At 61.1% G+C, this 113,626-nt stretch carries 110 protein-coding genes and 3 tRNA genes (1 of these 113 cut by a window edge); 36 read left to right on the top strand and 77 right to left on the bottom strand.

Annotated features, from left to right (window positions below; all coding sequences use genetic code 11):
- From crcB to VIL88_RS03950, 4 genes are all read right to left on the bottom strand, one after another.
- Positions 1-347: the 5' portion of a fluoride efflux transporter CrcB gene (gene crcB / locus VIL88_RS03965; protein WP_331986219.1), read on the bottom strand. Its footprint begins 34 nt before the window's first position; only the first 347 of its 381 coding nucleotides appear in the window; the start codon lies at positions 345-347; its stop codon lies beyond the left edge, outside the window.
- Entirely contained in the window at positions 347-1,666 is a 1,320-nt protein-coding gene (locus VIL88_RS03960; protein ID WP_331986217.1) for a replication-associated recombination protein A, read from the bottom strand. The genes crcB and VIL88_RS03960 overlap by 1 nt, the downstream gene beginning before the upstream one ends.
- 97 nt (positions 1,667-1,763) lie before the next feature.
- Positions 1,764-2,246, bottom strand: coding sequence for a hypothetical protein (locus VIL88_RS03955; protein ID WP_331986215.1), 483 nt, complete (start codon positions 2,244-2,246; stop codon positions 1,764-1,766).
- 65 nt (positions 2,247-2,311) lie between these two features.
- A complete protein-coding gene (locus VIL88_RS03950) occupies positions 2,312-3,772 on the bottom strand; it encodes a Do family serine endopeptidase (protein WP_331986213.1) in 1,461 nt (486 codons plus the stop codon).
- 175 nt (positions 3,773-3,947) lie between these two features.
- On the opposite strand from VIL88_RS03950, the gene VIL88_RS03945 reads away from it, so the two are divergent.
- Both VIL88_RS03945 and VIL88_RS03940 read left to right on the top strand, forming a co-directional pair.
- On the top strand, positions 3,948-5,129 hold the full coding sequence (locus VIL88_RS03945) for a hypothetical protein (RefSeq protein ID WP_331986211.1): 1,182 nt from the start codon (positions 3,948-3,950) through the stop codon (positions 5,127-5,129).
- Positions 5,130-5,437: 308 nt separating this feature from the next.
- Complete coding sequence (locus VIL88_RS03940) at positions 5,438-5,752, top strand: hypothetical protein (RefSeq protein WP_331986209.1); 315 nt, start codon at positions 5,438-5,440, stop codon at positions 5,750-5,752.
- 4 nt (positions 5,753-5,756) lie between these two features.
- Here VIL88_RS03940 and VIL88_RS03935 read toward each other — a convergent pair whose 3' ends face one another.
- The 40 genes from VIL88_RS03935 to secE form a co-directional block, all read right to left on the bottom strand.
- Entirely contained in the window at positions 5,757-6,194 is a 438-nt protein-coding gene (locus tag VIL88_RS03935; RefSeq protein ID WP_331986207.1) for a VOC family protein, read from the bottom strand.
- A 165-nt stretch (positions 6,195-6,359) separates the two neighbouring features.
- Positions 6,360-6,785 (bottom strand): 50S ribosomal protein L17, encoded by a 426-nt coding sequence (gene rplQ, locus VIL88_RS03930; RefSeq protein WP_331986205.1) that lies wholly within the window; start codon positions 6,783-6,785, stop codon positions 6,360-6,362.
- 35 nt (positions 6,786-6,820) lie between these two features.
- Positions 6,821-7,846, bottom strand: coding sequence for a DNA-directed RNA polymerase subunit alpha (locus tag VIL88_RS03925; RefSeq protein WP_331986261.1), 1,026 nt, complete (start codon positions 7,844-7,846; stop codon positions 6,821-6,823).
- A gap of 97 nt (positions 7,847-7,943) precedes the next feature.
- Entirely contained in the window at positions 7,944-8,336 is a 393-nt protein-coding gene (rpsK, locus tag VIL88_RS03920; RefSeq protein ID WP_086469598.1) for a 30S ribosomal protein S11, read from the bottom strand.
- Between the two features lie 79 nt (positions 8,337-8,415).
- On the bottom strand, positions 8,416-8,784 hold the full coding sequence (rpsM, locus tag VIL88_RS03915; RefSeq protein ID WP_056232669.1) for a 30S ribosomal protein S13: 369 nt from the start codon (positions 8,782-8,784) through the stop codon (positions 8,416-8,418).
- Between the two features lie 174 nt (positions 8,785-8,958).
- Positions 8,959-9,522, bottom strand: coding sequence for an adenylate kinase (locus tag VIL88_RS03910; protein ID WP_331986196.1), 564 nt, complete (start codon positions 9,520-9,522; stop codon positions 8,959-8,961).
- Positions 9,519-10,859, bottom strand: coding sequence for a preprotein translocase subunit SecY (gene secY, locus VIL88_RS03905; RefSeq protein ID WP_331986194.1), 1,341 nt, complete (start codon positions 10,857-10,859; stop codon positions 9,519-9,521). Before secY ends, VIL88_RS03910 begins: the two co-directional genes overlap by 4 nt.
- Before the next feature lie 132 nt (positions 10,860-10,991).
- Positions 10,992-11,492, bottom strand: a complete 501-nt coding sequence (rplO, locus tag VIL88_RS03900; protein WP_331986192.1) for a 50S ribosomal protein L15 — start codon at positions 11,490-11,492, stop codon at positions 10,992-10,994.
- Between the two features lie 17 nt (positions 11,493-11,509).
- Entirely contained in the window at positions 11,510-11,698 is a 189-nt protein-coding gene (gene rpmD / locus VIL88_RS03895; protein WP_108459106.1) for a 50S ribosomal protein L30, read from the bottom strand.
- Between the two features lie 23 nt (positions 11,699-11,721).
- The gene (rpsE, locus tag VIL88_RS03890) at positions 11,722-12,255 is read right to left on the bottom strand and encodes a 30S ribosomal protein S5 (RefSeq protein ID WP_240229327.1); all 534 of its coding nucleotides are present in this window, start codon (positions 12,253-12,255) and stop codon (positions 11,722-11,724) included.
- A 19-nt stretch (positions 12,256-12,274) separates the two neighbouring features.
- Entirely contained in the window at positions 12,275-12,637 is a 363-nt protein-coding gene (gene rplR, locus VIL88_RS03885) for a 50S ribosomal protein L18 (protein ID WP_331986188.1), read from the bottom strand.
- A gap of 12 nt (positions 12,638-12,649) precedes the next feature.
- Positions 12,650-13,183 (bottom strand): 50S ribosomal protein L6, encoded by a 534-nt coding sequence (gene rplF, locus VIL88_RS03880; protein ID WP_331986186.1) that lies wholly within the window; start codon positions 13,181-13,183, stop codon positions 12,650-12,652.
- A 48-nt stretch (positions 13,184-13,231) separates the two neighbouring features.
- On the bottom strand, positions 13,232-13,630 hold the full coding sequence (rpsH, locus tag VIL88_RS03875; RefSeq protein ID WP_331986184.1) for a 30S ribosomal protein S8: 399 nt from the start codon (positions 13,628-13,630) through the stop codon (positions 13,232-13,234).
- 12 nt (positions 13,631-13,642) lie between these two features.
- Positions 13,643-13,948 (bottom strand): 30S ribosomal protein S14, encoded by a 306-nt coding sequence (rpsN, locus tag VIL88_RS03870; RefSeq protein ID WP_331986182.1) that lies wholly within the window; start codon positions 13,946-13,948, stop codon positions 13,643-13,645.
- A gap of 30 nt (positions 13,949-13,978) precedes the next feature.
- Positions 13,979-14,536, bottom strand: coding sequence for a 50S ribosomal protein L5 (rplE, locus tag VIL88_RS03865; protein ID WP_331986180.1), 558 nt, complete (start codon positions 14,534-14,536; stop codon positions 13,979-13,981).
- Entirely contained in the window at positions 14,529-14,840 is a 312-nt protein-coding gene (gene rplX, locus VIL88_RS03860; RefSeq protein ID WP_331986178.1) for a 50S ribosomal protein L24, read from the bottom strand. Before rplX ends, rplE begins: the two co-directional genes overlap by 8 nt.
- Positions 14,840-15,208 carry a 50S ribosomal protein L14 gene (rplN, locus tag VIL88_RS03855; RefSeq protein WP_046138380.1) on the bottom strand — a complete coding sequence of 123 codons (369 nt, stop codon included), beginning with the start codon at positions 15,206-15,208 and terminating at the stop codon, positions 14,840-14,842. The genes rplX and rplN overlap by 1 nt, the downstream gene beginning before the upstream one ends.
- Positions 15,205-15,459 carry a 30S ribosomal protein S17 gene (gene rpsQ, locus VIL88_RS03850; RefSeq protein WP_331986172.1) on the bottom strand — a complete coding sequence of 85 codons (255 nt, stop codon included), beginning with the start codon at positions 15,457-15,459 and terminating at the stop codon, positions 15,205-15,207. The genes rplN and rpsQ overlap by 4 nt, the downstream gene beginning before the upstream one ends.
- Positions 15,460-15,471: 12 nt before the next feature.
- Complete coding sequence (gene rpmC / locus VIL88_RS03845) at positions 15,472-15,666, bottom strand: 50S ribosomal protein L29 (RefSeq protein ID WP_201653369.1); 195 nt, start codon at positions 15,664-15,666, stop codon at positions 15,472-15,474.
- Positions 15,667-15,677: 11 nt separating this feature from the next.
- Positions 15,678-16,091 (bottom strand): 50S ribosomal protein L16, encoded by a 414-nt coding sequence (gene rplP / locus VIL88_RS03840; RefSeq protein WP_146289254.1) that lies wholly within the window; start codon positions 16,089-16,091, stop codon positions 15,678-15,680.
- Between the two features lie 15 nt (positions 16,092-16,106).
- Positions 16,107-16,850 carry a 30S ribosomal protein S3 gene (rpsC, locus tag VIL88_RS03835; RefSeq protein WP_331986165.1) on the bottom strand — a complete coding sequence of 248 codons (744 nt, stop codon included), beginning with the start codon at positions 16,848-16,850 and terminating at the stop codon, positions 16,107-16,109.
- Positions 16,850-17,230 carry a 50S ribosomal protein L22 gene (gene rplV / locus VIL88_RS03830; RefSeq protein WP_056232639.1) on the bottom strand — a complete coding sequence of 127 codons (381 nt, stop codon included), beginning with the start codon at positions 17,228-17,230 and terminating at the stop codon, positions 16,850-16,852. Before rplV ends, rpsC begins: the two co-directional genes overlap by 1 nt.
- 1 nt (position 17,231) lies before the next feature.
- The gene (gene rpsS / locus VIL88_RS03825; protein ID WP_240229335.1) at positions 17,232-17,510 is read right to left on the bottom strand and encodes a 30S ribosomal protein S19; all 279 of its coding nucleotides are present in this window, start codon (positions 17,508-17,510) and stop codon (positions 17,232-17,234) included.
- A gap of 3 nt (positions 17,511-17,513) precedes the next feature.
- Positions 17,514-18,353, bottom strand: a complete 840-nt coding sequence (rplB, locus tag VIL88_RS03820) for a 50S ribosomal protein L2 (RefSeq protein ID WP_331986158.1) — start codon at positions 18,351-18,353, stop codon at positions 17,514-17,516.
- An 18-nt stretch (positions 18,354-18,371) separates the two neighbouring features.
- Positions 18,372-18,665, bottom strand: coding sequence for a 50S ribosomal protein L23 (locus VIL88_RS03815; protein WP_331986156.1), 294 nt, complete (start codon positions 18,663-18,665; stop codon positions 18,372-18,374).
- Positions 18,662-19,282, bottom strand: coding sequence for a 50S ribosomal protein L4 (rplD, locus tag VIL88_RS03810; RefSeq protein ID WP_331986154.1), 621 nt, complete (start codon positions 19,280-19,282; stop codon positions 18,662-18,664). The genes VIL88_RS03815 and rplD overlap by 4 nt, the downstream gene beginning before the upstream one ends.
- Positions 19,283-19,984: a 50S ribosomal protein L3 gene (rplC, locus tag VIL88_RS03805; RefSeq protein ID WP_331986152.1), complete on the bottom strand. Its 702-nt coding sequence runs from the start codon at positions 19,982-19,984 to the stop codon at positions 19,283-19,285.
- A gap of 82 nt (positions 19,985-20,066) precedes the next feature.
- The gene (gene rpsJ, locus VIL88_RS03800; RefSeq protein ID WP_056232628.1) at positions 20,067-20,375 is read right to left on the bottom strand and encodes a 30S ribosomal protein S10; all 309 of its coding nucleotides are present in this window, start codon (positions 20,373-20,375) and stop codon (positions 20,067-20,069) included.
- Positions 20,376-20,445: 70 nt separating this feature from the next.
- Positions 20,446-21,636: an elongation factor Tu gene (gene tuf / locus VIL88_RS03795; protein WP_331986143.1), complete on the bottom strand. Its 1,191-nt coding sequence runs from the start codon at positions 21,634-21,636 to the stop codon at positions 20,446-20,448.
- 71 nt (positions 21,637-21,707) lie between these two features.
- Positions 21,708-23,798, bottom strand: a complete 2,091-nt coding sequence (fusA, locus tag VIL88_RS03790) for an elongation factor G (RefSeq protein WP_331986141.1) — start codon at positions 23,796-23,798, stop codon at positions 21,708-21,710.
- Between the two features lie 12 nt (positions 23,799-23,810).
- The gene (gene rpsG, locus VIL88_RS03785) at positions 23,811-24,281 is read right to left on the bottom strand and encodes a 30S ribosomal protein S7 (RefSeq protein ID WP_331986139.1); all 471 of its coding nucleotides are present in this window, start codon (positions 24,279-24,281) and stop codon (positions 23,811-23,813) included.
- A 12-nt stretch (positions 24,282-24,293) separates the two neighbouring features.
- Positions 24,294-24,665: a 30S ribosomal protein S12 gene (gene rpsL, locus VIL88_RS03780; RefSeq protein WP_035080811.1), complete on the bottom strand. Its 372-nt coding sequence runs from the start codon at positions 24,663-24,665 to the stop codon at positions 24,294-24,296.
- A 508-nt stretch (positions 24,666-25,173) separates the two neighbouring features.
- Positions 25,174-29,358 carry a DNA-directed RNA polymerase subunit beta' gene (gene rpoC, locus VIL88_RS03775; protein ID WP_331986115.1) on the bottom strand — a complete coding sequence of 1,395 codons (4,185 nt, stop codon included), beginning with the start codon at positions 29,356-29,358 and terminating at the stop codon, positions 25,174-25,176.
- Positions 29,359-29,434: 76 nt separating this feature from the next.
- On the bottom strand, positions 29,435-33,577 hold the full coding sequence (gene rpoB / locus VIL88_RS03770) for a DNA-directed RNA polymerase subunit beta (protein WP_331986113.1): 4,143 nt from the start codon (positions 33,575-33,577) through the stop codon (positions 29,435-29,437).
- 345 nt (positions 33,578-33,922) lie between these two features.
- Positions 33,923-34,303: a 50S ribosomal protein L7/L12 gene (gene rplL, locus VIL88_RS03765; RefSeq protein WP_331986111.1), complete on the bottom strand. Its 381-nt coding sequence runs from the start codon at positions 34,301-34,303 to the stop codon at positions 33,923-33,925.
- A 48-nt stretch (positions 34,304-34,351) separates the two neighbouring features.
- Positions 34,352-34,870: a 50S ribosomal protein L10 gene (gene rplJ / locus VIL88_RS03760; protein WP_331986109.1), complete on the bottom strand. Its 519-nt coding sequence runs from the start codon at positions 34,868-34,870 to the stop codon at positions 34,352-34,354.
- A gap of 278 nt (positions 34,871-35,148) precedes the next feature.
- Positions 35,149-35,841, bottom strand: coding sequence for a 50S ribosomal protein L1 (rplA, locus tag VIL88_RS03755; RefSeq protein WP_331986107.1), 693 nt, complete (start codon positions 35,839-35,841; stop codon positions 35,149-35,151).
- A gap of 4 nt (positions 35,842-35,845) precedes the next feature.
- Positions 35,846-36,274 carry a 50S ribosomal protein L11 gene (rplK, locus tag VIL88_RS03750; protein ID WP_331986105.1) on the bottom strand — a complete coding sequence of 143 codons (429 nt, stop codon included), beginning with the start codon at positions 36,272-36,274 and terminating at the stop codon, positions 35,846-35,848.
- A gap of 112 nt (positions 36,275-36,386) precedes the next feature.
- Positions 36,387-36,917: a transcription termination/antitermination protein NusG gene (gene nusG / locus VIL88_RS03745; RefSeq protein ID WP_046138360.1), complete on the bottom strand. Its 531-nt coding sequence runs from the start codon at positions 36,915-36,917 to the stop codon at positions 36,387-36,389.
- Between the two features lie 32 nt (positions 36,918-36,949).
- Positions 36,950-37,144: a preprotein translocase subunit SecE gene (secE, locus tag VIL88_RS03740; protein WP_331986098.1), complete on the bottom strand. Its 195-nt coding sequence runs from the start codon at positions 37,142-37,144 to the stop codon at positions 36,950-36,952.
- A gap of 255 nt (positions 37,145-37,399) precedes the next feature.
- On the opposite strand from secE, the gene VIL88_RS03735 reads away from it, so the two are divergent.
- The 10 genes from VIL88_RS03735 (at position 37,400) to VIL88_RS03690 (ending at position 45,473) form a co-directional block, all read left to right on the top strand.
- Positions 37,400-37,681: a hypothetical protein gene (locus VIL88_RS03735; protein WP_331986096.1), complete on the top strand. Its 282-nt coding sequence runs from the start codon at positions 37,400-37,402 to the stop codon at positions 37,679-37,681.
- Positions 37,682-37,917: 236 nt separating this feature from the next.
- Entirely contained in the window at positions 37,918-38,181 is a 264-nt protein-coding gene (locus tag VIL88_RS03730) for a PilZ domain-containing protein (RefSeq protein ID WP_331986094.1), read from the top strand.
- A gap of 73 nt (positions 38,182-38,254) precedes the next feature.
- Positions 38,255-38,707, top strand: coding sequence for a hypothetical protein (locus VIL88_RS03725; RefSeq protein WP_331986092.1), 453 nt, complete (start codon positions 38,255-38,257; stop codon positions 38,705-38,707).
- A gap of 92 nt (positions 38,708-38,799) precedes the next feature.
- A tRNA-Gly gene (locus VIL88_RS03720) sits at positions 38,800-38,873 on the top strand.
- Positions 38,874-39,014: 141 nt separating this feature from the next.
- A complete protein-coding gene (locus VIL88_RS03715; protein ID WP_331986090.1) occupies positions 39,015-40,034 on the top strand; it encodes a sugar ABC transporter substrate-binding protein in 1,020 nt (339 codons plus the stop codon).
- A 66-nt stretch (positions 40,035-40,100) separates the two neighbouring features.
- Positions 40,101-41,177 (top strand): ABC transporter permease, encoded by a 1,077-nt coding sequence (locus VIL88_RS03710; protein WP_331986088.1) that lies wholly within the window; start codon positions 40,101-40,103, stop codon positions 41,175-41,177.
- Positions 41,174-41,941: an ATP-binding cassette domain-containing protein gene (locus tag VIL88_RS03705; protein WP_331986086.1), complete on the top strand. Its 768-nt coding sequence runs from the start codon at positions 41,174-41,176 to the stop codon at positions 41,939-41,941. The genes VIL88_RS03710 and VIL88_RS03705 overlap by 4 nt, the downstream gene beginning before the upstream one ends.
- Before the next feature lie 8 nt (positions 41,942-41,949).
- A complete protein-coding gene (locus tag VIL88_RS03700) occupies positions 41,950-42,735 on the top strand; it encodes an SDR family NAD(P)-dependent oxidoreductase (protein WP_331986084.1) in 786 nt (261 codons plus the stop codon).
- Positions 42,736-42,850: 115 nt separating this feature from the next.
- Positions 42,851-43,819 (top strand): TIGR03885 family FMN-dependent LLM class oxidoreductase, encoded by a 969-nt coding sequence (locus VIL88_RS03695; protein WP_331986082.1) that lies wholly within the window; start codon positions 42,851-42,853, stop codon positions 43,817-43,819.
- Position 43,820: 1 nt separating this feature from the next.
- Positions 43,821-45,473 carry an alpha-amylase family protein gene (locus VIL88_RS03690; RefSeq protein WP_331986080.1) on the top strand — a complete coding sequence of 551 codons (1,653 nt, stop codon included), beginning with the start codon at positions 43,821-43,823 and terminating at the stop codon, positions 45,471-45,473.
- A gap of 42 nt (positions 45,474-45,515) precedes the next feature.
- Here VIL88_RS03690 and VIL88_RS03685 read toward each other — a convergent pair whose 3' ends face one another.
- Positions 45,516-46,262 carry an SDR family oxidoreductase gene (locus VIL88_RS03685; protein WP_331986078.1) on the bottom strand — a complete coding sequence of 249 codons (747 nt, stop codon included), beginning with the start codon at positions 46,260-46,262 and terminating at the stop codon, positions 45,516-45,518.
- 94 nt (positions 46,263-46,356) lie between these two features.
- Here VIL88_RS03685 and VIL88_RS03680 point away from each other — a divergent pair, with 94 nt between their 5' ends.
- Positions 46,357-47,274, top strand: a complete 918-nt coding sequence (locus tag VIL88_RS03680) for an AraC family transcriptional regulator (protein ID WP_331986076.1) — start codon at positions 46,357-46,359, stop codon at positions 47,272-47,274.
- 62 nt (positions 47,275-47,336) lie between these two features.
- Here VIL88_RS03680 and VIL88_RS03675 read toward each other — a convergent pair whose 3' ends face one another.
- The 3 genes from VIL88_RS03675 to VIL88_RS03665 all read right to left on the bottom strand — a co-directional run bounded on the left by VIL88_RS03675 (position 47,337) and on the right by VIL88_RS03665 (position 51,924).
- The gene (locus VIL88_RS03675) at positions 47,337-49,745 is read right to left on the bottom strand and encodes an autotransporter outer membrane beta-barrel domain-containing protein (RefSeq protein WP_331986074.1); all 2,409 of its coding nucleotides are present in this window, start codon (positions 49,743-49,745) and stop codon (positions 47,337-47,339) included.
- 60 nt (positions 49,746-49,805) lie between these two features.
- Positions 49,806-51,224: a class I adenylate-forming enzyme family protein gene (locus VIL88_RS03670; protein ID WP_331986072.1), complete on the bottom strand. Its 1,419-nt coding sequence runs from the start codon at positions 51,222-51,224 to the stop codon at positions 49,806-49,808.
- 112 nt (positions 51,225-51,336) lie between these two features.
- Entirely contained in the window at positions 51,337-51,924 is a 588-nt protein-coding gene (locus VIL88_RS03665) for a hypothetical protein (RefSeq protein ID WP_331986070.1), read from the bottom strand.
- 213 nt (positions 51,925-52,137) lie between these two features.
- Between VIL88_RS03665 and VIL88_RS03660 the strand changes: the two genes are divergently transcribed.
- From VIL88_RS03660 to VIL88_RS03620, 9 genes are all read left to right on the top strand, one after another.
- On the top strand, positions 52,138-52,533 hold the full coding sequence (locus VIL88_RS03660; protein WP_331986068.1) for an MAPEG family protein: 396 nt from the start codon (positions 52,138-52,140) through the stop codon (positions 52,531-52,533).
- A gap of 55 nt (positions 52,534-52,588) precedes the next feature.
- A tRNA-Trp gene (locus VIL88_RS03655) sits at positions 52,589-52,664 on the top strand.
- Positions 52,665-52,763: 99 nt separating this feature from the next.
- On the top strand, positions 52,764-53,399 hold the full coding sequence (locus VIL88_RS03650) for a hypothetical protein (RefSeq protein WP_331986066.1): 636 nt from the start codon (positions 52,764-52,766) through the stop codon (positions 53,397-53,399).
- Between the two features lie 233 nt (positions 53,400-53,632).
- The gene (bcsN, locus tag VIL88_RS03645) at positions 53,633-54,481 is read left to right on the top strand and encodes a cellulose biosynthesis protein BcsN (RefSeq protein ID WP_331986064.1); all 849 of its coding nucleotides are present in this window, start codon (positions 53,633-53,635) and stop codon (positions 54,479-54,481) included.
- A 9-nt stretch (positions 54,482-54,490) separates the two neighbouring features.
- A complete protein-coding gene (bcsA, locus tag VIL88_RS03640; protein WP_331986062.1) occupies positions 54,491-56,662 on the top strand; it encodes a UDP-forming cellulose synthase catalytic subunit in 2,172 nt (723 codons plus the stop codon).
- Positions 56,655-58,907, top strand: coding sequence for a cellulose biosynthesis cyclic di-GMP-binding regulatory protein BcsB (locus VIL88_RS03635; protein ID WP_331986060.1), 2,253 nt, complete (start codon positions 56,655-56,657; stop codon positions 58,905-58,907). The genes bcsA and VIL88_RS03635 overlap by 8 nt, the downstream gene beginning before the upstream one ends.
- A gap of 11 nt (positions 58,908-58,918) precedes the next feature.
- A complete protein-coding gene (locus VIL88_RS03630; RefSeq protein ID WP_331986058.1) occupies positions 58,919-59,953 on the top strand; it encodes a glycosyl hydrolase family 8 in 1,035 nt (344 codons plus the stop codon).
- Positions 59,950-62,139, top strand: coding sequence for a cellulose synthase (locus VIL88_RS03625; RefSeq protein ID WP_331986056.1), 2,190 nt, complete (start codon positions 59,950-59,952; stop codon positions 62,137-62,139). Before VIL88_RS03630 ends, VIL88_RS03625 begins: the two co-directional genes overlap by 4 nt.
- 103 nt (positions 62,140-62,242) lie before the next feature.
- Positions 62,243-62,449 (top strand): hypothetical protein, encoded by a 207-nt coding sequence (locus VIL88_RS03620; protein ID WP_331986054.1) that lies wholly within the window; start codon positions 62,243-62,245, stop codon positions 62,447-62,449.
- 131 nt (positions 62,450-62,580) lie between these two features.
- Here the strand turns inward: VIL88_RS03620 and VIL88_RS03615 are convergent, their stop codons facing one another.
- The 6 genes from VIL88_RS03615 to VIL88_RS03590 form a co-directional block, all read right to left on the bottom strand.
- On the bottom strand, positions 62,581-62,868 hold the full coding sequence (locus VIL88_RS03615) for a DUF6894 family protein (RefSeq protein ID WP_331986052.1): 288 nt from the start codon (positions 62,866-62,868) through the stop codon (positions 62,581-62,583).
- A gap of 115 nt (positions 62,869-62,983) precedes the next feature.
- Entirely contained in the window at positions 62,984-63,811 is an 828-nt protein-coding gene (locus tag VIL88_RS03610) for a carbohydrate ABC transporter permease (protein ID WP_331986259.1), read from the bottom strand.
- Between the two features lie 62 nt (positions 63,812-63,873).
- Positions 63,874-64,752, bottom strand: coding sequence for a sugar ABC transporter permease (locus VIL88_RS03605; protein ID WP_331986050.1), 879 nt, complete (start codon positions 64,750-64,752; stop codon positions 63,874-63,876).
- Between the two features lie 64 nt (positions 64,753-64,816).
- Entirely contained in the window at positions 64,817-66,094 is a 1,278-nt protein-coding gene (locus VIL88_RS03600; RefSeq protein ID WP_331986048.1) for an extracellular solute-binding protein, read from the bottom strand.
- A gap of 175 nt (positions 66,095-66,269) precedes the next feature.
- Complete coding sequence (locus tag VIL88_RS03595; RefSeq protein WP_331986046.1) at positions 66,270-67,355, bottom strand: sn-glycerol-3-phosphate ABC transporter ATP-binding protein UgpC; 1,086 nt, start codon at positions 67,353-67,355, stop codon at positions 66,270-66,272.
- 168 nt (positions 67,356-67,523) lie between these two features.
- Positions 67,524-70,274, bottom strand: a complete 2,751-nt coding sequence (locus tag VIL88_RS03590; protein WP_331986044.1) for a glycoside hydrolase family 2 protein — start codon at positions 70,272-70,274, stop codon at positions 67,524-67,526.
- A gap of 144 nt (positions 70,275-70,418) precedes the next feature.
- On the opposite strand from VIL88_RS03590, the gene VIL88_RS03585 reads away from it, so the two are divergent.
- On the top strand, positions 70,419-71,450 hold the full coding sequence (locus VIL88_RS03585) for a LacI family DNA-binding transcriptional regulator (RefSeq protein WP_331986042.1): 1,032 nt from the start codon (positions 70,419-70,421) through the stop codon (positions 71,448-71,450).
- On the opposite strand, the gene VIL88_RS03580 is transcribed toward VIL88_RS03585, so the two are convergent.
- Positions 71,437-72,447, bottom strand: a complete 1,011-nt coding sequence (locus VIL88_RS03580; protein ID WP_331986040.1) for a LacI family DNA-binding transcriptional regulator — start codon at positions 72,445-72,447, stop codon at positions 71,437-71,439. The two genes, VIL88_RS03585 and VIL88_RS03580, sit on opposite strands and share 14 nt — an antisense overlap.
- Before the next feature lie 286 nt (positions 72,448-72,733).
- Between VIL88_RS03580 and VIL88_RS03575 the strand changes: the two genes are divergently transcribed.
- From VIL88_RS03575 to VIL88_RS03545, 7 genes are all read left to right on the top strand, one after another.
- Complete coding sequence (locus tag VIL88_RS03575; RefSeq protein WP_331986038.1) at positions 72,734-73,501, top strand: amino acid ABC transporter substrate-binding protein; 768 nt, start codon at positions 72,734-72,736, stop codon at positions 73,499-73,501.
- A gap of 74 nt (positions 73,502-73,575) precedes the next feature.
- Positions 73,576-74,256 (top strand): amino acid ABC transporter permease, encoded by a 681-nt coding sequence (locus tag VIL88_RS03570; protein ID WP_331986036.1) that lies wholly within the window; start codon positions 73,576-73,578, stop codon positions 74,254-74,256.
- A complete protein-coding gene (locus VIL88_RS03565; RefSeq protein WP_331986034.1) occupies positions 74,253-75,017 on the top strand; it encodes an amino acid ABC transporter ATP-binding protein in 765 nt (254 codons plus the stop codon). The genes VIL88_RS03570 and VIL88_RS03565 overlap by 4 nt, the downstream gene beginning before the upstream one ends.
- Positions 75,018-75,189: 172 nt before the next feature.
- Positions 75,190-75,274, top strand: a tRNA-Tyr gene (locus VIL88_RS03560).
- Positions 75,275-75,828: 554 nt separating this feature from the next.
- Positions 75,829-79,437, top strand: coding sequence for an ATP-binding protein (locus VIL88_RS03555; RefSeq protein WP_331986032.1), 3,609 nt, complete (start codon positions 75,829-75,831; stop codon positions 79,435-79,437).
- A 29-nt stretch (positions 79,438-79,466) separates the two neighbouring features.
- Entirely contained in the window at positions 79,467-80,711 is a 1,245-nt protein-coding gene (locus tag VIL88_RS03550; protein WP_331986030.1) for a hypothetical protein, read from the top strand.
- Complete coding sequence (locus VIL88_RS03545) at positions 80,704-81,870, top strand: hypothetical protein (RefSeq protein ID WP_331986028.1); 1,167 nt, start codon at positions 80,704-80,706, stop codon at positions 81,868-81,870. The genes VIL88_RS03550 and VIL88_RS03545 overlap by 8 nt, the downstream gene beginning before the upstream one ends.
- A gap of 1,100 nt (positions 81,871-82,970) precedes the next feature.
- Here the strand turns inward: VIL88_RS03545 and VIL88_RS18085 are convergent.
- The 4 genes from VIL88_RS18085 to VIL88_RS03525 all read right to left on the bottom strand — a co-directional run bounded on the left by VIL88_RS18085 (position 82,971) and on the right by VIL88_RS03525 (position 86,720).
- The gene (locus VIL88_RS18085) at positions 82,971-83,768 is read right to left on the bottom strand and encodes a DUF692 domain-containing protein (protein WP_414650107.1); all 798 of its coding nucleotides are present in this window, start codon (positions 83,766-83,768) and stop codon (positions 82,971-82,973) included.
- A gap of 126 nt (positions 83,769-83,894) precedes the next feature.
- The gene (locus tag VIL88_RS03535; RefSeq protein ID WP_331986024.1) at positions 83,895-85,118 is read right to left on the bottom strand and encodes an MFS transporter; all 1,224 of its coding nucleotides are present in this window, start codon (positions 85,116-85,118) and stop codon (positions 83,895-83,897) included.
- On the bottom strand, positions 85,115-85,855 hold the full coding sequence (locus VIL88_RS03530; protein ID WP_331986022.1) for a hypothetical protein: 741 nt from the start codon (positions 85,853-85,855) through the stop codon (positions 85,115-85,117). The genes VIL88_RS03535 and VIL88_RS03530 overlap by 4 nt, the downstream gene beginning before the upstream one ends.
- On the bottom strand, positions 85,842-86,720 hold the full coding sequence (locus VIL88_RS03525; protein WP_331986020.1) for a DUF692 family multinuclear iron-containing protein: 879 nt from the start codon (positions 86,718-86,720) through the stop codon (positions 85,842-85,844). The genes VIL88_RS03530 and VIL88_RS03525 overlap by 14 nt, the downstream gene beginning before the upstream one ends.
- A 452-nt stretch (positions 86,721-87,172) precedes the next feature.
- Here VIL88_RS03525 and VIL88_RS03520 point away from each other — a divergent pair, with 452 nt between their 5' ends.
- The gene (locus tag VIL88_RS03520) at positions 87,173-87,889 is read left to right on the top strand and encodes a helix-turn-helix transcriptional regulator (protein WP_331986018.1); all 717 of its coding nucleotides are present in this window, start codon (positions 87,173-87,175) and stop codon (positions 87,887-87,889) included.
- Between the two features lie 27 nt (positions 87,890-87,916).
- On the opposite strand, the gene VIL88_RS03515 is transcribed toward VIL88_RS03520, so the two are convergent.
- The 7 genes from VIL88_RS03515 to VIL88_RS03485 form a co-directional block, all read right to left on the bottom strand.
- Positions 87,917-88,600, bottom strand: a complete 684-nt coding sequence (locus VIL88_RS03515; RefSeq protein WP_331986016.1) for an acyl-homoserine-lactone synthase — start codon at positions 88,598-88,600, stop codon at positions 87,917-87,919.
- Positions 88,601-89,539: 939 nt separating this feature from the next.
- On the bottom strand, positions 89,540-91,180 hold the full coding sequence (locus VIL88_RS03510) for a carboxylesterase/lipase family protein (RefSeq protein ID WP_331986014.1): 1,641 nt from the start codon (positions 91,178-91,180) through the stop codon (positions 89,540-89,542).
- A gap of 47 nt (positions 91,181-91,227) precedes the next feature.
- Complete coding sequence (locus tag VIL88_RS03505; protein WP_331986012.1) at positions 91,228-92,319, bottom strand: sn-glycerol-3-phosphate ABC transporter ATP-binding protein UgpC; 1,092 nt, start codon at positions 92,317-92,319, stop codon at positions 91,228-91,230.
- A gap of 5 nt (positions 92,320-92,324) precedes the next feature.
- Positions 92,325-93,152, bottom strand: coding sequence for a carbohydrate ABC transporter permease (locus VIL88_RS03500; RefSeq protein ID WP_331986010.1), 828 nt, complete (start codon positions 93,150-93,152; stop codon positions 92,325-92,327).
- Positions 93,149-94,063, bottom strand: a complete 915-nt coding sequence (locus VIL88_RS03495; protein WP_331986008.1) for a sugar ABC transporter permease — start codon at positions 94,061-94,063, stop codon at positions 93,149-93,151. Before VIL88_RS03495 ends, VIL88_RS03500 begins: the two co-directional genes overlap by 4 nt.
- A gap of 67 nt (positions 94,064-94,130) precedes the next feature.
- Positions 94,131-95,369 carry an ABC transporter substrate-binding protein gene (locus VIL88_RS03490; RefSeq protein ID WP_331986006.1) on the bottom strand — a complete coding sequence of 413 codons (1,239 nt, stop codon included), beginning with the start codon at positions 95,367-95,369 and terminating at the stop codon, positions 94,131-94,133.
- A gap of 92 nt (positions 95,370-95,461) precedes the next feature.
- The gene (locus tag VIL88_RS03485; RefSeq protein WP_331986257.1) at positions 95,462-97,795 is read right to left on the bottom strand and encodes a family 78 glycoside hydrolase catalytic domain; all 2,334 of its coding nucleotides are present in this window, start codon (positions 97,793-97,795) and stop codon (positions 95,462-95,464) included.
- A 139-nt stretch (positions 97,796-97,934) separates the two neighbouring features.
- Between VIL88_RS03485 and VIL88_RS03480 the strand changes: the two genes are divergently transcribed.
- Together VIL88_RS03480 and VIL88_RS18080 are read left to right on the top strand one after the other, a co-directional pair.
- Positions 97,935-98,960: a LacI family DNA-binding transcriptional regulator gene (locus tag VIL88_RS03480; RefSeq protein WP_331986004.1), complete on the top strand. Its 1,026-nt coding sequence runs from the start codon at positions 97,935-97,937 to the stop codon at positions 98,958-98,960.
- A 338-nt stretch (positions 98,961-99,298) separates the two neighbouring features.
- Complete coding sequence (locus VIL88_RS18080) at positions 99,299-99,409, top strand: isochorismatase family protein (RefSeq protein WP_414650106.1); 111 nt, start codon at positions 99,299-99,301, stop codon at positions 99,407-99,409.
- A gap of 158 nt (positions 99,410-99,567) precedes the next feature.
- On the opposite strand, the gene VIL88_RS03470 is transcribed toward VIL88_RS18080, so the two are convergent.
- From VIL88_RS03470 to VIL88_RS03450, 5 genes are all read right to left on the bottom strand, one after another.
- Positions 99,568-99,978: a cyclophilin-like fold protein gene (locus VIL88_RS03470; RefSeq protein WP_331986002.1), complete on the bottom strand. Its 411-nt coding sequence runs from the start codon at positions 99,976-99,978 to the stop codon at positions 99,568-99,570.
- A gap of 128 nt (positions 99,979-100,106) precedes the next feature.
- Positions 100,107-100,850 (bottom strand): SDR family oxidoreductase, encoded by a 744-nt coding sequence (locus tag VIL88_RS03465; RefSeq protein ID WP_331986000.1) that lies wholly within the window; start codon positions 100,848-100,850, stop codon positions 100,107-100,109.
- Positions 100,851-100,860: 10 nt separating this feature from the next.
- Positions 100,861-101,256 carry a (R)-mandelonitrile lyase gene (locus VIL88_RS03460; RefSeq protein WP_331985998.1) on the bottom strand — a complete coding sequence of 132 codons (396 nt, stop codon included), beginning with the start codon at positions 101,254-101,256 and terminating at the stop codon, positions 100,861-100,863.
- Positions 101,257-101,274: 18 nt separating this feature from the next.
- On the bottom strand, positions 101,275-102,375 hold the full coding sequence (locus VIL88_RS03455; RefSeq protein WP_331985996.1) for an alpha/beta hydrolase: 1,101 nt from the start codon (positions 102,373-102,375) through the stop codon (positions 101,275-101,277).
- A gap of 10 nt (positions 102,376-102,385) precedes the next feature.
- The gene (locus VIL88_RS03450; RefSeq protein ID WP_331986255.1) at positions 102,386-103,594 is read right to left on the bottom strand and encodes an MFS transporter; all 1,209 of its coding nucleotides are present in this window, start codon (positions 103,592-103,594) and stop codon (positions 102,386-102,388) included.
- Between the two features lie 94 nt (positions 103,595-103,688).
- Here VIL88_RS03450 and VIL88_RS03445 point away from each other — a divergent pair, with 94 nt between their 5' ends.
- A complete protein-coding gene (locus tag VIL88_RS03445; protein ID WP_331985994.1) occupies positions 103,689-104,576 on the top strand; it encodes a LysR family transcriptional regulator in 888 nt (295 codons plus the stop codon).
- Between the two features lie 171 nt (positions 104,577-104,747).
- Positions 104,748-105,296 carry a putative immunity protein gene (locus VIL88_RS18075; protein ID WP_414650105.1) on the top strand — a complete coding sequence of 183 codons (549 nt, stop codon included), beginning with the start codon at positions 104,748-104,750 and terminating at the stop codon, positions 105,294-105,296.
- A gap of 181 nt (positions 105,297-105,477) precedes the next feature.
- On the opposite strand, the gene VIL88_RS03435 is transcribed toward VIL88_RS18075, so the two are convergent.
- Genes VIL88_RS03435 through VIL88_RS03410 form a run of 6 tightly spaced genes read right to left on the bottom strand, consistent with a single transcriptional unit; the run spans position 105,478 to position 112,100 of the window.
- Positions 105,478-107,403 (bottom strand): ABC transporter substrate-binding protein, encoded by a 1,926-nt coding sequence (locus VIL88_RS03435; protein ID WP_331985990.1) that lies wholly within the window; start codon positions 107,401-107,403, stop codon positions 105,478-105,480.
- Positions 107,404-107,442: 39 nt separating this feature from the next.
- Positions 107,443-108,321 carry an ABC transporter ATP-binding protein gene (locus tag VIL88_RS03430; RefSeq protein ID WP_331985988.1) on the bottom strand — a complete coding sequence of 293 codons (879 nt, stop codon included), beginning with the start codon at positions 108,319-108,321 and terminating at the stop codon, positions 107,443-107,445.
- Positions 108,318-109,142 carry an ABC transporter ATP-binding protein gene (locus VIL88_RS03425; RefSeq protein ID WP_331985986.1) on the bottom strand — a complete coding sequence of 275 codons (825 nt, stop codon included), beginning with the start codon at positions 109,140-109,142 and terminating at the stop codon, positions 108,318-108,320. Before VIL88_RS03425 ends, VIL88_RS03430 begins: the two co-directional genes overlap by 4 nt.
- The gene (locus tag VIL88_RS03420; RefSeq protein ID WP_331985984.1) at positions 109,139-109,978 is read right to left on the bottom strand and encodes an ABC transporter permease; all 840 of its coding nucleotides are present in this window, start codon (positions 109,976-109,978) and stop codon (positions 109,139-109,141) included. Before VIL88_RS03420 ends, VIL88_RS03425 begins: the two co-directional genes overlap by 4 nt.
- 4 nt (positions 109,979-109,982) lie before the next feature.
- Positions 109,983-110,981 (bottom strand): ABC transporter permease, encoded by a 999-nt coding sequence (locus VIL88_RS03415; RefSeq protein ID WP_331985982.1) that lies wholly within the window; start codon positions 110,979-110,981, stop codon positions 109,983-109,985.
- Positions 110,982-110,984: 3 nt separating this feature from the next.
- Positions 110,985-112,100, bottom strand: coding sequence for a glycoside hydrolase family 172 protein (locus VIL88_RS03410; protein ID WP_331985980.1), 1,116 nt, complete (start codon positions 112,098-112,100; stop codon positions 110,985-110,987).
- Positions 112,101-112,441: 341 nt separating this feature from the next.
- On the opposite strand from VIL88_RS03410, the gene VIL88_RS03405 reads away from it, so the two are divergent.
- A complete protein-coding gene (locus VIL88_RS03405; protein ID WP_331985978.1) occupies positions 112,442-113,446 on the top strand; it encodes a LacI family DNA-binding transcriptional regulator in 1,005 nt (334 codons plus the stop codon).
- Positions 113,447-113,626 lie beyond the last annotated feature (180 nt).

Below are 113,626 nucleotides of genomic sequence, written 5' to 3'. Positions count from 1 at the left end.
TAAAGGCCAACGAGGCAGAGCACAACCGACAACAGCACATAGAGGCCCGCTTGCACCACTTCGCCGCGCTCGATCAGCGCGATGGTCTCGAGCGAAAAGGCGGAAAAGGTGGTGAAACCGCCCAGGACGCCAACGGCGACAAAGAGGCGGGCCTGTTCCTGCCAGGATGGCAGCCACCGCGCCATGAGTCCGACGAAAAGCCCCATGGCGGCCGAGCCGATGATGTTGATAAGGAGCGTGGCGACGGGAAAGTTCAGCGGCCATAGACGGCCGATGAGCCCGGCAAGGCCGTAGCGGCTCATCGCCCCGAGCGCCCCTCCGATGCCGACGAGCAGGAAGGCATACATCAGCCCTCACCTTCGCTGCGCTTGCTGGCGCGGAGGCGCTCGAAATAGTCTACGCGCTTGCGCAGCTCGCGCTCGAAGCCCCGCTCGACCGGTTCGTAGAACTTTTGTCGCCCGATCTTTTCGGGGAAGTACTCCTGACCCGAAAAGGCTTCGGGTGTGTCGTGATCGTAGATATAGCCCTCGCCATAGCCGGACCCCTTCATGAGCTTGGTTGGCGCGTTAAGGATGACCATGGGCGGCATGGGCGAGCCGGTGCTCTTGGCAAGGCTCATCGCGGCCTTGAAGGCGGTGTAGACCGCGTTCGACTTGGGCGCGAGCGCCAGATGTACCACGACCTGCGCCAGCGCCAGTTCCCCTTCGGGCGAGCCCAGCATCTGGTAGGCGTCGCGTGCGGCTATGGCCATGGGCAGCGCCTGTGGATCGGCCTCGCCGATGTCCTCCGAAGCCATTCGGATCAGGCGCCGGGCCAGAAACAGCGGATCCTCCCCCGCCACCAGCATGCGGGCGAAGTAGTAGAGCGCCGCATCAGGATCGGAGCCGCGTATCGTCTTATGCAGCGCCGAGATCAAGTTGTAGTGGCCGTCCTGCGCCTTGTCGTAGATCGGCGCCCGGCGCTGGATCACGGTGAGCATCGTGGCAGCATCGAGCACTTCGCCGGGCTTGGCCGAAGCGAGCACCTCTTCCACGAGACCGAGCAGTGCCCTCCCATCACCGTCAGCCAGCGTCAGCAGCGTGTGGCGCGCTTCCACGTCGAGCGGCAGGGCCGCGCCGGTGAGCGCCTCAGCCCGCTGCACGAGCTTTTCGAGGTCCTCGAGGCCGAGCGACTCGAACCGCAGCACCTGGCTGCGCGACAGGAGAGCCGCGTTGAGCTCGAACGACGGGTTCTCCGTCGTCGCGCCGACGAGGACCACGGTCCCGTCTTCCATCACCGGCAGGAAACCGTCCTGCTGAGCTCGATTGAAGCGGTGGATTTCATCGACGAACAGCAGGGTCTTGTGCCCGCTCAAGCGCTCGAAGCGAGCCTTCTCGAAGACCTTCTTGAGGTCGGCCACGCCAGAAAAGACGGCCGAGATCTGCACGAACGTATAGTTGATCTGGTCGGCCAGGAGGCGTGCCACCGTGGTCTTGCCGGTGCCGGGAGGTCCCCAGAGGATCAGCGAGCCAAGACGGCCGCTGGCGATCATGCGCCGCAATGTACCGTCCGGTCCCAGGAGGTGCGTCTGCCCGATCACCTCGTCGAGCGAGCGTGGCCGCAACTGGTCGGCAAGCGGGCGGCCGCGGTCGGCGTCATCGGGATCGGCGGCAAACAGGTCGGACATGAACGCGTTCTAACGGATAAGGAGCCCAGAGGTAAGCGCGTCCTCGAAAGGGAAGCGGCCAGTGTCTCGCCTCTACTAGGGAGGCGAGACACTGGTGTCAGTTGAGGGCGACGCCGTCGATGATCAGCTTGCCGCCGGTCAGCGAGACCGAAATGCTTGGCTCGGCGTAGGTCGAGACGGAACTCGACAGGGACGTCACGGTCGCATCCTCGATCTCGTAGCGGATCTCGCGCTCCTCACCAGAGGCATCGGAGACACTGGAGGTGATGACGACGGTGTAATCTTGCTTGCTCTTGCTGCCGGTCTGCGCCGACCAGTTCAGGAGCGCAGCATCGACTGGCGTGATCGTAGACAGCGACAACGAGAGTTCAGTCGCGCTCGCCGTCTCCTCTTCGTTGCTCACTGAACTCGCGATGTAAAAGGACGCATCGCCTGTGGTGTATTCAAGCTCAGTGCCGTCCTCCGCAACCAGCAGCATCCTGGCCGGAGGACGGTCCTGCGCAATGGCTGCGGTGCTGACGGCGGTCAAAATAGCAGCGATGGTGGCGGTGCAAAGCCTGGTGGTGGCGGTTATAGACATCGGAACTCCCTTTCCGAGAAAACTCCGCGAGTTGGGTCCCTGCGCCGGCGGAAGTCAAGCACCGGTCAGCCGCTGACAATGCTTCTGGTGATCCGCCCCTCACGCTGCAGGATGATCTGCCAGGTCCGGGCGCGGCGGCTTGCCGTTTCGGCAAAGACGCGGGCGCTATCCATCTCGATGTCGTTGAGCGACAGGATGACGTCATCGACCCGTAGGCCCATCTGCTCGGCTGGGGAGCCGGGTTCTATGGCAGTCACGATAACGCCGCGCGCCTCATAGGGCAGTCCCTTGCTTTCGGCGAGCGCCGCGTCGAGCTGCCGCACGCTGGTGCCGGCAAAGCGGGAATTGCCAGTGATGGTGGCCAGCATGTCCTCGCCCGCTACCGGTGCGGCTTCGACGGTGAACTCGACCCTCTCGGTGTTTCCCGCACGCAAGCGTTCGAGCACCGTGGTCTGGCCCAGCGGCTTGGTGGCGAGGCGGAAGTTGAAGGCGCTGGGGTCATCCACCGCGACGCCGTCCACCGACAGGATGACGTCGCCAGGCGCAAAGCCTGCTTTGGCTGCCGGACCATCGGGCGCTACTTCGGCAATCAGTGCACCATGCGGCGCGGTCATGCCGAGGCTTGCTGCAATGTCCGAATTGACCGCCTGCAGCTTTGCGCCGAACCAAGGGCGGACGATTTCGCTGCCAGTCACCCCTGCCTCTGCCACGAGCCGTGCCATATTGGCGGGAATGGCAAAGCCGATGCCCACCGAGCCACCGCTCTGGGAGAAGATGGCGGTGTTGATGCCGACCAGGTGCCCATCGAGGTCGACCAGGGCGCCGCCGGAATTGCCCGGGTTGATGGCGGCATCGGTCTGGATGAAGAATTCATAGTCGCTGCTTTCCACGCCGGTGCGGGCCAGCGCCGAGACAATGCCGCTGGTAACCGTTTGCCCGACACCGAACGGATTGCCGATGGCAAGCACGAGGTCACCGACAAGCAAGGAGTCCGAGTCGGCGAAGGTGATGGCGGCGAACTCCACCTGGCCGGGGTCCCGCACGCGCAGAACCGCAAGGTCGGTCTGCGCGTCTTCGACAACGATGTCGACGGCGAATTCCCGCCCGTCGGCGAGGGCGATCCGTACATCGGTCGCGCCCTCGATGACGTGACGGTTGGTGAGGATCACGCCGCTGGCATCCACGATCACGCCGGATCCCAGGGAACGGGACTCGCGCGGCCGGCTCTGGAACTGCCCTTCGCCAAAGAAGCGCGAGAAGAAGGGGTCACGGGCGAAGGGGGACACGGCCTGCTGCTCGATCCGGGTCGCATAGACATTGACGACCGAGGGGGCCACGCTGCTGACCACGGGAGCAAAGCTCAGCTTGAGCTCGCCCTCACTTTGCGGAACCACGCGGTCCTGCACCTGGGGCGCAACCGCCGCCTGGGCTAGCGAAGGCGCATTCCAGGGCGAGAAGGCCAGTGTTCCACCCACGGCCAGGACCATGGTCGCACAGCCCGCGAGCAGCAGCGTACGGATCGTCATTGCACTATCCCAAATAAGTGACGTTGAGCGCAGGCAAACGCCCGGATTCTGTCATGAAAATGGCGTCACGCGCCGGTCTTAATCTGCAGGCAAATAATCGTTTGCGCCCGGGGGTTCCCAGCCCTATATGCAGCGCTTCTTTTCACGCTTTCCAGCCCCGAAAGGCCAGTCGTCGATGACCACCGAGCCGAAGCACGTTTACCCGAACACCTCCGCCTTGATTGCGGCAGAAGCGCCGGACTTTCCGGCTTTCCTGTTCTCCGAACGTGAGCTTCACAAGGCCACGAAGGTCTTCCGCAAGGGCTTCGACGGCCTGCTGACCTACGCCGTCAAGTGCAACCCCTCCCCGCACATCATTGCGCAGCTGCACCGCGAGGGCCTCAAGGCCTTCGACGTTGCCTCCAATCGCGAGATGGAACTGGTGCGCGACTATGCGCCCGGCGCGGTGATGCACTACAACAACCCGATCAAGAACAAGCGCGAGATCGAACGGGCTTACGAGGAGTTCGGCGTCCGCTCCTTCACCATCGACCATCCCCAGCAGCTCGACCAGCTCGCCGCCGTGGTCTCCCCGTCGCGCGACGTGGAAGTGACCACCCGCTTCAAGGCGGGCAAGGCGCTCAAGTCCTATGACTTCGGCATCAAGTTCGGCGTCATGGAACAGGGCGCGGCCGAAATTGTCTCCGCCGTCGAGAAGATGGGCTATACGCCCAGCCTTTGCTTCCATGTCGGCTCGCAGTGCGAAGACGCCTATGCCTATGAGCGTCATATCGCGGCGGCTGCGCGCATCGTCGAGGAAAGCGGCATCGAGCTCAAGCGCCTCAATATCGGCGGCGGCTACCCGGCCCCCTACCCGACCAGCGAAGCGCCGCCGATGGACTACTATTTCGAGACCATCTCGACCGCCGTGTCCGACCACTTTGGGGACAAGAACAAGCCCGAACTGATCATCGAGCCTGGTCGCGCTCTCGTCACGTCCTCCACCTCGCTGCTCCTGCGCGTCAAGCATCAGCGCGGCGGGCAGTCGGTCTATGTCAACGACGGTGCATATGGCTCCCTAATGGAAGTCAAGTTCATGCACTTCACCCCGCCCACCCGCGTCTGGCGCGGCCCGCGCGTGCATGACAATGACCAGGAATTCAGCGAATTCACCATCTGGGGCCCGACCTGCGACAGCTATGACGTGCTGCCCCAGGTCTTTACGCTGCCGGCCGATATCGACGAGGACGATTGGATCGAATTCGGCCTGATGGGCGCCTACACCCAGGCCTCGCTGACCCCCTTCAACGGCTTTGACCGCCGCGACCAGTTCTGGGTCGAAGAGGCCTATACCGGCAAGGACCAGCAGCCGGAGTAAGATCCAAGTCTCTCAATCCCCGCTTCGGCGGGGATTTTCGTCTCCAGCCTTTTCCACCCCGATCCCCCTATGTGGGAACTGAAAATGCAGCCGATCCCGCCCCTGTCGGCCCTGGGCCGCCGCATCATGATCAATGGCCCCAGCAATGCCGGCAAGTCCACGCTGCCGATGCGATCAGCCGCAAGCTCGGAATAAGGGCCGTCCACCTCGACCTCTTCAGCCACCTTCCCAATACGGATTGGGAACCGCGCGACACGGCCGAGTTCCACGCGCTGCATGATGCGGCCATTCTTGAGGAGGAGTGGGTAATGGATGGCAACTATACCGCCATCATGCAGCAGCGCTATGCCCGCGCCACAGGCGTCATCGTCGTCGATGATCACTTCCTCAAGCGCTATGTGCGGTACTTCCGCCGTACCCTGTTCGAGGCCGACCGCATTGGCAGCGTGGCCGGCGGCAAGGACAGCATCAAGTGGGAGATGATACACTGGATCTGGAAGACCCGGGACGCCACCAAGTATCGGCGCATGGCATCCGCCCACGACCTGCCTGTCGTCACCTGCAAGTCGTTGCCTGAACTGCAGCAGCTCTACTCCGCCTGGGACCTGGATCGGCGGCGGTGAGCCGTCACCCCAACTCCTCCGCCAGTCCGATCAGCAGTCCTTCGGGTCCGCGGATGTAGCAGAGCCGGTACACGTCCTGGTAGTTGACCACCTCGTCCACCAGGGTCGCCCCCAGCCTATATAGCCGCTCCAGCGTCTCATCGAGGTCGTCCACGGCGAACATGACGCGCAGGTAGCCCAGGGCGTTGACCGGCGCATTGCGGTGGTCGGCCACCGTGGCAGGCTTCAAAAAGCGGGAGAGCTCAAGCCGGCTATGGCCATCAGGCGTCTGCATCATGGCAATCTCGACGCGCTGGCCATGAAGCCCGGTGACCTTGCCGGACCAATCTCCTTCGATCGTGGCGCGGCCTTCAAGCGTCAGGCCGAGTTCCAGGAAGAAGGCCACCGCAGCATCGAGGTCCTCCACCACGATACCGACATTGTCCATGCGTTTGAGCGCCATGACAGAACCTCCCCTTCCGTTACCCACGGAAGCTTACGGGAGAGATCGCGTACGGCAAAGACACCGATCACTGTCATACGCCTTCACGTGCCAACCCACAGCGGGCACAGGACAAACAAAAACGACCGCATCGCTGCGGCCGTCTTGCTATTCAGAAATCGAAGCTTATGCGGCTTCGTATTCGTCCTCGTCACGCACCTGGACCGGACCGCTGTCCTGGCCCTTGGCGTTGACGTCGCGATCGACGAACTCGATCACAGCCATCGGGGCGTTGTCGCCATACCGGAAGCCGGCCTTCATGATGCGAAGGTAGCCGCCCTGGCGCTCGGCGTAGCGCGGGCCGAGCACGGCAAAGAGCTTCTGCACCTGGCCTTCGTCGCGGATCTGCGAGATGGCCTGGCGGCGGGCGTGGAGGTCACCACGCTTGCCGAGGGTGATCAGCTTCTCGACGATCGGACGCAGGTCCTTGGCCTTGGGAAGCGTGGTAACGATCTGCTCGTGCTTGATCAGCGCGGCGGACATGTTGGCGAACATGGCCTTGCGGTGCGAGGCGGTTCGGCTGAGCTTGCGGCCGCGGTTGGCGTGGCGCATGGGTTATCTCCTAAAAGTCTTTGGCGGCGGCGAGATCAGTAGTGATCTTCGTAGCGCTTGGCGAGGTCATCGATATTCTCGGGTGGCCAGTTGTTGACGTCCATTCCGAGATGAAGCCCCATCTGTGCCAGGACTTCCTTGATTTCATTGAGCGACTTGCGGCCGAAGTTCGGCGTCCGCAGCATCTCGGCTTCCGTCTTCTGGATCAGGTCGCCGATATAAACGATGTTGTCGTTCTTGAGGCAGTTGGCCGAGCGGACGGAAAGTTCGAGTTCGTCGACCTTCTTGAGCAGAGCCGGGTTGAAGGCCAGTTCCGGAACGGCATCCTGTGCTTTTTCCTTGCTGGGCTCTTCGAAGTTCACGAAGACCGACAGCTGGTCCTGGAGAATGCGCGCGGCATAGGCCACGGCATCTTCCGGCGACACGGCGCCATTGGTCTCGATCTGCAGGGTCAGCTTGTCCTTGTCGAGCGATTCACCCGCGCGGGTGGCATCGACCTTGTAGCTGACGCGGCGAACCGGCGAGAACAGCGAGTCGACCGGGATATAGCCGATCGGTGCATCTTCGGGACGGTTCTTGTCGGCAGCGACATAGCCCTTGCCGGTGTCGACCGTGAACTCGATGTTGATCTCGGCACCGTCGTCGAGGTGGCAGATCACCAGCTCGGGATTCAGCACTTCGATGTCGCCGCTGACCTTGATGTCACCGGCCGTTACGGCACCGGGGCCCTGCTTGGAGAGGTTCAGGCGCTTCGGGCCTTCGCCACCCATCTTCAACGCGATTTCCTTCACGTTGAGCACGAGGTCCGTGATGTCTTCCCGCACGCCCGGAAGCGAGGAGAATTCATGCAGGATGCCGTCAATCTGGATTGCGGTCACTGCCGCGCCCTGAAGCGACGACAGCAGCACGCGACGCAGGGCGTTACCAAGGGTAAGCCCGTAACCGCGCTCAAGCGGCTCGGCAACTACCGAGGCCACGCGCGCGTTGTCGCTGCCCGAAACAATCTCCAGCTTGGTCGGCTTGATCAGTTCTTGCCAGTTCCTCTGGATCGTCACGGTTATGTCCTTTCAAAATCGCGGCCCCAGCCCGAGCCGCTCCGCCGCAAACGCAATAAGACTCCCGGCCTGACGCGGCCGGGAGCTCTTCGATCGGTCTAAATTAGACGCGGCGCCGCTTGCGCGGGCGGCAGCCATTGTGCGGGATCGAGGTCACGTCACGGATCGAGGTGACATTGAAGCCGGCAGCCTGGAGAGCACGGAGCGCCGACTCACGGCCCGAACCGGGACCGCGCACTTCAACCTCAAGGGTCTTCATGCCGTGTTCCTGCGCCTTCTTGGCGGCATCTTCGGCAGCGACCTGGGCGGCATAGGGGGTCGACTTGCGCGAGCCCTTGAAGCCCATCACGCCCGACGAGGACCACGAAATCGTGTTGCCCTGCATGTCGGCGATGGTGATCATGGTGTTGTTGAACGATGCGTTCACGTGGGCGACGCCCGAGGTGATATTCTTGCGCTCTTTGCGACGGACGCGCGCGACTTCAGCTTTAGCCATTCTATTCCTCTAAACGATATCAGCGCTGCCGTTAGCCTCGCGGCCCCGGCAGCTACATCGAAGAACCCGAAAAGGGTTCTTACTTCTTCTTGCCGGCGATCGGCTTGGCCGGACCCTTGCGGGTGCGGGCATTGGTGTGGGTGCGCTGACCGCGGACCGGAAGGCCACGACGGTGACGCAGACCGCGATAGTTGCCCAGGTCCATCAGGCGCTTGATGTTCATCGCCACGTTGCGGCGAAGATCGCCTTCCACGACGTAGTCGCGGTCAATGGCTTCACGGATCTGGATAACTTCAGCGTCGGTCAGTTCATTGACGCGGCGCTCGGCCGGAATGCCAACCTTGGTGCAGATATCCTCGGCGAACTTGTCGCCAATCCCGTGGATATACTGCAGCGCAATAACTACGCGCTTATTCGTCGGGATATTGACGCCAGCAATACGTGCCACGTCTGCTCTCCTTCATTCAGCGCGAACCATCACGGCTGGCGCCCTTAAACAACAAGGGACCGGACTTCGACCCCCACTTCGTGGAAAACCGAATCCAGCCCAATAATCCATGAGACTGACGCGGTTCTTTAAGGATTAGAGTCCGCGGAGTCAACCGTGAACCTGCTCCTGTATTCAGCGTGCGATTGCGCCCTTGATGGCCGCCGTCACCTGATCGACCGGTTGCATGCCGTCAACCGTCTTCACCAGGCCCTGCTTGCGGTAGTATTCCACAAGGGGCGCGGTATCCTGCTTGTAGATATCGAGGCGCTTGCGGATCACCTCGGGCGAGTCGTCGGGACGATTGCTTTCCTTGGCGCGGTTGATCACGCGACCAACTAGCACATCGGCATCCGCCGTCATCTCGATCACGGCATCAAGCTTGATACCCTTGTCGCGCAGCATGCCGTCTAGGGCTTCCGCCTGACCGATCGTGCGCGGGAAGCCGTCGAGGATGAACCCCGGCGCGCAATCCTCGGCATCGAGCCGCTCCGAGACAATTCCGTTGACGATATCGTTGGAGACCAGATCGCCACGATCCATGATTTCCTTGGCAGCGATGCCAAGCGGAGTTTGCTCGGCAATGGCCGAACGCAGGATGTCGCCGGTCGAGAGCTGGGGAATGCCGAAGGCCTCGACCAGAATCTTGGCCTGGGTCCCCTTCCCCGCCCCCGGCGGTCCAAGCAGTATCAACCTCATCGACGCTTGCCTCCCCCGAGACGTGACTTCTTGACCAGCCCCTCATATTGCTGGGCAATCAGGTGGCTCTGGATCTGCGACACCGTATCGAGCGTCACCGTCACCATGATCAGCAGCGACGTGCCGCCGATGAACTGGCTGATCGCCATCTGGCTGAACAGGACTTCGGGAATCAGCGCAACAACCGTGAGGTAGATAGCACCGATCACGGTGATGCGCGTCAGCACATAGTCGATGTGCTGTGCCGTGCGCTCACCAGGGCGGATGCCCGGGATGAAGCCGCCGGAGCGCTTGAGGTTGTCGGCCGTCTCCTGCGGATTGAACACGATTGCCGTGTAGAAGAACGCAAAGAAGATGATGAAGAAGGCAAACAGCGCGAGATACAGCGGCTGCCCGCGGCCCAGCAGCGCCGTCACCGTCGTCAGCCAGACCGGCGCGTTGCCTTGTGCGGCAAAGGACGCGATCGTGGCCGGCAGCAGCAGCAGCGACGAGCCGAAGATCACCGGGATCACGCCCGACGTGTTCAGCTTGAGCGGCAGATGCGAGCTGTCGCCCTGGAACATCTTGTTGCCGACCTGGCGCTTTGGATACTGGATCAGCAGGCGGCGCTGGGCGCGTTCAAAGAACACGATGCCCGCGATCACCACCAGCGACAGCACGACCATGCCAAGACCGGCAATGCCGGGAATGGCGCCGGTACGGCTGAGTTCCAGCGTCTGCGCGATAGTGGTGGGCAGGTTGGCCACGATGCCGGCAAAGATGATCAGCGAGATGCCGTTGCCGACGCCGCGCGCAGTGATCTGCTCGCCCAGCCACATCAGGAACATGGTGCCACCTACGAGGGTGATCACCGTGGACACGCGGAAGAACCAGCCTGGATTGAGCACCACGCCCTGCGAGGCCTCGAGGCCCACGGCGATACCATAGGCCTGCACCGCACAGAACACCACGGCAAGGTAGCGGGTGTACTGGTTCATCTTGCGACGGCCAGCCTCGCCACCTTCCTTCTTCATCGCCTCGAGGCGCGGAGAAGCGGTAGAGATCACCTGCACCACAATGGAGGCGGTGATGTAGGGAATAAGGTTGAGGGCAAAGATCGCCATGCGCTCGACGGCACCGCCGGCGAACATGTTGAACATGCCGATAATACCCTGCTGGCTCTGTTCGAACGTCGCACGGAAAGCATCGGGATCGATGCCCGGGACCGGAATGAACGTGCCCAGACGATAAACAAGCAGCGCGCCCAGTGTGAACCAGATGCGCTGCTGCAGGGCCTTCGCCTTGGAAAAGGTCGAGAAATTGAGATTACGTGCCAGCTGTTCGGCTGCGGACGCCATGTATCGCTCCCTATGGCTTCAAGGCCAGGTGCGCTCGGAGCGCTTCGGGAGCGTATGCATCTGCGCCCCTAACGCAACAAACCAGAAAGGCGCACCCGGCCAAGGAGGCCGGATGCGCGATCGTCAGGTAGATTAGCCGGCGTACGGCGTCTTCTTCCAGGTGGCCTTGGCCGGGATCACTTCGACCGAACCGCCGGCAGCCTCGATGGCGGCAGCAGCACCCTTGGTCGCGTAGTCAACCTTGAAGGACACACCCTTGGCCGAGAAGCCCTCGGCACCGATCAGGCGGACGCCGTCACGCGGGCGGCGGATGACGCCGGCAGCAACCAGGGCTGCAGCATCGATCACGCCCTTGGCGTCGAGCTTGCCGGAGTCGATGTAGTTCTGGATGCGGTCGATGCGGACTTCATTCCAATCCTTGGGATTGAGCGCGTTGAAGCCACGCTTCGGCATACGCATGTGAAGGGGCATCTGGCCGCCTTCGAAGCCGTTGATCGCAACGCCGGAGCGTGCGGTCTGGCCCTTGCCGCCACGACCACCGGTCTTGCCCTTGCCAGAGCCGATACCGCGACCGATGCGGATACGGGTCTTGGAAGAACCGGGATTGTCGCGAAGTTCATTCAAACGGGTCATTTGATCGACCTTCCCTCTTACTCGCCGACGACGCGGACGAGGTGCGGGAGCTTGTTGATCATGCCGCGAACTTCGGGCGTATCGATCAGCTCGCGCTGCTTGTTCATCTTGTTGAGCCCGAGACCGATCAGGGTCGCGCGCTGCACCTTGTCGCGGCGGATCGGCGAACCGATCTGCTGCACGGTGATCATCTTTTTCTCAGCCATGATTTATCTCCTGACCTGAGCGATCAAGCTTCGACCGCAGTCTCGCCGCGGCGAGCCTGAAGTTCCGAAACCTTGAGGCCACGGCGGGAAGCAACCGAGCGAGGGCTGTCGACGCGCTTGAGCGCATCGAAGGTCGCACGGACCATGTTGTAGGGGTTTGCAGTGCCCTGCGACTTGGCAACGATGTCGTTGATGCCAAGCGTTTCGAACACGGCGCGCATCGGACCGCCGGCGATGATGCCGGTACCCGGAACGGCGGCACGCAGGATGACCTTGCCGGCGCCGTGGCGGCCAGCAACGTCGTGGTGCAGCGTGCGGGCGTCGCGCAGCGGCACGCGGATCATCTGGCGCTTGGCCTGCTCGGTGGCCTTGCGGATCGCTTCTGGAACTTCACGGGCCTTGCCGTGACCGAAGCCAACGCGGCCCTTCTGGTCACCGACAACGACGAGTGCGGCGAAACCGAAGCGACGGCCGCCCTTGACCACCTTGGCCACACGGTTGATGTGGACCAGGCGATCGACGAATTCGCTTTCGCGCTCTTGAACGTCTCTGCTCATAATTCTCTTCCTCGCCGCGTTAGAACTGCAGACCGCCCTCGCGGGCAGCTTCTGCAAGGGCCTTCACACGGCCGTGGTAAATGTAGGCGCCGCGATCGAAGATCACTTCGGCAACACCCGCCTTGGTGGCGCGCTCGGCGATCAGCTTGCCGATCGTCGCCGCAGCTTCGGCGGTGGAACCGCTCTTGCCGGCAGCCTTGATGTCCTTGTCGAGCGTCGAAGCGGCAGCCAGCGTGCGGCCGGTCGCGTCGTCGATGATCTGGGCGTAGATATTCTTGTCCGAACGGAAAACCGACAGACGGGGACGACCGAAGGCACGAGCCTTGAGCGCCTTGCGGACACGAGCCTTGCGGCGTTCCGCACCTTTTGCACTGATAGCCATTGCAGGCGCTCCTTACTTCTTCTTGCCTTCTTTGCGGAAGACTTGTTCGTTGGCATAACGAACACCCTTGCCCTTGTAGGGCTCGGGCTTGCGCCATGCACGAATGTTCGCCGCAACCTGACCAACCTGCTGCTTGTCGGCACCCGAGACGACGATTTCCGTCGGCGCGGGAACGGCAAGCGTGATGCCGGCTGGGGCCTGATAGATCACTTCGTGGCTGAAACCAAGCGACAGCTTGACATCCTTGCCCTGCATCGCGGCGCGATAACCAACGCCCTGGATGGCCAGACGCTTCTCGAAGCCGGCCGAAACGCCAGTGACGATGTTCTGCAGCAGCGCACGGGTGGTGCCCCATGCAGCGCGAGCAAACTTGGTGTCGTTGGTGGGGGAAACCACCAGGCCATCCGCGCCCTGCTCGACCGTGACGGAATCCATCAGGTCGATGCTGAGCTCACCCTTGGGGCCCTTAGCGGTGACGGTACGACCATTGATCGTGACCGTTACGCCGCTGACCGGTGCAACCGGTTTCTTGCCAGTACGTGACATTCTATATCCTTGAGTAATCGTCTTACCGAGAATCCTAAGGCCGAAGCCTTAGAATACGCGGCAGAGTACCTCGCCGCCGACATTGGCAGCCTTTGCTTCGTGATCGGCCATTACACCCTTGGGGGTGGAGAGGATCGACACGCCGAGACCGTTTGCGACCTGCGGGATGTTCTTGACGGAGGCGTAGACGCGGCGGCCGGGACGCGAAACGCGCTCGATCGTGCGGATGACACCTTCATTGTCCGAGTACTTGAGTTCGATCTCGTACTCGGAAGCACCGTTTTCGAACTTGGTCTCCGAATAGCCGCGGATGAAACCCTCGGACTGGAGAACGTCCAGCACACGACCGCGCAGGGTCGAAGCCGGGGTCGAAACGGAATCCTTGCGACGCAGCTGGGCGTTGCGGATGCGGGTCAGCATATCGCCGATGGGATCGGAAAAGCTCATCTTGGTTTCTCCTTACCAGCTCGACTTCACGAGACCCGGGATCTGGCCCAGGTTGCCAAGCTGGCGCAGAGCGATACGGCTCATCTTCAGCTTGCGGTAGAAGCCACGGGGACGACCCGAGACTTCGCAACGGTTGCGGACGCGGACCTTGGCCGAATTGCGCGGCAGCTCGGCCAGCTTGAGCTGGGCAGCGAAACGCTCGTCCATGGGGATCGACTGATCCTTGGTCTTTGCCTTGAGAGCGGCGCGCTTGCCAGCATACTGCTTGGCGAGCGCAGCGCGCTTGTTGTTCTTAACGATGGAGCTGGTCTTTGCCATATCCTGATCCTTTATCCCTTCCCTGCCCGCTTACTGGCGGAAGGGGAAGTTGAATGCCTTGAGCAGCGCACGAGCTTCATCATCGGACTTCGCAGTCGTGGCGATCACGATGTCCATGCCCCAAACCTGATCGATCTGATCGTAGTTGATTTCGGGGAAAATGATGTGTTCCTTGATGCCCATAGCATAATTGCCACGGCCGTCGAAGGAATTCGGGTTCAGCCCGCGGAAGTCGCGAACGCGCGGCAGCGCGATCGTCACCAGACGGTCAAGAAACTCGTACATACGGGTGGAGCGAAGGGTCACCTTCACGCCCAGCGGCATGTTCTCACGCACCTTGAAGCCGGCGATCGACTTGCGAGCATAGGTGATAACCGGCTTCTGGCCAGCGATCTTCTCGAGCTCGGCTGCAGCCGACTTCACCTTCTTGGTGTCGTTGACGGCTTCGCCAACGCCCATGTTGAGCACGATCTTCTCGAGCTTGGGCATCTGCATGACATTCTTGTAGGAGAACTGCTCCTGCAAGGCCTTGCGGATGTTGCCTTCGTATTCGCTACGAAGACGCGGAACGTAAGCTGTCTCAGCCATCGATCGAATCTCCGGTCGACTTGGCGACGCGCGTCTTGACGCCGTCCTTGATCTGGAAACCGACGCGGCTGGGCTTGCCATTGGCGTCGGCGATCGCAAGGTTCGACAGGTGGATCGGCGCTTCCTTGGTGAAGATGCCGGCGTCGGTCGATGCGGTCTGCTTGGTGTGGCGCTTCACAAGGTTGATACCCTGCACGAGTGCCTTGGTTTCGGTCGGGATGACCTGGAGGACCTGGCCAGTCTTGCCTTTGTCCTTGCCAGCCAGGACGACGACCTTATCGCCCTTCTTGATCTTGGCAGCCATTACAGCACCTCGGGTGCGAGCGAAATGATCTTCATGTGGTTCTTGGCGCGGAGTTCGCGCGGAACCGGTCCGAAGATACGGGTGCCGATGGGCTCTTTCTGATTGTTGATCAGAACCGCGGCATTCTTGTCGAAGCGGATCACGGTGCCATCGGGACGGCGGATGTCGAAAGCGGTGCGAACGACCACGGCCTTCATGACCTGGCCCTTCTTCACGCGGCCGCGCGGAATGGCATCCTTGACCGAGACGACGATGATGTCGCCGACCGAAGCGTACTTGCGGTGCGAACCGCCCAGTACCTTGATGCACATGACGCGCTTGGCGCCGGAATTATCGGCCACGTCGAGATTGGATTGCATCTGGATCATGGCTTGGTACCTTCCTGAGCCGCATCCTGAACCAGCGTCCAGCGCTTGTTCTTGGAGATCGGCGCACATTCTTCGATCCAGACGACCTGCCCGACCTTGGCCACATTGGCTTCGTCGTGGGCGTGGTACTTCTTGGAACGGCGAACAGTCTTCTTCATCACCGGATGCGTGAAGCGGCGCTCAACGCGCACCACGACCGTCTTTTCATTGGCGTCGGAGACCACAGTCCCCTGCAAAACGCGCTTTGGCATGGTCGCGGCTCCTTACTTCGCTGCGTTCTTTTCGCCGAGGATCGTCTTGATCCGCGCGATGTCGCGGCGGACCTTCTTGACCTGGGCGGGCTTTTCCAGCTGCTGGGTAGCGCGCTGGAAACGCAGGTTGAACTGTTCTTTCTTGAGGTCGACGAGCTGATCCTTCAGTTCGTCTGCGGTCTTGCTCCGCACATCACTGGCTTTCATGCTCGTGGTCCTTAGTCGGCAATGCGGGTAACAACCCGCGTCATGATCGGGAGCTTCATCGCGCCGAGGCGCAGAGCTTCCTTGGCAACGTCCTCGGGGACGCCGTCGATCTCGAATACGATGCGGCCTGGCTTCACGCGGGCTGCCCAGTATTCCACCGAGCCCTTGCCCTTACCCATACGCACTTCGGTCGGCTTCTTGGAAACCGGCACGTCCGGGAAGATACGGATCCAGACACGGCCCTGGCGCTTCATCTCGCGGGTGATCGCGCGGCGGGCCGCTTCGATCTGGCGAGCGGTGACGCGCTCGGGTTCGGTCGCCTTCAAGGCATACTGGCCGAAAGCCAGCTCGGTACCGCCCTTGGCAACGCCATGGATACGGCCCTTGTGAGCCTTGCGGAACTTGGTCTTCTTAGGTTGCAGCATAATGAACTAACCTTCTTATGCGCGTTCGCGGTCGCGGTCGCCACGCTCGCGGCGTGGTTCGCGGTCACGGTCGCTGCGCTGACCGCCGTCGTTGCCTTCGGTGGCGCGGCGCTCATGTGCCGTGGGATCGTGCTCGAGGACTTCGCCCTTGAAGACCCAGACCTTGATACCGATGATGCCGTAGGTGGTCGCGGCTTCGGCAGTACCGTAGTCGATGTCGGCACGCAGGGTGTGCAGCGGCACGCGGCCTTCACGGTACCATTCGGTACGGGCGATGTCGGCACCGCCGAGACGGCCACCGACGTTGACGCGGATGCCGCCGGCGCCCATGCGGATCGCCGTCTGCACGGCGCGCTTCATGGCACGGCGGAAGGCCACGCGGCGTTCCAGCTGCTGGGCAATGCCCTGGGCAACCAGCGTCGCGTCGGTCTCGGGCTTGCGCACTTCAACGATGTTGATGTGCACTTCGCTGTCGGTGAACTTCTTCACCTTGGCGCGGATCTTGTCGATGTCAGCGCCCTTCTTGCCGATCACGATGCCTGGACGGGCAGTGTGGATCGACACGCGGCACTTGCGGTGCGGACGCTCGATGACGATCTTGGAGACTGCGGCGGCCTTGAGGTCCTCCAGCAGCATCGTGCGGATCTTGAGGTCTTCCTGCAGCAGCGAACCGTATTCGCCACGGTTGGCGAACCAGCGGCTGTCCCACGTGCGGTTGATGCCGAGGCGGAAGCCGATTGGATTGATCTTCTGGCCCATTATGCGGCCTCCTCAACTTGCCGGACGATGATCGTCAGATGCGCGAACGGCTTTTCGATGCGCGACGAACGACCGCGGCCACGTGCGGTGAAACGCTTCATGACAAGCGAATTACCAACGAAGGCTTCAGCAACGACGAGAGCGTCGGTGTCGAGGCCATGGTTGTTCTCGGCATTGGCAATGGCGCTCTCGAGCACCTTCTTGACCTGGCCGGAGATGCGCTTGTGGCTGAACTCGAGTTCAGCCAGAGCCTTCTCGACCTTCTTGCCGCGGATCAACTGAGCCAGAAGATTGAGCTTCTGCGGGCTGATGCGCAGCATGCGCAGCACAGCCTTGGCTTCGTTGTCCTTGAGCGCGCGCTGGGTTTTTGGCTTGCCCATCTTACTTCCTCTTGGCCTTCTTGTCGGCCGCATGACCGTAATAGGTACGGGTCGGTGCGAATTCGCCGAACTTGTGGCCGATCATGTCCTCGGTGACGCTGACCGGAACGTGCTTCTGACCGTTGTGGACACCGAAGGTGATACCAACGAACTGCGGCAGGATGGTCGAACGGCGGCTCCAGATCTTGACCACATCGTTGCGGCCGGACGCGAGGGCCTTCTCGGCCTTCTTGAGCATGTAGCCGTCGACAAACGGCCCCTTCCAGATTGAACGGGTCATGGCTTACCTGCCCTTCTTCACGTGACGGCTGCGAACGATGAACTTGTCCGTTGCCTTGTTGCTGCGGGTCTTCTTGCCCTTGGTCGGCTTGCCCCATGGGGTCACCGGGTGACGGCCACCAGAGGTACGGCCTTCACCACCACCATGCGGGTGGTCGATCGGGTTCATGGTCACGCCGCGGTTGACCGGCTTGCGGCCCAGCCAACGCGAACGACCGGCCTTGCCGAGCGAGGTGTTGGAGTGGTCCTGGTTCGACACGGCACCGACGGTGGCGAGGCACGAACCATGCACACGGCGCTGCTCGCCCGAGTTCAGGCGAAGGATCGCCCAACCCTGGTCGCGGCCGACATACTGGGCGTAGGCACCGGCCGAACGGGCAACCTGGCCGCCCTTGCGGGGCTTGAGCTCGATGTTGTGCACGATCGTACCGACCGGCATGCGCTCGAGCGGCATGGCATTGCCCGGCTTCACGTCGACGGTGTTCATCGACGAGATGACCTTGTCACCGGCAGCCAGACGCTGGGGAGCCACGATATAGGCGAGTTCGCCGTCTTCGTACTTCACCAGGGCGATCCAGGCCGTACGGTTCGGATCATATTCCAGGCGCTCGACCGTACCAACGACGTCGAACTTGACGCGTTTGAAGTCGATCATGCGATAGGTGCGCTTGTGACCGCCACCGCGATGGAACGAGGTGATGCGACCACGGTTGTTGCGACCACCGGACTTGGAGAGGCCTTCGGTCAGGGTCTTGACCGGCTTGCCCTTCCAGAGTTCCGAACGGTCGGTCGTCACGAGCTGACGACGGCCTTCGGACGTGGGGTTGTAAGTTTTTAGAGCCATTTTGCTGTCTCTTATCCCTTAGAGGCCGGTCGAAATGTCGATCGACTGGCCGTCGACGAGGGTCACGATCGCCTTCTTGACGTCGTTGCGCGTACCGATGCGGCCGCGGAAGCGCTTCACCTTGCCCTTGCGGACCAGGGTATTCACTGCCTTGACCTTGACCGAGAACAGCTGCTCGACGGCGGCCTTGATCTCGGTCTTGTTGGCATCGATCGCCACGTCGAAAACGACCTGGTTTGCTTCCGAAGCCATCGTCGACTTTTCAGTCACGACGGGGTTGCGGACGATGTCGTAAGCGCTGAGCTTGTTCATGCGAACCTCGCTTCCAGCGCTTCGAGCGCTGCCTTGGTCAGGACGAGCTTGTCGCGCTTGAGGATCGAAACAACGTTGATCCCCTGGATCGGCAGCACGTCGATATGCGGGATGTTGCGGGCGGCCAGAGCAAAGTTCTGGTCGACGTTCGCACCATCGATGATCAGGGCGTTCGCCCATTCCAGCTTGCCGAAGGTGGCGCGCAGTGCAGCGGTCTTGGCTTCAGCCTGGGCAACGCTGTCAATGACGATCAGCGAGCCGGACTTGGCCTTGGACGACAGGGCATGCTTGAGCGCGAGGGCACGGACCTTCTTGGGAAGGTCAATGGCATGCGAGCGCGGGGTCGGACCGAAAGCACGGCCGCCGCCACGGAACTGCGGAGCCTTGCGATCGCCATGGCGAGCGCCGCCCGAGCCCTTCTGCTTCACGAACTTCTTGCCCGTGCGCGAGCCTTCCGAGCGATGCTTCACGTCATGCGTGCCGGCCATCGCCTTGAGCTGCTGGTAACGAACCATGCGGTGCAGGATGTCCTGGCGGACTTCCAGACCGAAGACGTCATCGGCGAGCTGGATCGAACCAGCGGCCTTGCCGTCGAGGGTTGTGACGTTGAGTTCCATTTAGTTACCTTCCCCCGCGACTTCAGCGGCGGCCTTGAACGAGCCCGGGAAAGCAGCGCCCTGGGGAGCCGGCTTCTTCACCGCGTCCTTGATCATGATCCAGGCGCCCTTGGCGCCGGGAACCGAACCCTGGATCATGATCAGCCCGCGTTCCACGTCGGTCTTGACGACCTTGACGTTCTGCGTGGTGATGCGACGATCGCCCATGTGGCCCGGCATCTTCTTGTTCTTGAAGGTCTTACCCGGGTCCTGACGACCACCGGTAGAACCGATAGAGCGGTGCGAAACCGACACGCCGTGCGATGCACGCAGACCGCCGAAGTTCCAGCGCTTCATACCGCCGGCGAAACCCTTACCGATCGAGGTGCCGGTGACGTCCACCAGCTGGCCTTCGACGAAATGGTCGGCCTGCAGCTGTGCGCCGACCTCGATGAGGTTGGCTTCGTCGACGCGGAATTCCGCGACATGACGCTTGGGCTCGACCTTGGCGACGGCAAACTGGCCGCGCTCAGCCTTGGTCGTGTTCTTGGCCTTAGCCTGGCCTGCACCGAGCTGGAGGGCAACGTAGCCATCCTTTTCAGCGGTCCGCTGGCCCACCACCTGGCAGTTCTGCAGCTCCAGCACAGTCACCGGAACGTGCGAGCCGTCCGCCGTGAATATGCGGGTCATGCCCAGCTTCTGTGCGATCAATCCAGAACGCATCGGTTGTTACCTTCTTTTTGGCGCTGCACCGGGTCATGGTTTCAGAGGACCCTTTTTGCGGTGAGCGCGGAAACTCGTTTTGTTAGAGCTTGATTTCGACGTCGACGCCGGCGGCGAGATCAAGCTTCATGAGTGCGTCGACCGTCTGTGGGGTCGGGTCCACAATGTCAAGCAGACGCTTGTGGGTCCGGATCTCGAACTGCTCGCGCGACTTCTTGTCGATGTGCGGAGAGCGGTTGACGGTAAACTTGTCGATTCGCGTCGGCAGCGGGATGGGCCCGCGCACCTGCGCGCCCGTACGCTTGGCCGTCGACACGATCTCGCGCGTCGAGGCGTCGAGAACGCGGTGGTCAAACGCCTTGAGGCGGATGCGAATATTCTGACCGTTCATCTTTGTAAATCCTGGCGAAAATGGATCGCGGCGCGCAAACAATCGCGCGCCGCGAGTGTCTCAGTGAGGCTTACTTCAGGATCGTAGCGACGACGCCCGAACCAACGGTACGGCCACCTTCACGGATAGCGAAGCGGAGCTTCTCTTCCATGGCGATCGGCACGATCAGCTGAACGTTGATGTTCAGGTTGTCGCCCGGCATCACCATTTCGGTGCCTTCGGGCAGGGTCACGATGCCGGTCACGTCCGTGGTACGGAAGTAGAACTGCGGACGGTAGTTGCCGAAGAACGGGGTGTGGCGGCCGCCTTCTTCCTTGGTCAGGATATAGACTTCAGCGGTGAAGTCGGTGTGCGGGGTCACGGAACCGGGCTTGCAGAGAACCTGGCCGCGCTCAACCTGAGTGCGGTCGATACCACGGATCAGAGCGCCGATGTTGTCGCCGGCCTGGCCCGAGTCGAGCAGCTTGCGGAACATTTCGACACCGGTAACGGTGGTCTTCTGGGTTGCCTTGATGCCGACGATTTCGACTTCTTCGCCAACCTTGACGATACCGCGTTCGACACGGCCGGTGACCACGGTGCCGCGGCCCGAGATCGAGAACACGTCTTCGATCGGGAGCAGGAACGGCTGGTCAACCGGACGCTCCGGCTGCGGGATGTATTCGTCAACGGCACGCATCAGCTCGAGAACGGCGTCGTGGCCGAGCTTCTTGTCGCTGTCTTCGAGGGCGGCCAGAGCCGAGCCCTTGATGATCGGAACGTCGTCGCCCGGGAATTCGTAGGACGAGAGCAGTTCGCGAACTTCGAGTTCGACGAGCTCGAGCAGTTCCGGATCGTCGACCATGTCGCACTTGTTCAGGAACACGACCAGAGCAGGAACGCCAACCTGACGGGCGAGCAGGATGTGCTCACGGGTCTGAGGCATCGGGCCGTCGGCAGCCGACACGACCAGGATCGCGCCGTCCATCTGGGCAGCGCCGGTGATCATGTTCTTCACATAGTCGGCGTGGCCGGGGCAGTCCACGTGAGCGTAGTGACGGTTGGTCGTCTCGTACTCGACGTGAGCGGTGTTGATGGTGATGCCGCGTGCCTTTTCTTCGGGGGCCGCGTCGATCTGGTCATACGCCTTGAAGGTCGCGCCACCGGTTTCAGCCAAGACCTTGGTGATCGCTGCGGTCAGCGAAGTCTTGCCATGGTCAACGTGACCGATGGTGCCGATGTTGCAGTGCGGCTTAGAGCGGGAAAACTTTTCCTTAGCCATCGCTTTTCTCCGTATTCGTCAGCCCGGAGGCCAACCTTGCGTTTCAGTTTCTTGTTTAGGCGTACTCGGCCTTAGGCGTATTTGGCCTGGACTTCGTCGGCAACCGCCTGCGGAACCTGCTCGTAGTGGTCGAACGTCATCGAGTACTGTGCACGACCCTGGCTCATGGAGCGCAGCGAGTTCACGTAGCCGAACATGTTCGCGAGCGGCACGAAGGCATTCACGACCTGGAGGATGCCACGGCTTTCAGTGCCCTGGATCTGACCACGCCGAGAATTCAGGTCGCCGATGACATCGCCCATGTAATCTTCTGGCGTGACAACTTCAACCTTCATGATCGGCTCGAGGATCTTCGGAGCCGCCTTGCGCAGGGCTTCGTTGAAGCCGGCACGACCAGCGATTTCGAAGGCCAGAACCGAGGAGTCCACGTCGTGGTAGGCCCCTTCGGTCAGCGTCACCTTGACGTCCACGATCGGGAAGCCGATCAGCGGACCGGCCGACATGACCGACTTCACGCCCTTTTCGACGCCGGGGATGTATTCCTTCGGCACCGAACCGCCGACAACGGCGTTCACGAATTCGAGACCCTTGCCGACTTCCGACGGCTCGACGGTCAGCTTGACGCGGGCGAACTGGCCCGAACCGCCCGACTGCTTCTTGTGGGTATAGTCCACATCGGCCTTGCGGGTGATGGTTTCGCGGTAAGCCACCTGCGGCTGGCCGATATTGGCTTCAACCTTGAACTCGCGACGCATGCGGTCGACGAGAATGTCGAGGTGAAGTTCGCCCATGCCTGAGATGATGGTCTGGCCGGATTCTTCGTCGGTCTTCACGCGGAAGGTCGGATCTTCGGCAGCAAGGCGATTAAGCGCGAGGCCCATCTTTTCCTGGTCAGCCTTGGACTTCGGTTCGACGGAGATGTCGATTACCGGCTCCGGGAACACCATGCGCTCGAGGATAACCTGAGCATTGGCCGGGCACAGCGTGTCACCGGTCGTGGTGTCCTTGAGACCAACGATAGCGACGATGTCGCCAGCATAGGCCTCCGTGATCTGCTCGCGCGAATTGGCGTGCATCTGGAACAGGCGACCAACGCGCTCGCGCTTTTCCTTCACGGTGTTCTCAAGCATCATGCCCTGCTCGAGCTTGCCCGAGTAGATGCGGCAGAAGGTCAGCGTACCCATGTGCGGGTCGTTGGCGATCTTGAACGCCAGCATCGAGAGCGGCTCGTTGTCGTCGGCGTGACGCTCGATCGGCTCTTCCGTACGGGCATCGATGCCCTGGATGGCCGGAACGTCGGCAGGCGACGGCAGGAAGTCGATAACGCCGTCAAGCAGGGGCTGAACGCCCTTGTTCTTGAAGGCCGAGCCAGCGAACACCAGGAAGAACTTGGTGTCGATGCAGCCCCGGCGCAGCAGACGACGGATCGTGTCGTTATTCGGCACTTCACCGTTGAGATAGGCTTCCATTGCGTCGTCGTCGAGCTCGACGGCAGCTTCGATCATCTGTTCGCGGTACTTCGCGGCCGAAGCCTTGAGGTCTTCCGGAATCTCGACGACGTCCCACTGGGCGCCCAGCTCTTCGTTGCGCCAGACCAGAGCATTCATCTCGATCAGGTCGACGACACCCTTGAACTCGTTCTCGGCACCGATCGGCAGCTGAACGGGAACGGCACGGGCACCAAGGCGCGAACCGATCATCTCGACGCAGCGGTAGAAGTCGGCGCCGATCTTGTCCATCTTGTTGACGAAGACCAGACGCGGCACTTCGTACTTGTCGGCCTGGCGCCAGACGGTTTCGGTCTGGGGTTCGACGCCGGCATTGGCGTCGAGCAGCGCGACGGCACCGTCGAGCACGCGGAGCGAACGCTCGACTTCGATGGTGAAGTCCACGTGGCCGGGCGTGTCGATGATGTTGAAGCGGTGCTGGGTACCGTCACGGCCCTTCCAGAAGGTCGTGGTGGCAGCGGACGTGATGGTGATGCCGCGTTCCTGCTCCTGCTCCATCCAGTCCATGGTCGCAGCGCCGTCGTGGACTTCGCCGATCTTGTGGGACTTGCCGGTGTAGTAGAGGATGCGTTCGGTCGTGGTCGTCTTGCCAGCATCGATGTGAGCCATGATGCCGAAGTTACGATACAGCGGAATTGGATAATCGCGTGCCATGAAGGGCTCCTGCTACCAGCGGTAGTGCGAGAAGGCACGGTTGGCGTCAGCCATACGGTGCGTGTCTTCGCGCTTCTTGACGGCCTGACCACGGCCATTGAGAGCATCCATCAGCTCGCCCGAAAGGCGTTCGCGCATGGTGTTCTCGCCACGCTTGCGGGCAGATTCGATGAGCCAGCGAATGGCCAGGGCCTGCTGACGGTCGGCACGAACTTCAACCGGAACCTGGTAGGTTGCACCGCCAACGCGGCGCGAACGAACTTCAACAGCCGGACGGATGTTTTCGAGCGCGGTGTGGAACACTTCCACGGGGTTCTGCTTGACCTTGGCTTCGACGATGTCGAAGGCACCATAGACGATGCTTTCGGCAGCGGACTTCTTGCCGTCCTTCATGAGCGAGTTCATGAACTTGGTCAGGACGAGATCGCCATACTTGGCGTCTGGAATAACGTCGCGTTTTTCGGCGCGGTGACGACGGGACATATCTCGATCTCCTTACTTCGGACGCTTCGCGCCGTACTTGGACCGGCGCTGCTTGCGGTCCTTGACGCTCTGCGTGTCGAGGACACCGCGGAGCACGTGGTAGCGAACACCCGGAAGGTCGCGAACGCGGCCGCCGCGGATCAGGACCACGGAGTGTTCCTGCAGGTTGTGGCCTTCGCCCGGAATATACGAAATCACTTCGCGCTGGTTGGTCAGGCGAACCTTGGCCACCTTGCGCAGAGCCGAGTTCGGCTTCTTCGGGGTCGTCGTGTACACACGAGAGCAAACGCCGCGCTTCTGCGGATTTGCTTCCATGGCCGGAACCTTGTTCCGCTTTGGCTTGCTGGCGCGTGGTTTGCGGATCAGCTGATTAATGGTGGGCATTGCGCTCTTTCCATCGTCCAAAATTCATTGCGGTCTATCGAAGCAAACCAAAACGGCGCTCATCCGACCCGAAAAGAGCCGGAAGCGCCTTAATTGCAGCGGACCACCCGCGAAAGCAGGCAGTCATGCGCACAAGGATTTGCTTCGTCTAGTTACCCGACAGTGTGTTTGAGTGTCCTGGATTCCCGCGCTAGGTGGCAGGGACCCGGTGTGACAATCACGACCGACCGCTTAGGTAGGCGCTGTTTAGAGCCGACTCGTCCGCCCGTCAAGGATTCTTTCGTGAATTATCCGAGAGGGAGCTATGCGACGGCTTGCCATCCTCTCCAACTGGTGAATGGGCCGGCAGCTCAGGCGACTTCGCGCGACCCACGCACCCTCCCCCGGCATCTCTCGCCAGCCGACGGGTAACAGGGAAGCTACCGATAGCTTCATGTCGGCTGCGGAGTGGCGGGCAAAGAAAAAGGGGCCCGAAGGCCCCTTCCCTATTCATTGTCCGAGCGGCTGCTTACTCGGCAGCTGGCGCGGCGATCTTGACGGTGTTCGCCTGGCGGCGACGCTCGTCGAGGATCAGGTCGTCGCGCTTGGCGGCGATCATCTTGGCCGAGGAGATGCCGGCGCCGGTACCCGCCGGGATCAGGCGGCCGACGATGACGTTCTCCTTGAGACCTTCAAGCAAATCGGCCTTGCCGGAAACCGCAGCTTCCGTAAGGACGCGGGTGGTTTCCTGGAACGAGGCGGCCGAGATGAACGACCGGGTCTGCAGCGATGCCTTGGTGATGCCGAGCAGCACCGGATTGGCCGTTGCCGGCTTCTTGCCGTCAGCAACCAGCGCATCGTTGAGCTCGTCGAAGTCCAGCTTGTCGAGCTGCTCGTCCTTGAGCAGGCCGGTATCACCTGGATCCACGATCTCGACCTTCTGCAGCATCTGGCGAACAATCACCTCAATATGCTTGTCGTTGATCAGCACGCCCTGGAGGCGATAGACCTCCTGGATTTCATTGACGAGGTAACGAGCAAGCTCTTCCACGCCCTTGATGGCCAGGATGTCATGCGGTGCCGGGTTGCCGTCGAGGATATACTCACCCTTTTCAATAGCGTCGCCTTCCTGGAGGTGGAACGGCTTGCCCTTGGGGATCAGATACTCGACCGGCTCAGCACCGTCCTCATGCGGCTCGATAATGACGCGGCGCTTGTTCTTGTAGTCGCGGCCGAAGCGGATGGTACCATCGATCTCGGCGATGATGGCGTGATCCTTCGGACGACGGGCTTCGAACAGCTCGGCCACACGCGGCAGACCGCCGGTGATGTCCTTGGTCTTGGCCGATTCCAGCGGAATACGGGCCAGGACGTCGCCGGGCGACACCTTCTCACCAGGCTCGACGGCGATAACCGCGTCGACCGAGAGGAGATAGCGGGCATCGCCGCCACGTTCCACCTTCTGCACGGCACCGCCACGAGCGATGGCAATCGCGGGCTTGAGGCCCTCGCCACGCTGGTTGGTGCGCCAGTCGATGACAACGCGCTTGGTGAAGCCGGTCGCCTCGTCGGTGTTTTCCGCAACCGAAGCACCGTCAACCAGATCCTCGAACACGACCTCGCCCTCGACTTCTGCGAGAACCGGACGGGTGTAGGGATCCCATTCGGCCAGACGCTGGCCGCGGCGGACCTTGTCCCCTTCGTTGACCAGCAGCTTGGAGCCGTAGGTCACCTTATGGGTGGCGCGTTCCTTGCCTTCGCTATCGAGGATGGCGAGCGACACGTTACGGGCCATGACGACGAGCTTGCCGCCTTCGACCTTGGCCACGTTCGGGTTGCGGATGGCGATCGTGCCTTCCGCGCCCGATTCCAGGAACGACGAGTCGACCACCTGAGCCGTGCCACCGATGTGGAACGTGCGCATGGTGAGCTGGGTACCGGGTTCACCGATCGACTGTGCGGCGATGACGCCGACAGCTTCACCCATGTTCACGGGCGTACCGCGAGCAAGGTCACGGCCATAGCAGGCCGCGCAGGTGCCCTGGCGCATGTCGCACACCAGCGGGGAGCGGATACGGACCGACTGGATCCGGGCTTCCTCGATGACGTCGACGTGCTTTTCTTCCAGCAGCGTACCCTTGGGGGCGATCAGGTCGCCCGTCAGCGGGTGGAAGATGTCGTCGGCAGCCGTACGGCCCAGAACGCGCTGGCCGATGGAGGCCACGATCTGGCCGGCATCGACGATCGGCTCCATGGTCAGGCCACGCTCGGTGCCGCAGTCTTCGGACACGATGATCGCGTCCTGCGCCACGTCCACGAGACGGCGGGTCAGGTAACCCGAGTTCGCGGTCTTCAACGCCGTATCCGCCAGACCCTTGCGGGCGCCGTGGGTGGAGTTGAAGTATTCGAGAACGTTGAGGCCTTCCTTGAAGTTAGCCGTGATCGGGGTTTCGATGATCGAGCCGTCCGGACGGGCCATCAGGCCACGCATGCCGGCAAGCTGCTTCATCTGGGCCGGTGAACCACGGGCACCCGAGTGGGACATCATGTAGACCGAGTTGATCGGCTTCTGACGGCCGGTCTCCTCGTCGATCTGCACCTTGCGGATCGCGTCCATCATCTCTTCGGCAACCTTGTCACCGCACTTGGCCCAGGCGTCGACCACCTTGTTGTACTTTTCGCCCTGAGTGATCAGGCCGTCATTGTACTGCTGCTCGAACTCTTCGACCTGCTTACGCGCGGCTTCCACGATCGTGTACTTGGAGGCCGGGATAACCATGTCGTCCTTGCCGAACGAGATGCCTGCGTCACAAGCATTCTTGAAGCCAAGCTGCATGACGCGGTCACAGAAGATCACGGTCTCCTTCTGGCCGCAGCCACGGTAGACCGTGTCGATCATCTTGGAGATCATCTTCTTGGTCATCAGCTGGTTGGCCGTGGAGAACGGCACATTCGGATGCTTGGGCAGGATCTGCCCGATCAGCATGCGGCCAGGCGTGGTTTCCACGATCTCGGTCGTCTGCTTGCCGTTCTCGTCGAACGCCGTGACACGGCCTTTGATCTTGGTGTGCAGCGTGACGATCTTGTTGTCGAGCGCATGCTCGAGCTCGGCATAGGACGAGAACGCCATGCCTTCGCCCGGCTCACCCTCGTTCATCAGCGACAGGTAGTAGAGACCCAGCACGATGTCCTGCGACGGCACAATGATCGGCTGGCCGTTGGCGGGATGGAGGATGTTGTTGGTCGACATCATCAGGACGCGCGCTTCCAGCTGCGCTTCAAGCGACAGCGGAACGTGCACGGCCATCTGGTCACCGTCGAAGTCGGCGTTGAAGGCCGAGCAGACGAGCGGATGCAGACGGATTGCCTTGCCTTCGATCAGGATCGGTTCGAAGGCCTGGATGCCAAGACGGTGCAGCGTCGGAGCACGGTTCAGCAGAACCGGGTGCTCGCGGATCACTTCATCGAGGATATCCCAGACTTCGGGCTTTTCCTTCTCGACCAGCTTCTTGGCCTGCTTCACCGTTGACGAGAAGCCCTTGGCCTCAAGGCGCGAATAGATGAACGGCTTGAACAGCTCGAGCGCCATCTTCTTGGGCAGACCGCACTGGTGCAGCTTGAGGTTCGGACCTACGGTGATCACCGAACGGCCCGAATAGTCCACGCGCTTGCCAAGGAGATTCTGGCGGAAGCGGCCCTGCTTGCCCTTGAGCATGTCGGAAAGCGACTTCAGCGGACGCTTGTTGGCACCAGTGATGGTGCGGCCACGGCGGCCGTTGTCGAACAGCGCGTCCACAGCTTCCTGCAGCATGCGCTTTTCATTGCGGATAATGATGTCCGGGGCGCGGAGCTCGATCAGGCGCTTCAGGCGGTTGTTGCGGTTGATCACGCGACGGTAGAGGTCGTTGAGATCGGACGTCGCAAAGCGGCCGCCATCGAGCGGAACGAGCGGACGCAGTTCCGGCGGAATGACCGGAATCACCGTCATGATCATCCATTCGGGCTTGTTGCCCGAAACGATGAACTGCTCGACGATCTTGAGGCGCTTGGCCAGCTTCTTGGGCTTCAGCTCGGTGGTCGACTCGGCGATTTCCACGCGCAGGTCGGCCGCGATCTTCTCGAGATCGAGGGCCAGCAGGATGTCCCGGATGGCTTCGGCGCCGATCTTGGCGGTGAAGCTGTCGGCACCATACTCGTCCTGGGCGTCGAGATACTGCTCTTCGGTCAGGAGCTCATGGGTGGTGAACGGCGTCAGGCCCGCATCCAGCACGACATAGTTCTCGAAATAGAGAATGCGCTCGATGTCCTTGAGCGTCATATCGAGCAGGAGCGCGATACGGGACGGCAGGGACTTCAGGAACCAGATGTGAGCGACCGGAGCGGCCAGTTCGATATGGCCCATGCGCTCGCGGCGAACGCGAGACAGGGTAACTTCCACACCGCACTTTTCGCAGATGACGCCCTTGAACTTCATGCGCTTGTACTTGCCGCACAGGCACTCATAGTCCTTCACGGGCCCGAAGATGCGCGCGCAAAACAGGCCGTCACGCTCGGGCTTGAACGTACGGTAGTTGATCGTCTCGGGCTTCTTGATCTCGCCATAGGACCAGGAAAGGATCTTTTCCGGGCTCGCGATGGAGATCTTCATCTGGTCGAAGGTCTGGACCGGGATCGCCGGATTGAACGGGTCCATGACGTGGGAATGATGATTCATCAATTCTCTCCTCTTTCCTTCGGGAGGGGCTCACGCCCTCTCCCTCGGGAAGTGAATGGGATGGGGAAGTGCCGGATTATTCCGCCGCTTCCTGAGGAGGTGCGAGCTCCGCTTCGGCCTGGCCGCCTTCGTCGCCGAGGTCACGCATGTCGAGTTCGACATTGAGACCCAGCGACCGGATTTCCTTGACCAGAACGTTGAAGCTCTCGGGGATGCCCGCTTCGAACGTGTCGTCGCCGCGAACGATGGCTTCGTAGACCTTGGTACGACCGGCAACGTCGTCCGACTTGATGGTGAGCATTTCCTGGAGCGTGTAAGCCGCGCCATAGGCTTCGAGAGCCCACACTTCCATCTCGCCGAAGCGCTGACCGCCGAACTGGGCCTTGCCGCCCAGTGGCTGCTGGGTAACCAGGGAGTAAGGACCGATCGAACGGGCGTGGATCTTGTTGTCCACCAGGTGGTCGAGCTTGAGCATATAGATATAGCCCACGGTCACCTGACGGTCGAACTGCTCACCGGTACGGCCGTCATAGACGGTCGACTGGCCGGAGCCCTTGAGACCCGCACGTTCCAGCATCTCGACGATGTCGGCTTCCTTGGCACCGTCAAACACCGGGGTCGCAATCGACACGCCCTTGGAAAGGTGTTCGCCGAGGCGGATGAGGCCATCGTCGTCCAGATCGGTAACCGACTCGTCACCTTCAAACAGCTCGCCGATTTCCTTGCGGAGTGGCTTGAGGTCGCCCTTCTGCTGGTAGATGCGGACCATCTCGTCGATCTTCTTGCCCATGCCGGCGCAAGCCCAGCCCAGGTGCGTCTCGAGGATCTGGCCCACATTCATGCGCGACGGCACGCCAAGCGGGTTGAGCACGATGTCGACCGGCGTACCGTCTTCGAGATACGGCATGTCTTCCACCGGCACGATGCGCGAAACCACGCCCTTGTTGCCGTGACGGCCAGCCATCTTGTCGCCCGGCTGGATCTTGCGCTTGGTGGCGATGAAGACCTTGACCATCTTCATCACGCCCGGCGGAAGTTCGTCACCGCGCTGGAGCTTGTCGACCTTGTCGATGAAGCGCTGCTCGAGGAGACGGCGGCTTTCTTCATACTGAGCATGAAGCGCTTCCATCTCGGTCATGACCTTGTCGTCCTCGACCGCGAACTGCCACCACTTGGAGCGGGGCTGGGCCTCGAACATCTGGTCATTGAGCTTGGTGCCGACGACATAGCCCTTCGGGCCAGCCGTGGCCGCCTTGCCGAACAGCATTTCCTTGAGACGCGCATAGACGTTGCGATCAAGGATCGACTGTTCGTCGTCACGGTCCTTGGCGAGGCGTTCGATTTCCTCGCGCTCGATCGCCATGGCGCGCTCGTCCTTGTCGATGCCATGGCGGTTGAACACGCGCACTTCAACAACAGTACCAGCATCGCCCGGCGGCACGCGCAGGGAGGTGTCACGAACGTCCGAGGCCTTTTCGCCGAAGATGGCGCGAAGCAGCTTTTCTTCCGGCGTCATCGGCGATTCACCCTTGGGGGTGATCTTGCCGACGAGGATGTCGCCCGGAGCAACTTCCGCACCAATGTGGACGATACCCGCTTCGTCGAGGTTCTTGAGCGCTTCTTCCGAAACGTTCGGAATGTCGCGCGTGATTTCCTCGGGACCAAGCTTGGTGTCGCGGGCCATCACTTCATATTCCTCGATGTGTATCGAGGTGAAGACGTCCTGCATCGCGATCTTTTCGCTCAGGAGGATGGAGTCTTCGAAGTTGTAGCCGTTCCAGGGCATGAAGGCGACGAGGACGTTGCGGCCGAGGGCGAGATCGCCCAGTTCGGTCGACGGACCATCGGCGATGATATCGCCCTGGTTGACGTGGTCACCGACAACCACCAGCGGACGCTGGTTGATGCAGGTCGACTGGTTCGAGCGCTGGAACTTCATCAGGTTATAGATGTCGACGCCCGACTTCGACGCATCTGTTTCTTCCGTTGCGCGAATAACGATACGGGTGGCGTCCACCTGGTCGACGATGCCCTTGCGCTTGGCGACGATGGCGGCGCCGGAGTCACGCGCCACGACCGCTTCCATGCCGGTACCGACATAGGGAGCGTGCGCGCGCAGCAGCGGCACAGCCTGACGCTGCATGTTCGAGCCCATGAGAGCACGGTTAGCGTCGTCGTTCTCGAGGAACGGGATCAGCGAGGCGGCAACCGACACCATCTGCTTGGGCGAAACGTCCATGAGGTCGACGTTTTCCTTGGGCGTCAGGCCGTTGTCGCCGGCGTGGCGAGCCACAACCAGGTCATGCATCAGCGTGCCGTCCGGATTGAACTCGACGTTTGCCTGGGCAACGTAGTGCTTGGCCTCTTCCATGGCGGAGAGATAGACAACTTCGTTGGTCAGCTTGCCGTCGACGATCTTGCGGTACGGGGTTTCGATGAAACCGTACTTGTTGACGCGGGCGAAGGTCGACAGCGAGTTGATCAGACCGATATTCGGGCCTTCCGGCGTCTCGATCGGGCAGATGCGGCCATAGTGGGTCGGATGCACGTCACGGACTTCGAAGCCTGCACGTTCGCGGGTGAGACCACCCGGCCCAAGAGCCGAAAGACGGCGCTTGTGGGTGATTTCCGACAGCGGATTGGTCTGGTCCATGAACTGCGACAGCTGCGAGGAACCGAAGAACTCGCGCACCGCGGCAGCGGCCGGCTTGGCGTTGATCAGGTCCTGCGGCATCACCGTGTCGATCTCGACCGAGCTCATGCGCTCCTTGATGGCGCGTTCCATGCGGAGCAGGCCAAGGCGGTAGCTGTTTTCCATGAGTTCGCCGACCGAGCGAACGCGGCGGTTGCCTAGGTTGTCGATGTCGTCGATTTCGCCACGGCCATCGCGCAGGTCGACCAGAGTGCGGACGACTTCAACGATGTCTTCCTTGCGCAGCGTGCGCATTGTGTCGGGCGCATCGAGCTCGAGGCGCATGTTCATCTTGACGCGGCCGACGGCCGAGAGGTCATAGCGTTCGCTGTCAAAGAACAGCGACTGGAACATGGCCTCGGCCGTATCGACGGTCGGCGGCTCGCCGGGGCGCATGACGCGGTAGATGTCGAACAGGGCGTCTTCACGCGACTCGTTCTTGTCTACGGCCAGCGTGTTGCGGATATAGGCGCCAATGGTGATGTGGTCGATGTCAAGGATCGGCAGCTCGTCGAAGCCGAGATCGAGCATCTTGGCCAGGGTCTTCTCGTCGAGCTCGTCGCCTGCCTCCATGTAGACCTCGCCGGTCTTCATGTTGATCAGGTCCTCGGCGACATACATGCCGTAGAGGTCTTCATCGACAGCCAGCAGGTGCGTGAGGCCGTTCTCGGCAAGCTTCTTGGCCTGGCGGGCCGAGAGCTTCTTGCCGGCTTCGTGCACAACGTCGCCCGTCTTGGCGTCGATCAGGTCATGGCTGGGCTTTGCACCCTTCCACTTCTCGGCATCGTAGGGAACGCGCCAGCCCTTCTCGGTCTTTTCGTAATTGAGCGTGTTGTAATAGGTCGCAAGGATTTCCTCGGCATCCATGCCGAGCGCCTTGAGCAGCGAGGTCACCGGGATCTTGCGGCGACGGTCGATACGGGCATAGACCACATCCTTGGCGTCGAACTCGATGTCGAGCCACGAGCCACGGTACGGAATGATGCGGCCGGCAAACAAGAGCTTGCCCGACGAGTGGGTCTTGCCCTTGTCGTGGTCAAAGAACACGCCGGGCGAACGGTGCATCTGCGAGACGATGACGCGCTCGGTGCCGTTGACGATGAAGGTGCCGTTCGACGTCATGAACGGCATGTCGCCCATGTAGACGTCCTGCTCCTTGATGTCCTTGACGGAGCGGGCGCCGGTTTCCTCGTCCACTTCGAACACGATCAGGCGCAGCGTCACCTTGAGCGGGGCAGCGAAGGTGATATCGCGCGCGCGGCACTCGTCGATGTCGTACTTGGGCTGCTCGAACTCGTACTTCACGAATTCAAGGGATGCAGTGTTCGAAAAGTCGGTGATCGGGAAGACCGAACGGAACACGGACTGAAGCCCTTCATCGGGACGGCCACCTTCGGGCTCGTCCACGAGGAGGAACTGATCGTAGGAGGCCTTCTGGACCTCGATCAGGTTGGGCATCTCCGTGACTTCGCGAATGGAACCGAAGGACTTGCGTACCTTGCGGCGGCCGTTGAACGTGGTAGCCATGAAAGCTCCTGTTTCTTGCGATGTGTCTCGGAGGCAGATATCCAAAAATCCGACTATCAGCCGTCGGGTTTCGGGATATGTGCCCGTTAAGGCAATAGGTGTGGCTAGGAGATGCCGGCGCCCTGCCCCAGCCAAGGACAGGAAGACGCGAAACGCCAAACACCCCGTGGTCGAGAACCACAGGGCAAGTGGACGTCACCGTGCCTTTGACATCAAATTCGTCATATATTCCGCAAATTGGCGCCAGGGACCCATCCAATCGGTCCGGCGAATCATCCCGTAAAAACGAGAATGTGGGATGGCACATAAAGCGCCACCCCACAAAAAACAAGACCTAAGTCGAAATTACTTGAGTTCGACCTTGGCGCCGGCGTCTTCCAGCTTCTTCTTGATGTCTTCGGCTTCAGCCTTCGAAGCGCCTTCCTTGACGGCCTTCGGAGCAGCTTCAACCAGTGCCTTGGCTTCGCCCAGGCCCAGACCGGTGATGGCGCGGACTTCCTTGATGACGTTGATCTTGTTGTCGCCGAACGAGGCGAGGATCACGTCGAATTCAGTCTTTTCTTCAGCAGCCGGGGCAGCAGCACCGCCGCCAGCGGCAGCAGCAACAGCAACCGGAGCAGCGGCGGAAACGCCCCACTTTTCTTCCAGCAGCTTCGACAGTTCAGAAGCTTCCAGGACGGTCAGGGCAGAAAGGTCGTCAACGAGCTTGGCGAGATCAGCAGCCATTTTTGTACTCTCTTGTAGAAGTTAAGGTTCGATAGGTTTGAAGAGGCCTTACGCCGCTTCGCTCTTTTCCGCATGGGCCGACAGGACGCGGGCAATACCTGCACCCGGTTCCTTGACGATACGGGCGATCTGGGCCGCAGGCTGCACGAGCAGTCCGGCGAGCTTGGCGCGCAGTTCGTCCAGCGACGGCATCGTGGCCAGCGTCTTGACGCCAGCGGCATCAAGCGCGGTTGCACCCATGGCACCGCCGAGAACCACGAACTTCTGGTTCTTTTCGGCGAAGGCAGCTGCGATTTTCGGCGCAACTACTGGGTCTTCCGCATACGCAATGACCGTCGGACCCTTGAACAGGTCCGCGATGTCAGCGACTTCGGTTTGCTTCAGAGCGAGCTTGGCAAGGCGGTTCTTGGCGACTTTGACCTGTCCGCCAGCCTTCTTGACCTGCACGCGCAGGTCAGTAAAGGCAGCGACGGAGAGGCCGGAGTTCTGGGCAACGACGATCGAGCCAGCACCGCCAAGGGCAGCCTGGAGCGACGAGACGAGCTCAGTCTTTTCCGCTCTTTCCATTACAGTCTCCACGAATTGACCCGGAAAACCGGGCCATTGCCAAATGCCGGTCCCACAAGGAGATCGGCGACTACGTGCCTGCCAGCGTCATGCTCGAAAGCAGTCGGCCTAGGTTCGAACCTTCTTCCGCCCTCGCGGGCAAATTGGGTTTCTCACCCCATCTATGCTGGCGCCTTGCGGCATTAAGCAGGTCATATGACCTGCACCGGCAGTCTCGGACAGGACTTGTACTCCCCAAAGGGGAGCAAGACCGGGCGGCCTGAACCGCCCAGAATTTCTTAGAGAGCCGAAGCCGGCTCCACATGGACGCCGGGGCCCATGGTCGAGGACACGGCAACCTTCTTGACGTAGGTACCCTTGGCGCCCGACGGCTTGCTCTTCACGACGGCGTCGGTGAAGGCCTTGATGTTCTGCAGCAGGGCTTCTTCCGAGAAGGAAACCTTGCCAACACCGGCGTGGAGGATACCGGCCTTTTCGACGCGGTACTCAACGGCGCCGCCCTTGGCAGCCTTGACGGCGCCGGCAACGTCCGGGGTAACCGTACCGACCTTGGGGTTCGGCATCAGGTTGCGCGGGCCCAGGATCTTACCCAGGCGACCGACCAGCGGCATCATGTCCGGGGTGGCAATGCAGCGATCGAAATCGATCTTGCCAGCCTGGATCTGTTCCATCAGGTCTTCGGCGCCCACGATGTCGGCACCGGCCTTGCGGGCTTCGTCGGCCTTGGCATCCTTGGCGAACACGGCAACGCGCACGGTCTTGCCGGTGCCGTTGGGCAGGTTCACGACGCCGCGGACCATCTGGTCGGCGTGACGCGGATCGACACCGAGGTTGATGGCGATCTCGACGGTCTCGTCGAACTTGGCCGAGGCGCGCGCCTTGACCATCTTCACGGCTTCATCGAGCTTGTAAAGCTTGTTGCGGTCGATGCCCTCGCGGGCCTTGGCGATCTTCTTACCAACGTGTGCCATCTAATCAGCCCTCGACCTGAATGCCCATGGAACGGGCAGAACCAGCGATCATCGACACGGCGGCGTCGATATCGTCGGCGTTGAGATCCTTCATCTTCTTTTCGGCGATGTCACGCAGCTGAGCCACGGTGATCGTGCCGGCCGATTCCTTGCCTGGCAGCTTGGAGCCGGACTTGAGGTTGACGGCCTTCTTGATGAAGTAGGTGACCGGCGGCTGCTTCATCTCGAAGGTGAAGCTCTTGTCGGCATAGGCGGTGATCACGACTGGAATGGGCGAACCCTTTTCCATTTCCTGCGTGGCGGCGTTGAAGGCCTTGCAGAATTCCATGATGTTGAGACCGCGCTGACCCAGAGCTGGGCCGATCGGCGGGGACGGCGTTGCGGAGCCCGCGGGCACCTGCAGCTTTACGTAGCCAACGATTTTCTTTGCCATTTTTCGTCCTTTCTGGTGCCTGGCGAGCCAGGCGTTTGACGCCGTGGTACGAGGCTGATGGGCATTGGCATGCGCCCGGCTCTCCCACGGTTTCCAGCCCTAGGGCCGGTGGTCAGACCTTTTCGACCTGACCGTATTCGAGCTCCACCGGAGTGGGACGCCCAAAAATCGAAACTTCCACCTTGAGGCGGGCACGCTCTTCGTCGACCTCTTCCACCACGCCGTTGAAGCTGGCGAAGGGACCGTCCGACACGCGCACATTCTCGCCCACTTCGAACGAGACGGAAGGCTTGGGATGCTCCACGCCTTCCTGCACCTGCTGCAGTATGCCCATGGCTTCCTTTTCCGAGATCGGCATCGGCTTGTTGTCCGAACCGAGGAAGCCGGTGACCTTGGGCGTGTTCTTGATCAGATGGAAGGCCTCGTCGGTCATGTCCATCTTCACCAGCACATAGCCCGGGAAGAACTTGCGCTCGGCATCCACCTTGCGGCCGCGGCGGATCTCGACGACCTTTTCGGTCGGCACGATCACGTCTTCAAACAGGTGCTCGAGCTTCTTCTGCGCAACCTTCTGGCGGATATCTTCCGCCACCTTGCGCTCGAAGTTGCTGTATGCCTGAACGATGTACCAGCGCTTGGCCATTAAGCGTCGCCGCTCCTCGAAAGTGTTGCCGCTTAGCGGATCGAAAGCATCAGGCCGACGAGCCAGGAAATCACCTGGTCGGCGGCAAGAAAGAACAGGCTCGCAAACAGCACCAGCACGAGGACCATGATCGTCGAGATCAGGACTTCGTTGCGCCCCGGCCAAGTGACCTTGGCGGTTTCCTGCCGAACTTGCTGCAGGAACTGGATCGGGTTGGTGCGGGCCATAAGCGAATCTACTCTTGGGTTTTGGTGCAAAACCAAAGGCCGCGCAGGAGTCCCGCACGGCTGGAAGTTGGCTATCTAGAGAAACTCGCCGGCAAATGCAACAGCCCGCGGCACGATGAGTAGCCAAAGCCGACTCGCCCGCCGATCACATTTACTAACGTTACGTTAACAAAGCTGCGAATCCTGCTTGCGCCGCGGCGGCCGATGGCATTTTATCGAAATGGGTCGAAATCGTGGCAGCGGGGAGGCTGTGACATGCCCGATACTCCGGCAAGCTTTGAGGTCAAGGGCTGCGAGGTGCGCTATTACGGGCCGCACCGCGCCATCTCCGGACGCGTAACCGGCGTGGTACGTGTTCTCGTGGAGCAGAGCTTCATGGGCAATCTCTCGCGCTATCACCTCGACCTCAAGGTCAAGGCCGACGTGGGCGCGGTGTCGACGGCTGAGGTGCGGACAGCGCTCCTGGCCCATGCCGCCCGGCAGCTCAATCGGCTCAAGGCCCGTCACACCGAAAAAATGGCCATCGCGGCTGAGTGAGTGGGAACCCGCAAGCGGCACCCGCGTTAACACTTAGCAGGTTTGCCCCTGCGACCTCCAAATACCCTCCCATGGATGACCCCGGCTCATGCACAAGGCCGGGGTCGCTCGTTTTTTGCGCTCTCCCTGCCCTCTCCGCAAAGTTGCTTGGGACTTGTCCCCAAGTGACTCCGAAGCCCGCAATTTTAACGATTTCCTTGATTCCCTGTTAACAGCCGAAGCCTAGGCCTAGTGGCATGAAAAGCTGGATCGAAAAGCGTAGCCACAGGCGCGATTGCATTCGCATCGCTGCAACTGCCGTCCTGGCGGACGGACTGGTGCGCGAGGATGTCCTCGTGGTGAACCTGTCGCGCTCCGGCGCAATGGTGGAACTGCCCGAGACCGTCGACCTGCCTCCCTCCTTCACCTTGCTGTTCAAGCACTCGCTCGAGCCCTGCCAGGTTGTCTGGCGCGCCGCACAGTTTGCCGGTCTGAAATTCGCGACGGTGCTACCGGAATAGATCGCAGCCGCTATTCGCGGGTTGCACCACTCCTGGCTCTATGCACAGATGTGGCCCGTGGGAGCGGGATCACATGCGCATCTGGGTACTCTTGTTTAGCGTAGCGGCGCTTAGCGCATGTTCCGGGCCCAATTCCGGGCTCAATACCCTGCAGTTCTCGCAAGAGGCCTATCCCTTTCCCGCAAACTACCAGATTGAGGCGGCACGCCTGGTGCGCGACCGCGGGCTCGACCGGCACGGGATCAGCGTTTCCTATCCGCAGCAAACCATCGGGAGCACCGTCTCCAGCCCGCGCCGCTGGTATGTGTGCCTGAGCGGCGTTCCCGACCCCATTGACCGCAGCACTCGCCTTCCCCCGCTTTCGGAATGGATCGGCGGATGGATGGACCGGCAACCGCCGCGTTACGACTTGGTCCTGTTTTTCTCCGAGGCAAGCCGGCGCCCCTCCGTCCGAGAGGGCACCAACAGCGCGCTTTGCCGCGATGCACGCTTGGAAGCCCTCACCGCCCAACCACCCGTCATTTGACCGCGTCCACCGGCAGGATCAAAAGGCACACAGTCGGGGCTTGCCAGTGCCGGCGCTCTCGCGCTAATGCCTATGCGCCGTTCACCGGCCTTGCGGGTATAGCTCAGTGGTAGAGCAGCAGCCTTCCAAGCTGAATATGCGGGTTCGATTCCCGCTACCCGCTCCAACTCCCCCACAATCCTAAACAATTGACACGCCATGGTCGGCGTGGTGATCATCGTCCTGCGAACGGCAGCGGGGAGGAGACCGCTTCTGTTCAGCGATGGTTCCGACCGGACAAATCCGGCGGACCTTGGGAGGAGAACACATGAACAGGTTTTTACGCACCGCTTCCGCGGCCGCCTTGTTGTGCACTCTTGCTGGCGGATCGGCCGCCTATGCACAGGACATCGTCGGCCTCATCACCAAGACCGAGGGCAACCCCTTCTTCGTCAAGATGCGCGAGGGCGCGCAGGCCAAGGCCGACGAACTCGGCCTCGACCTCAGGACCTATGCCGGCGACTTCGACGGCGACAACGAATCCCAGATCGCGGCCATCGAAAGCCTGATCGCGGCCGGCGCCAAGGGCTTTGCCATCGTGCCCTCTGACTCCTCGGCCATCGTGCCGACGATCCAGCAGGCACGCGACGCCGGGCTCCTGGTGATCGTCCTCGACACCCCGCTCGAGCCCATGGATGCAGCGGACGCGACCTTTGCCACCGACAACCGCCAGGCCGGGCGCCTGATCGGCCAATGGGCCGCCGGCACGCTGGGCGACGAGGCAGCCAATGCCAAGATCGGCTTCCTCGACCTCGCCACCAACCAGCCCACCGTGGACTACCTGCGCGACCAGGGCTTCATGGAAGGCTTCGGCATCGACGTGAAGGATCCCAACCGCTATGGCGACGAAGACGACCCGCGCATCTGCGGCCATGAAGTCACCGCCGGCTCGGAAGAAGGCGGCGTCACCGCCATGGAAACCCTGCTCCAGCGCTGCCCCGACATCAACGTCGTCTATGCCATCAACGAACCGGCAGCGGCCGGCGGTTACCAGGCCCTGCAGGCCGCGGGCGTCGAGAACGTCCTGATCGTCGCCGTCGATGGCGGCTGCCCGGGCGTTCAGAACGTCAAGGACGGCATCATCGGCGCCACCTCCCAGCAATATCCGCTGGACATGGCGTCGCTCGCCATGGAGGCGATCGCCAAGTTCGCCGCCGACGGCACCAAGCCGGAGGTCGACCCTGAACTCGGCTTCTACGACACCGGTGCACGCCTGGTTACCGATAAGCCGGTGGAAGGCGTCGAATCCATCGACACTACTGAAGGCGCCGAGCTCTGCTGGGGCTGATCCGCTCCCGGCCCTTCCGGCGCTAACCGGAAGGGCTTTTGCCGCCGACCCATTGCGGAGACAGCCATGAGCGATGACGCCACCGGTTCAGCCACGGCGGAGCGCGGTCTTGCCGCCGGCCACCACGGCGTGGCCAGCTTCGAGGACGAAGCGCCCAGCCCCCTGCGCCGCATCCAGCACTTCTTTCACCAGAACCCCACCGCCATTCCGGCCATCATCCTCATCGTCGCCGTGGCCGTTTTCGCCGTGGTCACCGGCGGCCGCTTCTTTGGTGCGCTCAACCTCTCGCTGATCCTCGCGCAGGTGACCCTGATTGCGCTCCTGGGCACCGCGCAGACCCTGGTGATCATCACCGCCGGCATCGACCTTTCCGTCGGCGCCATCATGGTCCTGTCCTCGATCATCATGGGCAAGCTCGCGGTCGACTACCAGGTACCCGTAACGGTCGCGTTTCCTGTCGGCCTGCTGACCGGCTTGCTTTGCGGCCTCGCCAACGGGCTCCTCGTCACCGCCCTCAAGCTCCCGCCCTTCATCGTCACCCTGGGCACGTGGAGCATCTATGGCGCCCTGATCACCTTGGTCTCCAACGCCGCCACCATCCGCTCACAGGCGCTCGACCAGTTCGCGCCCTTCCTCAAATCCATGGGCGCGCGCATCCCGCTCGGCGGTGGCGCCTTCCTGATGTACGGCTCCATCCTGATGATCCTGGTCGCAGTGGTCATCTGGTATATCCTGAGCCGCACCGCCTTCGGCCGCCACGTCTATGCCATCGGCGACGACCCGCACGCCGCACGTCTCTCGGGCATCCAAGTCAACAAGACCCTGGTTGGCGTCTACACGCTGGCCGGCCTGCTCTGCGGCATCGCCGGCTGGGTGCTGATCGGCCGTGTCGGCGCCGTATCGCCCCTCGGCAACCAGACCGCCAACCTCGATGCCATCACCGCCGTGGTCATCGGCGGCACCTCGCTCTTTGGTGGCCGCGGCTCCATCGTCGGCACGCTGTTCGGCGCGCTGATCGTGGGCGTCTTCGACTCCGGCCTGTCGCTGACCGGCGTCGATCCGCTCTGGCGGCAGCTGACCGTCGGCGCCCTCATTATCGTCGCCGTCGCCATCGACCAGTGGATCAGGAGGATTTCGGCATGACCGCCCCCGTCCTCGAAGCCCGCGGCCTCACCAAGCGCTATGGCCGCGTGGTCGCCCTCGACAATGCCGATTTCGACCTCCAGGACAACGAGATCCTTGCCGTCATCGGCGACAATGGCGCCGGCAAATCCACCCTGATCAAGGCGCTCTGCGGCGCGGTCGTTCCCGACGGTGGCGAAATCCGCCTTGGCGGCAATCCCGTAAGTTTCCGCTCGCCGCTCGAAGCCCGCCTGGCCGGCATCGAGACGGTCTATCAGGACCTCGCGCTCTCGCCCGCCCTTTCGATCGCCGACAACATGTTCCTGGGCCGCGAATTGCGCAAACCCGGCATAGCAGGATCGGTATTCCGCCGGCTCGATCGCGCCCGCATGCAGAAGATCGCCCGCGAGAAGCTCTCCGAACTCGGCCTCATGACCATCCAGAACATCAACCAGGCGGTGGAAACCCTGTCCGGTGGGCAGCGGCAGGGCGTCGCCGTCGCCCGCGCCGCGGCCTTCGGCAGCCGCGTCGTCATCATGGACGAGCCCACCGCCGCCCTGGGCGTCAAGGAAAGCCGCCGCGTGCTCGAGCTGATGCTCGACGTCAAGAGCCGTGGCCTCCCCATCGTCCTCATCTCGCACAACATGCCGCATGTTTTCGAAGTCGCCGACCGCATCCACATCCACCGCCTCGGCCGGCGCATCGCCGTCATCAATCCACGCGATTTTTCGATGTCGGACGCCGTCGCCATCATGACCGGCGCCATGAAGCCACCGGCAAACTAGGAGCTGAAATGGATCTGGGACTGCGCGGCAAGGTTGCCGTCATCACGGGCGGCACGGTCGGCATCGGCCTTGCCGTTGCCGAAGGATTGGCAGCCGAGGGCGCGAACGTCGTCCTCGTCGGCCGCAACGGCGAGCGCGCCGAGCAGGAAGCGGCACGCATCGCGTCGGCCTTCGGCGTCACCGCCAAGGCCGTCGCAGCCGATGTCGCGACACGGCTGGGCTGTGACGACGTGATCGGTAACACGGTCGCTACCTTTGGAGGCGCCGATATCCTGATCAACAATGCCGGCACCGGCTCCAACGAAACCATTCTGGAAGCTGAAGACAGCAAGTGGCAGTATTACTGGGATCTTCACGTGATGGCGGCGGTGCGCCTCGCCCGTGGCCTCGTGCCCGCCATGCGCAGCCGCGGCGGCGGCGTCGTGCTGCACAATGCGTCCATCTGCGCCGTGCAGCCGCTCTGGTATGAGCCTATCTACAACACCACCAAATCCGCGCTGATGATGTTCTCCAAAACCCTCGCCAACGAGGTCGTCAAGGACAATATCCGCGTCAACACCGTCAATCCCGGCCTCGTCCTCACCCCCGACTGGATCAAGACCGCCAGGCAGATCGCCGGCGAAGACGGTTACCAGCAGCACCTGCAGTCGGTGGCCGACGAAGCCGGCGGCATGCAGCGCTTCGCCACTCCCGAGGAACTGGCGCATTTCTTCGTCTTCCTTTGTTCAAACAAGGCCAGCTACTCCACCGGCTCCACCTATTTCGTGGACGGCGGCTGGCTCAAGACCATCTAATCCGCGCGCTCGCCTGTAGCCTGCTCCATATGGAGCGAGGGGTCGCTTCAGGCCCAAAGCCTGGAACACAAAAAGCAAACTTCCGTTGTCCCACATACCCTTGGGACAGGATGCTATGCCGACAATTGGATTTCACGCCTCGCACGAGCAGATCGACCCGGCGGCGCTGCTCAAGGCGGTGGTGCTTGCCGAACAGGCCGGTTTCAACGCTGCCATGTGTTCCGACCACTTCGCGCCATGGAGCGAGCGGCAAGGTCAGTCGGGCTTCGCCTGGGCGTGGCTCGGCGCGGCCCTCCAGGCCACCTCCCTGCCCTTCGGCGTGGTCAACGCGCCAGGGCAGCGCTACCATCCCGCCATCATCGCGCAGGCCGCGGCAACGCTGTCGCAGATGTTTCCCGAGCGGTTCTGGATGGCGCTTGGCTCCGGCGAGGCAGCCAACGAGCACATCACGGGCGAGGCCTGGCCCAAAAAGGGCGTCCGCAATGCGCGTCTGGGTGAATGCGTTGACGTCATGCGCCAGCTCTTTGCCGGAGAAACGGTGACACGGCATGGCCTGGTCACGGTGGACCGCGCCAAGCTGTGGACGCGCCCCAACATACCCCCAAAGATGATCGGCGCCGCTGTCAGTGCCGAGACGGCGCACTGGGTCGGCGGTTGGGCCGACGGGCTGATCACCATCAACCAGTCCCACGACAAGCTGCAGCGGATCATCGATTCTTTCCGCGCTGGGGGCGGCGAAGGAAAGCCCATCTACCTCCAGTGTCACATCGCCTACGCGCCCGATGCCGATACGGCGCTCGACATTGCTTACGACCAGTGGCGATCTAACATCTTTTCACCGCCTCTATGCTGGGACCTGGAGCTTCCGGAGCATTTCGACGAGGCATCGCGCTTCGTGCGCCGCGAGGACATGCACGCCTCCGTCCTGATCTCCCACGAGCCTGCCCGCTATGTGGACCTCTTGGGAGAATTCCTCGCGCTAGGTTTCGACGGCCTTTATCTCCACCATGTGGGGCAACAGCAGCAGGCCTTCATCGAGACGTTCGGCGAACGCGTCCTCCCGCAACTCAAGGCAAGCAGCTGACATGGACATTTCGCAAACGAGCGACGCCTGGTGGAAGAATGCCATCTTCTACTGCCTCGACGTTGAAACGTTCCGCGACGGCAATGGCGATGGCACCGGCGACTTCCAGGGGCTGACCGACCGGATCGACTACCTGGCGGGGCTAGGCGTCACCTGCATCTGGCTCATGCCCTTCTACCCCACGGCAAACCGCGACGATGGCTATGACATCACCGACTACTACGCCGTCGACCCACGCTACGGCTCGCTGGGCGACTTCGTCGAGTTTCTCCGCACAGCGCAGGATCGCGGCATTCGGGTCATTGCCGATCTGGTGGTCAACCACACCTCGGCAGAGCACCCCTGGTTCAAGGCCTCCCGCTCCAGCAAGGATTCGCCCTATCGCGACTGGTATGTCTGGCGGGACTCCGTGCCGGAAGGCGCCTCGGAGGGCCTGGTCTTTCCCGACAAGGAAAACAGCAAGTGGGAGCTGGACCGTGCTACTCGCCAATACTATCTTCACCGCTTCTACAAGCATCAGCCGGATCTCAACGTCGTCAATCCGGCCGTGCGCGACGAGATCCGCAAGATCGTCGGCTTCTGGCTCGAACTGGGCCTGTCCGGCTTTCGGGTCGACGCCGTACCCTTCCTCCTTGAAACCGAAGGCATCGTTCAGCCGATGGAGGTGGAGCCGCACGATTGGCTCCGCAACCTGCGCGGCTTCCTCGGCCGCAGGCGAGGCGATGCGGTCCTGCTCGGCGAGGTCAACCTCGACTATGAAGGGGTGAGGACATTCTACGGCGACGGAAGCGGCGATGAGCTGCACATGTGCCTCAATTTCAACCTCAACCAGGCCTTCGCTCTCGCGCTGGTGCGGCAGGATGCCGGCGGGCTGATCCATAATCTTCGAGCCATGCCGACCCTACCCAAGGACGCTGCCTGGGCAAACTTCGTCCGCAACCATGACGAGTGGTCGCTCGACAAGCTCACCGAAGCCGAGCGTCAGGAAGTCTTCCGCGCCTTCGGCCCCAAGCCCGACATGCAACTGTTTGGACGGGGGCTGCGCCGCCGCCTGCCCACCATGCTGGACGGCGACCAGGCGCGCCTTCGCATGGCCTATAGTCTGATGTTCGCCTTGCCGGGCGCGCCCGTCCTTTTCTACGGCGAAGAAATCGGCATGGCCGAAAATCTCGAGATCGAGGGCCGCATGAGCGTCCGTTCGCTGATGCAATGGTCCGATCAGCCCAATGGTGGCTTCTCCGAAGCCGCGGCCGAGACGCTCTGCCGGCCGCTGCTGAAAGCCAAAAAGTGGGGCCCCTCATCCATCAGCGTCCGGGCGCAGGAACGCGACCCCGATTCCCTGCTTGCCTGGATGGAGCGTCTGATCCGCCGTCGTCGCGAGATGCCCGAAATCGCCTTCGGCGAATGGAGCCTGTTGCCGGTCGCCGATCCAGCGGTGCTGGCGCTGAACTACGCGTGGGGCGATCGCAGGTCCATTCTGCTGCACAACCTCTCACCGGATCGCAAGGCTTTCACCGTCCAACTCGGGCAAGTTCCGGACAGGTCCGTCCTGGTCGATCGCCTGGGCAGCGAGGACATCGCGCTGCAAAAGGACGGCACGGCAGCCCTAAGCCTCGATGGCTTCGGCTGCCGCTGGCTCAGCGTCCTGAGCTAACCCTATGCCGGTTTCGCACCCCAGCCATAAAATCGCGCCGGATTAACTCGCAAGCGCGAGAGCGTCGGCGCCCGCTGCGATGCGAAGTGGCGCTGCCGGATCGTTGGCCGCACGCCAGACCGCCTCCGCCACGTCGGCCGAATGCGTGACTGGCCTTCCAGGCGTTCTCATCTCGCCGATTACACCCTGGGCGAACTCGTTATAGGCTTCGGGAAAGCCGCCCTGTTCCTTCAGGCGTGACAGTGCTGCGGCGCCAAAGCTCGTTTCCGGCGCAGACCCGGGAAGCACGATCTTGACGTCGATGCCAAACGGGGCAAGTTCCAGGGCAAGGGACTCCGTAAACGCATTCACCGCCGCCTTGCTGGCCGTATAGGCGGAAAGCAGCGGCAGGGGCTTCAAGGTGACGCTCGATGTCACGTTGATGATCAGGCCTGCCCCTCTGGCGCGAAACTGCGGGAGCACCGCCGCGATCATCCGCATTGTGCCAAGGGTGTTGGTCTCGAACAACGATCGGGCTACGGCGGTAGGTGTTCCTTCCAGCGCATTCAACCAGCCGATGCCTGCATTGTTGACCAGAACGTCGATAGGGCCCGCCGCCTCTACGGCAAAGCGAACGCTTTCGTCGTCGGTCACATCTAGCGGAAGCACCACCAGATGGTCCGAAGCGGGCAGCAGCTGAGCCTGCGGCGACCGCATGGTGGCCACGACCTTCCAGCCACGTTCCAGAAAATAGCGGGCGGTCTCTAGGCCAAAGCCGGATGAGCAGCCGGTTATCAGTACGGTTTTCATGACAAGTCCTCTTTGGGTTCAACACCCTGTAAGTGGACTGCATTTTCTGGACGCGCTATAACGGCGAATACGAGAAACATTCGAGAACGTCCTGATGATCGACCCTCTGGCACAAATCGTGACTTTGCTGCAGCCGAGCATGCCTTTTTCGAAGGCAGCGAGTGGCGCTGGCAACTGGCGGGTCGATGGCGCTGGCGACGGTAGCCCGTTCTTCGCCTTGATCCTTGAGGGAGGGGCATGGCTGTCCATCAACAGCCAGCCAGCAATTCAGCTGGTCGAGAACGATTTCGTGCTGATTCCAGCCGCTGATCGGTTTGCGATGTCCAGCCTGGACGATACCCCTGCTGAGGGTAATGATCCGGCGCGCGTCACCAAGCTCGTCGACGAAACGCGTCATGGCGATCCGAACGCGCAGCCGAACATGCGGGCGCTGATCGGGCGGCTGGCCTTTGGGTCTCCCGATGCAACCATGATCTTCGCCCTTCTGCCTTGCCTGCTGCACGTCCGCAATCAGGCGCGCCTCGTCGCTCTGGTTCAGATGATCCGCAGCGAAGCACAAGAAGCCCGTCCAGCCAGAAACATCGTGCTCGAGCGCCTGCTGCAACTGCTGCTGATCGAAGCTCTCCGGTCGGATGCCGCCGGATTGGAAACGCCCGGTCTCCTCCGTGGCCTTGCAGACCGGCACCTGGGGCCGGCGATCCGTCTCGTGCATCAAAGCCCCGCCAGAGCCTGGACGATCGAGGATTTGGCAGCGGCTGCCGGCCTTTCGCGCTCGGTATTTTTCGACAGGTTCCAGAAGCAGACCGGGATGGCCCCCATGGAATATCTTCTGGCTTGGCGCATGGCGCTCGCCAAAGACATGTTGAGCCGCACGACTTCCGGAATGAAGGAGATCGCCGCGCAGATCGGCTATGGCTCAGCGAGCGCCTTCAGCGTTGCCTTCTCTCGCGTTGTCGGCGTGCCGCCGAGCCAATACGCCCAATCGGCGCGCTCCGCCCTCAAGGCGGCTTAGAATATGGCGAGGCGTACACTGCCTCTGCCCATCAAGCGAGCAGAGGCAGCCTCGGTGCAGGGTCAGAACTTCAGCGACAGTCCCGCCTTGGCGGTGTGAACCATGTCGGTGCCGCTATACTCACCCTCATAGGTCACCCCGACGGAGAGGTTCGATCCCATGCCGAGGGCAATACCAGCATTGAGCAGGGCCACATCACGCGCCGCCGACACCCCGGCGACAGTAAATGCAGGGCTGCCGGCAAAGGCATGGACGCTCTGCGCGTCGCCGCCCCAGGTATGGCGATAGGCCAGGCCGCCGTCCAGCGTCACCTTCATGTCGTTCTCCAGCTCGAAGCTGACCGAGGCGCGCACGCCCAGCGTGGCAAATGCCTGCATCGACACGCTCTCGACTGCGCTGATCGCCGCGGCGCCGCCCGTCTCGGTGAAGCCATTGCGCTGCTGGCGTACGACGCCGAGCTGGGCAAAGGGCTCGACCGTGCCTTGGCCGACCTCCAGCGCGTGCGCAACCTCGCCGAAGGCCTGCGTGGTGCTCGCGCCATAGCTGGCACGCAGCACGCTTTCGAGGCCTGGAACGCTGACCGTGCGGCTGCTGGAAACATCGTGGTAGACGTGGTTCACGCCCAGCTTGACGGAGGTCTGCCCAAAGCTCGTTCCCCCATAGACGCCGAAGCCATAGTCCTGCGCATTGAGCGTCGATGACCTGCCGCTTGCATCGATGCGCGTGCTGCCGAGGTTGAGCAGGGCACCGATGCGCCAGTCCCCGACCACGCCGTCAAGACCGGCAACGATCCCACCGCTGCGCGCCTCGCTGCCGCCAAGCGCCGGGGTGCCGCCGATACGGGCATAAGAGCCATAGGCGGTGCCCCACACAGCGCGCTCCGGCGCCGAAAGGTCCACTTGCTCCTCGCCCGTGTCGACCATGGACATCACGCCGTCTCCGCCGGTTTCAGCCGAGGACAGCCGATCGATCACCACCTGCCGCATCTGCCCCGTCGCCTGGGCAAAGGCACTCTGCGCCGTGGCATGGCTTTCGCCCGATAGGTTATCGAAGGCGAATTGAGCATCGCTGATGCTGCCTGAGAACAACACCGCCTGGTATAGGCTGTTGCCCGTTCCTGCCCCCTCGAGGGCACCGGCCACGGCAGCCTGGTTCGGCGTTGCCGCTGAGCCGCTCAGGCCACCGGCTTTCGTCTGGAGCTGCATGCTGACCGCGGTGGGATCCGAATAGTCGAATTCCGCCGAAAGGAAGGCCATCGGCGTCGCCTGGAAGCCCTGCCCCGTCTTGGTCACCTGCCCGCCCGCCGTCAGGATGCGGTAGATCTTGGCCGGCGCATAGGAGCCCGCCAGCGCCGCCACCTCCACCCTGACATTGCCGACCTCGGCATTGCCCCCGACGTGAACCGAGCTCGTGTCGCCCGCCGGCGTCACCGCCACGCGATAGGTCGCACCGTCCTTGAGCACGAGGTCCGCGGTCGCGTTGTCCGCGTCGCCGGCAATCGTCAGCTTGCTGCCCGCAGCACCCGGCGCGAGGATGCCGCCGCTCTGCACTTCCAGCTGATGAATGCTGCCCGTACCTGCCACGGTAGCGCCGGACCCCACCGAAACCCGAGACTTGCTCAGCCCGCCGGTGACGGTGAGCGTTCCTGCCTGGACGCGAGTAGCGCCTTCATAGTCGCTGTTGCCAGAAAGGGTCCAGTTGCCGCTGCCGACCTTCACCAGTTCCGACTCCGCATCCACGTCCAGCCCGCGGAGCCGGCCGGAAAAGACTGCATCGGCGTTGTCCGTGCCTACCTGGACGCTCTTGCCATCGCTGGAGTGGTTCAGGGTTACCTCTCCAGCGCCAGCCAGCGATCCCACCACTGCAGGCGCACTGAGCCAGGCGGTGGACCCGTGCGCGACGGTTACTCTACCAGTAACGCGGCCGTGATCGGGTGCACCCTTGCCGACCGTTATGCCCCCATCACTAACAAGAATATCGCCTTCAACATCCGACACATTGAGCGATCCACCGCCACGCTTCTCGATACCGTTGCGCGCGATGAGCTTACCGGCGATGTCGACATAGCCGGGCCCCTCTACGATACCCCTCTCGTCAAAAACGACAGTTGTCGTGTCATGGAACCGGACGCCGTAGCCCCCGCCAAGCGCTGCTATCTGCGGTGCAGTCCCGGAGAAATGAACAACTCCGTTCTGCAGCCAGTGCGTTGCCCCGTGCTCGCTGGTGAGCCTGTTCAGCGTTAGGCTTGCTGCGGCAAGGTCAATGTCAGACCAGTCGGAGCCGGGGAGAATCGCCTCCGCCGCCGCAGAATCCGGTACACCGTTGGACCAGTTAGCAGTATCACCCCAGACGCCGTAGTTGTTGCCGATCCACGTGGACTGCTGCCCCAGCGCCGGTGGCACGAGCGCCGTGGCAAGCAGCAGGGAGAAAATGGTTGCTTGATGCAGCGAACGCGCAGGTAGTCGGAACATGATAGGCCTTGGAAATAAGAGGATAGAACGAAGCGAGGGCACCGCGGCGCCCTGCCGGCGCTAGGCGGCGCTGCCCTGGATGATGGCGATGAGCTTTTGCCGCTCGATCTTGCCGCGGGGATTGCGGGGAATGTGCTGCACCGGGTGCAGCGTGATCGGCGCGGGCAGCTGCTGCTCGAGCTTGGCCGGAACGCGGTAGGCGCTTGCCTCCCCCTCCAGCACCATCGCGGCATGCAGCCGCGGCAGCCCATGGGCATCCGGCAGTGCAAACGCCGCCGAATCCTTGATGGCGGGATCGGTCAGCAGCAATTCCTCGATCGCCCAGGCCGAAACCTTCTCGCCACCAAGGTTGAGCACCTCGTCCTCGCGCCCCTCGATGACGATCAGCCCATTCTCGTGCACCCGCCCGATGTCACCGGGGTAGAACCAGCCATCGGCAAAGCGGCTGCCGCCCTGCTCGCTGTCGCCAAGATAGCCCCGCGCCATCGCGGGACCTCGGACACGCAGCCTGCCTGTCTCGCCCATTGGCAAGGCCTCGCCGGACGGACCTGCCGCCTCTGCCTCCGCCCAGGGCGAGATGAACGCGGTGGCGCCGGTTTCGCCCGAGAGCCGCTTGGCCGGTCCGCTGCCCACGATGCCCACCTCGGTCGCCGCATAAACGAACAGGAGGTCGTCGGTGAGGCGTTCACGGGCCAGCTCGACCAGTCGCGCCGGCGTCGCGCTGCCGCTGAGCACGATGCGCAGGTCATCGCGCATCGCAAAATCGGCCGGCAGGGTCTCGATGATGTGGCGCAACTGGATTGGCGCCATGACGCTATAATTCGGCCGCAGCGTCACCATCGCCTCGGCAACGCTGATGCCGCTGGGATAGAGCACCGTGCCGCCCATGATCCAGGTGCTCAGCGCCGTCGTATAGGCGCCGGTATTCATGCCCATCACGGCAAGGGAGCGCGGCTTGAACGGCATGGGGGCCGCCAGCCCCTGCATCAGCCAGGCATCGACATGGTCTCGCTCCAGCGCGATCTGCTTGGGCGTTCCCGTCGTGCCCGACGAAAGAACGATGCGCACCACGTCATCGCCACGGCTCTCGCGGCGTGGTGCCGCGCCGGTGCCGGCAAAGGCGGCAGCAAGCCAGTCCGGGGTGACATGGACAAAAAGCGGCGCCAGATGCGCCTGGTCCGCTGTCTCCCCCAGGATCAGCTGCGGCTGCACCAGCCGGGCCGTGTCTCCACTGCTGTCGTCGGAGACCGACACGCAGCCGTGCCGCTCCAGCGCGAAGAACAGCAGCCAGTGCACGTAGGGACGGCTGTCCGAGATCAGGGCGACGCTGCCCGCCTCCGGATTGTACTGCTGGAGATGGGCTGCGACGCGTTCGATATCCTGCGCAAAGCGCCGATAGGTGATCTTGGCTTGCGGCGTTTCGAGCGCCACGGCATCGGGATAGTTCCCCGCACGCCGGCGAATGATGTTTTCGAACATTGTTTTGTGGCCAGAAGCGGATTCAGGGCGTGAGGGGACGACACCGCCCGCCTCTTCCAGTGGAATGACGTGAATGGATCGGCGATGCGGCCGGCGGCCGCGCTCGGACTGCCTACTTGCGAACCACCGCGAAGAACTCTTCGGGTAGGTCGAGATCGCCGCGGATCAGCGCGTCGAAGGCCAGCTGCTTCTGGGCGCTGCGGCGATCCGAGCCGATGTCCATGTTTGTTTCGGTGATCTCGCCGCCGCCGATCTTGAGGGTCAGCTTGGCGCCCTCGAACATGCCGGCGATCATGTTCAGCGTTTCCTGGTCGGTCTCGGCCGGGTCGGCCGCCACTTCGCCCTTGAGCTCCTCGAGCGGGATGGCAACGCGGACCAGCCCCGGACCCACGCTCGTGATGCGCAGCGCCTCCTCGCCATCCTCGTCCACCGAGAGTTCCTCGAAGCTACCGGTCTCGGAAATCACGCAGGTGGCAGAGCCGCCGCCTACCGAGAGTTCGCCCTCGGCGCAGAACTCGTCGGCCTCCCCGGCCTCGCTGCCGGACTTGAGCATGTCATAGGTGGATTGCTCGATCACCTGGGTGATGCGCAGCGTCCCATCGGTGGCGCTGGCGACGTCCACTTCCACAGTGGCATCGACGCAACCGGCAACACTTGCCACGAGAACCAAGGCGGCCGAACGGCCCATCCAACCCATCATTTTCATATTTCCTGCAACAGAATCAGGCCGCTGCAGTGCTGGCACCCGCGGCTCGGCCGGAGCGATAAACCGATGACGGTGCAGGCTCCCCACCCAAACAGGTGGGACAGGTCAGCGTCGGCGAGTGCGCTCCACCCGATTTCGTCTCCCTTCCATTGCTGCTACCGCTTCAGCATGCCGCTGAGTCGAAGCGGTGCTCTGGGGGTCCTTGCCATGCTGCTGCTGATCATCTTCCTCGTGCTGCTTCTCCTGCTGGTCCAGGTTTTCCTGCCCGGCCGCTATCTGGCGGAACAGGTGGGGCAAAGCGCCCAGATGGGGCCGCGCGACGACCTGCCGGAGCCCTCGACGGAACTGGCGCGGTCGCGGCGTGCCCTCGCCAATCTGCAGGAAACGCTGCCGATCTTTCTGACCGTGGCCATTCTCTCCATCGTCTTTGGGGAGGAGGGCTGGCTGTCGCTCTTGGGCGCCTGCCTCTACCTCTTCGGCCGGGTAGCGCATCTGCCCTGCTACCTAAAGGGGCTCACCCCGTGGCGCTCGCTTGCCTTTCTGGTCGCGCTGATCGGCATTGCGCTGATGATCATCCCGCTCGTGCCCCACATCTGGCGCTAGCGGTGCAAGGGGTCTTGCGAAACACCCCGATTGCCATTAGACAGACCTCGCCTGAAGGGGTTTAGCTCAGTTGGTAGAGCATCGGTCTCCAAAACCGAGGGTCGTGGGTTCGAGTCCCCCAGCCCCTGCCAGGCACTCATCCGACATTTCCGAACCGACCGCGCCCGCGCAACGCAGATGTGATTGTGCACAGCGTTGAAGCTTTGCATGCGCAAATCTATCTAGGGCCTATGGCGCCCAAGCGAAAACCCCCTGCCCCTGCTGTGTTCGTCCAGGAGTGGACACTTCCTGCCGCAGCGACGCTCGGCTCGTCCGTGCGCGCCAAGGGTATCCTGCTCGAAATGCGGGCGCGCCTGCCCTGGGCCCACAGGAAGCTGCTCGACGTCCGGGGGGCCGTGCTGATCCTGGGCATGCCCGACGGCATGGAAGAAGACTTTCACCGTGCCGCGGCCATCGTGTCTGAAGTCCTCGCGGAAGCCGAAGACCTGCCGATCATTCCGCGTGAAGTGGAAGACATCCTCACCATTTCCACGAGTGAGCGGCATCGCTGGCTCAAGGATGGCCGCCTCCCCAGTGCCGGTACGCGCACTATCCGCCTGCGCGGACGTGCCAGGGAGATCACGTTCCACGTCTTCAACCCGCGCCTCGTCGAGGACCTGCTGGATCGCGACGCGGTCGCCACCTGGCGCGAAATCGATGCCGAAACGGCAGCGGAGAATCGGCGCCGGGCTGCGGCCGCCCGCCGCCTGGTGCGCCTGAGCAAGGCGACCGAATCCGCGCCGACCACTTCCCGTAGCGAAAAGGATGCGGCGCGTCCTGCCCTCAAGGGCTGGGAAGAATTTGAGCGCGAAGGCTTGTTGCGGTAACGCAGCCGCTGTAATCCTTTTGCAAGCTTTGTTAACTCGGCGGGCCGGACTTAACCTTGGCTTAACCTTGTCCCTTTTAGTTTTGTTAGTCGACGTTAATCAGCTGGCAAAAGCCGTTGTTGGTCGTGGAATGACAGAACAGGGTTCGATCGCGCATGCAGGCCCCAAGGCAACTCCGGAGCAGATGCGCTCCTTTTCTCCGGGCAGCACGTTTTAGCCTGCAGGCAACAGCCGTGGCGGGCCTTCTCGCCGCTTGCGCATCCACCAGGGAACTGCCGCCGCAGGAAGCACGGATCGTCGCCCCCGTCGATGCCATGATCGTGCCGCCGCCCGGTGGTCCGGCCATCGTCAACGTCGTCTCCCGCACGTTCCCCAACGCGGTGCAGCAGGACATCAACCTCGCCACCAATGCGCGCACCGCCGGTGAAAACAAGATCAGCATCATCCGCTTCGTCGACGAAGGCGGCGATGGCAGCGACGCCGCCCTGCGCGACATCCCCTTCACCCAGGTCAACCTGACCGAAGAGGCGCTGAAAGCCTGGCCGGACACCGGCATGGCCGTCTCGCCCTATTACGTCCAAAACGACTACGGCCCCTTCGGCTATGCCATCGGCCGCCCCGCCAACGGCGACACCTGCATCTATGCCTGGCAGCGCATCGCGCCGAGCCTCAAGCCGTCGGGCGCGCTCGACCGGGGCGCCATCACGGTGCGGCTGCAGCTGTGCAAGCAGCGCGCCACCGAGCAGGAACTGCTCGAAGTCATGTACCGGCTGCGCCTCAACAGCAGCGTCCACGCACCACGTCCGGCGCCCGCCGCCATCGGCCGGATCGCCGCTCCGATCCGTCCCGTCGGTGCCCAGGGCTTTGCCGAAGTCATCGAAGTTGCCGAACCGGTGTCACAACCGCGTGCTACCGCTCGTCCTGCTCCGGCTCCGGCGCCCGCTCCGACCGTCGTCCCCGTGGCAACCACGCCACCTCCGGGTGCTCCCATCGTGCCGTCCCCGGGCGGCTCCACAGGCTCCGGCCCCACCGTGCCGGCGCCACCATCCTCAGGGGTTGTGGTACCCGGCCCGCGTTCGTAAGGATATGACGTGAGTAGAACCCTTGCGATCCTGATCTGGTTTTTGGTGTCGGTGGCGATCTTCGTTGTCATCACCCTGCCGGTAAGCCTTGAAGTCCACCTGGTCACCTCGGTGCTGCTGATCGTCGCCATGGGTGTGATCAAGACCCTGCGCCTCGAAGGCAATTGGCGGCTGCTGCTGCTCACCTTCGGCACCATCATCGTTCTGCGCTACGCCTTCTGGCGCACCACCAGCACCTTGCCGCCCATCAGCGACTGGGCCGACTTCATCCCCGGCCTCATCCTCTACCTGGCCGAGATGTACTGCATCATGATGCTGTTCCTCAGCCTGTTTGTGGTCATCCGGCCGCTGCCGCTGCGGCCCAGCGTTCGCCTCCATCCCGGCGACCCGGTACCCTTCGTCGACGTCTTCATCCCCACCTACAACGAAGACTACGAACTCCTTGCCGGCACGCTCGCCGCCGCCCGCGCCATGGATTACCCCGCCGACCGCTTCACCGTTTGGCTCCTCGACGACGGCAGCACCGAAGCCAAGCGCAATCACACCAATCCGGAAAGCGCCGCTGAGGCCCACGATCGCTATGACCAGTTGCGCGCCCTCTGCGACGAACTGGGCTGCCGCTATCTCACGCGTGCCCAGAACGAGCACGCCAAAGCCGGCAATCTCAACAATGGCCTCGCCCATTCCACGGGCGAGTTCGTGGCCGTCTTCGACGCCGACCACGCCCCGGCGCGCGATTTCCTTCAGGAAACCGTCCCCTATTTCTCCCGCGACAGCCAGCTGTTCCTGGTGCAGACGCCGCACTTCTTTCTCAATCCAGACCCGCTCGAGCGCAACCTGCGCACCTTCGAGACCATGCCGTCGGAAAACGAGATGTTCTACGGCATCATCCAGCGCGGGCTGGACCGCTGGAACGCCGCCTTTTTCTGCGGTTCGGCAGCACTGCTCCGTCGCGAGGCGCTCCTCACCAATAACGGCTTTGCCGGCCGCAGCATCACCGAGGATTGCGAGACGGCCATCGAGCTCCACAGCAAGGGCTGGAACTCGGTCTATGTCGACAAGCCCCTGGTGGCAGGCCTGCAGCCGGCGACCTTTGCCAGCTTCATCGGCCAGCGCACCCGCTGGGCCCAGGGCATGATGCAGATCCTCCTGTTCAGCTTCCCGCTGTTCAAGCCCGGCCTCAAGCTCGGCCAGCGCCTGAGCTACATGAGCTCCACGCTGTTCTGGCTGTTCCCCCTGCCGCGCATGATCTTCCTCTTTGCGCCCTTCTGCTACCTGTTCTTCGACCTGCAGATCTTTACCGCCTCGGGCGGTGAGTTCGCCGCCTATACGCTGACCTATGTGCTGGTAAACCTTGTCATGCAGAACTCCCTGTTCGGGCGCTGGCGCTGGCCGTGGATTTCGGAGCTCTACGAATACATTCAGTCGGTGCACCTGCTGGGCGCGCTCCTGTCGGTGGTGCGCAACCCCCACAAGCCCACCTTCAACGTGACCGCCAAGGATGAAAGCGTCGACAAGGCAAGGCTTTCCGAACTTGCCCGGCCCTTCTACCTTATCTTCCTGCTGCTGCTCTTGGCCGTAGCCATGACCGTCTACAAGGTGGCCGCCGAGCCCTACCAGGCCGAAATCACCATGGTGGTGGGCGGCTGGAACATCTTCAACCTGATCCTGGCCGGCTGCGCCCTTGGCGTTGTCTCGGAGCGTCGCGAAATCCGCGCCAGCCGCCGCGTCAACGTCGAGCGTCGCTGCGAGGTCAAGGGCGCCGACGGCGAGTGGACGCGCGGCACCATCGTCAACGTATCGAGCGGCGGCATCGCCATCCAGCTGCCCGGCGGCCCGGCAGGCCTGGGCCGCGGCGCCCCCACCACGGTGCGCTTCACACCGCTTTCCGATGTCGGCTCCAACGAGCTCTCGCTCTTTGTCCGCTCCACCAGCACCGAGGGCAAGGGCGTGGTCCTGGGTTGCCGCTACATGCCCGAAAGCGGCAAGGACTACCGCCTGATCGCCGACCTGCTTTATGCCAATTCCGGTTATTGGCAGCAGCGCCAGCGCTCGCGCCAGGTCAATATCGGCATCATCCGCGGCACCATTCGCTTCCTTGGCATCGCCGTCTACCAGACCGGTCGCGGCCTGGGCTATCTGCTCCGCTCCGCCTCCAACCGGGGGTCCAACTTTGAATAAGTCGCGCCTCCTCCTCGCCGCCCTCCTGGCCACCGCCGCCCTGCCGGTCTTGGCCCAGCCCGTGCCCTTTGACATGACGCCCGAGAGCGATCTGCGCGTCGCCCCGCCCGCGCCGCAGACGCAATCGCAGTCGCCTGCCGCTCCGGCAACGCCGGCCCCGCCGCCTCCGCCGCAGCGCACGGAGCGTTTTCTCTTGCCCAGCGGCAACCTCCGGCTCGATGGCGAAGAAAGCCGCCGGGCTCTGGTTGTCTATCTAACCCAGGCGCAGGCCGATGCACCGGCCAGGCTCGACCTGTCCTATCTCAACGCCGTGGTCGTGGCGCCCGAGATCTCCAATCTCGCCATCGCGGTCAACGGCACCGAAGTTACCCGCCGGCCGATCGCCTCCTCCGCTGCCCCGACCGCGCTCAACATCGACCTACCGCCCGGCCTGCTTCGCGCCGGCCCCAACACCATCCAGTTCAGCGCTCACCAGCGCCACCGCACCGATTGCACCATCGGCTCGACCTATGAGTTGTGGACCGAGATCGAAGGCGCCGCGGCATCTTTGAGCTTCGAGGGCGATCTGGGCGAGGTGCAGCAATTGGCCGACCTTGCGGCTGTGGGTTTGGACAGCGAAGGTCGCACCACCGTGCGGCTGATCACGCCTCTCGCAGACGACGAAGCCAAGCAGGCGGCCATCGACCTGGCGCAGAACCTGGCATTGGCCATGCGCGTGCCCAACTTGCAGATCGTGCAGGCAACCGAACTCTCCACCGAAGCTGCGCCCGGCGCCCTTGACGTCGTTTTCGGACCGGCTTCTGAGCTTCAATCCACCCTTCCCGATCTTGCTGACCAGGCCCAGGCCGGCCCCATCGCCGCAATGGTCCCGGGAACCGGAGGGATCAACACCCTCCTCGTTTCCGGTCCGGACTGGAGCGCTGTTGCCCAGGCCACCGACGCGATCCTCGCCACCTCGCCCGTCTCGCCGAGCCGCCCGCGCATCGATCTTCCCTATGCAATCCCCACCGTCCTCGGCGGGCAAAGCCTGACCCTGGGCGAACTGGGCGTTCCCACCATCGAGTTCAACGGCCGCCGCTATGTCGCCCGCTTCCAATTCGAATTGCCGCCCGACTTCTACGCCAACCTTTATGGCGAGGCCGAACTGATCCTCGACGCCGCCTATTCGGCCGACGTCCAGCCGGGCAGCGAAATCGACATCTACACCAATGGCCAGATCGCCTCGGCGACCCCGTTGCTGCGCACCGATGGCGGCCAGTTGCGCGACACCGTCATCCGCTTCCCCATGACCAACCTGCGCCCCGGGCGCAACGAGGTCGAGGTCTCGGTCAATCTCGACGCCGCCTCCGACGCTGCCTGCAGTCCCGGCTGGACCGGCGATGCCCCCGTCCGCTTCGTCATGTCGTCGAGCACCCAGTTCCGCCTGCCCGACTATGCCCGCGCTTCCTCCCTGCCAGACCTTCAGGTGTTCGCCGGCTGGGGCTGGCCCTATACCGAGGATGCCGAAGTGCCGCTTGTGGTTGGCGAGGGCATGGACGCCACGCTTGCCGCCACCACCATGCTGGCCCGCATCGCCACCGCCTCAGGCAAGCCGCTGCCGGCGCGCCTCACGCCGGAAGCCGAGTTGCAGCCCGGTGACAATGCCCTTGTCGTAATGCCACTCGGCCAGATGTCGCCGCCGACATTTTCCCGGGTGCGCCTGGCAGAGGGCGTCGCCACGCGAGCGGGCACCGATGAAAATGGCGTCCTCGATCAGTTCCGCACGCGCGGCAATCAGGTCAGCGCTGTGGACAGCTTCATCAATTCCGCGCTGGAGCGGGTGGGGCTCTCGCTGAGCGACCTTCGCTTCATGCCGCAGCAGGATCCAGCCTATACGGTGGCCGCCAACAGCGTCGCCATCAGTCAGACAGTTCAACCCGAAGGCGGCGTCTGGACCGTGTTGACGGGCCTCGATGCTCCCAGCATGCTGTCCGGTCTTCAGCGCATGGCCGCCACCGAACATTGGCGCCAGCTCCGGGGCCGTGTCAGCGCGCTGTCGACCTCTGACACAGAGGTCGCGGCAGTATCCACTGTCGCCCCGGTCCTCCGGCAGACACAGCCCTTTTCGCTCTGGAATATGCGCCTGGTTGCAGCAAATTGGTTTTCAGGCAACATATTGTTCTTTACCGCTGCTTTAGCCAGCGCCGCCATATTGCTGATGCTGACGACGGCATTGGTGCTGAGCAAGGTAGGGCGACAAAAATGAAGGTTGCAGCCATGAGCCTGGTCTTGACCATGGCCACAGGCATCGCGGGGTCTCACGCGCAGAGCGTCATCCTGCCCGAGGAGTGGACGAGCTATGTCGACGCCTATGTCTCTGAAGAAGGCCGGGTGATCGACACCGCCAACAACAATATCAGCCACAGCGAAAGCCAGGGCTATGGCCTCGTGCTGTCCGTTCTGGCGGACGATCGCGCAGCGTTCGAGCGCATCTGGAGCTTCACCAATTCCGAGCTGCTGGTGCGCGACGACGGCCTGGCCGGATGGCGCTGGGACCCGGACGCCACCCCACATCTGACCGACCCCAACAACGCCACTGACGGCGACATGTTGATTGCATACGGCTTGGTCCTGGCCGGAGACGCGTGGTCGGAACCCAGCTACACCGAAGCGGCTCGCTCCATCGTCACCGCCGTTGGCGATGGCATGGTCGTGGAGGCTGACGGCATGCCCGCGCTTCTGCCCGGTGCTGCGGGCTTCGAACAGCGCCCCGACGGCACCGGTCCCATTCTCAATCCCTCCTATTGGATCTTCGAAACCTTCCCCGTCTTCGCCGAGCTCGATCCCGGCACCGACTGGAACGCCATCTCCGAAACCGGCATCGAGCTTATCCGTCGCGCCCGCATCACCAAGAGCGGTCTTCCCCCCGATTGGCTCGTCCTCGGTGAAGATGGCGTGGTTCGCCCGGCGCCCGATCTTCCGGTGGAGTTCGGCTACAACGGCATTCGCATTCCGCTCTACCTGATGCGGGCCGGCAAGAACGCGGCGCTGCTCGATCCATTCCGCGACCAGTCCGACGATCAGGGCCTCTACAAGGTCGATCCTCTGTCAGGCCGCAAGATCGAGCCGATCACCGAGCCGGGCTATCGCCTGATCGTTTCGGCCATGGACTGCGTGGTCGACGGCACGGCCATTGCCCAGGACCTCGGGACCATGTCGGCCACGAGCTATTATGCAGCAACCCTGCAGCTGCTGGCGCTCGATTTCCTCCGCCGCAACCATCCGCAATGTCTTGAAGGCGCGGCACCGTGAGGGTTGTCGTCTACGTTGCAATGGCCTCGCTAGGCGTCGTCGCCGGCTACTCCGCCGTGGCGCAGCAGACCGCCGGCGCTCGCCTGAGCCCGCCTGGCTCTGGCCCGGTACTGATCGCTCAAGCTCAGGCGCCTGGTGGTCCAGGCGTTAACACCACGCTTGAGCCGCCACCTCCAGCCCCCGCACCTGCGGCACCGACGGCCGCGCCGACGGCTGCACCTCCCGTTTCGACAACGCTCGCGACGCCTCCCGCCAACCGGGTGGACGAGACGGCGCTGCGCTATTTCGCACGCCAGGGCGATACGGCCCGCATGCAAGCGGAGATGGAACGTCTGCGCAATCTCTACCCCGATTGGGAACCGCCTACCAATCTCCTGTCCGACGAATATGTGCCGGACAACGACATCGTCCGCATGTGGGAACTGTTCAGCGCCGGCGACTTTGCCGGCGCGCGCGCCGCCATTGCCGCCAAGCAGGAGGCAGACCCCAACTTCGTGCCCTCCGAGGACTTGCTGCGCAGCCTCGACCTGGGCGAAGCCGGGCTGCGCCTGCGCAATGCCTCCGATGCCAAGCAGTACGAAACCGTCATCTCGGTAGCTGCCAACTACGGCGACCTGCTGACCTGCGAGAATGTCGACAACTTATGGCGCCTGGCGGAGGCCTTCGCCAATACCGACAACAAGACGCGCGCCATCGACGCCTATACCTACGTCCTGACCAACTGCGAGGACGCCGCTGAACGCTTTGCGACCCTGCAGAAGGCTTCCGAACTTCTGGACCGGAGCGAACTCACTACCCTCCTCGAGCTGGAGCGACCTGGTACCGACGGCCGTGGCGAGTTCGCCGACCTGCGCCTCGACCTGGCCCGCCGCGCCGTCGCCGCCTCCCTGGACGAGGATGGCGAACCGGCCGCGGACGAGGACATCGACCTTCTGGCCGAAGCCGCGCAGGACAGCGACAATGCCGAGGATCTCCGGCTGCTCGGCTGGGCGGAGATAGCGCGGGACGACGCCGACGCTGCACGGGGCTGGTTCGAACAGGCGCTGGATGCCGATCGGTCGGCCGAGTCTGCCCAGGGTCTTGCCACCGCACTGCTGGACCTTGGCGATCCAGAGCAGGCCGAGGACGTCATGGCCGACTTCGCGGACGCAAACGAGGAGATGACCGCGCTCTATCTCGATGCCGCTGCGGCCCTCCTCTCGTTGCAGCCCCGCATCGAGCTTGAGGGCAACGTCCTTGGCCGCATCGTCGACACGGTGATGGAGGCGCGCAACGCCAACACCGCTCAGGAACTGGGCTGGTATGCGCAGGACTTCCAGCAGCCGGAAACCGCGCGTGAATGGTTCACCCTGGCCCTGCGCTGGCAGGCCGACCTGGAACCTGCGGCCTATGGGCTGATGGTCGCCTCCAGCACGCTCGGCGATCAGGCGACGGTCGAAAGCATCCGCACCCAATGGGGCGCCCGCTCCGCCCGGATAGCCAATTTCGGCACCACGACCACGACGCAGACCTCCGCGCCTCCGGTGCCGCAACCCCGCCCCGCCCATGCTCCGGCTGTTGTTGCGGCCGTCCAGACCACACCCGTGGCGCCCGCGCAACCAGCCGTACAGGCCGTCTCAGTTCAGACTGCGCCGGCGCAATCATCCGGCTCCGGGGGCTCCGGCTCACGCGGCTGCGCCAACTTCGTGCCCGCCGGCAGCCTCTCGGCCGGTGCGGCCCTTGGCCATGGCTGGTGCCTGATGCAGCTCAACCGCCCCGCCCAGGCGGTGGATCACTTCAACCGCGCCCTCCAGTCCGGCTCCGAACGGACGCGCAGCGACGCCGCCTATGGCCTCTCCCTCGCCTATATCCGTCTCGGCCTTGCCGACAATGCGGCCGTCGCCGCCGCCGCCGCGCCCGTCACCGACCGGCAGGCCATCGAACTCGAAATCGCCATTCTCTCGGAAAAGGCCGTCAGCGCCTACAATATCGGCGACTACCGCCGCGCCCTTGACGCTCTCGACAGGCGCGCCCGCTTCGCCCCAGAGCGGAACGACCTCCTGACGCTGCGCGCCTGGAGCTACTACCATCTCCGCCGCTACGGCGAATCCCGCCGTATCTTCGCCGCCGTCGCCGCGACCGGCTATGGCGATGCCGTGGCCGGTCTCCAGGCCGCCGAGACCGCCTTGCGCGCCGCCTCCAACTGATCGCCGCTGCCCTTCTCCTTCATCGAAATTGAAGATGTTAACGAAGTGGAACTGGCCGCCGCTTGGTTTGTTGTTCTTCAATCAACACTGGAGGACTGATCAAATGAAGAAGCTTGCTCCCGCCGCTCTCGTCATCATCGGCGCGCTTTCCCTCACTGCTTGCACGACCACCCAGAAGACCGTGACCGGCGCTGCCGTCGGTGGTGCTGCCGGCGCTGCCGTTGGCGGTGCTGTGGGTGGCTATGGTGGCGCAATCGTCGGTGGTGCGGCCGGTGCCGCCGGTGGCGCAGCGATCGCCAACAGCAACTAAGTCGCCGCATTCGCCGCGACCAGGGGCTCAGCTTCGGCTGGGCCCTTTTCTTTGCGGTGCCGCAGAAAACAAAAGCGCCCTCTTCAAGGGCGCTTCCTGACGCGGTGACGCTAAAGGCTTTTGAAGGCGCCCTACGACCCTTTCGTCTCGTCGGCCGCGCCTGCCTCCTCGGCCGCCGCTTCCGTCCCCTCGCCCGGGGCATCCTCGGCCACGGCATAGGGCACGCGCGCCACCATCACCCGGCCCTCGTCCTCGATCTGGAATTCACCCTGCACTGGCTCGTCCGCCAGCGCCACGGCGCCCTTGGCGGCGAACGACGCCTCTTCGAGCGCTGCATTGAGCGAGTTGAGCTTGATGCCGTCGATATCGACCTCGACCTGGCCGTCCGGCGTCTTGTGATTGAAAAAGAACCTGGGCATTTGCCGCACCTCGATTGTCACCTCCTGAAAAACGGAGATCGAGGTCGCTCGTTCCAGTGGGCGCAGCACAAGCTGCAAGGGAGGCCGACCCGCCCGAAGGCGGGTCGGGAAAAGGTCAGCCCTTGACGCCGGCCGACAGCATGATCGCCTGCGTCACCCGGCGCTGGAAGATCAGGTAGAGCACCGCCACGAGGAGCGCTGCCAGAATCGCCGCCGCCAGCTCACGGGCATACTGCACGCCGAAGGCGTCGTTGACCTGCGTGATGCCCACGGCGACGTTCATCATCTCTGGCTTGGACACAGCCAGGAACGGCCAGAGGAAGTTGTTCCAGGCGCCGATAAAGGTGACGATGGCCAGGGCCGTGGTGATGCCCCAGTTCATCGGCAGGTAGATGCGCGTGAAGATGCGCCACTCGCTGGCCGAGTCCATCTTGGCAGCCTCGCGGTATTCCTTGGGAATGGCGTCGAAGAAGTTCTTGTAGACGATGATCACCACCGGGTGGATCAGCTGCGGGAAGATGACGCCCAGCCAGTTGTTGATCAGCCCGAACCGCGCCATCAGGATGAAATGGTTCACGATCAGCGCGGCAATCGGCACCATGAAGCTGGCAAGGATCATGTACCAGATGATGCGGCGGCCGGGAAAACGCAGCTGCGACAGGGCATAGGCCGTGCAGGCGCTGATCACCAGCGTCAGCACCGTCACCGCCACCGAGGTGATCAGCGAATTGAGGTACCAGCGCCCGATCATGGTGTTGACCAAGACGTGCCAATAGGCGTCGATCGTCCAGGTGCGCGGCAGATATTCGATTGTCTTGCTGATCACCTGCGATTCCGGCTTCAGCGACGTGATCACACCCCAGTAGATCGGGAAGGCCCACAGCACGGCGCAGATCACCGTGATCAGCGTCAGGATAAGGCCGCCCACGTCGAAGGCCTTCATGGTGCGGGTGCTGTTCTTCGCGCGGGCTGCGCCCACGGCGGCGTTGGAGCTCTCGGCGACGCTCATTTCTCACCTCGGGCGCGAAGGAACTGGTACTGGAGGACGGAGACGACGATGACGATCACGAACAGCGCCACCGCTACGGCGGCCGCATAGCCGCCCTCGTTCTTCTGGAAGGCCATCTGGTAGATATACTGCACCATGACCATGGACGGGTCGGGCCGTCCGCCCTGCGTGAACAGATAGACCTGATCGAAGATCTTGAGCTGCAGGATCAGCTGGATGGTCAAAACCAACGCCGTCACCGGCCAGATCAGCGGCCAGGTGATCTTGCGGAAAATGGTCCAGCGGCTGGCATTGTCCAGCGCCGCAGCCTCGTAGATGTCGGTCGAGATCGAGCGCAGCCCGGACAGGAACAGGAGGATGTTGAAGCCGCAGGTCCACCAGATGGTGACAAAGGCCACCGCCGGCATGAACATCCATTGCGTGCGGAAGACGTTGATCGGCTCGCCGGCTACGGCGCTGATCGGAAACTGCATGATGCCGAACTGGATGTTAAACATCCACGCCCAGATGCGGTATACCACCGACACGGGCAGGATATAGGGCAGAAAGAACATCGCCAGGATCAGGCTCTGCTGCCACCCCTTGAGGCGCGACACCATCATGGCGATTGCGAGGCCAATCAGCGTATTGGGGATGACCGTCAGCACCACGAAATAGGCGGTATTCTTGACCGAGGTCCAGAACCGGCGGTCGTCGAACATCTCGACATAGTTCTCGATGCCGATCCAGTTCCCGTTCCCGATCAGCGGCGCGTCGGTGAAGCTGAGATAGACCATCTGCACGGTCGGCCACAGGAACAGCACGCCATAGGTCAAGACGAAGGGTAGAATAAGAAGGAGGGCGACTGCCACTTCCCCGCGTTGGTTCCTGATCATGGTGCTCCGGCCCTGGCTGGTGGTCCGGCAGCGACAGCGCCGCCGGACCGTTGATCGTGGGGAGTTACTCGGCCTGGTCCTGCAGGTCGGCCTTCATCTCGTCGATCGCTTCCTGCGCACCCATTTCGCCGTTCATGGCGGGGCTGATATAGTTGGCAACGGCGTCATAGACAGGCGACGCCACGCCGGCCAGGGTCGACTTGGGATCGAACACGGCCGTGTCAGCCAGCACCGAATAGGTGGCGTTGGGTTCCATGGTCTTGAACTCTTCGCTCTCGCGGGTCGGCGTATAGGCCGGGATGTGGCCGGCATTGGCCCAGGCCAGCGAGTTCTTGTTCATCCAGGAGATGACTTCGAGCACGGCGGCCTTCTTTTCCGGGGTCATTTCCTTGCCGACATTGTTCGGGATGGCAAAGCCATGCGAGTCGGCCCAGGTTGCGGGGTGATCGAAGAAGGTCGGCAGGGCAATCGCACCCCACTCAAAGCCCAGTTCACCCTTTTCGGTGAGGTCGGCCATGGTGGGCACTTCCCACACGCCGTTCATGTGCAGCGCCGAGGCACCCGAGGTGAACAGCGCAACCGAGCCTTCATATTCGGTCAGGGCCGGCGCATAGCCGCCTTCGACCCAGCTGGCCATGGTTTCCACGGCCGCAACGGCCTTCGGAATGCTGTCGTCGGGCAGGAAGGTGCCGTCTTCGCCCAGGAACACGCCATCCTGCTGGCCAAACAGCGAGTAGAACACGCGCCACGGCGTACCGTCACCCGAGGTCTGCAGCGACAGCGCGTACTCGGAGCCTGGCTTGAGCTTTTCCAGAGCAGCGTTGAAGTTCTCGACGCCATCAAGGCCCGTCGGCTTGCCGTCTTCACCCAGAAGACCGGCTTCCTGGAGCTTGTCCTTGTTGTAGTAGAGGATCAGCGAGTGGATATCGAACGGCACGGCATACTGCTTGCCGTCGCTCTGGCCGGCTTCCCAGTTCGCGGCCGCGAAGGTGTCGGGGCCAAGGCCGACGCTGGCCAGGTCCTCGGCACTGATTTCAGCCAGGGCGCCCGATTCCACCCCCAGCGGCACGCGCGACAGGTGATAGGTCATCACGTCAGGACCTTCACCGATGGCGGCCGAGGTCTGCACCTTGGTGTAGAACGGGGTACCCCATTCCAGTGTGGTCGGCTCGATGGTGATTTCGCCGGCATGTTCCTCGTTGAACTGCTCGATCAGCGCCTTCATGCGGACGCCGTCACCGCCGCTGAGGAAGTCCCACCAGACCACGGTTTCCTGGGCCTGGACGGCACCGACCGACAGCAGCGCCGTCGACAGCATTGCGATCTTCAAAAGATTCTTCACGTTAAAACCTCCCTCGGGGCCTTGGCCCCTGCGCCTGGATCCTCTGGCATTGCGGCCCGCCGGCGATGCGAACCGCGCCCTTGTTCAGATAACCGCATGGCGGCCCTGAATTCCTCCGGAACCGTCGCCTTGTGGCGAGGCGCTGAACGCGCTCTGGTTCCGTCCTGCCGCAGCGTCAGCCGGCGGCGTGATAAGCCTTTCCTGCCTCGTCGAAGATCATCGCGGCATTGCCGTCGATGGCGATATGCACCCGGTCCCCCGGCTGCACACCCGAAATGCCTTCATCTTCGGCAACCAGCGTGATGTTCTCGCCCAGGCTCGTATAGACCAAGGTCCGTTCGCCAAGCCGCTCGACAACCTCGGCCACGCCTTCGATCCCCTGCCCGTCCCGGCTGATCTGGGCGGACTCGGCGCGGATACCGAGCGTCAGGTTGGAACCCGGCAATTGCGCAAAGGACACGCCGGTATGAACCGGGCTCTGACCGGCAAAACTCACGGCCGCCCGGCCGCCTGCATCGGTCACGGCCGTCACCGGAATGAAGTTCATCTGCGGCGAGCCGACAAAGCCCGCCACGAAACGGGTCGCCGGCCGCGAGTAGATTTCCATCGGCGTGCCGATCTGCTCGATGCGGCGGTTGTTCATCACCACGATGCGCGTGGCCAGCGTCATGGCCTCGATCTGGTCATGCGTCACGAAGATCATCGTGGCCTTGATGCGATTATGGAGCTGCGCCAGCTCCAGGCGCGTCCGGACACGCAGGCCCGCATCGAGGTTGGAGAGCGGCTCGTCTAGGAGGAATGCCTTGGGGTCACGCACGATGGCGCGGCCGATGGCGACGCGCTGGCGCTGCCCACCCGACAACTGCGCCGGCTTCCGATCGAGGAGATGCCCAATCTCCAGCATGCGCGCGGCATCGTCGACGCGGCGCGCGATTTCGGCCTTCGGCGTGCCCACATTCTGCAGGCCGAACGACATGTTGTCGCGAACGCTCATATGCGGATAAAGCGCGTAGTTCTGGAACACCATGGCCACGCCGCGCTCATTGGGCGGCAGCTGGTCAACGCGCTGGTCACCGATGAAGATCTCGCCTTCATTGACCTGCTCGAGCCCGGCGATCATGCGCAGCAAGGTCGACTTGCCGCATCCCGATGGCCCCAGGAACACGATGAACTCGCCGGACTGGATGTGCATGGAGACCTTGTCGAGGACGCTGACCCCGCCATAGGACTTGCTAACCTCGTTGAGCACGATATCCGACATTATCTTTCCTCCACAGGACCTTGGCCCCGCTACTCCTCGACTGGACGACTCTTCGGCCGCTTCCCACTCATTAATAATACTATTCAGGCTATTAGTGGCCTCCAGTCAATCCCATCACGACGATTCGAGGCATTTTCCTTGCGGGAATGGCCGTGATGGGAAACCGCGTCAGCGATCCACCGGCAGCTCCCTCGTGGTCACCACAAGCGCGTCGAACAGCGCCGCCGCAACCGGATCGGCGCCGGGGGCTTCGCGGGTCAGCCGGAACGTGGTCGCGACCACCCCGCCCCGCCCGACGCGCTTCTCGGCGATGATCGCAGCCGGCTTGTGCACCCAGCCCACCACCATGCCGGCATGGATATTGCTGCCATATTCCCAGCCGCGGAACCCGGTCAGCAGATGGTGCGGCACCACGTCCGAGAAGCTGAGATCAAAGATCGGGCCACCCGGAATCGGGCTGAATGGGCCCTGCCGCCGCAGCCATGAGAAGCCCGCGATCCAGTCGCCGCGCCAGATCGTGCCGTCACGCTCCACGAGGTTTATGCCAGGCAGGTGCTGGTCCGTGGCCGCGCGGAAAGTCTTGTTGTCGGCCACGATGCTGCGATGCGGCAGCTCGCCCGGCGGCATGTCGGTGCGGAGGTTGCGATTGGTCTCCACCGACCCATCCGCCAGGATCAGGTAGCGGCCGCCCGCCTTGATCGTCTCGACGTCGTCCCCGTCGACCGCATGGCACAATACAATATCGGCACGCGCTGCATCGACCACGTTGTAGCCGAGGCCGCGGGCATATTCCGCCAGCTTGCCGTCCGCTGCCGCAATGGTCGGCAGGTTCTGCGTATTGCGCTGTGCATAAAGAGCAATGTCGCAACTGTTGCGCGCCAGTTCGGCGCCGCTTGCATCGAGGACGAACTCGATCCGCGCCATGCGGTTCGTGTCGGCTGCCGGAAGGGTCACGGTGATCTGTTGCGCATCGGTCGATACAGGACCGATGGCGTTCAGGGTGATGGACCCGGAAGCATCGCCGCTCCAGCGCAGGGTTGCGCCTTCGGGCAGGCTCTTGCCGCCCGTCGCCACCGTCACCTCGATCGCGAGCGCTTCACCGGCATAGGCCGAATAGCGCTTCGGCCGCGGTACGATGACGATGTCGGCATTGATCTGCCCGAACACGTCATGGAACACGCGTGGATTGCGCTCCATGTCCAGCAGGCCATTGGCCTCCCAATGCACGTCGGTCAGTTCGGTGATCACATAGCCCATGATCGAGGGATAGCGGCGCATTTCCTCGATCTGGTAGCGCAGGTTCATGAACTGATACCATTGCGCCCCTTCGATGAAGGCGTCGAAGCTGCCAAAGGTCTTGTGGAGGTCGAGAGCCGCGAAGCGCTCTTCCACGCCATGCGGCAGCGCCACGCCGTCGCCCCAGAATGCGCCCGTCTCGAACCAGTGCGGCTCGCTGCCATCGGCGCCGCGCAGCTTGCTCGGGTCCGGCAGCCCCCAGACGCCGAACTCGGAGACGATCAGCGGCTCGTCGCCGCGCCATTCGGCATCGCCGAGTGACGAATAGGTCCACTTGGCGCCATTGGCGAACTGCTCGGTCAGGTCATCCCATTCCTGCCGCCGCTCGGGGACCGACCGGTAGTAGTGGAAGTCGTTGAGATCTGACTTCACATGGAAATTGGGGAAGCAGGCGGAGTTGTCGACGACGATCCGGGTCGGATCTTCCGCCTTCAGCCAGTCGAAGCTGTCCTTGAGCCACTGCCGGTGCTCGGCATTTTCCACAAGGCGCGTGCCCCAATCCTCGTTGATCAGCGTCCAGGCGATGATGGAGGGATGGTTTCGATCGCGCGCCAGGATGCCTTCCATGGTCTCGCGCATGCGGCGCGCGGAATCACTGGTGAAGGTGTTGACGTTGGGCACCTCGGTCCAAACCAGGAGGCCCAGCCGGTCAGCGACATCATAGTAGCGCGGATCGGGCACCTTGATGTGGCAGCGCAGGGTATTGAGCCCCAGATGCTTGGCCTTGCGCGCTTGGTCTTCGAGAAACTCCAGCGACGGAGCGGTATAGATGCCCTCCGGATAATAGTCCTGGTCCAGCGCCGCCCGCATGTAGATGGGCTGGCCATTGAGCAGAACCTGCCCGTTGCGTGTCTCGATGGTGCGGAAGCCAAAGCTCTCGACCCGCTTGTCGGTGCCGATATCGACCACCAGCGAATAAAGGTTGGGCGCCTCGGGCGACCACAGCAGCGCCTTCTCGACCGTCAGCCGGGCCTTGACGCCCTTGCCGGCAGCCACCTCGACCTCGGCGACCGGAGAACCCTGCGCGTCGAGCACGGCAAGCCGCGCCGTCTTTCCCTGCGCCGCGTCGGAAAAGTCCAGCACCAGTTCGGCAACGCCGTCCATGCCAGCCGTAATTGTCACAGCCTCGATATGGGCAGGATCGCGCGCTTCCAGCGCCACCGACTGCCAGAGGCCACCGATGCGGCCATACCAGCTCATCTTGCCATGCGGCACTTCCCCAAAGGGATAGTCGGGATATTGCCGCTGATCGGCCGAAGGCATGGTGACATGCACTTCGACCTCGTTATCGGCCCTGAGCAGCGCCTGCGGCAGGACGAATTCGAACGGCAGGTAAGCGCCCTCATTGCTGCCCAGCTGCTGGCCGTTGACTAGCACCTCGCAAAAGTAGCTGACGGCGCCGAAGCGCAGCACCACTTCGCGCTCGCTCCATCCGTCTGGCAGCGAGAAGCTGCGGCGGTAGATCGCGGTGCCGCTCGTGTCGACGAGGTCGGCAAACTGCGCCTGCCAGGGGCTCGGAACCTGAGCCTCGCGCCAGGCGCCGCCCTCGTGCTGGAACTGCCAGGCACCGTCCAGCGACAGCTGCTGACGTGCCTCGTGCCGTGCGCTTGCGCCGTGCGTCATCCTCACCCCTCCTCAAGGATTATTAGTTATATATTTATCACCTTATGGCGCTATTGAGAGGCTGGCAAGGGCCTTGCTGCAGGTGCTCATATCGGCACATTCTGCTAGCACTTGATGCACAATGTGATGACGTATGAGGCACACTTGCAGAAGCGCGCGACCATGGTTGATGTGGGTGAACGGGCCGGCGTTTCGCAGGCCACGGTATCACTCGTTCTCAACGGCGTCCCCAATGCCCGCGTCTCCAAAGCCACGCGCCGCCGGGTTCTCGAGGCCGCCGAAGCCCTTGGCTACCGGCGCGGCCATTCCCATCCCGTGCCCGAAGGACGCAAGCGCGTCATCGGCCTTTTCCTCGACGAAGTCTCCACCACCCCCTTCGCCGCCGCCTTCATCGAAGGCGCACGCGACGAAGCCGCCCTGCAGGACGTGTCGGTCGCCATGTTCTGCACCCGCTCCGATCCGGCATTGGAACAGGCGGCCATCGACCTCCTCGTCTCGCAAAAAGCGATTGGCGCCATCTATGCGTCCCTTGTCACCCGCACCGTGAGCGTGCCCGACACCTTCTCCGAACTGCCCCTGGTGCTGCTCAACTGCCACGAGCGGAAGCTGCGCTATCCCTCTGTCGTCCCAGGAGACATCGTCGGCGGCTACGCTGCGACGCAGGCCCTGCTGCGCGCCGGCCACGGGCGCATCGCTCATATGGCAGGCGAATACGTGCTGGAAGCGGCCGTGGACCGCGAGAAGGGCTTCCGCAAGGCCATGGCCGAGTGGCAGGTTGAGGTCGACGAGGACCTGGTCCAGCCCGGCGGCTGGACCATCCGCGCCGGCCGCGAACGCGCCATGGCCCTGTTATCGCAAGCCAATCCGCCCACCGCGATCTTCTGCTTCAACGACCGCATGGCCATTGGCTGCTACGAGGCGGCGCGTCTCATGGGCCTCCGCGTTCCGGAGGACCTTTCCATCCACGGCTTCGACAACGAAGACCTGGCCGCCAACATGGATCCGCCGCTCTCTACCGTCGTGCTCCCCCATGACGAGATGGCGCGCTGGGCGGTCGCCGAGCTGCTCGACAGCTACAGCACCGCCGATCAGGACGAGCGGCTGCAAAAGCTCAAGATGGAATGCGACCTCGTCGAGCGCAGCTCCATCGCCCCACCGCCCATCAGGAAGTCTTGAGCGGCGCCACCGAATCCCGCTCCACCAGCGGACATTCGAGCTTCACCAGCGGATAGCGCCGTGCCGCGCCGTCCATGCCTTCCAGTTGCTCGATGATCCATTGGCCCATGGCTCGATGCGGGAGAATGGATGTGCTCAGCCGCGGATGAAGATGACGCGAGATTTCTTCGTCGTCATAGCCGACAACGGACATGTCGCGCGGAATACTCAGCCCCGCCTCCTTGAGCGCCTCGTAGCACCCGATGGCCGTGCGGTCGTTCTGGCAAAAGATCGCCGTCGGCGGTTCGGGCAGCGCCAGCAGCTTGCGCGTGGCCTCATAGCCCGCGCTGGCCGACCAATCCCCCTCGATCACCAGCGCCGGGTCGAACGGGATGTCCGCCGTGGCCAGGGCCCGGCGATAGCCCTTGAGCCGGTCCTGCGCCGCCTCCATCCAAATCTCGCCAGTAATGGTGGCGATGCGGCGATGCCCGTGTTCGATAAGGTGTCGCGTGCTGCGCTGGCCGCCGGCAATCTCGCTTGGCACCACCGCCGGAATGGCCTGATCCGCAGTGTAGCAGTTGAGCAGCAACACCGGCACGTCGAGCGACATGATCTGGGGCGGCAGCTCCACCTCGCGGGTGAAGATGGTCATGTAGACTAGGGCATGAACGCCCTGCGCCACGAAGCTGCGGATCAGCTCGGCCTCCAGCGCATTGTCGCTATGGGTCTGCGCCACCAGCACCAGGTCGCCCAGCGGGCGCGAAGCCTGCGTCAGCCCGTCGATCGCCACCATCGCCTCGGGGCTCGTCGCCAGCTGATCGACGACGAAGCCGATGCGCCGCCCCGGCAAGGCGGGTGCAACGACGGGCGCCGAGGGCGCCACAACATAGCCCAGCCGCCGGGCGGCCTCGAGCACCCTTTGCCGTGTCTCGAACGATAATTTTATCCCCGGCGCCTGATTCAGGACGAATGATACGGTTGCCTGCGAGCACCCTGCCTCGCGTGCAACGTCGGTCATTGTCACCCGACCGGCGCCTCCACGTCTCCCCCGCACCGCCTGCCCCGCTCTGCCTACCCGTTTTGCCGTCCAGGAATTTATGCACTTTCAGCCGTCATTAGCAACTATTAGCAAAGCGGCAGGCGGCAACAGCGCTCCACAAACCTCGCCAATCGCAGCATAGCTGTATCGGCCGCCCGACCGGACGTAAAACATCCATCCAACACATTGAAACTCCTAGGCCGGCGGTGCACCTTCCACGCCAGAAAGCCGGAAACATCGAACCACCGGCGCTACGGAGACGGAAATGAAGCTCGCAAAATGGGCCCTCGCCCTCGGCCTGGTCGCCGCAACCACACCCGCTTTCGCCCAGTCGGCACTTGATGCCATCAAGGATGCCGGCGCCCTGCGCATCGGCACCGAAGGCACCTACGCCCCCTTCACCTTCCACGACGACAGCGGCACCCTCGTCGGCTTCGACGTCGAGATCGGCCGTGCCATTGCCGAAAAGCTTGGCGTTGAGGCAGAATTCGTTGAAGGTCCCTGGGACGGCCTGATCGCCGGCATCGACGCCGATCGCTATGACGTCGTCATCAACCAGGTCGGCATCAACGAAGAACGCCAGGCCAAGTACGACTTCTCTGAACCCTACATCGCCTCCAAGGCGGCCCTCGTGGTCCGCGGCGACAATGCCGACATCACCACTTTCGAAGACCTTGAAGGCAAGAAAGCGGCCCAGACCCTGACCAGCAACTTCGGCAAGCTGGCCGAGAGCTATGGTGCCGAACTTGTCGCCACCGAAGGCTTCGACCAGTCCGTCGCTCTCGTGCTGCAGGGGCGCGCCGACGCCACCATCAACGACAGCCTCTCCTTCTTCGACTTCAAGAAGCAGCAGCCAGATGCCGACGTGAAGGTGGTCGCAACCGCAGATGATGCCGATTTCTCCGGCGTCCTGCTGGCCAAGGGCAAGCCTGAACTGCTGGCTGCCATCAACGAGGCACTGGACGCGATCAAGGCCGACGGCACCTATGCGGAAATTTCCGAGAAGTACTTCGGCGAAGACGTCTCGCAGTAGCGCCTGGCGCCAAGAGCTTCTAGAAGGATCGGGCAACAGCGTTGCCCGGTCCTTTTGTTTGGATTGATAGAACCATGCCGTCTTGGCTGAACCTGATGATCGAGTCGCTGCCCTCACTCCTGTGGGCCTGCCTGCTCTTCACCATTCCCCTGACGCTGCTTTCGTTTATCCTTGGGCTTTCCCTCGGCTTTGTTGCCGCACTCGTCCGCCTGTTCGCGCCCTGGCCGCTGGCGGCCGTAGTTCGCTTCTATGTCTGGATCATTCGCGGCACGCCGCTCCTGGTTCAGCTGTTCCTGATTTTCTATGGTCTTCCCAGCGTCGGCATCGTGCTCGACGCCTTCCCCGCCGCATTGATCGGCTTCACGCTCAACGTCGGCGCTTACACGTCCGAAATCGTCCGCGCCGTGCTGCTCTCCGTCCCGAAGGGCCAATGGGAGGCCGCCTATTCCATCGGCATGACCTGGGGACAGGCCCTGCGCCGCACCATCCTGCCGCAAGCCACGCGCATCGCCGTACCGCCCCTCTCCAATACGTTCATCTCGCTGGTCAAGGACACGTCTTTGGCCGCTGCGATCACCGTGCCCGAACTGTTCCGCGCCGGCCAGCGCATCGTCGCAACCAGCTATGAACCGCTGATCCTCTATGTCGAGGTCGCGCTCATATACCTCGTGGTGAGCTCCATTCTTTCGAGCCTTCAGGCGCATGTGGAGCGGCGTTTCTCCCGCTATGGCGGCTACTTGGAGGCCGCCTCATGATCACCGTCGAAGGCGTCCACAAGAGCTACAACGGCACCGAGGTGCTCAAGGGTGTCAGCCTCGTCGTGCCCGAAGGCAGCGTCACGGCCCTGATCGGCGCCTCCGGCAGCGGCAAGAGCACCCTGCTGCGCTGCGTGAACCTGTTGGAGCTGCCGCAGGCCGGCAGCGTGCAGATCGGCGACGAGCGTGTGACGTTCGATGGCGGCAACCGGCCCGGACGCAGTGAGGTTCTGGCGCTCCGCCGTCAAACCGGCATGGTGTTCCAGAACTTCCAGCTGTTCCCGCACCGCACCGCGCTGGAGAACGTCATGGAGGGACTGCTGACAGTCCTTCGATGGCCTCGCGCGCAGGCCAAAGAGCGCGCCATGGCGCTCCTCGAAAAGGTCGGCATGGCCGCCAAGGCCGATGCTTGGCCTGCAAACCTTTCTGGCGGCCAGCAACAACGCGTCGCCATTGCCCGCGCCCTGGCACCTTCACCCAAGGTCCTGCTCTGCGACGAGCCCACTTCGGCTCTCGATCCACAGCTTGCCGGCGAAGTCGTCGAAGTGTTGTCACAACTGGCGCGCGAAGGCACGACCATGTTGATGGCGACCCATGACCTGAGGCTTGCCTCCACCATTGCCGCCCACGTGCTGTTCCTGGATGGCGGGGACATCATCGAGTCCGGCTCGGCGCGTCAGGTTTTTGCCGAGCCGGTCGACCCGCGCACCCGCCGCTTCGTCTCGTCCCTGTCGGCAGTCACCGGCGCAAGCGCATCCTAGCGCATGCCGGTCCCGGCGCATCTTTCCACAAGCTTGAGGCAATCGGAGGCGCCTGGTCGATTTTCTTGCTGGGCTAAGGCGATGGGGTGTTGACACGCTGTCATCAGACCACCATAAACCGCCCCAACGAAGCGCCCAGGCGTTCCGTTTCCTACCCAAGCGACGTTGTAGTGGAGGGGTGGGAGAGTGGTTAAATCCATCAGACTGTAAATCTGACCGCTTAGCGTACACTGGTTCGAATCCAGTCCCCTCCACCATCGCCCTTCCGGGCACCCGCCCATATCAGCAAGTCCAGGCTCTCTTGTGAACCTGGGTTGTACAGTTTGTTGCACAGTTTTGACCTTTCGGCGGGGGCGGTGTCAGCATCACTTTCGTGCTGCGCTCCTACGAGATTGCGGTGCGCGGTCACTCCACCGGTATATACCACGCCTCGACCAGGGCACGCGCTAAGGCTGCCGCCTTCCGCGGCGGCATGATATTCCTGCGCTGAGCTGATAGCAGCTCAGCGCCCCATTTCGGTCATTCGACCGGCTCGCGGAGATGCCCTAAAAGCGGACACGGCTATGTCTCCGCCAAGCAGGTGAAGTCGATCCTCCTCAACGCCGGAGTCCAGGGTTTTTTGTCTAGGATCAGGTGCACGCGATGATCTACGATCGGTCCGCAGTCGAGCAGGCGGCTGCAGGGCGCGAGGGGTTCTGGGCCTACAGAGGTAGTTTGGCCAACAACGCTTTACGCCACTTGCAATTGTTGTGGATCCCTCTGACCCTGTTTCAATCTATCGGATTCGCCTGTGTCGGCTTGAGGGAGCCAATTGCTAAACATTAGCGTCAGGAAACTTCAATCAATATTTGCACGGCTCCGGCAGGATAAAGATGCTGGTCCTTCGGATACGAAATTCGTCGATCTCGCGCCCAAAGCGCTGCCCGAGGGGACGGGAGGCATCTATCTGAAGGCGCTGAACGAGGCGATGCGCAGGCCGGACGTGTTCAATATCGCGCTAACTGGGCCCTATGGCTCGGGCAAGAGTAGTGTCATCAAGACCTTTCTTGCGCAGTACAATGGTTCGCCCCTGCAGCTTTCCCTGGCGTCGTTCCTCCCTGACGGTGAGCAGGCGGATGGGAAGCCACCGAAGGTGACAAAGCAGGAGATCGAGCGCAGTATTCTTCAGCAGATCCTTTATGGCGTAGACGCGAACAAACTCCCTTTCTCTCGCTTCAAGCGGATCAAGGTTCCAAAGAAGAAGATCTCGATTGGGACGTCGCTCATCATCACGGTCGGGCTGATCTGTGGCTGGTACCTGTTCAGCAAGCAGAGCGAGATATTGGCCGGGACGTTCTTCGAGCCGTTCAAATGGTTCAACTACTTCAGCGCCTTGGCCGTAGCGGCTCTCGCGTGGAAGGCTATCTACAGCGCATACACGAACAGTCACGGGCTCTCTCTGAAGAGTATATCCTTGAAGGACGTGCAGATCGCCCCGGCGGCAGCGGACCAAGAATCGATCCTTAACCGGCATCTTGACGAGATCCTGTACTTCTTTCAGTCCACGAAGCATGATCTGGTCGTCATCGAAGATTTGGACCGCTTCGAGAACCCCGACATCTTTGTCTCCCTGAGAGAGATCAACGGGCTCATCAACGCGAATGAGCGCATCAAGCGCAGGCGTCGGGTGCGGTTTCTCTATGCGCTGCGTGACGATATCTTCGTCAACACGGATCGTACCAAGTTCTTCGAGTTCATCGTGCCGATCGTGCCGGTCATCAATCACTCGAATTCGATCGATAAGTTTCTCGAACATAGCCGGCGTATCGGTCTGAAAGACTTGGATCTTCAGTTTCTTCGCGAGGTATCTCGCTATCTCGGCGACCTCCGCCTGATCCAGAACATCCTCAACGAATACCTGGTCTATGACGACCAGCTCACGGCCGACGAAGATGGGCGGCTCGACGCGAATAAGCTCCTCGCGATCCTCATATACAAGAACGTCATGCCGAAGGACTTCGCGGCGCTGCACCGCCAGGAAGGCGTGCTGGCTACGGTCCTTCGGCGGCATGACGAGTTCCTAGCGAATGCTGAGACCAAGGCACGACGTGAAATCGCGGCGATCAAGGCCCGCGTTGCGACCGGGGAGGAGCAAGAGCTCAGGGACGAGGCAGACCTACGAAAGGTCTACGCGATGGCTGTGATCCAACGTCTACCAGAGAATATGCAGCAGCTTTTCGTCCAGGATGAAGCCGTAAGGATCAGTCAGCTCACGGAAGATGGTGTGCTGGAGAAGTTCCTCCAGCCGAAGGCGAGGGTGAAGGTGAACATCAACCCGCAGGGTTACCACCCAAACTTCGTACCTATAGATCTGACGGCCCTTGAGGCGTCCGTCGATCCGACGCGTACTTTCGAAGATCGAAAGGTAGACATAGGGAAAAAGTCGGCCAATTTCCGGAAGGCTTCCGAGAAGCAGATAGGCCAACTTGAGACTAGCATGTCCTCCTTACGGAATCGGAGGTTCAACGAGATCGTTCGCGAGAGCCCGGGGCTGATCGATCAGATGTTCGACGAGGTTGGCGATAACGCTGATCTCCTCAAATACCTGATACTTGAGGGTCACATCGACGACACCTACTACCAATACATCTCACTGTTCCACAGCGGGCGCTTGTCCCCAAAGGACAACAGCTTCTTGATCAAGATCCGGGCCTACAACGCTCCTCCTCCGGACTTTCCGTTGGACAACGTTGCCGAGGTGGTCGCCGAGATGCGGCGCGGAGATTTCGGTCAGGCGTACGTGCTGAATCGATCGATCATCGACCACCTGTTCGATGATGAGTTGGGCAACGCGATACGCATCGCCGCCGCCATCCGGTTTATCTCTGGCAACTTTGAAGTCTGCGGTAACTTTTTCCGCGTTTACTATGCTGTGGGGCGCCACGTGGAGGCGCTGGTCAGGGCGTTGGTGACCAAGTGGCCGAATTTCGTCTCTACGGCCGTCATCTCGAGTGATGGACCGTCGCACGTCGCACGGATTCTTGCATACGCATCCAAGGACGTGCTGCGCCGCCCGGCTGATATAGAGGCGCTGAAGACATACCTGGCCGCCAATGCAGATCGCGTACTCGCGGAACGGGTGGCTTTCGGCATCAGCCTCCTGCGCTCCCTGGAAGTAGAGATTGACGAGGTCGAGAAGCTTGTCGACTTCCCAGACGCGCTGGCGTTCGTCGCGGAAGAAGGCCTCTACCGCATCTCGATCGACAACATCGCATCGATAGTGCGCCATCTGTCTGGCGACGATAAGCTGGAGGCCCTGGAGAAACGTCACCTCTCCACTTTGAACGAAGTGAATGACCCGGCGCTACTCAAGCGCCTCGAACCAGACTTCGCTACCTACGTGAGCGACGTCCTTCTCGCCATTCCAACCAATACCAAGGAGGACGTTTCTGCCATAGTGCAGGTGCTGGCGCGTGAGGACGTCGAGCAGGACGTGCGAGCCAAGTTCCTGGAGAGACAGACCGCGATCATTCCGAATCTGAACGATGTTCCAGCGGCCTTCCAGCAACTTGCCCTAGAGGGCCACCACGTCGAACCGACCTGGGAGAACTGCCTTCAGTTCTTGCCCTCGGAATCGTATGATGAGGGCGTTCTCACTGCGTATATCCAAACTAGCAAGGCAGCGGCGGCTCTATCGCGCCAGCCGATACCCGACGGGGACCCAGCACTTCCTCTTCGACGGTTCGTGGTTGGAAACGACGCGCTGGGACTCGAATTATATCGAACCTACGTTCGCCTGCTTCCGAGGAATTTCAGCGCCTTTCAGGAGGTGGACGCCAGCAAGACCAAGATCCTGATCGAGGAACGGAAGGTCTCATTCACGCCCGCCAACTTCCAGCACCTCGAGGATGTGGGGCTTCGTGTCCTGTTCCTCGCGCTGAACTTCGATACGTATGTCGGCGCCAAGTCGGAATATCCGATCGACGACGATTTCAGGGGTAGACTCCTTCAGGCCTCGATCACTGATGCGCAGAAGCTCAATGTCCTTGCCGATATCGACGAGGCATATGTCGCAGGCACGCCATCCGTAGCTGCAGTAGTCGGACCGCTGCTCGCCAGGTCGCCTGGGGCGCCGGTCGGCCATGGTGCCGAGTTCATCAAGGCAATCGCGCTCCAGTCTCAGGACGTCAGGGTGAAGCTGACCCTTCTCAACAGGATGCACCCCGCGTTGTCAGTGCCCGAGATCCGCGACATCCTCAGGGCAATGCCGGTGCCCTATAAAGATATCTCTACGTTCGGTCGGGCTCCGAAACTCGAAGACAACGAGATCAATCGTGAGTTGGCCGGCTGGCTCGAGGGACGCAGGGTGATCTCATCAGTTTCGGACACTTTTCTTGGCGGCGAGATCAGGATCAACACCTTCAAGAAAGAGCCGGAGTAGGTGCGTTTAGCCCACTAGGAGGATCATTTATGATGGCACGATACGGCAACGACGAACTACTGTTCTATTCCAAAGGCGATAGCTTTGGTGCCAAGCGGGTTCAGGAGCAGGCGGTTAAGGCCGCCATTGCCGCGATGTCGGAAAGTCAGATCCTTGGTAGCTCCATCGAAGACCTGATCACGTTTATCTACGACAAATTTATCATCAATGTGCCCGTGCTGGACTTGGACCATGCGGAGGTCTCTCAGAACGAGGCTCAGGTGATGGTGCAGCACTGGAGGAATGAGCGGCCGGTCGCCGTTCCAGGAGCTATGGTCACCTTAGAAGTCCCCTATGAGGGAGACGAGATACTGTTCCATATTAAGGCTTCGACCTGGAACATGAACCCGCCGCGTGCTTCTGTGAGCAGGACGCACATTGCGCTGCGGCAAAGCGGGACAGATCTCAACGGAGCACAGGTTCAGGCCTTTTTCGATCAGACGATTGCCAGCATCGAAGAGAATTTAGGACGACTTCGCTCTGACTTCGATGAATTCAATTCCCGCCTGAAGAGCAGCGCCAGGGAGCAGATCGAGGCGAGAAGGACAAAGCTACTTGCCAACCAAAATTTGGTTTCGGGACTGAAGTTTAAGCTCAAGGAACGACCGGGGGCGCCGAAAACATATGCGGCGCCAATTGTGCGGCGCAAAATTGAGCCGAGGTTGCCGGTTGTCACTGCTAAAGGATTCTCGCCTGAGCCTGTCCTTCCCGAGGAAGATTACCAGCACATCCTGAAAATCATCCAGGACATGACACTCGTCATGGAGCGGAGCCCGTCGTCATTCGCGAGCATGGCTGAAGAAGACATCCGCCAACATTTCCTCGTTCAGCTCAACGGCCACTACGAAGGAAAAGCGACTGGAGAGACTTTCAATGCCGAAGGGAAGACCGATATTCTTGTGCGGCATGAGGGCCGGAATATCTTCATTGCTGAGTGCAAGTTTTGGCGCGGCGACAAAGGCTACACCGACACCATCGATCAGTTGCTCGGCTACTTGTCCTGGCGCGATACCAAGACCGCCTTGATTATCTTCAATCGCAATAAGGACATGACCAGCGTCCTCGAAAAGATCAAAACGCTCACCGAGGGGCATGCGCTCTGCAAGACCGGCCCAAAAGTCGAGGGCGAGACGCAGTTTCGGTACGTGTTTGGCCAACCCAATGATCAGAACCGTGAAACGATCGTCACTGTGATGGTGTTCGATATCCCCGATGGAGTGGGGACGGGTGTCTAAGGTAAATTATACCAGGACGGTCAATCCACTCCAGTTTGACGCGCTGGAGCCGAAGCGTTTCGAGGATCTGGTCCGACAGCTTCTTTATGACTTCAGAAATTGGCAGCAGCTGGAGCCGACAGGTCGCGGTGGCGCCGACGATGGTTTTGACGCTCGGGGGTGGGAAATCATACCGGCAACGGGTGATATTGAACCGGAGCTCGATGAAATAGATCGTCCTGGAACAGATCGCATCTGGCTTATCCAATGCAAGCGAGAGCGGGCGATCGGCCCATCAAAAGTCATAGAGTATCTCAACGAGATTGCCCTGGAAGAACGTGGGCGTCTGTATGGGATAGTGCTTGCGGCGCCGACTGACTTCTCGAAAAAATCTCACGATGCCTTTCGTGAGTGGTGCGCGGAGCATGCGATCCGCGAGTGCCATCTGTGGGGTAAGGCCGCCCTGGAAGATATGCTCTTTCAGCCAAAGAACGATCATCTACTCTTTGCCTATTTCGGCCTGTCCCTAGTTATCAGGCAGCGCTCGGATCAAGCGAGTCTGAGAGCTCAAACCACAATTAAGCGAAAGATGAAGCGCGCTTTCGAAAACAAGTATGAGGTACTGATAAGAGATATTGCTGACGATAGTTATCCATATAGCGAGGGGCGAGATGATTTTCGTTGGTGGGTCTATCATTGGCCGGAAATGACATTCCGTGGTCTTGAGTGCTTGAGCAAAAAATACTTTGCCTACATAGCTGACGATAAAATCCATTGGGACTGCGCCAATGCGTTCGATGATAATCAGAATTTTCAGCACGACGACCCGTGGCGGGGAATTGAGAGAGGTGATCCCAATCGAACCGAGCTTTGGGAACTTTGGTCCCAGCTCCCAAAGCAAAATCAGGCATGGGTGACAGTGAAAGGCGTTATACCCTTACGGAACATCATTGAGATCGATGATATTGGTGATGACCTCACCAACCATGTCCATTTGTATGTCCGCACCGACCCGTCTCATCCCGATCCTTTTGCTTTCACACGGGCAGAGCTCAAGGCAGACGATCGGTGGGCCGAGGTTGGGCACATAGACTTGGTCGTCGATAACCGAGTAGAAGTTTTTCCGGCGAAGTTCCGGAAGCCGGTGTCAGCTGAAAGCTCGTCAGAGACCGAAGACTAAAGGCTCTGGCGGCGGCGACTTACTCCCCAACATAGTAGCGGCCCTAGCCATCGTAGTTGGTATGTTCCCTTCCGCGCTAGAGCTGACCGAAAGCCGACTGTCCACTAGCGGCCCCTAATGTGACGTATAGTACTACAATCAGTTACTAGAGCTTCGCCACAGGTCGTCTGCCTCTCCCTTCCTCAAAATGCCGCTTGGTTTGTTCTGGTCCGCTAGTGCTGGACCAGAAAAGTGATGTGGCACTCGCTTGCGCTGTCGCGCACATTTTGAGGATGGGGCTCGGAGGCAGACTTGACCCCGGATTAGTCCGCTGGCGCCTGCGGCGCTTGCCCCAGCTTCGATGGAAGCTAGGGTTGGTGAGTGTTGGCGGACCTCTTCGGCGTCAACCTCTGGCTCGGATGTTCTTGTCTTTTGAACTGTGGCTGCCGAAACGGCATAAGGAATCTCGATCCCTTCCGTCATAGCGAAGGCCGGCTTGCCGGCCGCATCGGGGCGGTTACCCAGAGACCTTGGTCGAGTGGAGTAACCGTCACGATCTGCTTCTGGCTCTCGGATGAGCCAGAAACAGAACTCTTGCTGAGTGGGGGTAACGCAAGAAGCTCAGGGCAAGCGCTCATGCGGCGAGATGCCCCCAGATGCCTTGGCTAGGAGCCAACGCGAGCCAAGGGTGCAGGGCCGCGATCATCTGGCGACGATACGCGTGGAACGGGTGGAGCTTGCCGGGCGAAGCCTTGATCCTCGTCATTCGGGCGCAGGTCGGGATTGAGCGCTGCCCCAATTGCCGGCACGGCATCGGCAACATGCTCGATCAGCGGGATCCAGTGCTTACCGGTGCGGTGCGCAGCGACGATATGAGCCGCACACCCGGCAACCGTTTTAGCGGCGAAAACTTTTGCCGGTCCCTCGGCATTGTTGAGCCGCTCGACCGCTTGCAGCCAGCGAAGAACATGCGGCAGCTTGCATGCGTTTGCAACACGTCGGAATGTATCGCTCAGGTGGGAGAACCCGACATGCCCGGAAGCATGGCAGGTCTCGGGTGGGAGATGACAGGCGAACTTCGACAGAAGTGCTGCCGCTTCCGTTGGATTTCGCGCACGCGACTACAACGGCAAGTCCACCAGCCGCCTATGTTCCGCGGCATCTGGCCGAGCGACTTGGTTCGCACATTCCTTACTGCCGCAAGCGCCACAGCATGCCGCTGGTTCGTCGCCATCGGCAAGGTCCACGGCAGTCCGAATCCTCGCCAGCTCAGAAAGAATCTCGGTCCGCGTCGCGGAGCCATTATCCCGTTCCAGCAGCACATCCGCCTGAACGGGAAGTTTGGTTACGACGGAGCCCAAAAGGCTCAGGACGCCATCGCTGATGCGTTCCATGTGAGTGTCGACATATTGTCCGTCTCGATCCAAGGCGAATCCAGCCACATGGAACGTCGCAATCCTACCAAGATCGAGGCCATCGAGGTAGTCCTGCGCATCGAACTGGTAGTTGTGGCAGTCAATGAAAAGGTTGTTCACGTCGAATACCATGCCGCAACTGGAACTCTCGCACAGCTCCATGAGGAAGTCCCGCTCCCTCAGCAGCAGCTCACGGTCGCCGATCAGGTGCGTGACATTCTCAAGATCGAGCCGCATGCCGCACGCCTGCTGTACTGCCTCGACGTTTCGGCGGACCAGTTCACGCGAGCCGGCATCGAGAAGTGGCGGAATAAAATTTTCCAGATGCAGATCGCCTGCCGTTCGAAAGGAAAGATGATCCGACACGGTGTCAGGTCCGTAACGATGGCAGAGCCGTGCAATGTGGTCGACCTCATCCGTGTTCAGCTCAGCTGACGCAACCGAAAGTGCGGTCGAATGCAGATGGATCCGCTTCCCGTGGTATGATTGATGTAAGGCATCCATCCAATCCAGGTCATCGGTAGCATGACCGTTGGTCATGAGCTCGACACAGTCCGTAATGCCGACAATTTCACCCCTAAATGAGTCGAATTCGAAACGTTCGGCAATGCCAATACCAGTTGTCATGGTTCATCCTTTCGCGATGGATTCCGTCGTTTCGAAACGACGTACGGCGCGCGACATCAGGACGATGCGCATCAGCAGCAGCGCCGCAAAGGCGACGAGCATCGGGATCGATCCCGATGACTTCAATCCCTGGTCGATCAGGGTGATGCCAGCCACCCCGGCCGATACGCCGAGAGCCATGACCGTTTGCACGACACCGAAGAAGACGCGGCGCTCTGAGTCCGGAGCCGCATGGAAAAAGAAGTTTCTGGAAACCGCTCCGATTATCGGATTTCCGATGGTAAACATGCAGAAGCCGATGATCAGGAAGATCGCATTCGGCGCGAAGGCAACAGCGCAAATCGCGGCGAACACCATCAATGTGGCGACGACTAATGATAGCCTTCGCCCGGCTTTGCGGATCGCACCCCTAGCGACGAGCGCGTTGATCGCCACCGAAGTGGCGCCAGTCGCGAGCCAAAAGGCACTCACCGTCACCGTGTCGGCATCCAGTCTGGCGCCCAGCACGATCAGCGCCAGCGAAATCAGCGGAAACGACATGACGCCGTTCAAAAACGCGACCGCGAGTTCCACGCGGGTTCGACGCAGGAGCGGCCAGGAAAGGAATGCACCGGTGCCCCGAGAGGGCTCAGCCTCTGGCTTATCGTAGTATCGCATGGAATACAGAAGGGCCGCTTCCACTACGAAACCGAAGGCGATTATGTACAGCAGCGTAATGCCCAAGTAACCGAACGCTATCGGGCCCAACGCGAAGCCGAGCATCTTCGCCATCATGACGAAAGTCTGATAGTGGCCACTGCCGGCCTCGAGATCGCCGTCATACGCCTGCTTTTGTATTCGTCCGAGGAGATCTCCGAAGGCCGGCGCCGAAAGCGCGCCTGCTAACGAGCCCACCAGCAGAACGATCGCTATAGCTAAGGTTCCGCCAGTAAAGTCCAGGTTAGCAACGACCATGTATGACGATGCAGTAATCAGCGAGGCGCATATGGCGATGGAAACGCTCGAAATCCTAGTTGGGATGTACCCCCCGACCATTGGCGCAATGACACCAGCCACCGAGCTGATCACGAACAGGAGCCCGTAGAGAGCATATTGTCCGGTGACGACTGCTGCGTAGTGCGGCAGCCCTGACCAGATCAATCCCGCTACAAGTTGAGACGAGACGGACGCCAAGGTTACGATGGTGAGCAGGCCGCGTCGCTCGCCGATATCGGTCGCTGCCGTCATAGCCTGACGATTCCTTCCTCGGCGGCCTGCTCGAGAAGCTCGCGATTATCGTCGAGTAGGGTTTTTAGACCCAACGTGTCCTTAAGGCCCGTCAGTCGCTCGATGGACTTGAGAAGATCGTAGCTCTCTTGATCAATCTCATGAACCGCGATCCCGTCGCCGTGTGGCATCAGAACGTAATACGAGGGCTCGCCATCCGCTGGCGCCGACCAGTCCGCGAACTGCTGGTCCAGGCGTTCCATGGGAAGATCAAGTGCTAGCGGAACGACGCGGTGTCCCAAGGTCAGGTCTGCTGACATAAAGGACTGTCCACCTTGGGCGGATAGATATCGAGCGGTGTGCAGACCGATCAGGTTTGCAAACATGCTGCGGGGAAACTTTTCACGACAGAAAGCGTCAAACAGCTTGAGGTCCATGTCGCCCCTACCGTCCGGGATCATGACCGTGCGCAGGAATTCCGTCACGACCTCTTCGAGTTTGGCGGCTCCCAGACGGTCGGCCAGCGGCGCGTATCGTTGCGTCAACACGACAAAACGCGTGCCGCGCACAATGTCATTGAACCTGTCGAGCTGATCGAAAGAAACTCGTTGGGCTACGGCCTCGACGGCTTTCGAAGATCCGAAATCGGTTTCAACGGACCGCTGCCCTCTTTTGACTTGCTCCCGGAAAGTTGGGTCGATGATGAGTCTTGCCAGCAGCTGTTGGGCAAGCGCTGTGTCCTGACTATTCTGCTGCATGGAACTTCTCCTGGTTTAGAGGGGAGCCATTTGCCAATCCTGATTCCAGCTTGGCCCGGATCGATTTCAGACGATCGATGTAGGGCAACTGGGTGTCGAGAGTGTTGTGCGGGTAGCGTACCTGTATGACGACGCGGCTCGGATTGATAAGGTTCAAAGCCTCCTCAAACACATTGAGCGCCTCGCGTTCAACCAGGATGCCGTACTGCTGGTTCATCACGACGTTCATGGCGTCTGCAGGAACGATCGTGACGGTTTCGATCCGGTTCACCGGGTATGTCGCAAGCAGTTGCTGCGGCGGGATCCCAAGGGCGCTGGCGGAGATCAGCAGGCTGTCAATGTTGAGGATATAACCGATGCCCGTCCGATCTGACAGTTCACGCATGAAAGCGCCTTCGAGTCCGATCGCCAAAGGATCCGCCATCGCCGTATTGGCGACGTTCTCTAGAGAGAAGGCAGCTCCGATTTCGGACAACCGCCGGATTATCGCAGCGCAACGCGAAGCCACGTTGTCTACCGGCTCTATTCCGAAGAGCGGCGGTATGTAGGCATCGCAATTATAGGCTCCGGCGCGCGTGTAGGCCAGGTGATCGCTGTAGTGAGTGACCTCTAGCTCGATCAAAAACGCCACTATCGCTTCCAGCCGGACGAGAAACTCCTCATCGTTCCAGGAGGCGACTGAAAGTTCGATGCTGTGTGCGGAGAAGGGCAGCCGCCGCCGGAGGTCCTTTATACGTGCCGAATTGGCGGAGCCATCGCCCAGATCCAATCCGTCGGGGATGATCTCAAGATAATCAATCTGATCCGCGTGAGCGACGATGGAATCGTAGTACTCGTGCCTGTAGGTAAAACCGATCTCAAACATGCTCGCCTCTTCCCCTGGTCTGTAAATCGCCCTCTTGGCCGCGCGACCAAGAGGGCGAGGCGGTTAGGTAAGCGTGCTGCCGCAGAAGCAGGTACGGTAATCCTTGGTGGTCTGCTTTTGCTCGATCTTAGTCTTCTTGATCATTCTGGTCTCCTGTTGTTGGTGTACAGAATTCCGGCAATCACCGGAGTAAAGCAGCCTACTTGTTGGCTACTCCATAAGTAGGCCCGGCGCTGCACCGCTCGTCAAACTTGCGAAACACAACCTCTAACTGGTGGAACCTTTTTGATGGACCCGCGTTTGCTGCGCGGTTTCTCTGTTTCAATGCTGATTTTTCCCTGGAGCCTCAGTCCAACTTCTATTTGAATGCAAATTCGAACCCGCACAGATAGTAGCCAGGCAAAGAGTCTTTTCCCTTCTGTCATCCAAGGTTGTAAAGAACGGAGTCGAGCGTGACAGGAGCAAGCGGTCGTTACCCGGAGCTGGCACAGTCGTTCACCCGGGTCGCAAGTATCGAGCAATTGGCAGAGACCCTGGCAAGTATCCGCCAGGAACTTCCCTTCGAGCATCTGATCTACCACTCGCTTCCTCTCGGACCGTCAATATCCGAGAAATCTTTGCAGATGCTCACCTATTCACCCGAGTGGATTTCTCGGTATGTGAATGAACATTATTTTGAGCTCGATCCAGTGGTGCACCTGAGCCGACGCGCCATCGCGCCCTTCGAATGGTCCGCCGACCAAGCAGCAACCGTCGCGCAGAGGTCATTTTTCTCCGATGCTGATCGGCATGGCGTGGGCGTCCGCGGCGTCGTAATACCGATTCAGGAGGGCAGTCATCGGGCCGTCTTTTCCGCGACATCCAACCATTCCGCCGCCGAATGGGAACGGGTCGGGTGGGAAGATGTGAAGATGGTGGCGGAATTGGCCGCCTGCGTGCATCGCAAGGTCGTGGAACTGGACGGCAACGTGGTTGCGGACCTCACCCACGCGGAGACGGAGTGTTTGCAGATACTGCTGCACGGCCTAACGCCAAAGCAGGTTGCCGCGGAGTTGATGATATCCGAGAGCCGGGCCCGCTATCTCATCCAGAGAGCCACGGGCAAGCTGCAATGCAAGTCCTCGACGCAGGCAGTCGCTCTTGCATTTGCAAGGGGCCTAATCGGCTAGGCAGTTAAATCCGCGATGTGTATCGAACTACGCTTCGGGGTCGTCGGACGCATCTATCCTGCTTGACGGCACTGAGTTGACGTCGGAAACGAACGGTCCCGGGCTCCCCTTCCTGACGAGAATAGATCGCTCCAGCTTGCCCCAACGCGCAGCGCCCGCGGCGGCGTCCTCGGTTACGTCGAAATAGGCCGGCACCCAATCGCGCCCGTTAAAGTCTTCGGCATCGCCGTGGATGGACACCTTCCAGCCGAACCGCTTCCACAGTGAGAGCCAGGAGATGTCCTGGATGCCGCCTATCTTCACTACGCCTTCGTCCAGGAAGTACTCCATCACGGCGTGACAGAAACGGGCCTTCAGACGGACGCCAAGGCCTTCACGATACTCGGGTACGACGAACCCCCGCGTCCATTCCGCGACATGTGGGCTAGCGATGACCCCGCCGTTTCGGGTGCAGAGGTGCGGAAAGACCTCGCTCAACATATGGGGCAGGTGCGTGGGTATGAACCGGGACCCGGTTATGACCCTCCCGTCGACCACACCGAGCAAATACACCGCTTTCTCAGTATCAAACCTGTCCCGCTCTCGTCCGCTTGGTGACTCGGGCACCCACTTCAGGTCCACGGCGTAAATGCTGTGCCGGATACGAAAGAACTGATCCATCTCATTGGCGTATAGATGAATATTGGCACTGTTGACGACATGTACGTGCATCTAAGCCCTCAGTTTCGGCGCCGGGAAGTTTCGCAACGGCATTGCGTCGTTTGCCCTTAGCTTCGCTCTCATGGCGGCGAGATGGACGGCATCCTTCCGATATGCCAACTCAGCCCTCTCCTGCTACAGAGACTTCTCGTAAGCCTTTCCGGTTGATCACCGTTCAAGCGGTGTGTGAACTCTTGCCTTCCGGCAGCCAGCGTCGTCAACGAGACGATCCTAGCCGCACGGTTCGCCGTCGAAGCGACATTTTGGTGTGGCCCTAAATTCTGTCGCCTAGTTCTAGACGGTGGGTCCATGATGCCAACGTGTTTTGGTTCGGCGTACAAATCTATCTAAGCTGGGAAATAGTGCTATCTGTTGGATTGATCCCGGAGTGGCAGTGGCGCAGGCCAGAAGCTATTATAACAAACAAGATTTGGACAGATAATCTGTGGATAGACAACGCACAGGGCGCGTTCGACTGTGACTATGGCTAATTGAGATTAACAAGTAGCAATTGTGACGATTGCGGTGCGATTCGCATGGGCTCGGGAAAACCCCGATCACTGGAGACGCAACGGAACCGAGCGATATCCAATTTCGAATTGATACTCGCTAGAGGACGTCAGCGAGGACTTTGACACTCTTACTTATCCGACGTTTAGGCAAGTTCGTCCGGTAGCATGCCCTCTTTTGGGATAGTTAAGATCGCCCCTAGGTCTGAGATGGGGTCGTGAGTTGCCATCGACCGATCTGCTGCTTAAACGGCAGCAATCGCCCTTCCGAGCTCCAAGAGCGGACGGACCGCTTCCGGCCCCTACCCTGCCCTTCAAGGCCGCCGTTCATAATGGCATTAAGGGGGTGGAAAGCGGCTAGTCTGCTTCTAGTCTCCAAAGTGCAAGAAGCAGCGTGGCGCAAGGGGGGTCGGTCACCCGATACCTCAGCAGTTGTTGCAGTTCAGTTGGTCTGCTGCGTTTCCCAGAATAGGCGCTCCGCACGATCGAGATCATGCACAATCTTGCACTTGGCATCGATCCACATAGTGGGCCGATCTTCGAGATCGTACGCGGGCCATTCCACCAGCCCATCTGCATGCGGAACGCCGGTGCGGGCGAAGCCGGCCCAAAGCGCGCTCATGTGTTCCGACGTTGCCAATCGCTCCGGCGACTGATCGGAGTACATGTAGTTGTCGAGGTTCTTGTCGGTGTTGGCGAACTTGATGTTGATGTCCGCCGCGTGGGGCGAGCCAATCGGATAGTCAGTGTTAGGGACAGTAACGGGGCTCTGATAGGCCAGATGGTACATAAAGACCGGCGCACCACCCTGCACCACCTTGGCTTCTGCAAGTTTTACCGCGTCCTTCCAAATCGCTGAGGTTGTGATCGCAAAGTAGAGCTGCGAAGGGCCCGCGTCAGGACGGGACGCTCTGAACGCATCGATGACCCCGTCGAGAGCATCGCCTTGGTAGGTTTCGGCCAGCTGATCTCTGAGGCCGGCATCGTTGAGCGCAAAGATATCCTTGGGCCCAAAGGTGCTGAAGAATACGGTCTCGTCCCGAGTGGTCCCACACATCAGCGGCTTGTCTTTGGAGAAGGAGGCGACGCCATCGGCGAACGGATGCTGAGGAATAACTTCCCCGTCAACGAAGGCTCCGAACCCAGGTAGTTCCGGTGGTTCGCCCCATGGAGCCAAACCGTTCGGAACATCCGCCTTCTGCGCTTCCAACAAGACTTCGGCGGGAAGCTCTCGTAGCTTAGAAATATCTGCCTCGGTAAGGCCGAGCAGTTCCAGTGTTTTGCGTGCTCGAGCAGTGGCCTGCTCGCGGGTTGGCAGCCGGAGCGGCGCGCTCTCCACCGAAGCCTTGTGGAACAAGGACGCCGCGCTAGGCATGGTGTAGATGCAGGCGGTCTTGGATCCGCCGCCGCTCTCCCCCCACACCATGACGTTGTCAGGATCTCCGCCAAAGTTCGCGATATTTTCCCTAACCCAACCAAGGGCCGCCTGAATGTCCAACATGCCCTGGTTGGCCGCATAGTCGCCTTCGGCAAGGTCGCCGAGGAAAAGGTACCCGAGCAGCCCCAACCGGTGATTGGACTGTACCACCACCACATCGTAGAGGCGGGCCAGGTTGCTGCCGTCCTGCCCGGTCGCGGCGCCGGACCCGATCATGAAGCCGCCGCCGTGATTGTAGAACATCACCGGGCGCCGCTTGCCGTCGGCGGCCGGCGTCCAAACATTGAGGTAGAGGCAGTCTTCAGAGGGCGCAGGCATGCGACCGTTCCCTTCCGGTCCCATTTCACCGCCAGGGACCTGAAAAGAGGGACTGGCGAACTCCGTGGCGTCCCGAACCTCTGTCCAAGGCTGTGGAGATTGCGGGGCCTTGAACCTCAGCTCTCCAAGTGGCGGAGCGGCATAGGGAACACCGAGGAATTTCAGAATGTCATCCTCGTGTTTGCCGCGGACGGGCCCGTATTTGGTCTCAGCCTCAAGAGACGGCTCTTGAGCTCGAATAACAGCGCCTCCTCCAAGTGCGACAGATCCCAAGATGGCGGCAGCGGAAACAATGACGCTGCGTCGGGAGATTTCTAAGTTCGTCATGGCATATCCTCCGGCTGCCGATAATGATGCTTGGGGATTAGCGTGCCTTAGGCGGTTGGCACCGGATGACGCGCCAAGCCGGTACTGTCGAAGATCACGGCACTAGATAGTTCGAAGCTGAAGACGATGCCGTCGCCAGACCGAAGTTCGCGGTCGCCGTTCAGAACGGCCATCAACGAGGCGCCGCTTGGCAGGGCTACGCTAACATTTGTCTCGCTGCCCAGTCGCTCCACGAGTTCGATGCGGCCGACCAGAGTGCCACTATCGCCCGCGTGCAGTACCTGCGGCCGTATGCCGAGGGTCACCTGATCACCCTGGCGGAGGCCCGCGGTCTCTGCCGCAACATCGGTCGGGCTGAGATCCTTGCTGGAAACGCGTACCCAGTCAGGACCTACTGCTTCTACATGGACAGCCATCAAGTTCATCTTGGGCGAGCCGATGAAGCCGGCCACGAAGAGGTTCGCCGGCCGCTGATAGAGTTCGATCGGTGAGCCGACCTGCTGCACCACACCTGCGTCCAAGACCACAATCTTGTCAGCCAAGGTCATCGCCTCGACCTGGTCGTGCGTGACATAGATCATGGTCGACTTGAGATCGTGGTGGAGCTTTGCCAACTCCATGCGCATATCGACACGAAGGGCTGCATCGAGGTTGCTCAACGGTTCGTCGAACAGGAACACCTCAGGCTGTCGAACGATCGCTCGACCGATCGCCACACGCTGACGTTGCCCACCTGAGAGCTGGGCCGGCTTTCTTTCGAGGAGATGCTCCATCTGCAGAATGCGAGCGGCGTCCCGTATGCGCTGGTCTCGCTCGGCTTGCGGCGTCTTCGCAAGCTTCAGACCGAAACCGACGTTGTCATAGACGGTCATGTGCGGATAAAGCGCGTAGTTCTGGAAAACCATTGCGATGCCGCGGTCTCGAGGTTCAACCGCGTTCACTACCTTGCTGCCAATCCGCAGCTCACCTCCAGAGATGTCCTCCAGGCCTGCAATCATGCGAAGTAGCGTGGACTTTCCGCACCCGGATGGCCCGACAAAAACAACGAACTCGCCGTCCTTGATGAATAGGTCGATTCCCCTGATGACCTCTACGTTCCCATAGCTCTTGTGGAGCTGCGTAAGTTCTAGTCCGGCCATGGTGATTACCCTTTGACGGCGCCAGCAGTCATGCCCGCCACGATCTGCCGGTTGAAGAAGAGGAAGACCAGCAGCGGCGGAACCGTGATCAGCAGGATGTTGGTGAAGAGGAGGTTGAACGACGTGTTGAACTGCGACTGAAAGTTATACAGCGTCAGTTGGACCGTCGCATTGCCTGCGCCTGGCAGGTAGTAGAGCGGGTTCGTGAAATCGTTGAAGATGCCCACTGACTGCACCACGATGTTCGTCACAGTGACTGGCCAAAGCAGCGGCAGGATCACACGGAAGAACACGTCGAGTGGACGAGCCCCGTCGATAACAGCTGCCTCATCCAGTTCGCGTGGAATGGTGGCGATAAAAGCCCGGTAAAGAATGATCGAGAAGGGCAGATTGTAAGCCACTTCGATCAGGATCATTCCGTGTAGCGTGCCGAAGAGTTTCAGACCCTGCAGCAACCAAATGGTGGGCACCACGGCAGGCGGGATCATCAGCCCCGCCAAGATCAAGAACTCCACCACTCCATTCCAGCGCGCCTGGCGCCGGGCCAGCACAAAGCCCACCATGGCAGCCAGGATCACCAGCAGCGTTACGCTGACCACAGTGAGGATCGTCGAGTTGATGAAGGCTGTTACCATCATCCAGTTGCGGGTGCTGACCACCTCAACCAGGTTCTGCCACAGCAGATTACCCTCAGGCCAAGAGAAGTCCCGCAGGGCCGACTGACGCCGGTCCTTGAACGCCATCAGGATGATGAACAGGAAGGGGATCACGAAAACGAAGAAGCTGACGACAATTGCTGCTGTTCCGCTGATGAGGGAAAGGTACTTTTTCATTCGTGTCCCTGCTTGCGGTTGAGGAACATGGTCAGCGGCACGACAAGCAGACCAATTAGGACGAACAGCACGACGTTGCCGGCCGTCGACAGACCATAAAAGCCGGCTTGGTATTGCTTGTAGATGACTGAGGCCACGGTATCGGAGGCAAAGCCTGGGCCGCCCTTAGTCATTGCCCAAATCAGGTCAAACGTGCGCAGTCCGCCGATAAACGAGAGGATGATCACTGTCGCGGTCGCCGGGCGGCTTAGCGGCAGCGTTACGTACCAGAAATTCTGCCACGGCGTTGCCCCGTCGATACGAGCCGCTTCATAGTAATCCTTCGGGATCGCGACCAAGCCGGCGATGTAGATGACGGTGGCCAGACCCACACCCTTCCACACGTCGACAAGGGCGACGGAGAACAGCGCCAGCGAAGGATTGGTAAGCCAGCCCGGGCCCTTGATGCCGAAGAGGGCCAAGGTCTCGTTGATCAGTCCTTGAGTGGGATGCATGAGGACGGTGAAGGTGATCCCCACGCCAACGGTGGAAACCAGAACCGGAAAGAAGACGACAGAGCGCAGGTATCCCCGAGCCACAATGTTGCTGGTGAGCAGTAGTGCGAACAGCATGCCCAGCACGACCTTCATGCCGGATGTGATCACCGCATAGATGACTGTGTTGATGAGACCGCGAACCAGGAATGGCTCGCGGAAGAACTGCATGAAGTTGTCGAGGCCGATGAACGTCGAGTCGAACAGGGTCCAACGCGTGAGGCTGAAATAGAGCGACGAAAGCGTCGGCAGCAGAAACAGCACCGTGTAGATGATGGCGGCGGGCAGAATGAACCAGCCAGGGTAACGAGCGCTCTGGCGCGTAGCCGTGTGCGGCTTGGCAACGACCCCTACGCCATTCTCGGCTATGACCGACATGACATTGTCTCCTCCGATGAACGAGATGAGCGGCAGGCGATCGCTCGCCTGCCGCTCCTGGCAGTCGCTACCAGCCGGGGAGGCCTAGCTGCTGCGCCTGCTTACGGACGTCCTCGTCGTAGAGGGCTGCGCCATCAGCTGCGGCTCGGGTGCCGGAGCCAATCTCGACGGTAATCTGTTCGAGCGCAGGTCCCTTGATCGGGGACAGGAATTCGAGTGCCGGAGCAGTCTGGTTTGCTTCGAAGTAGGGCAGCATGTCGGAGACGGCGCGTGGCACGTCGTCCGGGAGTTCGCATCCATTCACAAGGAACGGACCTGTCACTGAGCCGGCCTTCACCTGGGACTCGCATCCTTCGACGCTCGCCACAAAGGCGACGAACCGCTTCGCCGCATCGATATTAGGGCTGGACTGCGGAATGTAGATGCCATTTGGCAGCCAGATCGTGAGGCCGTTCAGCGCTGCATCGTCGCCCGGCACCGAGAAGAAACCGACGGCGTCGACATTTTCCGGGTAGTTTTGCGCCACGGTCGCCAGGGCAAAGGTGAGCATGGGATAGTGAGCACCCTCGCCTGTTGCAACCATACGCAGGCCGTCTGCAAGTGCCGCGGCGCCGTAGTCTTCATTGAGGTAGCCGGCTTCGGAGAGCTCCCCCAGTTTCTCGAAGGACCGGATGGCCCCAGGATCTGTAGCGAACTTTGCCTCTCCGGCGGTGTAGCGTTCAGCAAAGCTCTGGTCCTTTGCTTGAACGTTGTAGTAGTCGGCCAGGAAGATGATCTGGCTGGTCCAGGTATCGGTATAGGTCTGGATCACCGGGACCTTGCCGGCTTCCTTGATCTTGGCGTTGTTCGCCATGAACTCTTCCCAGGTCTTGGGAACGCTCAGGCCGAGCTCCTCATAGATCGGCACGTTATAGAAGAAGCCGCCGCCCATGGCGTTCTGGATGGGCGCACCGCGGATGGTGCCGTCCGCCGCCGTGACCACCTGCTTGAATGAACTCTGAACCTCAGCCTGCCAAGGTTCATTGGTGAGGTCGACAACGGACTGTGCCGGGTTAAGGGCCTGGAAGAGCGAGCCAGAATTGTACAGGAAGACGTCGTTCATCGTGCCGGTGGCGAGCCGCGTTTTGACGAGGTTATCGCGCTCGGTGCCCCCCGGCCCAACTTCGATGTCGACATTGATGTCGGGGTTAGCCGCCTCGAAGTCGGCGACCAATTGCTCCGAGATCAGGACAGTTGCTTCATCGTTGCCCGTGAAGAACGTAATGTTGGTCTCTTGTGCCATCGCCAGGCCAACTATGCCGGTCATGGCCAAGAGGCTCGTCGACAGGCCCAGCAATAGATTTCGTGGATGTGCTTTGAACAATAGTTCCTCCCTTGCCCTTTGGGCTATCCGTGCCACTAGATTTGGAAGCGAGCAGTGTGCTTCCCCGACGCGACGTGGCTGCGCGCCCTCTCCTCCGCGACCACCGGGAGTATCCGGTCATCGACGGTGATTTCCGTTGCTCCAAGCGGAAGGACGAGTTCCCCCTCGCTGCCATCAGGAACAGTGAAGGTGTAAGTGACTACGCCGCTGTCCACCGACCACTGAGCGTCGACACGTCCGGCCGCGCTGTCGTGGTGCGCTGCCACGGGTGACAAGCTGGGGATGATCAGAGGTTCAAATACGATGCGTTTGAACCCAGGCTGGTCTGGATCGGGTCGGAAGCCGGCAACGGCTTCAAACAGCCACTGGCAGACCGCGCCATAGGCGTAGTGGTTATAGGAATTCATGGTGGGCTCGAAGATGGAGCCATCGGCCTTGATGCCGTCCCAACGCTCCCAAATCGTCGTGGCACCACGCTTGACCTGCGCCAGCCAGCCCGGCACCTCCTCCTGAAGAAAGACAGCGGCGGCCAAGCCCGGTTCGCCGATCATTACGAGTGCTGGCAGCAATGCAGGGGTACCGATAAAGCCGGTGCCGATCCGGCCGCGAGCGCGAGCAATCGTTGCCTTGAAGAAGCCCTTGGCTGCCTCGACGTGCTCGCTCGGTATCAGGCCGTGAACGAAGGCGAGCGCATAGGAACTCTGGTCGTCGTAGAGAAGGCGTCCCGCTGGAGTAATGAACTCTGCAGCAAAGGCTGCCTTCACGGCTTCAGCTCGTGCCGCGAAGTGAGCCGCATCCTCATGCCGCCCAAGGGTTTCAGCGATCCGAGCGATCTGGGTTGACGAGATGTAGAGATAGATCGTTGCCGCTGCGTCGTCGCCCATTGTGGGCACGGCCTTAAGATGGTCGTTCTGCGGCTGCAACCAGTCGCCGAAGGTGAAACCCTTGGCACCCCAGTCGGACGGAGGACGAACAATGGGTCCGCCGCTGATATTCCAGACATAGTCGTTCCACCGCGTCATGGCGGGGAAGGCTTCCTCAAGGATGCTCTTGTCGGCATAGTGCGTGAACAGCGTCCAGGGAATGACGCTGATTGCATCGCCCCAGCCAGTGGAGCCGCTGAAGGTGCTGCCGTCTGGTGGTCTTTTCAGACGTAGCGGGTTGGGTGAAACGTGAGCTATGGCGCCGTCGGAATCCTGGTCCACCATCATCTCGCGGACGAACTTGGCGAGGAACGCATGACTATCGGCTAGATAGCATGCTGTTGGTGCAAACACCTGAGCGTCACCGGTCCAACCAAGTCTCTCGTCCCGCTGCGGACAATCAGTCGGGATGTCGATGAAGTTGCCGCGCTGCGACCAGATCGTGTTCTGCACCAGCTGGTCAACGAGGGGATTGGCGGATGTGAAGCTGGCGGTCGGTGTAGAAACAGATGTGATTGGAACGGCTTCGATCGTCTCGATCTGAACGGTGCCGGTTACGGTCGCGCGAGCGTATCGGAAGCCTTGAAAGGTGAAGGTCGGACGATAGGTTTCCGTCCCCTGCCCGGCGAAGGTGTACTCAACCACGGCCTCGGCGCTGCGGTAATTGACATTGTAGAAGTTGCCATCCTTGTCGAGGATCTCGGCATGCTCAAACAGTACCTTGGCGCCGGCACCACCTCGCCCCGCAAAAGCGATGTAGCCGCCGATGTTCTGACCGAAGTCGTAGATGGTCCTTCCCTGATCGTCCTGCCATGATCGTATGGGTTGCAGCCCCGGCATCTCGCGAACAGGCGTGCATTCCTGCAGGAGGAGAACAGCGGTGTTGAATTCGAGGACTTCGACACCGCCAGTGGCGGTTGGCGTCACCCTCGCATCGTAGGTCTCACCAAAATAGATACCCGACTTGCGAACGGCGGACTCTCCGCTCTGCCAGCTCTCATCTGTGGCGAGCAAGACTGCGCCAGAACCGTTTCTCAGTTCGGCGAATGCGGCGACCTTATCGCCCCAAATGTTTGCGAGGCCGTTCCCAGTCCACATCAACGGAGAGCGAAACCAACCATCCCCTAGAGAGATCTCGATCGTGTTGGTGCCCGGCTGAAGGTACTCGGCCACGCCATATTCCTGAACTGCCAGCCGCGCGTCGTAGTTGGTCCATCCCGGCGTCAGTACGTCGTCGCCTACCCGTCTCCCGTTTATCGAGACGCGATAAAGCCCCCATGCGGTAATAAAGAGCGTCTCAGTGCCCTCAATCTGCGCCAACTCGAAGGACTTTCGCACGAAGGTTCCAGCCTTGCCGACGCCTTTATCGGCGAGCGGGTGGATCATGCGGGCGAGCCAACCTTCAGGGCGAGCAAAAGGGTTCGCGGCGGAGCGCGTCAGCGTCATCTGATTCAAGGTGTCCTCCCGATGCGTTGGCTCGCATCAGTGTGCAGTGTTGTACGTGCAGCGTTGTACACATCAGAAAAGATTGCAAGAGTAATTTTTCTGGGCAGAGTAGCCCCATCGAAAGTGAAAGAGAGCCGGATTGGCTAAGCCCCCAAAACCTAAGCGCATCACCATCCACGATGTCGCCAAAGACGCTGAGGTCTCGTTCTCTGCGGTCTCTAAGGTCTTGCGGAACGCCTATGGCGTCAGCGACAGCCTTCGCGAGAAAGTCACCGCTTCGATAAAGAAGCTGGGCTACACGCCTAGCTTCTCGGCGAGAGGTATCAGCGGGGGCAGAACTTTCGTTATCGGGGTTGTCTTCCCTGACATGAGAAACCCCTTTTTCGCCGACATTCTCGCGGGCATATCGTCGGCTCTGGAGCGAACCACCTACCAGATGGTTCAGGGTATCGTGCAGCACTCCACCGAAGGTGCTTTGGTGGAATCAATGTTAGGCATGCACCTGGACGGACTGATCATCGTGGGCAGCGTGAGCACTGCGGACAAGCTTTCCGTCCTGGCTGCCAAGATCCCTTTGGTCGCTATTGGTCATCATCTAGCTGACGTGACGGCCTTTGATACCGTCAACAATGATGACTTCGAAAGTGGTCGCTTGAGCGTGCAGCACCTTGTTGAGCAGGGCTATCGCAAGATCGGGATGCTCAGCCTCGATACCCGGAACGGCTCGGTGATCGATCAGCGAGAAGCGGGGTATATTGCTGCGATGAAGGCTGCAGGTTTGACCCGTTATGTTGACGTCGTTCGCGTTCCACAAAATTTGCGCCAGATACAGGTTGCTGCCGGCCACATGCTGGAAGGAAACGGCAAGAAGGAAGCAGTTTTCTGCTGGACGGACTATGTTGCGCTCGAGGTCCTGAGTGTCGCGGCCAGAGCAAGGGCGTCGGTGCCAGATGAACTTGGGGTCGTCGGCCACGATAACACCCTATACTGCGACCTCGATCAAAACGCTCTAACGAGCCTGGATCAATCGGGTGAGCAGCTGGGACAGCAAGCAACTCGACTGCTCGTGGAGAGGATCGAAGGCCGCCAGCGGGCGGAACATTTCCTTGTTCATCCCCGGCTCGTCGCCCGTGGCAGCACAGCGCGGATATCGTTGATTAGATAGAAGTATTTTCCGCTCCTTCTTGCGTTTCCATGTTGGTGCCTGACTGGCTGAATCAGGCCAAACTCACCAGAAGGTCCTCGGCGTCGATCTGATCGCCCGGCTTGATCAGCAGTTCGGTGACAGGCTGTCCATCTCGGCAAAGCTGGGTTTTCCAATATCACACTTCGATGGAGCACAGGACATCGTCAGCGATGACCGTCTGACCTTGAGCCGGCCGGGAACGAGTATCGCGCGCGGCTGGTTCGGCCTGCGCACCGTCTATTTCACGGGTCTGCGATCATCCATCGCTTTGCCTATCTCACGCCAAGGGCATCAAGGATGTCGTGATCGTAGGGGCAATGAGCCACATGTGCATCGATGCGACCGCCAGAGCTGCGGCCGACTACGGCTTCAATTTTACCGTTGTCGGTGACGCAATAGCCACCCGGACGTTGAGTTCAACGGTATGACTGTGTCAGCTGATCAAGTGCACGCCGCCTTTATGTCAGCGCTCGGTTTTGCATATGCAAAAGTCGTCACCGCTGAAGATGTATCGACAACCTAGGTAGACTGCGAAGCTAAGGATATCGAGGGATGGCTTGGTGCTCAATAAGATCAAGCCTCTCTGCTACTCTGATCGGTCGAGCTCGACTGTGATTGGGCCATCGCGGTCCAAGATGGAAGCGTCTCCCTGAACCCGGCCCAGAATGACAATACCCGGGTGCGGGACACTTCCATCTCGATAATAGATGACGAAATCATTCGGCCCCCAAAGACCAAGCGTTCCGTTTTCGAATACCAGTTGGCGCGAAGCCTCCGGCAAAGGAGCAGGAAGCTCTCCTGTTTTCTCCTGGCGCAAATGGTCTTGCATGTTGATCGTAAGCGGCAGCATCTCCAGCAGCGCTTGTGTCGAGGCATTGTCGGCGAGTTGCGCCGTCAGATTGCCCCACGGTGATGAGATCAGTATCGTTTCTTGCGACATGGTGGCTCCCGTAAACAATATCGAAGCAGTCGCGATGACAGTCAGCTTGTGCATCATTTTTCTCTCGCCTTAGGCGAACCGCAGGACCATGCCGGCTTGTTGTCCGCTGCCTCTGTTCGCAAAGCGACCAGTTGGAGCTACCGAGATCATCGCTTTACCCCAACTGAACGCTTCGCCTATGCGGCCTAGAGCTCTTGAGCTGTAGGCCGGAAGAGGATCTCGTTGATGTCCACGTCATCTGGCTGGCTCATAACGAAGGCCACCAGATGGGCGTAGCTATCCGCTGAAACGCCGACCTGACCAACGTACTCCTGGTTTGCTGCCTGCACGTCCTTGTCGCTGATGTGGTCCAGCAGCTCGGTCTTGACCGCACCTGGCGAGATGATGGTGGTCCGAATGTTGTAAGGCTTAACCTCCTGACGCAACCCTTCCGAAAGCGCCCGCACTGCGAACTTCGTGGCTGAGTAAACCGCAGAGGCGCCAAATATCTTATGACCGGCTACCGACGCCGTATTGATGATGTGCCCCGACTTCTGAGCCTTCATGTGGGGCAACGCAGCGGCGATACCATGCAACACACCGCGCAGGTTGACGTCGATCATGTGGTCCCATTCATCGATCTTGAGCTGCTCGATCGGTGACAGCGGCATCACGCCGGCATTGTTGATGAGCACATCGATCCGGCCATAGGTATCGACCGCCTGGTCCACCAGCTTCTTAACGTCATCGCGTTTGGTGACGTCTGTCGTAACCGCGATGGCCGTGCCGCCGGATGCGGTGATTTCTGCCGCAAGAGCAACGATGCGCTCAGCGCGCCGGGCGGCGATGACGACTTTAGCGCCTTTGGCAGCCAAGTAACGAGCCGTGGCTTCGCCCATACCGCTGGAGCCGCCAGTAATGACGACGACCTTGTTCTTGATATTTTCCATAGTTTTTCTCTTAGCTTCCATATTGTTCGTCGGTCACCTTCTCCATCCAGTCGACGACCTTGCCGTCCTGGACCTCCTGAAGGGCCATGTGAGTCATCGCAGTCGTGGGAGAGGCGCCGTGCCAGTGCTTCTCGCCTGGAGCAAACCAGACGACATCACCGGGGCGAACTTCCTCGATCGGGCCACCTTCGCGCTGCACCCGGCCGAGGCCAGAGACGATGACTAGAGTCTGGCCAAGCGGATGCGTGTGCCACGCTGTTCGGGCGCCTGGTTCAAAGGTGACGTTGGCCCCCTGCACGCGCTCGGGCGCGAAGCTGTTGAAAAGGGGATCGATCCGCACCGTGCCGGTGAACCAGTCAGCTGGACCGCGGGAAGAGGCCACTGAACCAGCGCCTTTGATTTCCATGGTATCCCTAGCTTCCGTTTAGCTGTTTAGGTGCTGCTCGAAGAATGCTTGCAGTTTGTCGAAGGGGATGACGTCCATCTGATCGTAGAGATCGGTATGGCTGGCGCCAGAGATGATCATCAGTTCCTTCGGCTCTGCCGCCGCCGCGAATGCCGTCTCGGCGAAGTAGCGAGAGTGGGCGTTCTCACCATGAACAAACAGGACTGGACGTGGCGAGATCTCGGAGATGTAGGTCAGGATCGGCATGTTCATGAACGACAATGGCGTCGTCATGGACCATGCGTTCCCGGAGTTGACTGCGCGCGGGTGATAGCCACGGGGGGTCATATAGTAGTCGTGATAGTCGACCAGGAACTGCGCCTCGCCGCCGTTCAGTTCATTCGACGCCGGGCCGTAGGCCGGCGAGCCGTTTTCCGCATCTACCCACCGCTGGCGGCTCAACTGCTCGAGCGTCTGCGTGCGCTGTTCGAGGGTGACGCTGTCATTATAGCCGCGCGACATAAGGCGGGTCATGTCGTACATGGTGCTAGCCACGACCGCCTTGACGCGTTTGTCAGCAGCAACGGCGTTCAGCGCCATGCCGCCCCACCCGCATACGCCGATCACGCCGATGCGCTCACGGTCCACTGAAGGGTGCAGGCCGAGGAAGTCGACCGCTGCACTGAAATCCTCAGTGTTGATATCAGGCGAGGCGATGTTGCGAGGCTCGCCGCCGCTTTCACCGGTATGAGACGGATCAAAAGCCAGTGTAACGAAGCCGCGTTCGGCCATGGTCTGAGCGTAAAGTCCGGAAGACTGTTCCTTTACTGCCCCGAACGGACCGCCGACGACAATTGCAGGCATGCCTTCGCTTGAACCGTTCTGCGGCGAGTAAAGGTCGCCAGCCAAGGTAATGCCATACCGGTTTTTGAAGGTGACCTTCTGGTGATCAACGCTTCCGCTCTGCGGGAATACCTTGTCCCAATCGGTGGTCATCGCGGTTCCTTCCTGAGCTGTAGCTGGCAGACCAGTGATCGCTAGCGCACCCACGGCAAGCGCACCGGTGCCAGCCGCCTGGAGTAGATCCCGCCGCGACATGCCGGGCTGCTGGTCTCTGGTTTGGATGTCGGAATTGCTCATCTGAAATCTCCTATGAATACTGGTTGATTTTGAGAGTTGATCGCCAGGCCACGAACGCCAGGAGCGAAGAGGCTCCAAGAGCGGCAGCGGCGAAGGCGAAGGTGGTCCACCATCCCGCAGCGTCAAACAGGACACCGCCAAGTGCTGCGCCCGTGGTGATGGCGAACTGGATGACCGCGACTTGCAGACCGCCGCCGGCCTCTGCATCATCGGCGAGGTACCGGCTCAGCCAGGTTCCCCAGCCAACCGGGGCCGCAGTGCCAAAGAGGCCCCATGCGACGAGAAGGACAGCGGTCAAGACAGTGGATGTTCCCAAGGCGATAAGGCAAAGGGCAATCCCGGCCATGACGAGCGGTATCGCGCCAACGATACTGAAGAGCCGGTTGTGCAGCATCCGGCTGACCAGGTAGGTGCCAACGACTCCTGCAAGTCCCATCAGCAAGAGAAGGAGCGACAGGATTGTTACGGGAACGCCGGTCACCGTCTCCAAGAATGGTCGGAGATAGGTGAAGAGGGCAAACTGGCCCATGAAGAGTAGAAAGATTGAGGCCATGCCAAGCGCAACCTGCGGACGAAGCAGTAGCTGGAAGACATTGGTGGAGCTCTCAGCGCGCTCAGGTGGCAAAGAAGGAAGCTTGACCCATTGCCAAAGCAGAGCCACCAGGCCCAGCGGCACGACAAGGAAAAACGCACCCCGCCAGCCTATGTAATCACCAAGTAGGCTACCGAGCGGAGCCGAGATCGTCGCGGCGATAGCGTTGCCCGCGTTGATCATCGCGAGGCCCTTCGGCACAGAACCGGCCGGTACTAGACGCATGACGATCGCGGTGGACATCGACCAGAACCCGCCAATCGCCACGCCCAACAGGGCACGGCCCACCATCAACACTGCGTAGTTGGGGGCGAAAGTGACGATCGCTGCCGATAAGACCAGGGATGCCGAGAAAGCGAGCAGTACAATGCGGCGATCTAGCCGACGTGTCATGCCAGAGATAAAGAGGCTGGTGACAACAGCGAAAACACCCGAGATCGAGATCGCCTGCCCAGTCTGACCCTCCGTCACGCCGAGCTCTGCGGCGATAGGCGTTAGAAGGCTCACCGGCATGAATTCGGACGCGATCAACACCGCCACACAGAGCGACATTGATAGGACCGCGCTCCAGGCGGCGGGGCTTCGCACAAGGCTCTCATCAAAGGTCGTTGCTGGGTGCTGTGTCATGACCATAAAACTAGGTCAGCCCCGGCATCCTGATTAGTCCTTGTAATCGGCAAAGACTTATTGCTTACCGACATAAATCGGCTGAAGATGTGGGATGAAGCGTGAAGACCTGATCGATATGCTGTGGTTCATGGCGGTTGCCGAAGAACGCAGCTTCACCAAAGCGGCCGCCCGGCTCGGCACGTCTCAGTCCACCCTGAGCCATACCATCAAGCGACTTGAGACAAGGATGGGCCTCAGGCTACTCACCCGTACCACCCGCAGCGTCTCGCCGACTGAAGCTGGCGACAGGATATTGCGCTCTTTGGCACCTCGAATTTCTGAGATCGAGCACGACATCGAGGCTGTTCTGGAAGTTCGGGACAAGCCCTCGGGCACTGTTCGGATCACCCTCTCCGATCATGCCCTTGAAAGCGTCGTTTGGCCGAAGTTACAGCCGGTCATGAAGGACTTTCCCGACATCAAGATTGAGCTGAACGCCAACGACGGGTTCATCAATATTGTCGAGGAGCGCTTCGACGCTGGTGTGCGCCTTGGTGAAAGCCTCGACAAGGACATGATAGCGGTGCGCATCAGCCCGGACTGGCGTTTGGTTGCGGTAGGTTCGCCCGCTTATTTCCAAGCAAATGGTTTTCCCCAGCACCCCCAGGAATTGGTCTCGCACAAGTGCATCAACCAGCGGCAAATACGGTCCGGCGGCCTGTATGCCTGGGAGTTTGCAAAGGATGGCCGGGAGTTGCGTGTTCGAGTAGATGGTCAGTTGATCTTCAACAGCTCGCGCGCTCAGATCAATGCTGCAGTGAGTGGCTACGGCATCGCCTACCTTCCAGAGAACTTGGTACTCGATGACCTTGCCACGGGGCGCCTGGTCCAGGTTCTCGATAAGTGGTCGCCGTTCTTTCAAGGATATTACCTATACTATCCCAGCAAGCGGCAGAATGGTCCGGCGTTCTCTGTCGTTATGAACGCGCTGCGCGTCTAGTTTCTCGCGTTTTCTTGGAAGTTTGTGGTTTACGTACGAACGGCAGAAAAGGATTCGGCTGCTGACCGCCCGTTCCTGAGGCGGCTCTTGCGTGCCTGAGTGGAAGACTTGATCTTGTAAGCTGCCCGACGACATGCCCAACTTAGTAAAGGCACGACAGGATGGCGGTAGATGGCGATCTCAGTACAGACGCTAAGTGAAGTCGACCGGCGCTTTGTGGCTGGATGGGCTGCAGACTGCGCTGAGCGCGTTCTGCCGTTATTCGAAGCTGAATGCAGAGGTGACGAACGTCCTCGGGCGGCCATTGCTCGAACGCGGGCTTTCGCTCGCGGAGAACTGGACGTAGCTTCAGAAATACGACTGAGGTTTGGCGGTGGCAGTGCTGCGCGTGATGCGAAGTCGGCTGCGGCCGCCGCTGCTGCAAGAGCTGCCGGCCAAGCCTCGGCAATCTGCCACATGGGTGCACACGCACTAGGGGCGGCGGCATATGCTATCAAGGCCGCAAGCCTGGCGGCTCCAGACCAACCTGAAGCTGCAGAGGTCGAGATCCACTGGCAATTCGCACAAATGAGGGAGGACGTCCGATTCGCGCTTCGATCACTCCCTACAGTGGGAGAGGACCGGTCAGGCCCTCTAGGCCCAGGTCTCCTGGCATCTGGTCAGGTCGGCAAAATCATCCGTCGACTCCAGGCTGGTCTGGCTGAAGCCAGTGCTCCTTGAAGGAAAGAATACCCTACTGTAGTCGACCTTTGCTATGGACACAGAATGACCGGTTTAGGGAGGCGGTGAACTGACCTCAAGCGGCAGGAATGGGTTCGGCAGAAGGCGCTATCTTCCACAATCTAGGTTGATCATTTGGGTGGAAAAGGGTGCGACGGGCTGAGATGCCCGTCGCATGAGTTTATTGAGCAGCAGCCTTTGGCTCGAGCTGAGCCGCAATGAACTTGAAGTTGCTCCACCACCACCAAGGACCTTCATAGTAGTTGTCGGCAGAGGGGTAGTTGGTCCAATAAGTCTCGTTCACCGGAACGAACTTGGACGTCCCGAACATTTCAATGCTGGGCAGACCGTCCACGAGTTCCTTGAGAATGTCGGTGCTCAAGGGCACAACCTTGTCGTCGTCCGCAGGAACGGCCCGCAGTTCGTCAATTAAGGCACTCAGTTCCTCGTCGACATACCGGCCCTGATTAGAAGAGGCTGGTGTGCCGTTGGGTCGAACATAGTCCTTGTGCCAGGCTTCCAGCCGCACGAACAGATCTGGTGTAATGGCGCATGAAGAGCCCCAATATGATCCAACCTCATAGTCGCCTGTGTTTTCGGCCGTAAAGAACGCACCGGACTGCATCTGCTGTACTTGCGTGGGGATACCGAACTGCGTCCATTCATTGGCAACCGCAAAGGCCAAACGCTGTGACTGTACCTCGAAATCAGCCGGAGCTAAGATGTTGATGGTCCATGGCGTCCCGTCGGGCTTCTGCCATTGTCCGCCATTGTTGGTGAAGCCGGCTTCGGTGAGCAACTTGGTTGCCTGTTCCGGATCGTGCTTCCACCAGCCGACACCTAGAAGTTCGCGCAGCGCTTCGGGATCTTCAGGGATGTTCTCGACGCCTTCCGAGCGCAGGCGCTTGCCCAGCCGAACCGCATAGTCAGGGTCGAAGGGCTTGTACCCGTCCTCAAGCGTAAATTCCGTCAGCCATTGGGCAAGCGGCTGATGGTAGGTATCCATCAGTACAGTTGTTGGAGGGATCGCCAGCGGCGAAGCCCGCAACATGCCAGAGAATGTGGCAATGCTGGCCTGTTCGGCGTTGATGGCGAGCGCTAGCGCCCAACGGGTCTTGGGATCGTCATAGGGCGCCTTGGACGTGTTGAAGTGCATACCACGCTCGCACGGATCATCGAGGTTGGCATAAGGAAAGTCAGTGAACCAGGCGCGGACCTCGGGGTTCTGATTGCGCAGAATATCGAGGCTCTCGGGGGAAATGTCGGTCAGGATATCAATGTCATTCGCGGCCATCGCCAAGACGCGACGCTCTTCTGTGCCATAAGAGCGGAACAGGACGAACTGCGGCTTTGGCTCACCCAGGATCTGGCCAACATCCGAGTTCTGCCAGTCCTCGCGCTTTTCCCAAAGGAACCAAGTGCCGTTGGGATCGTGGTCCTTGTACTTGTAGGCGCTGATGGAAACGGGCGGAAAGTTCGCAAAAGTCGCCGGGTCTTCTTTCTCCCAAACGTGCTTGGGTACGACGTGAAAATTGTTGCCGTAAATGACCGAACCTAGCACCACGGAAAGACGCGGTGTTGGTTTGGTGGTCTTCACTTCAACCGTGTGATCGTCCACCTTAGTCATTGAGGCGATTTGGGAGGAGTATGCAGAGCTATACGCAAGAGCCGATGTCTTGCGGATCATGTTGTCGGTGAAAATCACATCGTCTGCCGTAAACGGCGTTCCATCACTCCAGGTCAGCCCCTGCCGCAAGGGCACGGTGAAGACTGTAAAATCCTCGTTAGGGATGGGCATTTCAGCTGCCAAATCCGGGAACTGGGTGCCCTTGGCCGTGTCGATATCGTACAGCAGCGCGCCCGCCATCTGATGATAGCCGTGATTGATGGTCACGCCCTGCTGGTACATGTTCATGTTGGTCGGATTGCCGACGCGTGCATTGAGCATGTCGACCACAAGGGTCTGCTCACGGGGCGTGCCCACATCGGTCATCTGCTGCGCCCAGGCAGGCACAGCTGTTGCCGTCAACATCGTGCTGCCAAGGGCTATTGCGAGCCCGAGGCTGAACAGGGTCGTTCTGACGCCGCGTCTCAGGGAATTGCTCAACAAGATTTCCTCCTCTTCAATCTGATGCTTGATCGTTCGTCAGGTGCTTGTTGCACCAGTGCTCCGGCTTGCTTGCGTCCGGTATTGGGCATCGATGGCGGCCAGTTCGCTCCAGCGCTCATCGACGGTTGGAATGGCGGCCATCAGTTCGCGGGTATAGTCCTGCGTTGGATGGTCGAGGATTTGCGTCGGTACCCCGCTCTCCACCACACGCCCCCGGTTCATGATCGATACCTGGTCGGACAAATAGTAGGCGGTGGACAGGTCATGCGTGATGTAGATGAACGACACGCCCTGCTCTTCCACGATCTGGCGGAAGAGATTGACGATGCTCATGCGCAGCGACGCATCGACCATCGAGACCGGCTCATCGGCGACGATGAGCTTGGGGCGTGGGATGAGCGCTCGCGCGACGCTGATGCGCTGCAACTCACCGCCCGAGAACTGGCGAATATACTTGCCACGTATCCGCTCGAGGCTCAGCCCAACCGAGCGTAGGGCACGATCGCAAACATCGGATGCCTCGGCGTCGCTGCTGGCTACCTTCAAATTGATTGCCGTGCGCCGCAGATAATCTTCCACCGGAAGGTAGGCGCTGAATGCCTCGAAAGGATTCTGGAAGATCGGCTGCACAAGGCGGCGGAACTCGAGATTGTCGATCCTGTCCTTGTAACGGCTCGTCAGCGGGCGCCCCAATAACCGGATACTGCCGAAACTGGGCTCCACCAGACGCAGGATCATGCGGGCGAGCGTCGTCTTGCCAGAGCCCGACTCGCCTACGATGGAGAAAACCTGCGGCGTGTCGGACATCGTGAACGAGACATTATCCACCGCCGTGAAGGCGCTGCCGGAGAAAAAGCCGCCCTTGCGATAAATGCGGCCAATGCCATCGACCTCGAGAATGGGGGTGCCGCTCATGCAAGCTCTCCCGCAACATCCGCAGATCGCCTGCCATGCAGGCGCGGCAGCGAGGCGATCAGGTTCTTGGTGTAGTCATGCTGGGGATTGGCGAAGATCTCCGCAGTCGGCCCTGACTCAACGATTTTGCCTTTGTACATGATCACCAGTCGGTCGGTGATTTGGTAATGCACACCCATGTCATGGGAGACCAGCACCAGCGTATTGCGTAGGCGGCGCTGGATCTCCACCATCATCAGCAAGATCTTCTTCTGCACCACCACATCAAGGGCGGTGGTCGGCTCGTCAGCCAGGATCAGGCGAGGGTTGACGAATGCTGCAATGGCGACGAGCACACGTTGGCGCATACCGCCCGACAGCTGATGCGGATAGGCATCAAGCACGTTTTCCTCAAGACCAAAGCCCGCGAGAAACTCGGCGATCCGCCGCCGGAGATCGGCGCGGCTGCCTCGACGTTCCCGCTTGGGCAAGCCGTCGATAACCTGCTTTTCAACCTTCATGAGCGGATTGAGCACGCTCATCGACCCCTGTGGGATATAGGTTATCTGGTCCCACCAAAGCTTCTTGAATTCGCTGGATGGCTCTTCGATGAGTTGGCCATTATGCGCATTGGTAAAATGGCCAGTGACGGTGCCGCTCTTGATGCGAAGCCCGGTGGAGAAATCGCCATAGACCGCCCGCATCAGCGTAGATTTGCCCGATCCTGACTCGCCCGCAATCCCTAGGATCTCATTCTCGTTGATGGTGAGGCTGACGTTGTCCACCGCCGTGATGAACCCGGCTTTGCCGTAGCCCACAGTCACGTTGTCGATCGTGATCATACGCTCATCCTCCGGGCAGATGACTTCATCGCAAGTCCTGAGGACACAAGGAACAGGCCGATAAAGAGCAGTACGATCGAGAGAACCGGCGAGCCGACCCAGACGTATTTGCCTGCCAGCAGCGCCTGGTAGTTGATGGCCCAATAGATCATGGTGCCCAGCGTTGCCTGCTGTGCGCTGGAGAGCCCGATCACGGCCACAGCACTTTCAGTTGAGATACCAACCAGCACGGTGTTGATGAAATTGGCCGCCGACCAGCCCGCGATGTAGGGGAAAATCTGGCGCACAAGGATACGCACGCTGGATTCCCCGCTGAACCACGCCACGTTGATGAATTCACGCTCGCGCATGGTTAGCGCCACTGCCCGCACCTGGCGGGCGGGATAGGGCCAGTTGAACACCACAAGGATGATGCCGATGATGGGCAAGGCGAGCTGACCGCCGAATAGCGCTGCCATGAGGATCAGGATGGGCAAGGTGGGGATGCAGAGGAGCGCATCCATGAAGAAGGACAGCACCCGATCGAGCCAACCGCCCGCATAGCCGGCGGCAAGTCCTAGGAACACTCCGATGATCGTAGACAAGCCGCCCACAACTAGACCCAGCATCAGCGAATTGCGCAATGCATATGTCAGCAGCCAAAAGACGTCCTGACCCAGACTGGTGGTGCCGAGCCAATGAGCGGCGCTGGGGTTCTGATTGCGGGGGGCTGTGTACCAGACCAACGGGTCGGACGGTGCAAACCACGGCAGGATGGCGCCAAGGAGGACAAACACCGCAACCAGGAAGATGCCGAGATACAATCGGAATGGCGCATGGATGAAGAAACTGCGCATGGAACTACCGGTGCCGAATTCGAGGATCGATAAGCGGGTAGATCAGGTCGATGACCATGGTTGCTGTCGCAACCGCGATGATCGAGAGGCTGATCGTTCCCATGAGGAGGTTGAAGTCGCCCTGCAATACGGCCGAGTAGATCAGCAAGCCCACCCCGGGATAATCGAACAGGATTTCCGTGATCAGCGAGCCGTTGAACATCAGGCCAATCTGCAGGGCGAGGAAGGTGATCTGCGGCAGAATGGCGTTGGGCAACACATAGCGGCTCAGGATCCGTCCGTCGCTGAGGCCCTTGAGCTTGGCATAGCGCACGAACTCCTCTTCGCGCAGCGCCGTGGTCTGCGCCTTGACGCTGATGACCCACCAGCCAAAAACCACGATCACGATGGACATAGCGGGCAGGAAAGAATTCCACACGATGCTGGTGACCAGGTCCCAGCTCCAGGGCGCGCCACGGATGGTGGTCGTCAGCGGGAATATCTTCCAGACATAGGAAAACAGGATCGAGAGGATGAGCGCCAGGATGTAATAGGGTATGGGATATAGGCAGATCGCGATCCCTTCCATGATGCGCGAACTTTTTCTGGTCGGACGCCAGCCTGACAGCAGGCCGACGAAATTGCCGAGAACCCAGGCGATCAGGGTCGAGGTCAACAGCAGCCCAAAAGTCCACGGCAGGGCGTTCCGGATCAGTTCCATCACGGGCATCGGATACATCGAGAGCGACGGTCCGAAATCCGCGGTGAAGACGATGCGCTTGATGAAGGCCCAGTATTGCTCCAGCAGCGTGCCGTTGAGGCCGAAAGTGTCGGCCAGCGACTGGCGCAGCATGTCGACTTGTGCCGCATCCATGTAGGCGCCCTGCGAGGACACCTTCGCCAGCATGGCCTCCACCGGGTCGGTCGGCCCGAGCCGCGGCACGAAGAAGAGCACGGTGAGCGCAAAGACGATCACCAGTGCATATACGACCAGCCGCCCGGCGATGTAGCGGAGCAGGTTCATAGGTTAGATGACTTCCAGATAGTCTGCGGGGGCAAGTTCAGGGAATGGTGCCGTGGGGAGCGTCTGATACCAGAAGGCGACCGAAGCGATATCGTCCTGAAGCGGCAGATAGCGCCGGTTCTTCTTTTCAGTGCGCCAACCCAGCGCCTGAATGGTGACCCTCAGATCCTGCTCGAAGCGAATGGGATCGGGAATGTGCCAGCGATACATGCCAAACCGCAACTGGCTCTGATACACGCCATCCGGGCGAAGCACCTGCGGCAGGCCGGCATAGGGCGTTGTGAACTCCCGATAGTCGCTTTCCATGTTCTCGTCGACAACACCGCCGTCAAAATTATAGGCGCCGCAAAAATAGTCTTCCGTGCCGGTGCCGCAGATAGTGGGAAATTCCTTGTCCCCATCCATGAAGAACTTGATCTCGCCCTCGCCCCACCAGCCAGAGTTATTCGTGCCCCAGGCCATGTAGGTGCCGACGTATTGCCCCCTGCCCTGCACACCATCGATAATCGTGTAGTCCTGTTTGAACGGCAGCGGATTGGTGCGGCGAAACTGTGCGTGGAAATAGGCAGCGTCCTCCGGCACATCGGTGAGCGCATAGTTGATCTGGTAGTAGATGATGCCGTGATCATCAGGATCGCGGTTCTCGATGGTGATGCGAGCGCGATTGCGGAATGGCATCTGCCAATAGCAATTGAAGGCGCGCCCTGGATTGACACAGACAGCAAGGGACGTGACCTGGGCAAACCGGTTCCACCCCGAGCAGAAGAAGTCCCCAATCGGCGATTCCACCGAAGGATGCTCCTGGTCATCCCAGTAGATGCGCAGGATCAAGTCGCGCCAGCGCAGATTGGCCGTGGTCAGCCAGATCTGCTGAATAGCGCCGGGCCCATCAATGTCGGCCAGCAAGCGGGTTTCCCCTGCTTCGATGCGGATGGAGGGGGACACCTTCCAGCCCTGCCCTAGACCCCGCGCGCAACTGGCGCCGGTACCTTCCGTCGCCATGCCACCCTTCCCTTTTTCACCCGTGAGATTCTCAGGGGAGATCGAGCGGGTCTTGGCGTCGGAGAGCCGGTAAAGATTGCCAATGTTGACGTCGAGGCCGGAAAAAGGTGCGTTCATCTGTTTTTGCCAGAGCTGAAAAGGTCAAACCGAGGGTGCTGACGAGCCAGCCCACGCCGGCTCGAAGGAATTATGGCAATGCGGCACGGCGAGCCCTGAGGGACTTGCTGCTAGCCGACAATGGTCTGATGGCGCCGCTCGCTCGCGGCTAGTCGGTGCTGAATAAGTTCAACTGCGATCTCCCTTACGCCGAATCGACATCGGTCTAAGCGCCGGATTTTGTCTCTGGCCTCGCCGGGTTTGATGCCCGACGCACAAACCGTAACACCAAAAAATCCTTTTGCAAATGCATTCACAAACCGATTTGCAAATCGGTTCTTCTGGTGCTAGCCAAATGGTCCATGACAACTATTTCCAAGGTAGCCGAGCGCGCAGGCGTGTCCCGGACGACCGTTTCGCACGTGCTCAACCATGCTGATCGTGTGTCGCCGCACCTGCGCAAGCGCGTGATGGAGGCCGTGGCAGAACTTGGCTACACGCCCAATCCTCAGGCCCAGAGCCTGCGCACTGGTCGCACCAACATCATAGCCATGCTGATCCCGGACATCCGCAATCCCTTTTATCCCGAACTGGTCAAATCGGTGCAGACGGATTTGGAGGCGGTGGGCCTAGATACCTTGATCTTCAACACGGACGTCCCAGGCGGTCATAGCCAGGAGCACGTTCAGGAGTACCTTCGCCAAGTTCGCAGTAAGCGGTTTGATGGCTTGATCATCGGCGACTTCGCCTTGCATGGCATGCACGATGCCCTGCTCAGCATCGATATTCCCACGGTGTTCATCGGTAAGCTGCCGAACCAGGCTGTTGATAGCCTCCGCGTTGATGACGAGGGTGCCTGCTACAATATGGGGCGGTACCTTGCACAGCGCGGTCATCGTCGGGTGGCCCAGATCACCGGGCCAAGCTTTTTCGAAGAAGCCATGGACCGCGCCCGCGGCCTCCGCAATGGCCTATTGGACAGCGGCGTCGGCCCCGCCGATATCCTGGATTGGGAGGGCACTTTCCTTGCGCCGTCTGGGACCGAGGGGGTCGACTGGCTGTTGGAAACTCACAAACAGAACATGCCCAGCGCGCTGTTCTTTGGGAATCACCTGATGGCACTTGGCGGCATTGCCCGCCTGTTCGATCACGGCCTGCGCATCCCGCAGGATTTGTCGGTTGCAGTCTATGGCGACCAGCCCCAAATGAACTACATTCGACCCCACCTCACCCGGGCTGGCGTGCAGCCGGCGGCACAGGCCCACGTTGCAACAAGGATGCTGTTGGAACGACTCGATGGTTCTTACGTGGGCCCGGCACGCAGCGAAGTGCTGAGCGGCACCCTCAGCCCGATGGACAGCGCTTAAGCCGTATATACCTGTCGTGGCACCAGACAAGGCAACAAGGGGGTAGGAAGCAGACAGTCCGCTCCTGATGGGAAGAGGCGTCAAGTAGACGCCGCGTCGCCATGCCGCTCCCTATCGGCGCAGTGTTGTCGGCCAGCTCACCGCGACAAAGATCAGCCCAGCCGCGACCAGCATAAAGGC

Origin of the sequence: Devosia sp. (assembly GCF_036563435.1) — a bacterium.
Taxonomy (GTDB): domain Bacteria; phylum Pseudomonadota; class Alphaproteobacteria; order Rhizobiales; family Devosiaceae; genus Devosia.
This window is presented reverse-complemented; position numbering and strand designations above follow the sequence as displayed.

Excerpts from the sequence above, each read along its gene's own strand:
- VIL88_RS03700 (WP_331986084.1), top strand. The coding sequence starts at position 41,950 with ATGGATCTGGGACTGCGCGGCAAGGTTGCCGTCATCACGGGCGGCACG.
- VIL88_RS03470 (WP_331986002.1), bottom strand. The coding sequence starts at position 99,978 with ATGATGCACAAGCTGACTGTCATCGCGACTGCTTCGATATTGTTTACG.
- VIL88_RS03675 (WP_331986074.1), bottom strand. The coding sequence starts at position 49,745 with ATGTTCCGACTACCTGCGCGTTCGCTGCATCAAGCAACCATTTTCTCC.
- VIL88_RS03630 (WP_331986058.1), top strand. The coding sequence starts at position 58,919 with ATGAGCCTGGTCTTGACCATGGCCACAGGCATCGCGGGGTCTCACGCG.
- VIL88_RS18080 (WP_414650106.1), top strand. The coding sequence starts at position 99,299 with ATGAGCCACATGTGCATCGATGCGACCGCCAGAGCTGCGGCCGACTAC.
- VIL88_RS03425 (WP_331985986.1), bottom strand. The coding sequence starts at position 109,142 with ATGATCACGATCGACAACGTGACTGTGGGCTACGGCAAAGCCGGGTTC.
- VIL88_RS03550 (WP_331986030.1), top strand. The coding sequence starts at position 79,467 with ATGATGGCACGATACGGCAACGACGAACTACTGTTCTATTCCAAAGGC.
- VIL88_RS03595 (WP_331986046.1), bottom strand. The coding sequence starts at position 67,355 with ATGTCGGATATCGTGCTCAACGAGGTTAGCAAGTCCTATGGCGGGGTC.
- VIL88_RS03415 (WP_331985982.1), bottom strand. The coding sequence starts at position 110,981 with ATGAACCTGCTCCGCTACATCGCCGGGCGGCTGGTCGTATATGCACTG.
- VIL88_RS03815 (WP_331986156.1), bottom strand. The coding sequence starts at position 18,665 with ATGAACAAGCTCAGCGCTTACGACATCGTCCGCAACCCCGTCGTGACT.
- rplQ (WP_331986205.1), bottom strand. The coding sequence starts at position 6,785 with ATGCGCCACGCCAACCGCGGCCGCAAGCTCAGCCGAACCGCCTCGCAC.
- rpsK (WP_086469598.1), bottom strand. The coding sequence starts at position 8,336 with ATGGCTAAAGCTGAAGTCGCGCGCGTCCGTCGCAAAGAGCGCAAGAAT.
- VIL88_RS03955 (WP_331986215.1), bottom strand. The coding sequence starts at position 2,246 with ATGTCTATAACCGCCACCACCAGGCTTTGCACCGCCACCATCGCTGCT.
- VIL88_RS03710 (WP_331986088.1), top strand. The coding sequence starts at position 40,101 with ATGAGCGATGACGCCACCGGTTCAGCCACGGCGGAGCGCGGTCTTGCC.
- rpmC (WP_201653369.1), bottom strand. The coding sequence starts at position 15,666 with ATGAAAGCCAGTGATGTGCGGAGCAAGACCGCAGACGAACTGAAGGAT.
- rpsS (WP_240229335.1), bottom strand. The coding sequence starts at position 17,510 with ATGACCCGTTCAATCTGGAAGGGGCCGTTTGTCGACGGCTACATGCTC.
- VIL88_RS03430 (WP_331985988.1), bottom strand. The coding sequence starts at position 108,321 with ATGAGCGGCACCCCCATTCTCGAGGTCGATGGCATTGGCCGCATTTAT.
- rplB (WP_331986158.1), bottom strand. The coding sequence starts at position 18,353 with ATGGCTCTAAAAACTTACAACCCCACGTCCGAAGGCCGTCGTCAGCTC.
- VIL88_RS03910 (WP_331986196.1), bottom strand. The coding sequence starts at position 9,522 with ATGAGGTTGATACTGCTTGGACCGCCGGGGGCGGGGAAGGGGACCCAG.
- VIL88_RS03605 (WP_331986050.1), bottom strand. The coding sequence starts at position 64,752 with ATGATCAGGAACCAACGCGGGGAAGTGGCAGTCGCCCTCCTTCTTATT.
- VIL88_RS03535 (WP_331986024.1), bottom strand. The coding sequence starts at position 85,118 with ATGACGGCAGCGACCGATATCGGCGAGCGACGCGGCCTGCTCACCATC.
- VIL88_RS03570 (WP_331986036.1), top strand. The coding sequence starts at position 73,576 with ATGCCGTCTTGGCTGAACCTGATGATCGAGTCGCTGCCCTCACTCCTG.
- VIL88_RS03950 (WP_331986213.1), bottom strand. The coding sequence starts at position 3,772 with ATGACGATCCGTACGCTGCTGCTCGCGGGCTGTGCGACCATGGTCCTG.
- VIL88_RS03465 (WP_331986000.1), bottom strand. The coding sequence starts at position 100,850 with ATGGAAAATATCAAGAACAAGGTCGTCGTCATTACTGGCGGCTCCAGC.
- nusG (WP_046138360.1), bottom strand. The coding sequence starts at position 36,917 with ATGGCCAAGCGCTGGTACATCGTTCAGGCATACAGCAACTTCGAGCGC.
- rplV (WP_056232639.1), bottom strand. The coding sequence starts at position 17,230 with ATGGGCAAGCCAAAAACCCAGCGCGCGCTCAAGGACAACGAAGCCAAG.
- VIL88_RS03530 (WP_331986022.1), bottom strand. The coding sequence starts at position 85,855 with ATGCAGCAGAATAGTCAGGACACAGCGCTTGCCCAACAGCTGCTGGCA.
- VIL88_RS03455 (WP_331985996.1), bottom strand. The coding sequence starts at position 102,375 with ATGAGCAATTCCGACATCCAAACCAGAGACCAGCAGCCCGGCATGTCG.
- VIL88_RS03935 (WP_331986207.1), bottom strand. The coding sequence starts at position 6,194 with ATGGCGCTCAAACGCATGGACAATGTCGGTATCGTGGTGGAGGACCTC.
- rpsL (WP_035080811.1), bottom strand. The coding sequence starts at position 24,665 with ATGCCCACCATTAATCAGCTGATCCGCAAACCACGCGCCAGCAAGCCA.
- tuf (WP_331986143.1), bottom strand. The coding sequence starts at position 21,636 with ATGGCTAAGGAAAAGTTTTCCCGCTCTAAGCCGCACTGCAACATCGGC.
- rplJ (WP_331986109.1), bottom strand. The coding sequence starts at position 34,870 with ATGGAAAGAGCGGAAAAGACTGAGCTCGTCTCGTCGCTCCAGGCTGCC.
- rplF (WP_331986186.1), bottom strand. The coding sequence starts at position 13,183 with ATGTCACGTACTGGCAAGAAACCGGTTGCACCGGTCAGCGGCGTAACG.
- rplA (WP_331986107.1), bottom strand. The coding sequence starts at position 35,841 with ATGGCACACGTTGGTAAGAAGATCGCCAAGGCCCGCGAGGGCATCGAC.
- VIL88_RS03445 (WP_331985994.1), top strand. The coding sequence starts at position 103,689 with ATGAAGCGTGAAGACCTGATCGATATGCTGTGGTTCATGGCGGTTGCC.
- VIL88_RS03505 (WP_331986012.1), bottom strand. The coding sequence starts at position 92,319 with ATGGCCGGACTAGAACTTACGCAGCTCCACAAGAGCTATGGGAACGTA.
- VIL88_RS03490 (WP_331986006.1), bottom strand. The coding sequence starts at position 95,369 with ATGACCGGCATAGTTGGCCTGGCGATGGCACAAGAGACCAACATTACG.
- rpsH (WP_331986184.1), bottom strand. The coding sequence starts at position 13,630 with ATGAGCTTTTCCGATCCCATCGGCGATATGCTGACCCGCATCCGCAAC.
- VIL88_RS03725 (WP_331986092.1), top strand. The coding sequence starts at position 38,255 with ATGCGCATCTGGGTACTCTTGTTTAGCGTAGCGGCGCTTAGCGCATGT.
- rpsQ (WP_331986172.1), bottom strand. The coding sequence starts at position 15,459 with ATGCCAAAGCGCGTTTTGCAGGGGACTGTGGTCTCCGACGCCAATGAA.
- VIL88_RS03945 (WP_331986211.1), top strand. The coding sequence starts at position 3,948 with ATGACCACCGAGCCGAAGCACGTTTACCCGAACACCTCCGCCTTGATT.
- VIL88_RS03940 (WP_331986209.1), top strand. The coding sequence starts at position 5,438 with ATGGATGGCAACTATACCGCCATCATGCAGCAGCGCTATGCCCGCGCC.
- VIL88_RS03450 (WP_331986255.1), bottom strand. The coding sequence starts at position 103,594 with ATGACACAGCACCCAGCAACGACCTTTGATGAGAGCCTTGTGCGAAGC.
- VIL88_RS03525 (WP_331986020.1), bottom strand. The coding sequence starts at position 86,720 with ATGTTTGAGATCGGTTTTACCTACAGGCACGAGTACTACGATTCCATC.
- VIL88_RS03660 (WP_331986068.1), top strand. The coding sequence starts at position 52,138 with ATGCTGCTGCTGATCATCTTCCTCGTGCTGCTTCTCCTGCTGGTCCAG.
- VIL88_RS03705 (WP_331986086.1), top strand. The coding sequence starts at position 41,174 with ATGACCGCCCCCGTCCTCGAAGCCCGCGGCCTCACCAAGCGCTATGGC.
- VIL88_RS03615 (WP_331986052.1), bottom strand. The coding sequence starts at position 62,868 with ATGCCCAGGTTCTTTTTCAATCACAAGACGCCGGACGGCCAGGTCGAG.
- fusA (WP_331986141.1), bottom strand. The coding sequence starts at position 23,798 with ATGGCACGCGATTATCCAATTCCGCTGTATCGTAACTTCGGCATCATG.
- VIL88_RS03960 (WP_331986217.1), bottom strand. The coding sequence starts at position 1,666 with ATGTCCGACCTGTTTGCCGCCGATCCCGATGACGCCGACCGCGGCCGC.
- rplL (WP_331986111.1), bottom strand. The coding sequence starts at position 34,303 with ATGGCTGCTGATCTCGCCAAGCTCGTTGACGACCTTTCTGCCCTGACC.
- VIL88_RS03580 (WP_331986040.1), bottom strand. The coding sequence starts at position 72,447 with ATGACCGACGTTGCACGCGAGGCAGGGTGCTCGCAGGCAACCGTATCA.
- VIL88_RS03620 (WP_331986054.1), top strand. The coding sequence starts at position 62,243 with ATGAAGAAGCTTGCTCCCGCCGCTCTCGTCATCATCGGCGCGCTTTCC.
- rpoB (WP_331986113.1), bottom strand. The coding sequence starts at position 33,577 with ATGGCTACCACGTTCAACGGCCGCCGCAAGGTACGCAAGTCCTTCGGT.
- VIL88_RS03460 (WP_331985998.1), bottom strand. The coding sequence starts at position 101,256 with ATGGAAATCAAAGGCGCTGGTTCAGTGGCCTCTTCCCGCGGTCCAGCT.
- VIL88_RS03685 (WP_331986078.1), bottom strand. The coding sequence starts at position 46,262 with ATGAAAACCGTACTGATAACCGGCTGCTCATCCGGCTTTGGCCTAGAG.
- VIL88_RS03495 (WP_331986008.1), bottom strand. The coding sequence starts at position 94,063 with ATGTCGGTCATAGCCGAGAATGGCGTAGGGGTCGTTGCCAAGCCGCAC.
- rplE (WP_331986180.1), bottom strand. The coding sequence starts at position 14,536 with ATGGCTGAGACAGCTTACGTTCCGCGTCTTCGTAGCGAATACGAAGGC.
- rplD (WP_331986154.1), bottom strand. The coding sequence starts at position 19,282 with ATGGAACTCAACGTCACAACCCTCGACGGCAAGGCCGCTGGTTCGATC.
- VIL88_RS03510 (WP_331986014.1), bottom strand. The coding sequence starts at position 91,180 with ATGACGAACTTAGAAATCTCCCGACGCAGCGTCATTGTTTCCGCTGCC.
- VIL88_RS03410 (WP_331985980.1), bottom strand. The coding sequence starts at position 112,100 with ATGAACGCACCTTTTTCCGGCCTCGACGTCAACATTGGCAATCTTTAC.
- VIL88_RS03695 (WP_331986082.1), top strand. The coding sequence starts at position 42,851 with ATGCCGACAATTGGATTTCACGCCTCGCACGAGCAGATCGACCCGGCG.
- VIL88_RS03665 (WP_331986070.1), bottom strand. The coding sequence starts at position 51,924 with ATGATGGGTTGGATGGGCCGTTCGGCCGCCTTGGTTCTCGTGGCAAGT.
- VIL88_RS03650 (WP_331986066.1), top strand. The coding sequence starts at position 52,764 with ATGGCGCCCAAGCGAAAACCCCCTGCCCCTGCTGTGTTCGTCCAGGAG.
- VIL88_RS03690 (WP_331986080.1), top strand. The coding sequence starts at position 43,821 with ATGGACATTTCGCAAACGAGCGACGCCTGGTGGAAGAATGCCATCTTC.
- VIL88_RS03590 (WP_331986044.1), bottom strand. The coding sequence starts at position 70,274 with ATGACGCACGGCGCAAGCGCACGGCACGAGGCACGTCAGCAGCTGTCG.
- VIL88_RS18085 (WP_414650107.1), bottom strand. The coding sequence starts at position 83,768 with ATGGATGCCTTACATCAATCATACCACGGGAAGCGGATCCATCTGCAT.
- VIL88_RS03515 (WP_331986016.1), bottom strand. The coding sequence starts at position 88,600 with ATGCACGTACATGTCGTCAACAGTGCCAATATTCATCTATACGCCAAT.
- rpoC (WP_331986115.1), bottom strand. The coding sequence starts at position 29,358 with ATGAATCATCATTCCCACGTCATGGACCCGTTCAATCCGGCGATCCCG.
- VIL88_RS03565 (WP_331986034.1), top strand. The coding sequence starts at position 74,253 with ATGATCACCGTCGAAGGCGTCCACAAGAGCTACAACGGCACCGAGGTG.
- VIL88_RS03420 (WP_331985984.1), bottom strand. The coding sequence starts at position 109,978 with ATGCGCAGTTTCTTCATCCATGCGCCATTCCGATTGTATCTCGGCATC.
- rplR (WP_331986188.1), bottom strand. The coding sequence starts at position 12,637 with ATGGCTATCAGTGCAAAAGGTGCGGAACGCCGCAAGGCTCGTGTCCGC.
- rplN (WP_046138380.1), bottom strand. The coding sequence starts at position 15,208 with ATGATCCAGATGCAATCCAATCTCGACGTGGCCGATAATTCCGGCGCC.
- VIL88_RS03610 (WP_331986259.1), bottom strand. The coding sequence starts at position 63,811 with ATGAAGGCCTTCGACGTGGGCGGCCTTATCCTGACGCTGATCACGGTG.
- rpsC (WP_331986165.1), bottom strand. The coding sequence starts at position 16,850 with ATGGGCCAGAAGATCAATCCAATCGGCTTCCGCCTCGGCATCAACCGC.
- rpmD (WP_108459106.1), bottom strand. The coding sequence starts at position 11,698 with ATGGCTGAGAAAAAGATGATCACCGTGCAGCAGATCGGTTCGCCGATC.
- VIL88_RS03500 (WP_331986010.1), bottom strand. The coding sequence starts at position 93,152 with ATGAAAAAGTACCTTTCCCTCATCAGCGGAACAGCAGCAATTGTCGTC.
- secY (WP_331986194.1), bottom strand. The coding sequence starts at position 10,859 with ATGGCGTCCGCAGCCGAACAGCTGGCACGTAATCTCAATTTCTCGACC.
- VIL88_RS03730 (WP_331986094.1), top strand. The coding sequence starts at position 37,918 with ATGAAAAGCTGGATCGAAAAGCGTAGCCACAGGCGCGATTGCATTCGC.
- rpsN (WP_331986182.1), bottom strand. The coding sequence starts at position 13,948 with ATGGCAAAGACCAGCTCCATCGTTAAGAACAACAAGCGCGCTGCGCTC.
- VIL88_RS03680 (WP_331986076.1), top strand. The coding sequence starts at position 46,357 with ATGATCGACCCTCTGGCACAAATCGTGACTTTGCTGCAGCCGAGCATG.
- rpsJ (WP_056232628.1), bottom strand. The coding sequence starts at position 20,375 with ATGAACGGTCAGAATATTCGCATCCGCCTCAAGGCGTTTGACCACCGC.
- rplK (WP_331986105.1), bottom strand. The coding sequence starts at position 36,274 with ATGGCAAAGAAAATCGTTGGCTACGTAAAGCTGCAGGTGCCCGCGGGC.
- rpsG (WP_331986139.1), bottom strand. The coding sequence starts at position 24,281 with ATGTCCCGTCGTCACCGCGCCGAAAAACGCGACGTTATTCCAGACGCC.
- VIL88_RS03575 (WP_331986038.1), top strand. The coding sequence starts at position 72,734 with ATGAAGCTCGCAAAATGGGCCCTCGCCCTCGGCCTGGTCGCCGCAACC.
- rpsE (WP_240229327.1), bottom strand. The coding sequence starts at position 12,255 with ATGAGCAGAGACGTTCAAGAGCGCGAAAGCGAATTCGTCGATCGCCTG.
- VIL88_RS18075 (WP_414650105.1), top strand. The coding sequence starts at position 104,748 with ATGGCGATCTCAGTACAGACGCTAAGTGAAGTCGACCGGCGCTTTGTG.
- VIL88_RS03670 (WP_331986072.1), bottom strand. The coding sequence starts at position 51,224 with ATGTTCGAAAACATCATTCGCCGGCGTGCGGGGAACTATCCCGATGCC.
- VIL88_RS03715 (WP_331986090.1), top strand. The coding sequence starts at position 39,015 with ATGAACAGGTTTTTACGCACCGCTTCCGCGGCCGCCTTGTTGTGCACT.
- rplP (WP_146289254.1), bottom strand. The coding sequence starts at position 16,091 with ATGCTGCAACCTAAGAAGACCAAGTTCCGCAAGGCTCACAAGGGCCGT.
- rplX (WP_331986178.1), bottom strand. The coding sequence starts at position 14,840 with ATGGCTGCCAAGATCAAGAAGGGCGATAAGGTCGTCGTCCTGGCTGGC.
- rplC (WP_331986152.1), bottom strand. The coding sequence starts at position 19,984 with ATGCGTTCTGGATTGATCGCACAGAAGCTGGGCATGACCCGCATATTC.
- VIL88_RS03485 (WP_331986257.1), bottom strand. The coding sequence starts at position 97,795 with ATGACGCTGACGCGCTCCGCCGCGAACCCTTTTGCTCGCCCTGAAGGT.
- secE (WP_331986098.1), bottom strand. The coding sequence starts at position 37,144 with ATGGCCCGCACCAACCCGATCCAGTTCCTGCAGCAAGTTCGGCAGGAA.
- rplO (WP_331986192.1), bottom strand. The coding sequence starts at position 11,492 with ATGACCCGTTTGAATGAACTTCGCGACAATCCCGGTTCTTCCAAGACC.
- VIL88_RS03735 (WP_331986096.1), top strand. The coding sequence starts at position 37,400 with ATGCCCGATACTCCGGCAAGCTTTGAGGTCAAGGGCTGCGAGGTGCGC.
- VIL88_RS03405 (WP_331985978.1), top strand. The coding sequence starts at position 112,442 with ATGACAACTATTTCCAAGGTAGCCGAGCGCGCAGGCGTGTCCCGGACG.